The sequence below is a fragment of the Dactylosporangium sp. NPDC051484 genome (assembly GCF_040689395.1).
GTDB lineage: Bacteria > Actinomycetota > Actinomycetes > Mycobacteriales > Micromonosporaceae > Dactylosporangium.
Window position 1 is genome coordinate 1 of sequence record NZ_JBFAZX010000013.1, and the last position, 115,343, is coordinate 115,343.

The following is a 115,343-nucleotide window of genomic DNA, read 5'->3' on the forward strand; positions in this document are numbered from 1 at the left end:
CCGCCCGCCCGGGCGCGGCCCGGGCCTGAAAACCCATTTACAGTAAAAACCCGGCCCCGGCGCTCGGCGCCCAGCGCCCGGGCCCGTCGTGGTTGTTGCTCAGCCTGCGCCTACCGGTTCGCTCGCCGTCGCGCCGGCCAGTGCCGCCGGCGTCGGCGGCTCCACGACCCGGAGGCGGGTGGCTATGACCAGGCCAGCAGGACGATCGAGCAGGCCACGGCGTCGATGCCGGTGGTTTAGCCGTCGATCTTGTACAGGATGACGTCGCCCTGTTCGGTGCGGCTGATGCCGAGGCCGTCGATCGGGGCGTCGATCGCTCGCGCGTATGGGGTGTCGGCGGCCTGGTTGCGCAGGACCACCACCGTGCGGATGTTCAGGCCGCGCAGCTGGGTCACCGTGGGCTCGTCCGGGAACTGCTCCATGTTGCGCCGCAAAGTCTCCTGGTCGGCGGGGGTGAAGCCGCTGCCGCCGTTGGCTATCTTCGGCAGGCCGTCGGTGCTCCAGAGCATGACGTTCATGTCGAGTAGCTCGTTCGTCGGCAGCACCATCAGCGGCGCCTGGAGGGTGCTCATCGCGACCGGCGCCGGCGGCACCTGCGGGTTTGGCTTGTACTGGTGCATGCCCTCGGCCAGCACCAGCACCAGCGGGATCAGGGTCGCCATGCGCCATGCGCCGGCCCGGTTGCCGACCTCGGACTGCGTGCGGTCGGCGAACAGCTCGACGGCTCGCTCCGAGAGCGCGCCCACCGCGCCCGCCGCGAGCAACGCCAGGAACAGCGTCACCCAGACCATCAGCCGGCCCGACGTGCGGATGCCCTCGAAGCCAGGCAGGACGCGGTAGAGCGTCATGTATCCGATGTCGCCGTTCAACGGCCCGTTGCTGCCCATCGCGAGGATCACCGTGCCGATCACGCCGATGCCGAGCAGGATGCGGTGCTGCAGCCGCCACACGGACACGAACAGCCCGGCGAACGCCAGCCCGTATAGGAAGAACCCAGGCAGCAGCGTCATCTCCGGCGCCCACACGAGCGTCGACCGGGCGTTCGCATGCATCTCGCCCCACCACTGCGACTCCAGCGGTGAGATGAAGAAGCCCTTCAGCGGCGGCGAGAACAGCTCGATGATCTCCGCACTGCGCCTGGCCTCCGTGTGCTGCTTGAGGACCTGCAGATACGGATAGGCCATCAATCCGCTCACCCCGGTGAACACCAGCCCGCCGCCGAGGTTGGCGAAGAACAGCTTCCAGCCGAACGGCCGGTGCACGTCCCGCCGCCGCACGTGCTTGTAGCCCCATGTGATCGCGGAGGCCAGCACGATGGTCAGCAGCGCATACGCGAATGGGATGCCGATGGCGAACCCGAGGCTGATCTGCCACGCCGCGACCAGCCAGCCGCCGAGCACCCAGCCCCACCGCCGCTTGTCCGGCTCGTAGCCGCGGCGCAGCGAGAATCCGTGCCCGCGCGCCAGCATCGCCAGCGCCAGCGTGATGCCGCCGATCGACAGCACGTTCAGGTGACCGGCGTGCGCCAGCCGCCACGGCGCATACGCGAACGCGGCCCCGGCCACCGCCGCGCCCGTGCGCCCCACCCCGAGCTGCCGCGCCAGCACGTAAGCGCCGAAGAAGGCGAGGGCGAAGACCAGAACAAAGATGATGTTGTATCGCACGAGCGCCGCCACGGGCCCCGAGCCGATCATCCCGGCCGGCGCGTATCCGAGCAGCGTGTCCGAGAAGGCGTAGCTGTACTGATTCGGGTAGAACGCGTTCGCCTGCCACAACCGCAGCGGGTCGGTGGTCAGGATGTGCCCGGCCCAGGACATCTGCCAGGCTTGTAGCGTCGGATCCCAGATGTCCTGCGGGATCGTGGTCGCCGGGTGGCGCAGCGTCGGCCAGGTCATGCCGACGGCGAGCGCGATCGATCCGAGCGCCGCGAGCGTCCACTCGTGCGAGAAGAACCTCGTCAGCCCCGACCCGGTCCGCCTCGCGATCCGCCGGAACCGTCCCGGCACGAACTCCGGCTCCGGTGCGAACGCGGAGAACGGATCGGCCGGCCCGGCCTCGTCCCGCTCACCCTCTTCGCTCTTGCCGCGCTCCTTGAGGTCGGTGCCGACCGGCTTGCCACCCTCTTCACCCGAAGTGGCGTCTTCGCCCGCGCCGGGGTCTTCCCGTGTGGCCGAAGGGGTTTTGGCGGTTGAGGGAGCTTCCTGCGGTGCCGAATCCGGGGTGTCTTTCCGCGGAGGCTCCTCGGACACCGTCGGCTCCGACGAAACGTTGCTCACGCCAGCCGCTCCCGCAGGTAGGTGATGTCGGCGCCCTGGCCATCGGCGCCGCCCGGTGTCTCGACGAGCGCCGGCGCCCCGGCCGCGCGGATGACCGCCACGATCAGCTCGGGATCGATCTCGCCGGAGGTCATGTTGTCGTGCCGGTCGCGGCCGGAGTCGAAGCCGTCGCGCGAGTTGTTGGCGTGGATGAGGTCGATGCGGCCGGTGATCGCCTTGAGCCGGTCGACGATGCCGAGCAGGTCCTCGCCGCCGGCGTGCGCGTGGCAGGTGTCGAGGCAGAAGCCGACCTCGTAGTCGCCGATCGCGTCCCACAGCCGGGCGAGGTTGTCGAAGCGGCGGGCGCAGGCATTGTCACCGCCGGCCGTGTTTTCGATGAGCACCGGGACGGCGAATCCGCCCTGCTCCGCCGCATAAGCGAAAGTCTTGCGCCAGTTGTCGAAGCCGGCGTCGAGGCCGTCGGCCTTCTCGACGTGGCCACCGTGGACGATCAGGCCCTTGGCGCCGACCTCGGCCGCGCCCGCCGCATGACTGAACAGCAGCTTGCGGCTGGGGATGCGGATGCGGTTATTCGACGATGCGACGTTGATCCGATATGGGGCGTGGATATAGACGTCGATCTCGGAGGCGCGGATCGCCTCGGCATCGGCGCGGGCCTTGGGGGCGCTCCAGCCCTGCGGGTCGGTCAGGAAGAACTGAATGAGGTCGGCACCGCGGGAGGCGGCCTCAGCCAGCGGCTCAGCGGGGTCGACGTGAGCACCGATTCGCATGCCGCAGAGCCTACGACGTGGGTGTGACAGTTTGTGCGACCCGTCTGCGGCGGCGACCGAAGGATCCGCAATGCGGTGCTTGCGTCACCGTCTTGTCGGCGCCTCGTTACGCACGTAGCCGCCCATGATCGCGCAGTCGATCGCCGGGCGCGCGTACAGCTCGATGAAAGTTCCCCCAAAAGATCCCCCAACCCTGAATGGCTACTGGATGCCTACCTTGTCTGGACACCGAACGGCCGTCCGCCTGGCAGTTACCGCCGCGGCGCTCGCCGCCGTGGCCCTGACCGTGGGCGCCAGCCCGGTGAGCGCCGCCCCCGCCACGCCGACGGTCGAGTTCTCCGGCGGCAGCGTGCTCGGCCTGCTGATCTGCAAATCGGAGCCGAACACCGCCGACGTCTCGGTGCCCGCCGACTCGCGCGTCAACTTCGTCAACCGGCTCGGCCAGAACGCGCTTCTGAAGGTCGACGGCCAGACCGTGGCCACCGTGAAGCCCAACGAGCAGGTACCGGTTGCCTTCAAGAAGGGGCCGGCCGAGGTCTTGATGACCTTCGACTGCGGCATCGGCTTAGTGAAGCAGTTCAAATCGGTCTCGGTCGGGGTGACCGCCGTGCAGGCGACGCCCCCGGCCGGCGGGCAGGTCCCGACCAGTCCGGCCCGCAGCACGCCGGGAGCGACGCGGACCACTCCGCCGAGCGGTCCCACGGGCGCCGCGGCCAGCGCCTCGAACAACGCCCTCAACGGCCGCCCCGGCCCGTCCGACCGCGCCTCGAAGACGCCGCAGGGCCAAGCCGGTCAAGCCGGGCAGGACGTTGGCCCGGGTGTGACCGGCACTACAGACACATTCGGCACCGGGTCCATCGACCCGACGCTGCTGGACCCGAGCGCCGCGCCGGCGCTGGCGGTGGGTGCCGGCCCGAGTGGGTCAGTCGACGACCGGATCATGGTCGGGGAACCGGTGGCCGCCAGCGGCCCCGCGCGCGGCGGCCTGGTCGGCCTGCTCGCCCTCGTCGCGACGGTCTGCGTGGTCGGTGTCGGAATCGCCGCAATTCGGGCTATTATTGCGCAACGGGCATCACGCGCGAGCTTCGCTTAAGGTATAATTTCCATAAGCCCAGCCATAGGCTCCGCGGGGCGCTGTCATCCAATGCACCGGTGTGGTCGTTCCTCCCCAGGTCCCACCCAACGAAGCGGATGACGCGCCCCGCGGTTTTTCGCTCTTGACACCTCAGCGTGTAGTCTTGTTCGGTCCATCAGCCTCTGTGCCGGTGGACGACGCATGACCTCCTGCCGCGGATGGACCGCGGCCGCTTAGCCCGTAGGAGGTGAGAACGTCTTGCGTCATTACGAGATCATGGTGATCCTCGACGGCAGTCTCGAGGAGCGCACCGTCGCCCCGTCGCTCGACACGTATCTCAACGTGATCCGGACGTCGGGTGGCTCGGTGGAGAAGCTCGACGTGTGGGGCCGCCGGCGCCTCTCGTACGAGATCAACAAGAAGACCGAGGGTATCTACGCCGTCATCGACCTCCAGGCGTCGCCGGAGTCCGTGGCAGAGCTGGACCGTCAGCTGCGACTCAACGAGTCCGTGCTGCGCACCAAGGTCATCCGGCCCGAGGTCCGCTAAGCGGATCCGGGCGAGATCGATCTGCTTCGCCCGGCCACGCGTCGCGGGGCGTGACAGAAAAACTGTCGTACCCCTGTGACATGGTGGCCATACACCAGCGCGCGAGGAGTTGACTCACATGGCAGCGGGAGATACCACGATCACGGTCATCGGCAATCTGACCGACGACCCTGAACTGCGTTTCACTCCGTCTGGAGCGGCGGTCGCCAAGTTCCGGGTGGCATCCACACCTCGGTTCATGGACCGTCAGACCAACGAGTGGAAGGACGGCGAGCCGCTGTTCCTGGCCTGCACGGTGTGGCGGCAAGCGGCGGAGAACGTCGCCGAGTCGCTGACCCGCGGGGCCCGGGTGATCGTCTCCGGTCGGCTCAAGCAGCGGACCTACGAGACGCGCGAGGGTGAGAAGCGCACCGTCATCGAGCTGGAGGTCGACGAGATCGGCCCTTCGCTGCGTTACGCGACTGCCAAGGTACAGAAGATGTCGCGCAGCTCCGGCGGTGGCGGCGGCTTCGGCTCCGGCGGTGGCGGCGGTGGCGGTGGCGGTGGCGGCGGGTATGGCAACGATGACCCGTGGGCCAGCGCGACCCCGGCCGGCGGCGGCGGTGGCGGCGGCAGGTCGAGCTCATCCTTCGACGACGAGCCCCCGTTCTAATGGCATCAGGAGCAAGAGCAATGGCGAAGGCTGCGGCCCTGCGCAAACCGAAGAAGAAGGTGAACCCTCTCGACAAGGAGGGCATCGCCTACATCGACTACAAGGACACCGCGCTGCTGCGGAAGTTCATCTCCGATCGCGGCAAGATCCGCGCTCGGCGGGTGACCGGCGTGACCGCCCAGCAGCAGCGTCAGATCGCGCGTGCCGTCAAGAACGCGCGCGAGATGGCGCTGCTGCCCTACACCGCGACCACGCGCTAAGGGGCGGCCGACATGAAGATCATCCTCACCCAGGAGGTCACCGGCCTCGGGACCCCCGGCGACATCGTCGAGGTCAAGGACGGCTACGGGCGCAACTACCTGCTGCCGCAGGGGTTCGCGATTCCGTGGTCCAGGGGCGCGGAGAAGCAGGTCGTGACCATCAAGCGGGCCCGCTCGGCCCGTGAGATCCGCGACCTCGGCCACGCCAAAGAGGTCAAGACCCAGCTCGAGGGCCTCACGGTCAAGCTGTCCGTCCGGGCCGGCAGGGAAGGCCGCCTTTACGGCTCGGTCACCCCGGCCGAGGTCGCCGAGGCCGTGCAGAAGGCCGGCGGCCCGCAGCTGGACCGGCGCCGCCTTGAGCTGCCCGGCCACGTCAAGTCGGTCGGCGACTACAAGGTACAGATCAAGCTGCACCCGGAGGTCGCTGCGGTCTTCACGCTGAAGGTCACCGCCGCGAAGTAGCTCGTGCACGGTAAAGGGGCCCCGGTTCGCCGGGGCCCCTTTCGCACGTTTGGAAGGCCGGTGCCGGCCCGCAGGTCGCCAGGGGCGATCACACCGTCAGTCATACAGGGAGACGGCGGCGGAGATCATCTCGGACAGCTCACGGATCTGGGGTCCCTCGCCGGCGTTCCTGGCGATCGTGCGCAGGTCGGTGAGGCGGACGTCGCCCGCGTACCGGCTGCTGCGGAGCACCTCGGCCAGGTACGCCGCCACGTAGCAGACCCGGACCGGGGCCGCGGCCTCGTCGAAGGTCTGATCCAGGGCACTCACCGTCACCGGCTGGGCGAGCTCACTCGCCTCCCGGGTCTTCGGGTCCAGCCATCGCACCCGCACGTCCGCGAGATGGCCCTGGGCGCCCGGTCGCAGGTGCAGGGCGAACAGCGCCGTCACCGCGTGGCCGGGGCCCACCTCGCCGCCGTCGACGCGGTCGTCGCGGAACGCCGAGGCCGAGAGCGCGCGGTTGTCGTAGCCGATCAGGCGGTACGACAGGACGGTCTTGGCATCGAACTCGACCTGCGCCTTCGCGTCGAGCGCGCGTAGCGCCACCGTGGCCGGGAACTGCTGGACGAAGACGCGGTCGGCCTCGGTCTGCTCGCTGACGTATACGACGTAGCCGTCGCCCTTGTCGGCGAGCCGCTCCATGAAGCGGTCGCCGTAGTCGCTGCCGACGCCGACGCCGAGCAGCGTGATCTGCTTCGCGGCGGCCTCCTGGATCTCCCGCACGAGCGGGGCGGCGTCGGTGGTGCCGACGTTGGGCAGGCCGTCGGAGAGCAGGATGACCCGGTTCGTCGCCGAGGAGCGGAATGCCTTGCGTGCCGTGTCGTACCCCAGCCGGAGGCCCGCCTCCAGGTTCGTGCTCCCGGCGAACCGCAGCCGCCCGATCGCGTCGTGCAGCGCGTCGCGGTCGCGCACCGGCGTCATCGGGCGCACGAGCTCGGCCCGGTCGGAGTACGCCACCAGCGCCACCGAGTCCGTCGGGCGCAACTGGTCGACCAGCGTGTTCAGGCCGTGCCGCACGAGATCGAGTTTGCCCGGCTCGGCCATCGACCCCGACACGTCCACGACGAACGTCAGCGCCGCGTCCGGGCGCGAGGCATCGGACTCCCCGCGCGTTTGCAGCCCGACGCGGAGCAGCCGGGTGTCGTCGTCGGCGCCGCGATGCGTCTGCGGCATGCGAGTGCCGTCGGCCGTGATCGCGAAGCCGTTGCCGTCGGGCGCGCGGTACCGCTGATCGAACGAGTTCACGAACTCCTCCGGGCGGATCGTGTTCGCCGCCGGCCGGCGCCCGGACAGCAGGGTGCGCCGCGCGAAGCCGTACGAGGCCGTGTCGACGTCCACCGCAAACGTCGACACGGGCCGCTCAGCCGCCGAGGCCTCGCCGTCCGTCGCCCGTCCGGTGGGCTCGCCCGTCGGCGTCGCCGCGCCGTGGGCCAGCCCCTCCGGTGTGCCCGGCGGCCCGTACCCGGTGGCCGGCGCGGCCCTGTCCTCGCCGTCCGCGCCGCAGGCCGCCAGGACGGCGGCGGCGAGCGCCAGGACAGCGGCGACGCGCAGGTGCTGCAGAAATTTCCGGCCGGCCATCGATGCCTCCCTTGAGGGTGTGTGGCCAGTCAGACGGCCGCATCCCGTGGACGGCTCCGGGCGTGACCGGACGGTGACCCAACGGTGATCGAGACGTTTGGAAAGCCAAGATCAAAATTGCGTCGCCAGTACCGCGAACAGCACGGTCGCCACGCCCGCGCCCAGCACCGCGCTGGCGAACCCGATCGCGTACGGCCGCCAGCCCGTCGTCACCCGGCCCAGGAACATCGCGATCGTGATGCTCAGCGCCATGGACACCGCGATCTTCGGGACCGTGTTCATCAGGTTGGTCAGCGCCTCGGTCCGCGGCGCGGGGCATGGCAGGCCGAACGCGTTCGTGCAGCCCGGTCGTGGATCCGGTGACATCGTCAGCGACCACGCGGTGTACGCGGCGAGCGGTACCAGATACCAGCAGGCCGTCGAGATGAAGGAGCCGATGTACACCTGGCGCTGGTCCGGCTCGTCCTCGTACTCGTCATCGTCGTCCGGTGGCCGTGGGGGCGGCGACGGCCGGCGGGGCGGCGGACCCGGATAGTCCCGTCGCTGGTAGCCGGTCCCCCACTCCTCGTGGTCGAGGACCCGGCCCTGCCCCGGACGGCCAGGATCCGAGCGTGCCGGGAACGGCTCGATGCCGAAGTCGTCCCCGTCGGGCAGGCGCTGCTGAGGGATCCACCGCTCCTGTCGCAGGTCCCAGCGGCCGGTCTCCGGCGCCTGGCGATCCCCGCCGTCGCGTGAACTCTCCCACTCCGGGTACCCCACCGGCGGAGCGTCACCCGTTCGTGACCTTTCCGCCATCGGCCGTCCAGTTGAAAAGTCTGCGGGCCTCTTTTTTCCGTACACAGGCTGTGGATTGTATAAGCACAGGTCAGAGGGCATCTCGGCGCACGACTTCGGGGGTTATCCACAGCCGTGTGCACAGTCTTTCCCAAGGTACGGGCCCTTGGTCCACAGGTTGTCCAGAGCCTTGTCCACCGGCTGACTTCCGTCGAACGCCAGTCGCCCCATACCGTTGCGCGGGCGCGTCGCGCGCCGGTGAAGGTTTTGTCATACCCGCGCGGTCTACTGGGTGTGGCGTTGGAGGGCGAAGTGTCGATCACCGAAGACAGGCGAACGGATCCGTGGGACGACGCGTCCCCGCCCGAGTCACGCGGCGGCGGTGACCGCGCTGAACGACCCTCTGGCGGCGCCGAGACCTTCGAGCGCACCCCGCCCCAGGACATCGCCGCCGAGCAGAGCGTCCTCGGCGGCATGCTGCTGTCCAAGGACGCCGTCGCCGACGTCGTGGAGATCCTCAAGACCAACGACTTCTACAAGCCGGCCCACAGCGTCATCTTCGACGCGATCCTCGACCTGTATGGCCGCGGCGAACCCGCCGACGCCGTCACGGTCGCCGCCACGCTCGCCGACTCCGGCAACATCGCGAAGATCGGTGGCGCCCCGTATCTGCACACCCTGATGACGACGGTCCCGACCGCCGCCAACGCCAGCTACTACGCCCGCATCGTCGCCGAGCGCGCCGTTCTGCGCCGCGTCATCGAGGCCGGCACGCGGATCGTGCAGCTGGGATACGGCACCGGTGGCCAGGGCGGCCGCGACGTCGACGATGTGGTCGACCTGGCCCAGCAGGCTATCTACGACGTCACCGAGAAGCGCGTCAGCGAGGACTTCGCCGTCCTGGCCGAAATGCTCCAGCCCACCCTGGACGAGATCGAGGCGGTCGGCGCCCAGGGCGGCATGATGACCGGCGTCCCGACCGGCTTCAGCGACCTGGACCGCCTCCTCAACGGCCTGCACGCGGGCCAGCTGATCATCGTCGCCGGCCGCCCCGGCCTCGGGAAGTCCACGGCCGCCATGGACTTCAGCCGGGCGGCCTCGGTCAAGCACAACATGGCCTCGGCGATCTTCAGCCTGGAGATGTCGAAGGTCGAGATCGTCATGCGACTGCTGTCGGCGGAGGCGCGGGTGCCGCTGCACGTGCTGCGGTCCGGGCAGCTGTCCGACGACGACTGGACCAAGCTCGCGCGGCGCATGGGCGAGATCAGCGAGGCGCCGCTGTTCGTCGACGACACGCCCAACATGAACCTCATGGAGATCCGGGCCAAGGCGCGCCGGCTCAAGCAGCGGCACGACCTCAAGCTCATCGTGGTCGACTACCTGCAGCTGATGACGAGCCCGAAGCGCACCGAGAGCCGGCAGCAGGAGGTCGCCGACCTGTCCCGTGGCCTGAAGCTGCTGGCCAAGGAGGTCGAGTGCCCGGTCGTCGCGGTCAGCCAGCTCAACCGTGGTCCCGAACAGCGCACCGACAAGCGCCCCCAGCTGTCCGACCTGCGTGAGTCGGGATGTCTCACGGCCGGCACCCGGATCATGCGCGCCGACACCAACGCCGAAACGACGATCGGCGAGCTGCTGAGGTCGGGCGCACGGGACATTCCGGTCTGGGCCCTCAACGAGAAGCTTCAGTACGTGCCGCGAACGATGACGCACGCCTTCTCAAGTGGCCGCAAGGAGGTTTTCCGGATGCGGCTCGCGTCCGGAAAGGTCATCGAGGCGACGGCCAACCACCCGTTCCTTGCCTTCGCGGGGTGGACCCCGCTCGGCGAGTTGCGGGCGGGCGGACGCATCGCCGTCCCGCGTCATGTTCCGCCGCCGCTGCGGATCGAACCCTGGCCGGAGCCCGAGGTGGTGCTCCTGGCACACCTGCTCGGCGCCGGCTCGTTCGTCGAGGGGCAGCCGATCCGCTACGCGAGCGCGGACGAGGCCAACCTGGCCGCGGTCACCGAGGCGGCCCGTCACTTCGGCCTCACCGCGATCCGGGACGAGGATCGGGCGGCGAGCGCGCCGACGCTGCGCCTCACCGCACCCGCCGAGGTCGCACCCGGACGGCGCGATCCTCTCGCCGAGTGGCTAGACGGAATAGGGCTGTGCGGATCGCGTTCCCACGAGAGGTTTCTGCCGGAACGCCTGCACGCGCTGCCCAAGGAGCAGGTTCGGCTTTTCCTGCGGCACCTCTGGGCCACGGCCGGGTCGGTGACCGTCCGGCTCGATGGCGGAAGCGGCGGGCGAATCTCTTTGGCGTCCGCCAGCAAGACGATGCTCGACGGCATCGCGCGCCTGCTGCTCCGCTTCGGCATCACGTCCGGGATCCGCTCGGGCGCTCCGGGCCCGCACCGGCCCCTCCACACGCTGGACATCTCCGGCCGCGACGACCAGCTTCGCTTCGTCCGCGAGATCGGCGCGCACGGCGACCTGGGCCGCGCCTGCGGGCGGCTGCGCGCTCGGCTGGAGGCGGTGCAGGACGACAGCACCGTCGACACGATCCCCGCCGACGTGTGGAACTCCGTCCGGGCCGTGCTGGTGGAGCAGGGCGTTTCGCATCGGGAGTTCGCGCATGCCACCAGGGCTTCGAGCCGTTCGCGGCTCTGGAGGATCGCGGCGGTGCTGGACAGCGCGGAACTCGATCTGCACGCCACCAACGACGTCGTCTGGGACGAGATCCGATCCATCGAGAGCATCGGCGAGCAGGAGGTCTACGACGCGACCGTGGCTGGCGTGCACAACTTCGTGGCCAACGGGATAGCCACCCACAACTCGATCGAGCAGGACGCCGACGTGGTGATCCTGCTGCACCGCGACGACTACTACGACAAGGAGTCGCCGCGCGCTGGCGAGGCGGACTTCATCGTGGCCAAGCACCGTAACGGCCCGACCGACACGGTGACCGTGGCGGCGCAGCTGCATCTCTCCCGGTTCGTGGACATGGCGATCTAGGAGGCTCAGGCGAGCAGGCGGGTCACGTCGGAGTCGGCGAGCTGGCGGAAGTCGTCGTAATAGCGGCTCACCGCGCCGAAGTCGGACTCCTCCAGGAGGCAGATGACCTCGTCGGCCAGACGGGTCAGGCGGGTCACGGCGGCAGCGGCGCCCACCGGCGTGGCCAGCACCACGTGCGCGGCGGACAGGGTGCGGGCCACGGCCACGGCGGCGCTGGCGGTGGCACCCGTGGCCAGGCCGTCGTCGATGATGATGGCGGTGCGGCCGGTCAGATCCAGAGGCGTGCGGCCGAGCCGGAAGAGGCGCTCGCGGCGGCGCAGTTCCGTGGTCTCGTGGCGGACGACCAGGTCGATCTCGTCTTCAGCCAGGCGGGCGGCGATCTCCTCGTTGAGGACCTGGACGCCGCCGGGGCCAAGGGCGCCGAACGCCACCTCGGGGGCCCACGGGACGCCGAGCTTGCGGACGACCAGCACGTCGAGCGGGATGCGCAGGCGGCGGGCGACCTCGGCCGCTACCGGGACGCCGCCGCGGACCAGGCCCAGGGCCACGGCGTCAGAGCGGTCGGCGTATTCGGCCAGGCGATCGGCCAGCGCCGAGCCGGCCTCGACCCGGTTGCGAAAGCCCATACCTCCTGTGTACGCCCAGTGTGTGCCTGGCGTCACGGGGTCACCGACCGGCTCCCCACTCCTACTCCGAGTCGGTGAGGCGTGCGGGGCGCAGAGACCACCACAGGGCGAGGAAGGCGACCGGGTACAGCAGGTAGCCGAACCTGGTGCTCGGCGTGAGCATGATGGCGGTGGTGAGGCCGGCGGCGATGTACGCGGCCGCGGTGCCCGCGGTGGTCGGCGGTCGGCGCAGCAGGCGGACGGCGATGGCCGCGCCCGCGAGCAGGAGCAGGGCAAGCGCGATGGAGCGGCCGCCGCTGGTGCTCGCGGCGATGAGGTGGCCGGGCAGCGGGGACTGCGCGGGGCTGGTGACCAGGCCGTGGCCGGCGGGGAAGCGCAGCGCGTTCTCGATGTAGGCGTCGGCGTTGACGAGCAGCGCGGGCGCGAGGGCGAGCAGCGGGATGCCGAACGCGCCGGCGGCGAACCAGCCGGCCGTCCGGGAGATCATGAACCGGTCGAGGAGCCGGGGCGCGGGCGGCGAGTCCGGGCTGCGGGCGGCTAGGGCCAGCGCGAGCAGGACCAGAGCGACCGGGAGGGCGAAGAGCTTGAGCGCACCGGCGAGGCCGACGGCGATGCCGGCGGCGACGAAGCGGTCGCGGGCGGCGAGGGCCAGGGCGAGCAGGCAGAGCGTGAGCACGGGCAGGTCGTCGCCGCCGGTGGCGAGGGTCAGGGTGCACAAGGGCAGCACGGCCACCGCCTGGGCGAGGCGCAGGGAGCGCTGCGAAGGGGAGTCGGGGCGGAGCAGGCTCATGCAGTACACCAGGCAGAAAACGGTGACCACCGCGAACCAGACGCGGGCGTCCGTCCACCACGCCGCGCCGAAGGCGGCGCGGGGCAGGCCGAAGAGGGCCATACCGGGCTGGTACGGCGCGTAGCCGAGCAGTCGCTCGTCCGCGGGCAGGGCGGCGATCGCGGCGCGGCTCAGGTATGGCGTGGCGGTGTCGGCGAGGCGGGCGCCCATGTGCTCGACGACGAGGACCTCCTCCTGCGCGCGGTCGGTGCGGCCGGCGGCGCGCTGCGCGGCCTGGACGACGAGCGGTAGGAGCGCGGTCGCGGCGAAGGCGAACGGTACGACGCGGAGGCGGCCGATGACGAGGACGGCGAGGGCGGCGGCCGCGTAGCCGATCCACGCGATCGTGCCCCACGCGCGGTGCGGCAGCAGGGTGGAGGTGAGCGCGGTGATGCCGGCGAACGCGGCGCAGAGCGCGTAGCCGGTGGCGTCGAGGAGGCGGGGGCGCAGGTCGGTGGCTATGCGGACCATTCTGGCGCAGCGGATCCGGCGCGGGGGATCAGGTCGACCTCTCCCGGCCGGGGGGCTCTGCGCCCATGCTCATCCGGCGCGCGCGGCGGCTGCGCGACATGCGGATGACGGCTCCGGTGTCGTGCAGCGGGTCGGCGAGGCGGCCGTCGCCACGCCGGAGGGCGGCGAGGAGCCGATCGGCAGGCATCGCACGGGCGAAGAGGTGGCCCTGGCCGGCCGGGCAGCCGAGCTCCCAGAGTTGCTGGCGCTGATCCTCGCGCTCGACGCCCTCGGCGACGATGAGCAGGTCGAGGCTGCGGCCGAGGTCGATGGTGGAGCGGACGACGGCGCCGGGGGCGGACGCGTTCATCGCGGCGACGAAGCTGCGGTCGATCTTGAGCTCGTCGACGGGGACGCGGGCGAGGGTGGCCAGCGACGAGAAGCCGGTGCCGAAGTCGTCGAGGGCGAGGCGGATGCCCTGTTCGCGCAGGGCGGCCAGGACCTCGTCGACGACCTCGAGCTTGCTCATCGTGACGGACTCGGTGAGCTCGATGACGAGGGAGGACGAGGGCACGCCCCGGGCGGCGAGGCGGCGGGCGACCGCGTCGGGGAAGGAGGGGTCGAGCAGGCTGCGCGGGGAGACGTTGACCGCGACGGGGACGGGATGGCCGGCGTCGGCCCACTGGATGGCGGCGATGAGGGCCTGGTCGAGGACGGCATCGGCGAACGCGGCGAGCTGGCCGGAGCGCTCGATGGCGCCGAGGAACCGGTCGGGGGTGAGGTTCCCGTGGTCGGGGTGGTGCCAGCGGGTGAGCGCCTCGGCGGCGATGACCCGCCCGCCGGCGAGGTCGAGGATCGGCTGGAAATGCACGGTGAACTGCTGCTCGGTCACGGCTCGGGCGAGGTCGCCGCCGAGGGTGAGGCTGCCGATGTCGGCGGTGTCGCGGGCCCGGGCGTAGACGACGACCCGTTGCCCCTCCTGCTTGGCCTGGTAGAGCGCGATGTCGGCGCGACGCAGCAGCTCGCCGACGCTGCCACCGCTGCCGGTGGTCGCGCCGCAGCTGGCCTCGACGCTGATGCGCATGTCGTCGAGCTCGATCGGCGGGGCGAGCGCGTCGAGCATGGCGTGGGCGTGCAGCTCGGCGAGGGCGGGCGCGCTCAGGCCGGCGAGGACGACGGCGAACTCGTCGCCGCCGAAGCGGGCGACCAGGTCGCCGGGGCGGGCCGCCCTGGCCAGGCGCTCGGCGACGGCGATGAGGACCCGGTCGCCCTCGGCGTGCCCGAGGGTGTCGTTGACCTCCTTGAAGTGGTTGAGGTCGATGAGCAGCACGCCGACGACGCCGACACCGGGGCCGGCCGCGAGGATCTCGTTGCCGTACTGCTGCAGCCTCCGCCGGTTGGCCAGGCGTGTGAGCGGGTCCTGCGCCGCGGCGCGCGCGTGGCTGTCGGCGAGGCGCTGGGTCTCGGCGAAGGTGGCGGCGTTACGGATCGCGGTGCACAGGGCGGCGGCGAACGTGCGCAGCGTGTACTGCTCGCGCTCGGTGAACCGGACCGGGCCGCCGCCGCGGAAGCGCAGCCGCAGCTCGCCGAGGTCGGCGTCGCCGCGGTAGCTCTCCAGCGCGATGGGAATCAGGAAGCCCTCGCCGGTCGGCGCGTCGAGGGGCGGGCCGTCGAAGAGGATCCGCGTGCCGTCGCTGCGGACCAGGCGCGCTTCGTCGTTCGGCGGATGGATCTCGACCTCGGCCTCGTCGGTGGAGAAGAGATCGGCGGCGCGGCGGACGGCGGCGTAGAGAACCGCGGTCTGGTCGACGGAGTTGAACTCGTCGGTGGCCTCGGCAAGGCGTTGCCAGGCCTCGTTGCCCTGGCGGGTGCGCACCTGGTTGGCGGAGGCGAGATGGATCGAGTACACCAGCGGCGGGAGGACGAGCAGGAGCCATTCGCTGACGCGATACGCCGCGACGGTGGCCAGGGCGACCGTGAGGAGCCCGAGCCGGGTGACGACGCGGACATCCGCGTGCGCGAGGAGGCGCTGCCGGAACGGCGTGTGCGTGATCATCGCGAAGAGCGCCTGCGAAACGACCTCGTCGACCACTGTATATGCCACACATGCGGCGAAAAGGCCGGGGATGACGCCGGAAAGCGAAAAATCGGCATGCAGCAGGATCGGCTGGGTCCCGGCGGCACCCGCGGCGGCAGCCGCGGCGGCGGCGCCGATGGCCTCTTTGCCGACGTTGAAACCGATCTTGATCGGTTCATTGTTCCGGCGTGCGAGTTTGACGAGAAATGTGCCGCATGCGATACCGAGGATCATCTCGGGTGCGGGGAGGAAAACGGCGGCGACGGTGAGCACCGCGGTCGTCGGCGTGATCGTGTCCGACGCCGATCGGATGCGGACTTTCATCACCGCGAAGCCGTTGCCGATAACGACCACGGTCAGGGCCGCGAAGCCGATGAACTGGACCGGCCGTGTGGCGATGCTCCAGAGAGCCCACAGCGTGACGGCGGATCCACCGACGACGACGGGACCAACGAGACGCCAAAGGCGCTGGTCGGTCGCGTCGTCGGTTCGCGGTGTTTTCTGCATCGCCGTAGCTTCATCGTGGCTGATGTCACTACGGTGTTGTCAACCCGCCGAGCGGGTCACTCCCAGCTGTGGTCCTTGACCATCTTGGCCCCTCGAGGTCGCGTGTGGATATGACCCCCGTATCGCGTTGGACATCGAAAATCACCGAAGTCCTGATCGCTGAACGCAGCCTAGAGTGCAAAGTGCAAGATGCTCAAGGCGATTTGTCGGTCGAATCACAGTTTGCGAACTATGGCAGGCATTATCACGACTTGCTGGTGCAAATGTGACGCTCTGTTGAGAGAATTTGACGCCACTGGCCCTAGCCCTGCGTGATCACCCGGCTTCCGGGCGGGGGACTAAGCTCACCGCGTGCCGAAAGAGCTGACCCACGTGGACGAATCGGGCGCCGCCCGGATGGTCGACGTGGCCGCCAAGGACGTGACCGCACGGCGGGCCGTCGCGGCGGGATTCGTCCGAACCACGCGCGAAGTGGTCGACCTGTTGCGTGACGGCGCGCTGCCGAAGGGTGACGCGCTGGCGGTTGCCCGGGTCGCCGGGATCATGGGCGCGAAACGCACCCCGGACTTGATCCCGCTGTGCCACCCGATCGCCCTGCACGGCGTGACGGTCGAGTTGACGCTTCGCGACGACGTGATCGAGATCGAGGTCGTGACGCGCACCGCTGACCGCACCGGCGTGGAGATGGAGGCGCTCACCGCCGTGGCGACCGCCGGCCTCACGCTCATCGACATGATCAAGGCCGTCGACCCGGCGGCGTCGCTGGAATCGGTCCGCGTGCTGCGCAAAGAGGGCGGCAAGACCGGCCTGTGGGAGCGCTCGTGAAGGCCGTCGTCGTCGTGGCCTCCAACCGGGCCGCGGCCGGCGTGTATGCCGATACGAGCGGCCCGATCCTCGTGGCCGGCCTGCGCGAGCTCGGCTTCGCCGTCGACGACCCGGTCGTGGTGCCCGACGGCCCGCCTGTCGAGGCCGCGCTGCGCGAGGCGGTCGCCGGCGGCGTCGACGTCGTGCTGACCAGCGGCGGCACCGGGATCACGCCCACCGACGCGACCCCGCAGATGACCCGGCGGGTGCTCGACTATGAGGTACCAGGCATCGCCGAGGCGATCCGCGCGGCGGGCGCGGCCAAGGTCCCGGCCGCGATCCTGTCCCGCGGGCTGGCCGGCGTCGCCGGGCGCACGCTGATCGTCAACCTGCCTGGCTCGCGCGGCGGGGCGAAGGATGGCCTCGCGGTTCTCGGCCCCGTCCTGGCGCATGCCGTCGACCAGCTCCGTGGCGGCGATCACTGACGGACACGGGTCCACGCGCCCGATCACAAGGCCGGCACCGCCGCGCCCGGTGAGGCTCACTTGGTGATCAGCCGCGACTGAGGGTCTAGTCTTTCGTCGTGACGTTACCGATCGCGTGGGCGGCCGCCCGCGAGGCGGTGTTCGAGGCGGGCTCGGCGGTCGCGCCGGGCCCGATCCCGGTCCCGCTCGCCGAGTCCGACGGCCTCACACTCGCCGCGCCCCTGGTGACCCTGACCGACCTGCCGGCCTTCCCGACCTCCAGCGTCGACGGCTGGGCGGCGCGCGGCCCGGCCCCGTGGCGGATCGTCGGGCGGGTGCTCGCCGGCGACACCGCGGCGCCGCTGACCGAGGACGGCACCTGCGTCGAGATCGCGACGGGCGGCATGGTGCCCGTTGGTACCGCGGCGATCATCCGGGTCGAGGACTCCACCGTCGCCGACGGCGCCGTCACCGGCGAGCCCCGGCGACTGCCCGACTGGCGGGAGCAGGGCGAGGAGGCCGCCGCGGGCGAGGAACTGCTGCCCGCCGGCACGCCGGTCACGCCGGGCGTCATCGGGCTGGCCGCGTCGTGCGGGTATGACACCTTGACCTGCCACCCCGCCCCGCGCGCCGCGCTGCTGGTCTTCGGCGACGAGCTCCTCACCGCCGGCACCCCCGGCGCCGGGCGGGTCCGAGACGCGCTCGGCCCCTCGCTGCCGTCGTGGCTGCGCCGGGCGGGCACCGAGGTGGTGCACACGCGCGTGCCGGTCGCCGACACGCTCGAGGACCACGTCTCCGCGCTGCGCGCCGCGGTCGACGCGGGCGCCCAGCTGATCTGCACCACCGGCGGCACCATGCACGGGCCGGTCGACCATCTGCACCCGGCGCTGGCCGAACTGGGCGCGAGGTACGTCGTGAACACCGTCGCGGTGCGCCCCGGGTTTCCGATGCTCGTCGCGCAGCTGCCCGGCGGCCAGTTCGTCGCCGGCCTGCCCGGCAACCCGCAGTCCACGTTCGTCGCGCTCGTTTCCCTGGTGCTGCCGCTGCTGGCCGGGCTGACCGGCCGTCCGATGCCGGCGCTGGGCACGGTGATGCTGGGCGCCGACGTGCCCGGCCGTGGCGACTACACCCACCTCGCGCTCGTCACGCTCGCCGACGGCCGGGCGCATCCCGTCGCCCACGTCGGCTCGTCGATGCTGCGCGGCCTGGCCAACTCGGTGGGGTTCGCGGTGATCCCGCCGGGCGCCCAGGGGCACGAGGGCACGGTGGCCCAGCTCGTACCGCTGCCGGATGGGGAACGATCGTGATCAGGGCCGAGGTGACCACCGAGCCGCTCGACGTGTGCGCGCACGAGCTCGCCGTCGAGCGCCGCGCCGCCGGGGCCGTCGTGTCGTTCGCCGGCGTCGTGCGTGATCACGACGGCGGGCGCGGCGTGCTGGAGCTCGAGTATGAGGGGCACCCCAGCGCCGGCGACGTCCTCGCCGAGGTGGCCGCGGAGATCGCCGCCGACCCGGCGGTGCATGCGCTCGCGGTGTCGCATCGGGTCGGCCGCCTGGAGATCGGCGACGTGGCGCTCGTCGCCGCGGTGTCGACCGCGCACCGCGCGGAGGCGTTCGCGCTCTGTGCCCGGCTGGTCGACGAGGTCAAGGCCCGGCTGCCGGTGTGGAAGCGTCAGGTGTTCACCGACGGCGAAGAGGAGTGGGTGAACTGTCCGTGAGGCGCCGCTTCGCCCGCCGCAGGGTCCGCTTCGCCTGACCGGCCCGCCAGCGCAGGTCCGGGCGGCCCTCGTGGTCGAGCGCGGCCAGCAGCAGCCCGCCGGCCAGCCCGAGGTTCTTGAGGAACTGGATTCGCTGCGCGGCGCGCTGCTGCGGCTCCTCGATGCTCCAGAACGGGTGACCCGCCAGGGTGGTCGGCACGAGCGAGCCGGCCAGCAGCAGCGCCGCCGGCCGGGGCGCGCGCCCGGTGGCGAGCAGGATCCCGCCGATCATCTGGGCGGCACCGTTGACCCGCACCAGCGTCTCCGCGTCGGTCGGCAGGCTCGGGTGCAGTGCCTTGATCGCCGGTTCCAGCCGGTCGGTGACCGGCCGCGCGGGCTCGGCGAGCTTCTCCGGGGCGCGGAACGCGGCCCAGCCCTGGATCACGAAGATCGCAGCGAGCATCGAACGGGCTGCAGTACGCACGGGTCTCATGACCGCGACATACCCAGCCGAGAAATGTCGTACCCCCTCACTACGGTTAGCAGCATGGCCGAAACAACGACGGTCACCACGGTCTGGACCACCGACCAGGTGATGGCGCTGGCGCCCGACTCGTCCGCACAGCGGGCGGCGCGCGGGCTCGCCGGCGACCGCGCCTGGCTGGAGACCGGGCTGAGCACCGCGGACGACATCGATCCGACCCTGTGGGGCCTCTGCCAGGGCAGCGGCAGCACGCCCTATCAGACCGCGGTCGACCTGACCGAGCCCGCATTCAAGTGCACCTGCCCGAGCCGGAAGTTCCCCTGCAAGCACGCGCTGGGCCTGCTGCTGCGCTGGTCGTCGGGCGCGGTGCCCGAGGCCGTCGCGCCCTCGTGGGCGAGCGCGTGGCAGGCGTCGCGGGCCGCTCGCGCCGATCGCGCCGCCGCGGCCGCCGCTGAGCGGCCTTCATCCGGTGGCAGCACTGCGAGCAGGTCCGCCCCCAGCGAGAAGGCACAGGCCAGGCGGGCCGACCGGATCACCGCCGGGCTCGAGGAGCTGGACCGCTGGCTCGCCGACCAGGCCCGCTCCGGCCTGGCCGGCGCCGGCCGCGGCGGCGCCTCCTGGGACACGATGACCGCCCGGCTGGTCGACGCCCAGGCCGCGAGCGCCGCGGGGATTCTTCGCCGCACCGCCGCGGTTATGGGCTCGCCGGAGCGGCTCCTCGGCGAGCTCGCCCGGCTGCATCTGCTCGTCGGTGGCTACCGGCGCCTGGCCGAGCTGCCCGAGGACCTCGCGGCTAGCGTGCGCATGCGCGTCGGCGTGCCGATCGCCACCGAGACCGTTCTCGCCGGCCCCGCCGTTCGCGACCGCTGGCAGGTGCACGGCGTCCGCGACGAGATCGAGGACCAGCTCACCGTCCGCCGCGCCTGGCTGCGCGGGGCCGGCTCCGGCCGCCCGCTGATCGTGCTGTCGTTCGCCGTCGCCGGCCAGTCGCTGCCGATCGAACTGCTGCCGGGCACCGAGCTCGACGCCGATGTGTGCCTCTACCCGGGCGGCCGGCCCGAGCGCGCCCTCATCGCCAAGCGCCACGCCCCGCCCGAGCGCATGCACGCCGTCGCCGGCCGTGCGGGCATCGAGGCCAACCTGCGTGCCCACGCGGAGGCCCTGGCCGGCGACCCCTGGCTGGACTACTGGCCGATGGCCCTGGACGCCGTCTGCCCCGTCCGCGACGGCGCCGCCTGGCTTCTCGCCGACGCCGCGGGCAACGGGCTGCCGCTCGACCCGGCGGCGGGTGAGCCTTGGCGCCTCGTCGCCGTCACCGCGGGCCGCCCCGCCACCGTCACCGGCGAGTGGTCGGCGGCCGGCTTCCGCCCTCTGGGCGTGTGGTCCGACGACAGGCTGGTGCGGCTGTGACCGCCGCGTCGTCGTTCGAGCCTGCGGGGCAGTCAGATCCGTCCGGGCCTGTCGGGCATGCACCAGATATTTCGGATTTATCCGGTTTTCCCGACTGGGGGGACGTGCTCGCGACCGCGCTTGTCGGCACGCAGCGGCGCACGCTGCCGGCCGGGGTGGACGCGCCGGGCGAGGATCCGGCCGAGGCGCTGCTGGATGTGGCGGGGACGCTGACGCTGTATCGGCGGGCCGGGTTCCGGGCGCGCACCGGGCTGGCCGTGCCGGCGCCCGCGCCGGACGACTCGGATATCGCGCTCGTCTCGTGGTCCGCGGCGGCCCGGGCGGCCGACCTGCTGGCCGTGGACGCGGCCGGATACGGGACCAGCAACGCCGTGCCGGTCCGCGACGCCGACGGGCGGCTCGAGCTGCTCGCCGAGTGGCTCGGGGCGATCGGGCACCGGCGCGTCCCCGGCGAGTTGCTGCCCGCGCTGCTGGAGATCGGGCGGCGGCATCGCGCGCTGCGGGCGCTCGTCGCCGCGGCCGGTGGGCCGCGCGCCGCCTGGCTCGCCGCGCAGCGGCCCGACTGGGGCTATCTCGACGCCACCGCGGTCGAGGCGCCCGCCGACGACCCGCAGGGCTGGGAGCTGGGCTCGATCGGCCGGCGGGTCGGCATCCTGACGGCCGTGCGCCGCGGCGGGCCGGAGGGCGAGCAGCGCGGCCGCGACATGCTTGCCGAGGTCTGGGCGAGCGAGACGCCCGACGACCGGGCCGCACTGCTGGGCGCGCTGGCGACCGGGCTGTCCAGCGCCGACGAGCCGGTGCTGGAGAGGGCGCTCGACGATCGGCGCAAGGAGGTGCGCCTCGTCGCGCTCGACCTGCTCGCGCTGCTGCCGGACAGCGCCTACGCCCAGCGCATGATCGAGCGGAGCACGGCCTGCGTGCGGGTCGTCGGCGGACGCATCCAGGTGGTGCCGCCCACGGCGTGTGACAAGGGCATGCGCCGCGACGGCATCGTGCCGCGGCCGCCGGCCGGGGTGGGCGAGCGGGCCTGGTGGCTGGAGGAACTGCTCACGCGCACCCCGATGCGGGTGTGGGGCGAGCCGGAGGAGTTCCTGAGCCTGCCCGTGACGGACGAGTGGGCCGCGGTCCTGCGCCGTGGGCTGGCCCGGGCCGCCGCCGGGCAGCGCGAGCCGAGCTGGGCCACGGTGCTGACCGGGCGGCTGACCGAGGAGGTCGTCGCGGGCGGGCGGCCCGACGACCGGCTGCTGCTCGAAGCGCTTTACGACGCGCTGCCCCCCGAGGCGCTGGCCACGATCGCGGTGGAGGTCCTGCGCCGTGGGCTGTCCGGCGCCGCCGCGGTCGGGGTCGAGCACGTGCTCGAGTTGTGCCCGCGGCCCTGGCCGCCCGCACTGGTCGAGGCCGTCTTCGGCGCGCTCGACGACCTGGGCGGCCGCCGCTCCGCCGGCTGGCGACTGGCGGGGCTGTGCGAGCTCGCCGCCCTCCGGCTGCCCGCCGCCACCGCCCCGCGCGCCATGGCCCTGGCCGCGGGGCTGCCCTCCGACGACCCGATGTCCTCCATCGTCGGCCGCTTCGCCGACACCCTCCGGTTCCGCCACGACATGCTCGAGGAGCTCGCGTGACCACAGTCGATGTCACAGCCGCCCACGTCGACGGGGCGCCCGTCGCCGAGACGGTGCAGCGGCGGCACGCCGAGGACGAGTTCGCCGCGGAGCTCGTGGCGCTCGCGGCCGGCGACGACCGGACGCGGCCGCCGGGGTGGCGGCTCTCGCCCGCAGCGGTCGTGACGTATCTGCTCGGCGGCGAGGCGGCCGACGGGACGCTCATCTCCCCGAAATACGTCGGGCCACGCCGCCTGATGGAGGTCGCGGTCGCCACGCTCGCCACCGACCGGGCGCTGCTGCTGCTCGGTGTGCCCGGCACGGCCAAGACGTGGGTGTCGGAGCACCTGGCCGCGGCGATCAGCGGCGACTCGACCCTGCTGGTGCAGGGCACCGCGGGCACGCCGGAGGAGGCCATTCGCTATGGCTGGAATTACGCCCGCCTGCTCGCCGAAGGTCCCAGCCGGGGCGCGCTGGTGCCGAGCCCGGTCCTGCGGGCGATGGCCGACGGGCGCATCGCGCGGATCGAGGAGCTGACCCGCGTGCCGTCCGACGTGCAGGACACCCTCATCACGATCCTGTCCGAGAAGACCCTGCCGGTGCCGGAGCTGGGCCAGGAGGTCCAGGCCCGCAAGGGCTTCAACGTGATCGCCACCGCCAACGACCGGGACCGCGGCGTCAACGAGCTGTCCTCCGCGCTGCGCCGCCGGTTCAACACGGTGGTCCTGCCCGTGCCCGCCGGCGTCGAGGAGGAGGTCGACATCGTGGCCCGGCGGGTCGCGGCGCTGGGCAAGGCCCTGGAGCTGCCCGAGCTGCCGCCCGCGGCCGACGAGATCCGGCGCGTGGTCACGGTGTTCCGCGAGCTGCGCAACGGCGTCACCGAGGACGGCCGGACGAAGCTCAAGTCGCCCAGCGGCACGCTCTCGACCGCCGAGGCCATTTCGGTGGTCACCAACGGCATGGCGCTGGCCGCTCATTTCGGCGACGGCGTGCTGCGCGCCGGCGATGTCGCCGCCGGCATCCTCGGCGCCGTGGTCAAGGACCCGGTGTCGGACCAGGTCGTCTGGCAGGAGTATCTGGAGACGGTCATTCGCGAGCGTGAGGGCTGGCGCGACTTCTATCGAGCGGCCCGCCGTGGCGAGTGAGCCGCTTCTGCTGGGCGTGCGCCATCACGGCCCGGGCTCGGCGCGCGCGGTGCGCCGGGCCTTGGCCGCGTTCCAGCCGGAGGTCGTGCTGATCGAGGGGCCGCCCGAGGCCGACCCGCTGGTGCCGTATGCCGGGGACGAGGACATGCGCGCCCCGGTGGCCCTGCTGGCATATCCGGCCGACAATCCCGACCCGAAGCTGCGCGCGTCGTTCTGGCCGCTCGCCGAGTTCTCCCCGGAGTGGCAGGCGATCCGGTGGGCGGTGGCGCGGGAGGTGCCGGTGCGGTTCATCGATCTGCCGGCCGCCATCCGCCTGGCGTCCCCGCCGGCCCCGGCGGAGGCGGCGGCCTCCGACGACGACGCGGTGCGCATCGACCCGATCGGTGCGCTGGCCGAGGCGGCCGGATATGACGACCCCGAGCGCTGGTGGGAAGACGTGGTCGAGCACCGCTTCGAAATCACCGAACCACCAGCGCGAACCGGTGAATCCGACAGTTCCGATTTCGGCGAGATGGGCGGCGTCGGGATCTTCGCCGTCGAGCCGGACGTGGACGAGGCCGAGCTGCGGGCCGCGACGGCGCCGTTCGCCGCGATCGCGGAGGCCATGACCGTCGTGCGGGCACACGCACCACGGCCGCCCGAGGCGGAGCGCGTGGACGAGGAGCGGCGCGAGGCATACATGCGCATCGGGCTGCGAACGGCGATGAAGGAGTTCGAGCGGGTGGCCGTGGTCTGCGGCGCCTGGCACGTGCCCGCTCTGACCGCGCCGCTGCCCAGCGCCTCGGCCGACGCGGCGACCGTGCGGGGGCTGCCCAAGGTCAAGGTGGCCATGACGTGGGTGCCGTGGACGCATGCGCGGCTGGCGTCGTGGCAGGGGTATGGGGCCGGGGTGCGCTCGCCGGGCTGGTATCACCATCTGTTCACCTCGGTCGACAAGCACGTCATCGAGCGGTGGCTGGTGCGGGCCGCGGGCGTGCTGCGCAAGGACGGTGTCCCGGTCTCGAGCGCGCACGTCATCGAGGCGACCCGGCTGGCCGAGGCGCTGGCGACGATGCGCGGCCGGCCGCTCGCCGGGCTCGCCGAGGTCACCGACGCGGCGCACGCCGTGCTGTGCGACGGCGACGACCTGCGGCTGGCGCTGATCAACCGGCGGCTGGTCGTGGGTGACCGGCTCGGGCGGGTGCCGGATCAGACGCCGGGTGTGCCGATCGCCCGGGACGTGGCCGTCAGCCAGCGGCGGCTGCGGCTGCCACCTCGGGTCGAGCGCCGCGAGCTGAAGCTCGACCTGCGCCAGCCGTTCGACCTGGAGCGCAGCCGGCTGCTGCACCGGCTGCGGCTGCTCGGCGTCGGGTGGGGCAAGGTGCTGGCCGCGGCCAGGGGCAAGGGCACGTTCCGCGAGGAGTGGGAGATCGCCTGGCAGCCGGAGTTCGCGGTCGACCTGGTGGAGGCGGGGGCGTATGGCACGACGGTGCTCGAGGCCGCCACCGCCCGGGTCGCCGAGCAGGCCGCGGCCGCAGCGACGCTGGCGGACGTGACCGCGCTGGTGGAGCGGTGCCTGCTGGCCGACCTGCCGGACGCGCTGCCAGGCGTGCTCGACGCGCTGGACGAGCGGATGGCGCTGGACGCCGACGTGGCGCACCTGATGGACGCGCTGCCGGCGCTGGCGCGTACGCTGCGATACGGCGACGTGCGCGGGACCGATCTGTCCGCGCTGCGCGAGGTGACGTTCGGGATGATCACCCGCATCTGCGTCGGGCTGCCGGCGGCGGTCGGCGGGCTCGACGACACCGCCGCGTCGGTCATGCGGGACCGGATCGACGGGGTGCAGGCCGCGCTCGCGCTGGTCGACGACGCCGAGTCGCAGGCACGCTGGCAGACGGTCCTGGCCGGGCTGTCCACCCGGGACGACCTGCACGGCCTGCTGACGGGGCGGATGAACCGGCTGCTGCTGGACGCCGGCGCGGTGGACGCGGACGAGGTCGGCGCCCGGATGGCGTTGGTGCTGACGGTCGGCGTGCCGGTGGCCCGCACGGCCGCGTGGATCGAGGGGTTCCTGGCCGGCGACGGGCTGCTGCTGGTGCACGACGAACGCCTGCTGGCGCTCGTCGACGCGTGGCTGACCGGCATACCGGCCGAGGCGTTCGTCGAGGTGCTGCCGCTGCTGCGGCGCACGTTCAGCGGCTACCCGGCGCCGCAGCGCCGGATGATCGGCGAGCGGGCGGCGCACATCGGCACCGGGCGTCCGGGCACCCGCGAGGACGACGACGTGGACGCGGCCCGGGGAGCCCTGTTGCTGCCGGTCGTGGCGCGGCTGCTGGGGAGGGCACTGCATGTCTGACAAGGCGGGTCGGACCGGCGACCCCGAGGCCGACGAGCGGCTGCGGCGATGGCGGCTGGCGCTCGGTGGTGCGCCGGGTGCGGAGGGGACCGGATACGCGTTGGGCGGCACCGATGCGGCGGTCGATGCCGCGCTCGGCGCGCTCTACGACGGGGGCGAGGACGGCGAGGCGAGGCAGCGCGGGGCGGGGCTTGGCGCGTCGGCGCCGCGGGTCGCACGCTGGCTGGGCGACATCCGGCAGTATTTCCCGTCGACCGTCGTGCAGGTCATGCAGGCCGACGCGATCGAGCGGCTCAACCTCACCCGGCTGCTGCTCGAGCCCGAGATGCTCGACGCGGTGGAGCCCGACGTGCACCTGGTCGGCACGCTGCTGTCGCTCAACCGGGTCATGCCCGACAAGAGCAAGCGGGCCGCGCGCAAGGTCGTGGCCAAGGTCGTGGCCGAGCTGGAGCGGCGCATCGCGCAGCCGACCCGCACCGCGCTCAGCGGCGCACTCAACCGCGCCGCGCGGATCAACCGGCCGAGGCATCGGGACATCGACTGGGACCGCACGATCCGGGCGAACCTCAAGCACTACCAGGCCGAGCGGCGCACGATCGTGCCGGAGCGGCTGATCGGATACGGCCGGCGGGCGCAGGCGGTGCAGCGCGACATCGTGCTGTGCGTGGACCAGTCCGGGTCGATGGCCGCCTCGGTCGTCTACTCGGGGGTGTTCGCTGCGGTCCTGGCCTCGATGCGCTCGCTGAAGACGTCGCTGGTCGTGTTCGACACCGCCGTGGTCGACCTGACCGATCGGCTCAGCGACCCGGTCGACGTGCTGTTCGGCACCCAGCTGGGCGGAGGCACGGACATCAACCGGGCGATCGCGTATGGCCAGCAGCTCGTCACCCGGCCGCGGGACACCATCTTTGTGCTGATCAGCGATCTGTACGAGGGCGGCGTGCGCGAGGAGATGCTGCGCCGGGTCGCGGCGATGACCGCGGCCGGGGTGCAGGTGATCACCCTGCTCGCGCTGTCGGACGAGGGCGCGCCCGACTACGACCGGGAGAACGCCGCAGCGCTCGCCGCGCTTGGGGTGCCGGCCTTCGCGTGCACCCCGGACGTGTTCCCGGAGCTGATGGCGGCCGCGATCGAGCGTCGCGATCTGCGCGGCATCATGGAGCGCGCGGCGGCGAAACCTACTCCGCTGGCTGGGTCCGCAGGTAGCGGGCGAAGTGGGGGACCGTGAAGGCGACCGTGCCCCGCTCGCCGGAGTAGATGAGGCCCTTCTTGATCAGCGCGTCCCGGGCCGGGGACAGGCTGGCCGGCCGGCGGCCGAGCGTGCGGGCGATCTCCGAGGTCGCCACCGCCTCCGACACGTCGACGGCGGGGAGCAGGGCGGCCATCGTGCGCATGTACTCGCGCTCGGCCGGGGTCGCGCGATCGTAGCGTGAGCCGAAGAAGCCCACGGCCAGTTCCGCCTCCGCCTCGGGCGCGGCGACCCGCACGTCGGCGGCGGTGATCGGCGAGCGCGGCGCGTGGTCCCAGGTCGCCTTGCCATAGGCCTGAACGAAGTACGGGTAGCCGCCGGATGCCTCGTAGAGCGCGTCGAGGGCCTTCGGCTCGTATTCGACCTCCTCGCGCTCGGCCGGCGCCGTGAGCGCCAGGTCGGCGGCGATCCGGTCGAGGCGGTCGATGCGCTGGTAACGGAACAGCCGCTCCGAGTACGACTTCGAGGCGGACAGCAACGCGGGCACGTGCGGCAGGCCGGCGCCGACCACGATGAGCGGCGCGCCGGTCTGCGACAGCTCGTGGCAGGCCGCGCACAGCGCCGAGATGTCGTCGGCGGCCAGGTCCTGCAGCTCGTCGATGAACAGCGCCACACCGGTGCCAACGTCGGTGGCGACGCTCGCCGCGTCGGTGAACAGCTCCACGAGGTCGATCTCGATGTCGCCGGAGTCGGCCCGTCCGGTCGCGGCGGGCACGTCGATGCCCGGCTGCCAGCGGTCGCGCAGCTTCGACGGCGGCTTGCGCGGGTCCTCGCGTAGCGCGAACGCCTTGAGCACGCCGAGGAACTCGTCGATGCGGTCCGGCGCGCGATGGTGCGGCGCGAGCTCACGGACGGCCATGTGCAGGGCGGCGGAGACCGGCCGGCGCAGTGACTGGTCGGGCCGCGCCTCGATCTTGCCAGTGCCCCACAGGTGCGAGATCGCCTCGGAGCGCAGCGTGTTGAGCAGCACAGTCTTGCCAACACCCCGCAGCCCGGTGAGCATCAGCGACCGCTCGGGCCGGCCCCGGGCGATCCGCTCGAGCACCACGTCGAAGGCATGCAGCTCACGGTCGCGCCCGGCGAGCTCGGGCGGGCGCTGCCCGGCGCCGGGCGCATAGGGATTGCGAACCGGGTCCACGAATCGCACAGTATCGGGCTTTCTAGCGCGTGGGCTAGAACCGCGTAGAAGAACCTCTACGGCGTGTCGTCGTGGAACATCTAGGGCTGTCTAGCGCGCACGCAAGACAGCCTTATAAGGCGCCATCAAACAAATACCGAACAGACGTTCGATGGCGGGCTCGAACTAATGTACTACACCCGTGCGGAGTCCCGTCGCAAGGGGGACGAAAAACCGTCGGCCCGGGCGAATGCCCGGGCCCACCGATTTTCGATGGTTCAGCGCTGCTTCAGGCAGAGCACGAAGTCCTGTGAGCCGTCCGGGCTCTTGAAGAAGTAGTGGTACTTGTACTCCGGGGTGCCCGAGCACTTGCTCGTGTCGTTCGTGTCGGGGATCTTCTTGAGCACCTCGTAGGTGCCCTTCGCGCAGGTCGCCTTCTGCATGACCGCCTTGTCCTCGCTGCCCACGTTCTTGAGGCAGTCGCCGGCCTTCGCGTTCGCCGCGTCGCCGGGCTGGGCGCCGGGCTTGCTGGCGCCCTTCGAGGGGGCTGCGCTGCCACCCGCCGACGGGGCGCCGCCGCCGGCGGAACTCGACGAGTCCGGGTTCGTCGAGGCTCCGGCAACCGGGTTTTCCTTCTTGTCGCCCTTGAGCATGAAGTACGCACCCGCGCCGCCACCACCGAGCAGCAGCAGCACGACGATCGCGGCCAGCGCGACCGCGATGCCGGAGCGCTTCTTCTTCGGCGGCTCAGCAGCCGGTGGCGGCGGGCCCCACGACAGCTCGTCGTTGTAGCCCGGGGGCTCGTTACCGTAAGGCTGGTAACCGCCCGGCTGCTGGTAGGTGCGGTCGTCGCCGAAGCCGCCCGGGGCCCCATAGCCGCCCTGGCCTCCGTAACCGCCCTGGTTGCCGTAACCGCCCTGTCCGCCCTGGCCGTAACCGCCCTGGCCGTAGCCCTGTTCCGGCGGGCCCCACGACGGCTGGCCGGATACCGGCTGTCCATGGTCCGGCTGCCCATAGGGGCCCTGCTGACCGCCCTGCTGCCATGGGTCCTGAGGTTGGCCCCGGTACGGTCCGCCCGGCGGTCCGTAACCCGACATGATGTCCTCCTGGTCCTCGGCCGTGGTCGGCGTGGTGAGCCTATCGGCGCGAATGCAGCTACGGTAGCGTCACTCGCAACACCCTGACCTCACGGATTCGCGCCGAAAGCGGCTCAGATCAGGCGTAATTGTCGATCTTTGGGCTTCCGCGGGGCCGCCGCGCCGCGCCGCTCGAGCAGGCCCGGATCGATCGCGGAGAGGAACGGCGTCGGCGCCATCTCCCGCTCGGAGCCGTACCGGAACCGGACGCGGCTGTGCGAGACGAAGAGCCGGTCCTGCGCGCGGGTGAGGCCGACGAAGAACAGCCGGCGCTCCTCGGCGACGTCGTCCTCCGACTGGCGCGCGCCCGCGAACGCCCGCAGTGGCAGCAGCCCGTCCTCGCAGCCGACCAGGAACACGACCGGGAACTCCAGGCCCTTCGAGGCGTGCAGGGTGAGCAGGTGCACCCGGTCCGCCCGCGGGTCCCAGCCGTCGACCTCCGCGCCGGTGGCCAGCGCGCCGAGGAACTCGTCGAGGTCGCTGCCGGCGCGCAGTGCAAGCGGTGTCATCAGGTCGACGGCGTTCCACACGTCGGCCTCGGAGAGCCCGATGAGGTCGCTGTCGAGCTGGCCGCAGCGGCTGGCGACGACCTGGCCGGCCAGGCGCACCCGGGCCGCGATCGAGCCGCCGAGGCCGTCGGCGAAGCGCAGCTCCCGGGCGAGCGCGGCGACGCCGGGGCGGTCGAGCAGGCGGTCGTGGGAGCGCTTCTGCACCGGCACACCGGCCCGGGACAGCGCGTCGACGACCGGCGCGGCCTGGGCGTCGGTGCGGTAGAGCACGGCGATGTCCGAGAACGACATCGCCCCGACCGTGGCGCGGGAGTCGACACGCCCGTCGTGCGAGCGGTGCGACAGGCCGCCGACCAGCTCGTCCACGGTACGCACGACGAAGTCCGCCTCGTCGGCGACCGACGTGGCGGGGTACAGCCCGACCATCGGCGCCTCGAGGTCGAGCCGTGCCGGGTCCAGCCGACGCCCCGGCACCAGCGTCGTCGGGGCGATCGCCTGCACCGCGGCGGCCAGGATCGGCGCCGACGAGCGGTAGTTGCGAGTCAGCCGCACCACCCGCGCGTCGACCTCCGACGTGGAGAAGTCGCCGGCGAAGCGCAGGAAGAAGGAGACCTCGGCGCCGCGGAAGGAGTAGATCGCCTGGTCGGGGTCGCCGATCGCGCACAGGTTGCCGCCCGGCGGGCACAGCAGCCGCAGCAGCTCGTACTGCACCGGGTCGACGTCCTGGTACTCGTCCACGAAGATCCACTGCCAGCGCGCCCGGTAGCGGTCGACCAGCGCGGGCGTCTCGGTCAGCAGCTGGACCGTGAGCGTGAGTAGCTCGTCGAGCGATACCAGGTCGCGTGCCCGCAGCGCCTTGGCCAGCGAATCCCGCGTCGCCGGCTCCATCGCGACGAGCGCCTTGCGGGCCTCGCGCTCCGGCAGCGGCTCCAGCGCGGCCAGCAGATCCGCCTCCTCGGCGATGCGGAACTGCGCGGTCAGCCCGACGGCGGCCGCGTTCTCCCGCAGGATCGACAGGCCCAGCGCGTGGAACGTGGAGACCGTCACCGCCTCGGTCACCGGCCCGAGCAGCACCTCCAGCCGCTCGCGCAGTTCCTCGGCGGCGCGCCGGGTGAACGTGATCGCCAGGCACTCCTCCGGAAACACGCCGAGCTCGGCGCACAGGTATGCGATGCGGTGCGTGAGCGTCCGGGTCTTGCCGGTGCCCGGCCCGGCCACGATGAGCAGCGGGCCGCCGGGCGCGGAGGCCGCCACCCGCTGCAGCGCGTCGAGCCGATCGAGCAGGCCGGTGCCGACCTCCTCCATGCCGGCAAGCATTGGCTCGAGAGGCTCGTGCGGCGAGGGCGGGGGCGCGATCGGCGGTGGGGGCGGCGCGGGCTCCGCGGGTTGGGGCCGGCGCCGCTTCGCCTGCGGTTTCGGGGCCGCTTCCGCTTTGCGCTGCTTGGGCAATTCCGGCATCGGTACCTCGAACAGCACGTCCTCCTGCGTGCTCCCGCGCAGCTCGGCGGGTTCGAAGAGCCGGATCACGCCGTACTCCCCGTCGTAGCCGGGCGTGCGGTGCACCTGGCCGCGCCGCAGCCGGGCGATGCCCTCGCCGAGCAGTTCGCCGCCGGCCCGGGCGATGTCCTCGACCGGCACGTCACGCAGGATGGCGAGCTCGGGGCCCAGCTCGGCGACGAGCGCGGTGAGCTTCTCCTCGACCGTCTTCGACTTCGGCCCCACGCCGTTGATCTCGCCCAGGATCTCGTGCAGCTGGATCAGGTGCGTGACCCCGGGCGCACCCGCCGGCACGAAGCCCTCCGGCCGGTCGGCGAGCTCCTCGACCCGGTGCAGCACGCCGACGGTCAGCGGTTTGCCGCACTCGGGGCAGCGCCCCTGCGCCTCGCGGGTGCGCGCCGGCGGCCAGTTGACGTCGCACGCCCGGTGCCCGTCGGCGTGGTACTTGCCCTCCTCGGGGAAGAACTCCAGCGTGCCGACCAGACCGTCGCCCGTGCGGAGCATGTCGCGCACGCCCGTGTAGGAGAGTTCGCCCCGCAGCACCGTGGCCTCGCGAGCCAGCGCGGGAGCGGAGTGCGCGTCGGAGTTCGACACCAGGCGGTATCGGTCCAGTGACGACACCCGCCAGTTCATCTCCGGGTCGGAGGACAGGCCGGTCTCGACGGCGAAGATGTGTTCGGCCAGGTCGGCGTAGCAGTCGGCGATCGCGTCGAAGCCCGACTTCGAGCCGAGCGCGGAGAACCAGGGCGTCCAGATGTGGGCCGGGACCAGGAAGCCGTCCGGGCTCGCCTCAAGCGTGATCTCCAGCAGGTCGCGCGAGTCCAGCCCGAGGATCGGCCGGCCGTCGGAGCCCAGGTTGCCGATGCGCCCCAGCGCCGCGTTGAACCGGCCGACCGCCTCGAAGTCCGGCTGGTAGATCAGGTGGTGGACCTTGCGGGTGCGCTCGCCGCGCTTGTAGATCGTGGAGATCTCGACCGACAGCATGAACCGCACGGCCTGGTCGGCCACGCCCGTGACGCGGCCGAGCCGCGGCGGCAGCCGGCGCAGGATGTCGGCCTCGCGGTCGGGGTGCAGGCGGAACAGGCCCGGCTCGGCCGGCACCAGCGCCTCGCGCAGGTGGTCGTGCCAGGCCGGGTGCGTGAAGTCGCCGGTGCCCAACAGGGCGATGCCCTTGCGCCGCGCCCACCAGGTGAGCGTCTCGATGCTGAGGTCGCGACTACACGCCCGGGAGTACTTCGAGTGGATGTGGAGATCGGCCACAAACGAAGGATCTTCGCCGGACGTGTCGGAGGCGGCGGCGTTCGAAGGCACGCTGCATCCTGTCACAGCCGCCTGAGCCGCCGCCGGTTACGCGCCGTTCAGCTCAATGACCGAGATGTCCGGCGGTGCCCCGAAGCGCACCGGCGGCCCCCAGAACCCGGCGCCCCGCGTGACGTACACCTGCGTGCCGTCGACGTTGCCCAGCCCCGCGACGACCGGCTGCTGCAGCCCGACGAGCAGGTTGAACGGCACCATCTGCCCGCCATGGGTGTGCCCCGACAGCTGCAGGTCGACGCCGTGCCGGGCGGCCTCGTGCGCCTGGACCGGCTGATGGGCGAGCAGGACCACGGGACGGGCGGCGTCGCGCCCGTCGAGCGCCTTGCCGAAGTCGGGCCCGTCGCCGACGGCCGTCCCATTCAGGTCGTTGACCCCGGCGAGGTCGAGTCCCTGCACGTCGACGCGTTCGTTGCGCAGCACACGGACGCCCAGCGAGTTCACCTCGTCGACCCACTCCTGGTAGTCGGAGAAGTACTCGTGGTTGCCGGTCACGAAGAAGCTGCCGTGCCGGGCGCGCAGATCCTGCAGCGGCTCGGCCGCCGCCCCGAGCTGCGCGACGCTGCCGTCGACAAGATCGCCGACAATCGCCACCAGGTCCGCGTCAACGGAATTGATCATGCGCACGATCCGCTCGGTGTGCCCGCGCCCGAGCAGCGGCCCGAGGTGGATGTCGGACACCAGCGCGATCCGGAAGCCGTTCATGCTCGCGGGCAGCTTGGGGAGCTGGATCGGCACCCGCTTGAGGTCGGGCGCGGCCATCGCCTGGAAGACGCCGACGCCGACCGTGCTCGCGGAGAGCACTCCCGCGGTGGCGGCGAGCGACCGCCCCAGCAGCAGTCGCCGTCCGGCATCGAACCGCTCGTCGGCCGGCGCCGCGGGCTCGATCGTCGCGACGGCCGTCTTGCCGGACGCCTGGGCCGAGTTCCCGGCCGATCTCCCGACCGTCGAGTTGCCGGGCACGTCGGACTTGTCCGCCACCTCGTGACTGGCCAATCCGGCATTTCGGTTTTCTGTGGAATCTTCCGAACCGGCCGCGGTGGAGCGCGAGCGGCGCCGCCACAGGACCAGGGCCAGACGCGGGATCTCCAGGATCGCCAGCGTCACGAGCAGGTAGAACATCAGCGCGAGCCACAGGAAGCCGGGCCACGCGACCAGCGCCTGCCAGGAGTACGGCAGCACCCGCGAGAGCGCCTGCGTCGCCGGGATCGACAGGGCCAGCAGCACGACGAGCGCGGTGCCGACGCGGCGAGCGCGCCGGGTGCGGGTGGTGTCCTTGACGAGGCGCTTCCAGAGGTACCAGTGAATGGGGGCGACGATCGCGAGCGCCACCGCTAGCATGATGACGATCACCCGGTCAGCCGCCCGCGAAGGGGGGCAGCACGTCGACCGTCGCCGTGGCCGGCAGGGTGGCCTCGCGGTCGCGCCACGAGGTGCCCTCGACCAGGAACGAGCACGCGGTCAGCACGGAGGCGAGGCGCGGGCGGTCCGCGGTGATCACCGCGACCAACTCGGCCAGCGTCGCCGCCTCGACCTTCTCCTCGGGCAGGCCGGAGGCCGCACGGGCCCCCGCGAAATAGCGTACGAGCAGCACGTGGGTCATTCTCCGATCGAGAGCGCGGCGGCCGCGCGAGGTGGGCGTGCGGTGAGCACGGTGGTCAGCCTCCGATTGCCGACATCGGCCGGGCCGGCTGCAGGAACCTCGGGTCGTCGATGCCGTGCCCGGCCGGTTTGGCCCACATCGCCTTACGCCAGAGGTCGGCGAGTTCCTCGTCGCCCGCCCCGGCCCGCAGCGCGGCGCGCAGGTCGGTCTCGTCCTGGCTGAACAGGCACGAGCGCACGGCGCCGTCGGCGGTGAGCCGGGTGCGGTCGCACGCGCCGCAGAACGGGCTCGACACGCTCGCGATCACCCCGACCTTGGCGGGCCGCCCGCCGATGCCGGCGTGGCCGTCGACGACCCACGTCTCGGCCGGGGCGCCGCCGCGCGCGTCGGGGTCGGGCAGCAGGGTGAATGCTCCGCGCAGCTGCGCGAGGATCTCAGCGCCGGTGACCATCTCCTCGCGGCGCCACGTGTGCCCGGCGTCGAGCGGCATCTGCTCGATGAAGCGCAGCTCGTAGCCGCGCTCGAGGGCGAATCGCAGCAGCGGCACGGCCTCGTCGTCGTTGACGCCACGCAGGAGTACGGCATTCATCTTCACCGGCACGAGGCCGGCCTCGGCCGCGGCGCCCAGCCCGGCGACCACGTCACCGTGCCGGTCCCGGCGGGTGAGCGCCTCGAACCGGGCCGAGTCGGTGGTGTCCAGGGACACGTTCACCCGGTCCAGCCCGGCCTCGGCCAGCGCCGCGGCAAGCCGGCTCAGCCCGATGCCGTTGGTGGTCAGCATCATGCGCGGCCGCCCGGGCAGCGCGGCGACGGCGCGGACGATCTCGGTGAGCCCGCGGCGCAGCAGCGGCTCGCCGCCGGTGAACCGCACGTCGGTGACGCCGAGGCGGTGCACGGCGACGTCGATCAGGCGCACGACCTCGGCGTCGGTGAGCAGGGTCGGGCTGGGCAGCCAGTCCAGGCCCTCGGCGGGCATGCAATACGTGCAGCGCAGGTTGCATCGGTCGGTCAGGGAGACCCGCAGGTCGGTCGCCACGCGGCCGTGCCGGTCGGCCAGGCCGGCGCCGGGGGGCTCGAGCGGAACCTGGTGGGTCATGGTTCGAACGGTACCCGAACGTCCGCCCCGGTCAGAGCGCGCGCAGTAGCGATCGGACCGAGTCGCCGTACGCCGCGCCGAAGAGAGCGGTGTGGACCAGCATGAGGTAGAGCCGATGCAGCGGTACCCGCTCCTGCCAGCCGTCCGCGAGCGGCCATGACTCCTGGTAGGCGGCCAGCAACCGATCGTGGTGTGGCACGCCGCCCCACAGGCCGAGCAGCGCCAGGTCGGTCTCGCGGTGCCCGCCGTGCGCGGCCGGGTCGACCAGCCAGCCGTGGCCGCGGCGGTCCCACAGCACGTTGCCGGGCCACAGGTCGCCGTGGATGCGCGAGGGCGGCTCGTCCCCGCCGTACGACGATATTTCCGACATCACCCGCTCGACCCCGGCGATGTCATCACTGGTCAGCACCCCGGTCGAGGCCGCCAGGAACGGGCGCAGCCGGAACTGCGCGAACCACGGGCCCCACGGCAGCGCCGAGGGCTCGTTGGGCAGCCGGAGCGTGCCGATGTATCCGGGCCAGGGCGCCCCGAACGTCTCCGCGCCGCAGCGGTGCAGCCCGGCGAGCCCGCGCCCCAGCTCCTCGGCGCCCGCCGGGGTCGCCTCGCCGTGGTCGATCCACTCCAGGGCGAGCATGGACGGCAGCTCGGCGATGATCTCCGGTACCGGCGCCGCGTCAGCCGCCCGCAGCCAGCGCAGCCCGGCGGCCTCGGCGGCGAAGAACCCCTCCGGCGGGTCGGCGAGGGACTTGGCGAAGACCGAGCTGCCGTCGTCGAGCGTGAGCCGCTGGGCGGTGCAGATCGAGCCGCCCGGCACCGGCGTCTCGCGGATCCGCTGGTGCTGGATGAACACGGGCAGCTGGGCGGGGTGTTCCTTGAGGTACCGCAGGTCCATCAGCCGGCCTCTTCCAGATGGTTCCGTCCGAGGGTGCCGAAGCCCAGCCGGCGGACCGAGCGGACGAGCAGCGGTCTGCTAAGCGGCGGCAGCGAGGGCTTCACGCGCGTCATCGTACGAGCGAAGCACCTCCTGCACCGGCACGACGATGTGCGTGCCCGCGACGGCGGCGATCGACTCGCGCAGCCGGCGCTCCACCCGGACCCGCGCACGGCGCGCGGCGATGCCGACGAGGGGCCGCACCACGATCGCCAGCAGCAGGCCGAACAGCAGGCCGCCGCCGAGGAGTACGGTCGCCAGCGGTATCCCGGCGCCGACCTTCGGCCCGTCGACGTTGGGCAGGCCGAGCAGCGCGAACACCGCCCGCACCCCCAGCCAGAGCAGCCCGGCCAGCGCGGTCGCCGCGCCCAGCCACTGCAGCGCGCCGACCAGCCGCCACCAGACCGGCCTCCGGTTGAGCCCCAGGTCGGCGGAGGCGACGGCGACGTCGAGCGCGTCGGGCACGTCGTCGACCCGCGAGCGCGACGCGGCGGCGATCGCGGCCGGCCACGGCTCCGGCAGCCCCTCGGAGGCGGCCGTGGCGAGCTCGCGCGAGGCGAGCGAGACGGCGGCCTTCTGCGCCGCCGTCGACTCCGGCAGCGAGGTGGCGTCGGGCCGCTCGACCGGGCCCGTGTCGAGGTGCAGGCGGCGCAGCGGGTCGGGGCGCACCCGGCGCGCCCAGCGCAGCACCGGCCAGCCCAGCGTGCCGGCCGCGCGGTGCCGGTAGGTGCGCTCGGTCGCCGCCGCCACGATCGGGGCGCCCGCGGCGGTGCCGAGCGCGTCGGCGAGGCGGTCGACCGTGGCCCGCGGTACACCGGCGGATGGCCCCGATCCGCTGGCCACGAGTGGCTGCAGGGCGGCCACCGCGTCCGTGACGTCGCCGTTGAGGCGCAGCAGCGCGGCCTGCCGCGTCGCGACCGCGCGCTCCAGCGCGGTGCGCAGCGTGGCCAGGCCCGGCTGGCCCTTCGCCGACGTCGCGAACGCCGGCACGCCGGTCAGGCCATCGGCGTCGAGCAGCCGGCGCAGGTCGGCGACGATCCGCTCGGCATCGGCGCGGACCAGCCGGTCGGCCTGGTTGAGCACGACCACCGTCACGTCGTGGTGGCGCTGGAACTGTTCGAGGTATTGCCGGTGCACCACACGGTCGGCGTACTTCTGTGGGTCGAGCACCCACACCACCAGGTCGACCAGGCGCAGCAGCCGGTCGGCCTCGCGCCGGTGCCCCGACTCGATCGAGTCGAAGTCGGGCAGGTCGAGCAGCACCAGCCCGCGCAGCGCGGCCTCGTCGTCGCCGTCGAGCGCGCTCTCCCGGGCGAACCGGCGGTTGGGCGGCACGCCGAGCCAGTCCAGCAGCGGCGCGGCGCCCTCCTGGCCCCAGACGCAGGCGTGCGCGACGCCGGTGGTCGGCCGGCGCACGCCGACGCGGGAGAGCTGGAAGCCGGAGATCGCGTTGAACAGGCTGGACTTGCCGCTGCCGGTGGCGCCGGCCAGCGCGACCACGGTGTGGGCGCCGGACAGCGCGAGCCGCTCGCCGGCCCGGTCGATCACGGTGCGGGCGGTGACGAGCCGCTCCTCGGGCACGTGCCCGTCGGCCGCCACGACGAACCGGCGCATCGCCTCCACCCGCGTGACCAACTGGTCGGCGTCGACCGGTCGCGCCTGTCGCGGGACCACCTGCTTGATCCTCTCCACCAGGCTCATGCCGTCCCTCTCACCGGGCTCATGCGTCGAACTCGGGGCGTGCCTTGTGGATGGCCACGCTCAGGGTGCGCAGCCGGGCGGCCAGTTCCTCGTCGGTGCCCGCGCCGGTCAGCGCGCCGCGGAACCGGTCCGCCTCCTCCTCGAACAGGGCGCCGACCCGTTCGGCCAGGCTGAGCCGGGCGCGCTCGGCCAGCGACCGCACCGCCTGGTCGCCGAAGATCGCCTCAAGGACCTTCTGGGCCGCGATCGTGGTGCCGCCGGCGACCGCGATCTCCGCGCCCGTCGGGATGAACGCCGTGGTCGTGAAGACGGTGACCATGACCAGCAGGCCGGTCGCGTTGACCGCGTAGGCGCCGGCCTTGGCGACCACCCGCTTGTCGCCGGCCTCCGTGCGCACCAGCTCCAGCACCGAGCGCTGCCAATCGCGGATCAGCCGGTCGATGCGCTCGTCGAGGTCCTCGGACGGGTGCACCAGGTTGGGTGCGGCGTCCAGCAGCGACACCCCCGCCGGATGTGCCCGCCAGGCGGTCCCGGCCCGCTCCGCGGCGTCGGTCGCGGCGCCCTTGAGCAGCACCGCGAGCCCCGAGCCGAGCGCCTCCTGGAACTGCTCGCCCGGCGGGGGCCGTCCGGTGATGGCGGCGACCGCCCGGTCGCGCAGCCTGCCGACCCGGGCCTGCAGCGCGCGCATGATGTCACCGGTACCGACGAGCTCCTGCCAGCGGGCCAGCACCTCACCGCGCAACAGCGCGCCGTCGTGGATGCCCTTGTCCACCGACTCGGTCGCCGCGCGATACGCCACGTGGACCGCCTCGCCGAGCGCCGTCACCGCCGTGACCTGGTCCTCGGCGGCGGCCGCCAGAATGACCACGTCCACGGTGAGCGCGTCGATCGCCCCGCCGACGGTCTGCCGCACGACCGTGGCACGCGCCTCCGCGTCGCGGGCGAGCCGGTCGAGCCAGGCGCTCAGGTGCGCGATCTGCGCCTCGCCGAGCAGGCCCTGGCTGTCCAGCCGGGTTTCCGGGAGCACGAACAGGGGAACCCCGCCGAGCTCATGGTCGCGCAGCATCTGGCTGAGGTGCGGGCCGATCTCGTCAGCGGCGCCGGCGCCGGGCACCCGGTCGAGCACGAGCGCGACGGCGGTGCCCCGGTTGCGCGCGGTGCGCAGCAGGCCCCAGGGGACGGCATCGGCGTATCGGGCGGCGCTCGTGACGAAGAGCCAGAGGTCGGCGGCGGCGAGCAGCTGGCCGGCCAGCTGCCGGTTGGCGTCGACGACCGAGTCGATGTCGGGCGCGTCGAGCAGGGCCAGCCCGGGCGACAGCGCCGGGGCCGACACGACCTGCAGCGAACGCGCGTCGCCGCTCGGCCCACTCGTGCGGGTGAGCGAGGGCAGCAGGTTGGCCCGGGAGAACCAGGACATGTCGTTCGGGTGGCAGACCAGCACCGGGGCCCGGGTGGTCGGTCGCAGCACCCCGGCCGGGCTGACCGGCGTGCGGATCAGGCTGTTGACCAGGGTGGACTTGCCGGCGCCGGTGGAGCCGCCGACCACCACCAGCAGCGGTGCGTCGAGGCGCTCCAGCCGGGGCAGTAGGTAGTCGTCGAGTTGGTCGACCATCGCGGCGGCGACGGTCCCGGCGCGCTCGGCGCTGGGCAGCGGCAGGGCGAACCTCGTCGCCCGCACCGCGTCGCGCAGATCCGACAGAGCGGCGGCAAGCGGCTGGTCCGTCCGGCGCGGGCGTGGGGTTCGACCGGAAGACGGGCCATCCGGCAATGGATCAGCGGCCGTCAACCGGGCGGACACCGACTCGCCCTGTGTGGTCACGGATAAAGCGTGCACGATGCGGCTCGGCAACGCCATGCAATGGGCGCGAACATCGATGCGACGTGCGCGATCACACCCGGGAATCACCCGGGCCGGTTTGGGGTTGCGTCTAGCGGACTCAAGGTTCCACTTGACGATCGAGCATCTCGTGGCACTATTGAGTGACTGTCACTCAACTTCGCAGCCGGCGGCCAACGCCGACTGCCGCATGGAGGTCAAGCAGCTATGGCACGTGCGGTCGGCATCGACCTCGGAACCACCAACTCGGTGGTCAGTGTCCTGGAGGGCGGCGAGCCCAGCGTCATCGCCAACGCCGAAGGTGCGCGCACGACGCCGTCGATCGTCGCGTTCGCCCGCAACGGCGAGGTTCTCGTGGGTGAGGTCGCCAAGCGGCAGGCCGTCACCAACCCGGACCGGACCATCCGCTCCGTCAAGCGTGAGATGGGCACCAACTGGGCCACCGACATCGACGGTAAGAAGTACACCCCGCAGGAGATGTCCGCGCGGGTGCTCATGAAGCTCAAGCGCGACGCCGAAGCCTACCTCGGCGAGCAGATCACCGACGCGGTCATCACCGTGCCGGCATACTTCAACGACGCGCAGCGCACCGCCACGAAGGAGGCCGGCGAGATCGCCGGGTTCAACGTGCTGCGCATCGTCAACGAGCCCACCGCGGCCGCCCTGGCGTATGGGCTGGACAAGGGCTCCAAGGAGCAGACCGTCCTGGTCTTCGACCTCGGTGGCGGCACCTTCGACGTCTCCGTCCTGGAGCTCGCCGAGGGCGTCGTGGAGGTCAAGTCGACCTCCGGTGACAACCACCTCGGTGGCGACGACTGGGATGAGCGCGTCATCGACCACCTGGTCAAGACCTTCCGCGGCCAGCACGGCATCGACCTGTCCGCCGACAAGATGGCGATGCAGCGGCTGCGCGAGGCGGCCGAGAAGGCCAAGATCGAGCTGTCCGCGGCGACCACGACCTCGATCAACCTGCCGTACATCACCGCCGGCCCCGACGGCCCGCTGCACCTGGACACCCAGCTGTCGCGCTCGGAGTTCCAGCGGATGACGCAGGACCTGCTGGACCGCACCAAGGTGCCGTTCGAGCAGGCGATCAAGGACGCCGGCATCAGCATGTCCAACCTCGACCACGTCATCCTCGTCGGCGGCTCGACCCGTATGCCGGCCGTGACCGACCTGGTCAAGCAGCTCACCGGCAAGGAGCCCAACAAGGGCGTCAACCCGGACGAGGTCGTCGCCGTCGGCGCCGCCCTGCAGGCCGGCGTCCTCAAGGGCGAGGTCAAGGACGTCCTGCTGCTCGATGTCACCCCGCTGTCGCTGGGCATCGAGACCAAGGGCGGCATCATGCACAAGCTGGTCGAGCGCAACACCACCATCCCGACCAAGCGCTCCGAGGTCTACACGACCGCCGACGACAACCAGCCCTCCGTGCTCATCCAGGTCTTCCAGGGCGAGCGGGAGATGGCGGCGTACAACAAGCGGCTCGGCACCTTCGAGCTGACCGGCCTGCCCCCGGCGCCGCGCGGTGTGCCGCAGATCGAGGTCACCTTCGACATCGACGCCAACGGCATCGTGCACGTGTCCGCCAAGGACCTGGGCACCGGCAAGGAGCAGTCGATGACGATCACCGGCGGCTCGGCGCTGCCGAAGGACGACATCGCGCGGATGATGCGCGACGCGCAGGACCACGCCGACGAGGACAAGCGCCGCCGCGAGGAGGCGGAGACCCGCAACCTCGCCGAGGCCCTGCAGTGGCAGACCGAGAAGTTCCTGGCCGAGAGTGGCGACAAGATCCCCGCCGACGCCAAGGACCAGATGAACGAGGCGCTGGGCGACCTGCGCAGCGCGCTCGGCGGCAACGACACCGAGCGGATCAAGGCCGCGCACGAGAAGCTCGCCCAGGTCTCCCAGCAGGCCGGTAGCGCGCTCTACGAGCAGCAGCGGCAGCAGCAGGCCCCCGGCGACGCCGGCGGCGCCACGGGCGGCGCGAGCACTGGCGCGAAGGCCGGCAACGGCCCGGACGACGTGGTCGACGCCGAGATCATCGACGAGGACAACAAGAAGTGACGGATGCGCAGAAGCCGGAGGCACCCGAGGCGGAGGCCATCGCCATCGACGCGGTCGACGAGACCGTCGTGACGGCCGAGGCCGCTGCGGAGCCGGACCAGGAGAAGCCGGTCGAGGGCGAGATCGTGGACGAGGAGTTCACGGTCCACGCCCCCGATGCGGCCGCCGCGGCGGAGGCACCCAACCAGGCGGCGGCGCAGGGCACGACCGACGACGCTCACCAGCACGGGCTGGGCGCGGAGCTGGCGGCCCTGCGCACCGAGCTCGACGAGCGCACGCGGGACCTGCAGCGGGTCACCGCGGAGTATGCCAACTACCGCAAGCGGGTCGACCGCGACCGGGCGTTGGTGGTCGAGCAGGCCAGCGCCAACGTGCTGGGCGCGCTGCTGCCCGTCCTCGACGACCTTGACCGGGCACGCGAGCACGGTGACCTGGTCGGGCCGTTCGGATCGGTGGCGGAGCAGCTCATCGCCGCGCTGACCAAGTTCGGGCTGACCGTTTTCGGTGCCAAGGGCGACCCGTTCGACCCGACGCGCCACGAGGCGGTGGCCCACCTGACCTCGGCCGAGGTGTCCGAGCCGACCTGCATCGACGTGATGCGGCGCGGCTACCTCCTCGGCGAGCGGCTGCTGCGACCGGCTCTGGTCGCGGTCGCCGACCCGGAGTAGACGAACGCCTGGAGGAGGTGGCGCGATGAGTTCGAAGGACTGGTTGGAAAAGGATTTCTACGCGGTTCTGGGCGTCACCAAATCCGCTTCCACCGACGAGATCAAGAAGGCGTACCGCAAGCTCGCGCGTGAGCTGCACCCCGACCGCAACCCCAACAACGCGGCGGCCGAGGAGCGGTTCAAGGCGGTGTCGGAGGCGTATGACGTGCTCTCCGACCCGGCGCGGCGCAAGGAGTACGACGAGATGCGGTCGTTGTTCGGCGCGGGGCAGTTCCGCCGTAACGCCCGGGCCGGCGGCCCGGCGGGGGCGGGCGGTCCCGGGTTCGACTTCGGCGACCTGTTCGGCAACGCCGGGGCGGGCGCGGGCGGCCCGTCCCACGACACCGACCGCCGCTTCGGCGGCGCCGGCTTCTCGGACCTGTTCAGCTCGATCTTCTCGGGTGGTGGAGGCGCGCCGACGACCGGACGCCGAAGCCGCGGTCGCGACGTCGAGACCGAGGTCGTGCTCAACTTCGTCGACGCGGTGCAGGGTGTGACGCTGCCGATCACCCTGCGCACGCCTGGCACCTGCGAGACCTGCCACGGCAACGGCGCGGCACCGGGCTCTTCCCCGCGCAGCTGCCCCAAGTGCCGCGGCCTCGGCGTGGTGAGCAGCAACCAGGGCTCGTTCAGCTTCACCGAGCCGTGCCGCGAGTGCCAGGGCGTGGGCACCATCGTCGACGAGAAGTGCCCGGAGTGTCACGGCACCGGCGGGGTCACCAAGACCCGCACGATCAACGTGCGGATCCCCGCCGGCGTCTCCGACGGCCAGCGCATCCGGCTGGCCGGCCGGGGCGAGCCGGGCACCAGGGGCGGGTCGCCCGGCGACCTGTTCGTGCTCATCAAGGTCCGTCCCGACCCGGTCTTCGGCCGCAGCGGCGACGACCTGACGCTGACGGTGCCGGTGACGTTCGCGGAGGCGGCCCTCGGTGCCGACCTGCGCGTGCCGACGCTCGACGCTACCGTGCTGCTGCGCGTGCCCCCGGGCACGCCGAGCGGCCGGACGCTGCGAGTGCGCGGCAAGGGTGTCGCCCGGCGCGACGGCAACGTCGGTGACCTGCTGGTCACCATCGACGTCCACGTGCCGGCCGAGCTGTCCGAGGCGGCCCGGAAGGCCCTGTCCGACTATGCGGCCGCGGCGCCGCCGGCTCCACGGGAGCGGCTCGACGCGATCGCACAGGAGCGCAGCAGCTATGAGCGATGACGACGGCATGAACGCGCACGAGGTGTTTCTCAGCTTCGAGGCGGTCTCCGACGCCAAGGTGCTGATCATCTCCATCGCGGCCCGGCAGGCCGGGATGCACCCGCAGACCCTGCGGCAGTACGACCGCATGGGCCTGGTGCAGCCCGGCCGCACCTCCGGCGGCGGCCGCCGCTACAGCGAGCGCGACGTGGCGCTGCTGCGCGAGGTGCAGCGGCTGAGCCAGGAAGAGGGCGTCAACCTCGCCGGCATCAAGCGCATCATCGAGCTCGAGGGCCTGGTCGGCGACCTGCGGCAACGGGTGGCCGAGCTGGAGGCGGAGCTCATCCGGACCCGCACCCGCCTGGCCCAGATCGAGGCCGCGGGCTTCCCGCGCCGCGACCTGGTCCCGACGAGCCAGCAGCAGACGGCCCTGGTGGTGTGGCGCCCGTCGAAGAACGTTTGACCCAGGCGCCGTGGGGGCACGACGACGTCACTGCTGAGGGGCGCCGCATGCCGAAGCGGTGCCTCTCAGCTCAGTTTTCTTGGTTGTCTTACCAGGCCGCCCTCGCACCAGTCGCGGTAGTCGAAGAGCTCGGGGCGGGCCAGGAGCATTCTCGCGTTGTGGGCCCACGTCGTGAGCGGCTCGTCGCCGTTGCCTTCGGCCTGTTCCACGAACTTCCTCAGGCGGCGCTTCGGGTGGGCGCGGAAGTGCGTGCGAATGCCGTCGGCCGCGTAGATGTAGAGGCAGTGCAGCGCGAACCGGCGCGCGGGGCAGGCCGGGTCCATCGCCAGTTCGAACAGGGTGCCGACCAGCCGGTCGCCGGCGACCAGCAGGTCCCAGTCCGGGGGCATCGTCTGCAGCAGCGAGGCGTCCGGGTGGTAGGCCCACGCGCGCAGCTCGGCCGCGGTAGGGTCGACCGGGTTCTGGAAGCCCCGGAATCCCGCCTGTGTCACGCTCACTATTTGCTCCCGTGGCCAGCGGGTGATCGCCAGGGATGCCGCCACTTCGTCAGGCTCCCTGGTTCGCGACAACTTAGCCCGTCACCAGGTCGTATGGGAAGAGCCGATGGCGTTGTTCACCCTCGGTGAGCCACGGTGAATCCGCACTTTTCCACCCGAAGTGGGTGGCGAAACGCAGTATGTCAATGACTCACGATGAGGTCTACAGTGTCGTCGTGAGCACGGACCGTCCGGACATGCGCATCTCCGACGCCGAGCGGGAGCTTGTGGTCGCCCAGCTCAACGCCGCTGTCGCGGAGGGCCGGCTGACGCTCTCGGAGTTCGAGGATCGCGTGGACGGCGTGCTGCGGTCGCGCACGTTCGGGGAGATCGAGCCGTATGTCGGTGACCTGCCGCAGAAAGGGCCCATGGCGGTCCCGGAGCAGCTGGAGATCCGCAACCGCTCGTCCAGCCTCAAGCGCCAGGGCCGCTGGACGGTGTCGCGCCGCCTGCTGATCAGCACCCGGTCCGGCTCGATCAAGCTCGACTTCACCGAGGCCGTGTTCACCAGCCCGGTGGTCGAGGTCCAGCTCGAGGCGCGGTCCAGCTCGATCGAATTGGTCCTGCCGCGCGGGGCCACCGCCGACATCGGCAGCATCGCCCCACACTCGAGCTCGGTGAAGCAGAAGGTCCCGGCGGTGTATGACCAGCCGGAGCAGGGCGTCATCTTCAAGATCGGCGGAGAGGTGCGCAGCAGCAGCGTGCGCGTGCGCTACCAGCGCAGATTCTGGCGCTGGCGTTGGTAGGAGCGAAGGGCCGGGGCCTGCTCGTCACGCTGGCCGCGGTGCTGCTCGCGACGCTCAGCGCCGGCTCGTGCTCGCCGAACGGCACCGCCGAGCCGCAGCAGACCCCCAGCGACGACATCTCCTACGAGGACGTGCCGGCGACCCCCGGCGGCTCCGAGGACCCGCACAACCGGCAAAACGTGGTGCCGGTGCCGAAGGGAACCTCGCCGCGCGGCGTCGAGTTCGCCGACCCCAACACCGGATACGCCCTGTTCACCTCGTGCGTGGCCAGCCAGTCCTGCCAGGCCGGTCTGGTGCTCACGCTCGACGGCGGGTCGAGCTGGGTGCCGCGCAAGCTGCCGTTCGCCGCCGCGATCGACGTGGACATGCGCCTGGGCCGTGGCAACGTGCTGATCATCAAGGCGGCGCCCGACGGGTACTTCGTCTCCCGCGACACCGGCCGCACCTTCGAGCGCCGCCCGCTGACCCCGCCGCCCGTCGAGCTCAACCTCGCCGAGCCGCAGTACTCGGTCGGCTGCCAGGACACCGCTGCGAGCGGCTGCTCGCAGCCGTGGACCGTCGGCGACGACGGCAACCGCGCCCCGCTGCCCGCACGACCGTCCGGCGACCACCGGTACACCGGCCTCACCTCCACCGCGGACGGCACCCTGTGGCTGACCGCCCAGGCCCTGGCCGGCACGCCCTCCCCGGCAGCCGGCTCCACGGTCACCGTCTGGAGCAGCGCCGACCACGGTCATACCTGGCAGCCGCAGGGCACCGCGCACGCGACGGACGAGACCGCCGTGGTCCGCCCGGTGGTGGCCCCCGACGGCTCCGACGTCTGGCTGGTCGGGCCCCACTTCGCCGCCCGCCGCCAGCGGGGTACGACCGGCTCTGCCTCCGTCTGGACCGAGGCGACCGCGATGCGGGAGGTGGCCGAGGTGTTCAGCGCCGAAGTCCTGCCCGGCGGGGCGGTGCTGATCGCCAGCAATCAGGGCGTCTGGGTCCTCGACCAGCAACAGCGCACCCGCGATCCCGGCGCCCGCCTGGTCTTCCGGCTCCGAAGACTGGACGCCCAGACCATCCTGGGCTACCCGGCCCAGCAGTCGGGCGAAGTCTGGCTCTGCACCACGAAGAACAAGTCCTGCGACTGGTCCCACGTAGCGGTGAGCGCCCGATAGCTAGAAACCGGACTTGAGTGGAATAGACTCAACCTCGTTGGTGTCGTACCTCCTGAAGGACGCGCGCTGGAACGAGGAGTCGATGAACGCCGAACGCCTGACCACCAAGAGTCGCGAGGTCATCAAAGCCGCCGTGGACGCGGCGAGCCAGCGTGGGCACGCCACTGTTGAACCCTGGCACCTTCTGCTGGCGCTGCTGGACACGGGCGGCTCGACCGCCGCCGGCCTGCTGCGCGCGGTGGGTGCCAACCCGGCCGACGTGCGACGCGCCGCGCTGCACGCCGTGGAGCGGCTGCCCAGCGCCCGCGGCGCGAGCGTGGTGGAGCCCAACGTGGCCCGCGAGTTCGCCAACGCGATCGCGGCAGCCGAGCAGATCGCCCGGCCGCTGGGCGATGAGTACACCTCGACCGAGCACCTGCTGGCCGGCCTCGCCCAGGTCGGCGGGGCGGTCGCCACGCTACTCAAGGAGTCCGGCGCGACCGAGAAGACGCTCGTCGCGGCGTTCCCGCAGGTGCGCGGCGGCGACCGGAAGGTCACCTCCGCCGACCCCGAGCAGACCTTCCAGGCGCTCGAGAAGTACGGCGTTGACCTGACGCAGGCCGCGCGGGACGGCAAGATCGACCCGGTGATCGGGCGTGATGCCGAGATCCGCCGGGTGATCCAGGTGCTGTCCCGGCGTACCAAGAACAATCCGGTGCTCATCGGCGAGCCCGGCGTCGGCAAGACCGCGATCGTGGAGGGCCTGGCCCAGCGGATCGTGGCCGGCGACGTGCCCGAGTCCCTGCGCGACAAGCGGCTGGTCAGCCTGGACCTGGGCGCCATGGTCGCCGGCGCGCAGTATCGCGGCCAGTTCGAGGAGCGCCTCAAGTCCGTGCTGGAGGAGATCAAGGGCTCCAACGGGCAGGTCATCACGTTCCTCGACGAGCTGCACACGGTCGTCGGCGCCGGCAAGGGCGAGGGCTCGATGGACGCCGGCAACATGCTCAAGCCGATGCTGGCCCGCGGGGAGCTGCGGATGGTCGGCGCGACGACGCTGGACGAGTACCGCGAGCACATCGAGAAGGACCCGGCGCTGGAGCGGCGCTTTCAACCCGTGGTTGTGGGCGAGCCGTCGACCGCGGACACCATCGGCATCCTGCGCGGGCTGAAGGAGCGCTACGAGGTGCACCACGGCGTGCGGATCACCGACGCCGCCCTGGTCGCCGCGGCCACGCTGTCGGACCGGTACATCACCGACCGCTTCCTGCCCGACAAGGCCATCGACCTGGTCGACGAGGCCGCGTCCCGGCTGCGCATGGAGATCGACTCGCGGCCGACCGAGGTGGACGAGGTCGAGCGCAGCGTGCGCCGGCTCGAGATTGAGGAGATGGCGCTGGCCAAGGAGCCCGACGCCGCTTCCGCCGAGCGGCTGCAGCGGCTGCGCGCCGAGCTCGCCGACCGGCGCGAGCAGCTGACGGCGCTCACCGATCGCTGGCAGAACGAGAAGCAGCACATCCAGAAGATCTCCAACACCAAGGAGCAGCTGGAGCAGCTGCGCGGCGAGGCCGAGCGGGCAGAGCGCGACGGGGATCTGGCGAGGGCCTCCGAGCTGCGCTACGGCGTGATCCCCCAGCTGCAGCACGAGCTGACGCAGGCGGAGAGCGAGCTCACCGCCCTGCAGTCCTCGGGCGCGATGCTCAAGGAGGAGGTCTCCGCCGACGACATCGCCGCCGTCGTCGCCTCCTGGACGGGCATCCCGGCCGGGCGGCTCATGGAGGGCGAGACCGCGAAGCTGCTGCGCATGGAGGAGTCGCTGCGCAGCCGGGTCATCGGCCAGGAACGCGCGATCCAGGCCGTCTCCGACGCGGTGCGCCGCGCCCGGGCCGGCATCGCCGATCCGGACCGCCCGACCGGTAGCTTCCTGTTCCTCGGCCCGACCGGCGTCGGCAAGACCGAGCTGGCCAAAGCGCTGGCGGAGTTCCTGTTCGACGACGAGCGCGCGATGGTGCGCATCGACATGAGCGAGTACGGCGAGAAGCACACCGTCGCCCGGCTGGTCGGCGCGCCGCCCGGCTACATCGGCTATGAGGAGGGCGGCCAGCTCACGGAGGCGGTACGCCGCCGCCCGTACACGGTCGTGCTGCTGGACGAGGTCGAGAAGGCGCACCCGGACGTGTTCGACGTGCTGCTGGCGGTGCTCGACGACGGACGGCTCACCGACGGGCAGGGCCGCACGGTCGACTTCCGCAACGCGATCCTGATCCTTACGTCCAACCTCGGCTCCGAGGTGCTGGCGGACGATCCGACGCTCAGCGCCGAGCAGCGCCAGGACGCGGTGATCGCCGCCGTCCGGGGCCACTTCAAGCCGGAGTTCGTGAACCGGCTCGACGACATGGTGGTCTTCGACGCATTGTCCCAGGCGGATCTGCGTGCGATCGTAGAGATCCAGCTCAATGCGTTGAGCCGGAGGCTGGCCGATCGCCGGCTCACGCTCGAGGTCTCCGACCAGGCGCGTGACTGGCTGGCCAGTCTTGGGTATGACTCGGTGTACGGCGCGCGTCCGCTGCGCCGCCTGGTGCAGACGTCCATCGGCGACCAACTCGCCCGGGCGCTGCTGGCGGGCGAGATCAGGGACGGCGACCGCGTCGTGGTCGACCTGTCGGACGACAAGAAGGCGCTCATCGTGACCGCCGGATAGAAGTGTGGAAGGGTGCGGCAGATGCTCAGGAAGAAACGCGCGTTCGACGACGACCTGCGTCTGCTTGCCGACGCCGACACGCTGGCGTTCGGTGGGGTCGGCATCGCCGGCGCCCTCCTGCCGGCCACCAAGGCGTATTTCGCCATCGAGGAGGGCCTCCGCGAGCACGGGGACGAGCTTCGTCCCCGGCTGGAGGCCCTTCTCGACCGCGCCACCCCGGCCGGCCGGGTCTACGCCGCCGAGCTGCTGACCCACGCCGACGCGGCGGCCGGCCAGGCCGCCTGGCGCCGGCTCGAAGGCCAGCGCGGCGAGATCAAGACGTTCAGCGGCTGCATCATGAGCAGCACGACGGTGGCCCGCTACGCCGAGGAGCGCCTGCTGGGCTGACCCGAGGGGCCCGGCGCCGAATCCACCCTGGTGGCCGCGCCCCGGACCGGCTGCGCGACTAGCGCCGCATCGATACGGTGGTCCCAGGGATTCCCTGGGAGGAGAGCCAACCGGATGTCATTCGCCGTTCCGGCCTCGGCGCCGCGCGCCCGGCCGTCCACTGTCAGCCTCGCCTCGATGCTGCTGTTCGCGGCCGCGGCGATCGAAGTGATCAACGCGGTCCTCTCGCTGCTGTACGCCCAGAAGATCAACGAAGCCACGAAGCGGGTCTACGAGCAGGCCGGCGTGCCCTCGAACAACAGTGGCGCCATCGGCGCCACTGTTGGCGTCGTCTTCGCCTTCGTGATCGTCGTGGCCCTGGTCCTGCTCGGCTACTTCGTCAGCCGCGGCAGTCAGGTGGCCCGGATCCTCACCTGGGTCTTCGGCGGCCTCGCCTTCTGCTGCAGCCTGTTGGGGCTCGGTTCGGTCCTGTTCGCCCAGCCGTTGTGGGACCAGGCCCGTAAGGCCACGCCGAACCTGCCCGCCTGGGACGAATACCAGCGGATCATCTACGCCGAGGTTCCCGGCTGGTACCAGCCCGTCACGACGGTGCTGAGCATCCTGCTGATCCTGGCGATCCTGGTGCCGATCATCCTGCTCGCCCTGCCGGCCTCGCACCCGTACTTCCGCAAGCCGCAGCAGGAGTGGGAGCCTCCCGCGTCCGGCGGACCCGGCGGCTTCCCGGGTCAGCCCGGCCAGCCGGGTGATCCCGGTCAGCCGGGTGATCCCGGTCAGCCCGAGCCGCCCGGATACGGACCACCCACCGCCTGAGCGGCCCATCGAAAGGGCCGGACGACCTCGTCCGGCCCTTTCCGCTACATTGCCGCGGTGACCGAACGGCGTTCCGCACTCGTGACCGGAGCCACCGCGGGTATCGGGGCCGCCTTCGTCCGGGAGCTCGCCGCCGAGGGCTTCGGGCTGATCCTGGTGGCCCGCGACGAGGAGCGGCTGCGAGGCCTCGCCGCCGAGTTGCCCGTGCCCGTCGAGGTGCTGCCGGCCGATCTCGCGACGGCCGACGGGTGCGACACCGTCGCGGCCCGGCTCACCGATGCGGGCCGCCCAGTCGACCTGCTCGTGAACAACGCCGGCCGGTCGCTCAACCGCTCCTTCCTGCGCTCGACGGTCGAGCTGGAGGAGGAGTTGCTGCGGCTCAACGTCCACGCCGTCATGCGGCTGACGCTGGCCGCCCTGCCCGGGATGGTTGAGCGGGGGCGCGGCGAGATCGTCAACGTCTCGTCGGTGTCGGGGTTCGCGGCGCTGATGCCGGGCTCGACGTACCCGGCGAGCAAGGCCTGGGTCACCAACTTCAGCGAGTCGCAGGCGCAGCTGGTGCGCGGCAAGGGCGTTCGGGTCATGGCGCTGTGCCCGGGGTACACCCGAACCGAGTTCCACGGCCGGGCAGGCATCGACATGAGCCGGACGCCCTCCTGGATTTGGCTGGACGCCCGGACCGTCGTGCGAGCCGGCCTGCGGGACCTGCGCCGTGGCCGGGTGGTCAGCGTGCCCGGCTGGAAGTACAAGCTGGCGGTCTTCGGCATCCGCCACGCGCCGCGCGGCCTGGTCCACCGGGTGGCTCGGGACACCAGGGGACGCATCGGGCATGAGGAGCGTTAACGGCCGTGCCAGGGACAGATCCGTGCACTACGACAAGCATTGAATTTGCTGTGTATCGAGCATGATTGTGGTCACGTACATTCGGATGATGGCCGATAGGTACCATTCGCGTGGTCGTTCGGTTGGCTCAAGACTGGACTTTTGGGCGTTTTCGCAGGTAGGCGCCCTTGATCGATCATTGCAACGATCCAATGAGAACAAAATTCAGGTTTTCGCCGGCGCATCGGTAGATCGTCATCCCCTGTAACCGTCACCCCGTGCGTCACTCGTGGTGATCGTTGCGATCACCTTCGTATTCGCCCTCGTCCCCTTGACGGCTTTAAATTTGGCCGAGAGCGCGGGTCATCGATTCACTGCGGAGATTTAGCGCGTACGCTTCGGTCATGACCGACCGTGACGACCTGCTGAAACTCGTACACGACTTGGCCGTGGTGCGCGGACAGGTCACGTTGTCGTCCGGACAAGTCGCCGACTGGTACGTGGATCTCCGTCGCTTGACGCTGCACCACGCGGGTGCACCGTTGGTCGGCCGGGTATTGCTCGATCTTGTCGACGACTGGGAGTTCGACGCCGTGGGAGGGCTGACCCTCGGTGCCGATCCGGTGGCCACCGCGATGCTGCATGCGGCGGCCGCCCGCGGGGGACGGACGCTCGACGCGTTTGTCGTCCGTAAGAGTGACAAAGCTCATGGTCTGCAGCGCCGGATCGAAGGACCCGACGTTGCCGGCCGCCGCGTTCTCGCGGTCGAGGACACCTCCACCACAGGTGGGAGTGTCCTGACGGCCGTTGAGGCGTTGCGAGAGGCGGGCGCCGAGGTTGTCGGTGTGGCCGTTATCGTCGATAGGGGCGCGGAAAAGGCGGTTCGCGCCGCGGGGCTGAGCTATCGCTCAGCATTTTCGTTGGCTGACCTCGGCCGATAGGGCTGAAAAATTGTCGATTCGGACCTGCGCATATGCAGGCGGGTCGATGGTGTTGGTGGAAGGATGGAAAACGTGGGAACTGCGCTGGCTGAGATGACCCTGCCCCAGATCTCGCCGCTTGCCGGCGAGCCGATTGACCGCGCCGATGCCGAGCGTCTTGCCGGCGTCCTGAAGGCACTTGCCGACCCGGCCCGACTCCGGCTGCTGAGCCTGATCCAGTCGGCGCCGGACGGCGAGGCGTGTGTGTGTGACCTGACGGCCCCGCTCGGGCTTTCGCAGCCGACGGTGAGCCACCACCTGCGAATCCTGACCGAGGCCGGGCTGCTGGAGCGCGAGAAGCGGGGTGTGTGGGCGTTCTACCGCCTCGTGCCCTCCGCGATCGGCACCATCGCCGATCTTCTGACGCCGCCGCGTAAGCGCGCGACCAAGAAGTCTCCTCGCTAAAAAGGGTCGGGTAGGGCTTTGCGGCGCTACCCGACCGGGGACCTTCGCGACCAGCTCGCCCATGTCGGGCAGGCGGTCGTGCAGGCCGGACTCGTCGTGGGCTCGGGTGGCAATTTATCCGCCCGGGCACCAGGCGCGGACGAATGCTGGGTAACCGCGGCCGGGACATGGCTCGACCGGCTCGACCGTGGTTCATTCGTTCGGATCCGAATCAGCGACGGCGCGGCTCTTGACAGCAATGCCAAGGCCGCGCCGTCATCGGAGCTCGCGCTCCACCTCGCCACCTACCGCGCCCGGCCGGACGTCAACGCGGTCGTGCACCTGCACCCCCAGACCGTCCTGCTCCTCGACGCGATCGGTGAGCCGATCAGGCTGGCCACCACGGACCACGCCTTCTACCTGCGACGGGTGGCGACCACGCCGTTCGTGCCGCCGGGCCGCCCCGAGGTGGGCACCCTGGCCGCCGAGGCGTGCGCCGACGGCACCGACTGCGTCGTGCTGTCCCGGCACGGCTGCTCGGTCGTCGCCGACACCGTCGAGCTCGCCCACAAGCGAGCGTTCTACCTCGAAGAGGCCGCGCGGCTGACCTACCGCGCCCTAGCCGTCGGCCGTGCGCTGGAACCGCTGCCGACCGACTGGCTCACCACGCCCGGCGCCACCGCCTGAGACCGGTCGGCCTACCCTCGTCGTCCGGTTGAGCCGCAGGTCAAGGTGCGTGAGCGTAGGACGCCGCCGAGCGTCGGCACCGATGTGCACAAGGGCGCGCGTTCGTGGTGCAGGACCCGGACGGTCCGGCCGATCTGGTGTTTAGTCGCGGACGCGGTGGTCGCCCGGGCGGTCGGTGGGGCGGTCGGTCGGGCGGATCGTCGGCAGGACCTGGGTCGGGGCGTTCGCCGGGTCCTGCGCGGCGGCGGAGGCGTGCCCGCCGCGGCGCCGCTCCTGCCAGCCCCTGAAGACCTCGATGAAGATCGGCAGGGCGGAGATCAGGACGATCAGCAGCACGGCCGGCAGCAGGTACGTGTCGATCTTCTCCGGCGGGATCAGCTCCCGGATCTGCTTGGCCAGGGCCCAGCCGACGAAGATGATGCCGTCGGTCCACAGGATGCCGCCGATCACGTTCCACAGGAAGAACTGCCGGGCGGGCATGCCGACGACGCCGGCGACCGGGTTGAGGAACGTGCGCACGATCGGAATGAACCGGGCGAGCACCACGGCCTTCGCCGGGCCGAACTTCTCGAAGTAGTACTCGGCCTTCTCGACGTACTCCTTCTTGAGGATCTTCGAGTTGGGCCGGTCGAACATCCGGCGGCCGTAGCGGGCACCCAGGAAATGACCCAGCTGGGCACCCGCGATGGCGCAGATCGGCGCGCCGATGAGCAGCCGCGGCAGGCTCAGCTGCGCGCCGAGCAGGTCGGCGGCGGCCGGCGACGAGGCGACGCCGGCCAGGAACAGCAGCGAGTCACCCGGGAAGAAGAACCCGATGAGCAGGCCGGTCTCCACGAACATGATCAGCCAGACGCCGATCACGCCGAACGTGCTCAGCAACCCCTTCGCGTCGAGTGGGTTGAGGGAGAGCAGGTCGCGCGCGGCGCTGGTCATTTCTTCCACGGGTCACCAGGGTACGTGAGTCTCCTTACAGCCGTGGATCCACGGGCTCGCTTTCACAGGCGAGCACCGCGAAAACGAGCTGGTGCACCCGCCAGGCGGGTGCGCCGGCCGCCAGCAGGTCGAGCGCGGCCAGGCCAAGACCCTGTTCGCGCAGCGCCAGGCCGCGTTTGCGGCCGAGGTTGCGGTTGCGCAGCGTGGCGAGCCGCTCCGGCTCGGCGTAGTCCGGCCCGTAGATGATCCGGAGGTACTCCCGGCCGCGACACTTGATCGCCGGCTGCACCCGCGGCCCGGCGTCCTGCGCGGGCTTGACGACCATGCCCTCGCTGCCCGCCCCGGTCAGCTCCAGCCACCAGTGCGTGACCGCCGCGACCCCGTCCGGGTCGGCGGGGTCAACGACCAGTCGCCGGGTGGTCGTGAACAGCTCCGGTTCGGCCGCGACCAGCCGGTCCACCAGCGTCAGGTGCCACTCGTGCCCCTGCCGCGCGTGGTTCGCGCCCTCGGCGGCCAGCACGTGGAACGGCGCCACCCGGACGCCGGCCAGGCCGTCGGTCGGCCAGCAGTAACGTCGGTACACGTCCGCGAACGCCGCGATCGACGACTCCCGCGCCGCGAAGCGCCCGGCCAGGTCGCCGACGTCGATGCCGCGCCCGGCGGCCGCGACCAGCGCCGCGCGCGCCGCGGGCAGGGCGGCGCCGGCCGCGGCAGCCACGCTCGCGTACTGGTCGCGGATGAGCGGCTCGGCCTTCGCCGACCAGGGCAGCACCTCGGCGTCGAGGAGCAGCCAGTCGGTGCCGAGCTCGTCCCACAGCCCGGCGGCCGATCGCGGCGACGACCCGCTCGACCAGCGGGGCGGCGTCGGGGAAGAACGGCCGGCCGGTGCGGGTGTACACCGCGCCGGAGCCGTCGCGGCGCACGTTGAGCACCGCGCGCGACCCCATGTGCTTCTCCTGGCAGACGACCCGCGGCACGCCCGCCCGGGCATAGTCGGCCAGCGCCTCGACCGGGTGCTCGAGGTACCCCTCCTGGACCGAGGTCGACGCGGGCGCCATCGTCGGCGGGAGCCAGACCAGCCAGGCCGGGTCGACCGCGAACCGGCTCATGACCTCCAGCGCCGCCGCGGCGTTCTCGGCCGCGACCGTGACCCGCCCGGCCGGCGTCTCCAGGCTCCGGCGGCCGGTGACGTCGGCGAGGTCGAGCCCCTCGAAAGCCGAGCCTCCCGAGCCTCCTTGACCGCCCAGGCCGGCCGGCGCCGGGGCCAGCGGCCGGACCGGCGCGTAGTGCTCCCGCTCGGCCGGCACCGAGACCAGCTCGCGCGTGGGGTACCGCAGCGCGGTCAGCGAGCCGCCGAACACGCAGCCGGTGTCGACGCAGATGGTGTTGTTGACCCACTCCGGGCTAGGGGTGGGGGTGTGGCCGTAGACGACCATGGCCCGCCCGCGGTACTCGGTCGCCCACGGGTAACGCACCGGCAGGCCGTACTCGTCGGTCTCGCCGGTGGTGTCGCCGTAGAGCGCGAAGGAGCGGACCCGGCCAGAGGCGCGGCCGTGGTAGGCCTCCTTGAGCCCGGCGTGCGCGACGACGAGCCGGCCACCGTCCAGGACGTAGTGGCTGATGAGCCCGTCCAGAAATTTCGCGGCAGCTGCCGAAACATCCGGATCGCCGGCGAGCTGGGTCATGGTCTCGGCCAGGCCGTGCGTCAGCTGCACGTTGCCGCCGCGCAGCTTGCGCAGCAGCTTGGCCTCGTGGTTGCCGGACACGCACAGCGCACTGCCGGCCTCGACCATGCCCATCACCAGGCGCAGCACGCCCGGCGAGTCGGGCCCGCGGTCGACGAGGTCGCCGACGAAGACCGCCGTGCGCCCCTCCGGGTGCGCCGCGCCGGCGGCGCGGCCCAGCGAGTCGCGGGTGATCTCGTAGCCGAGCTTGTCGAGCAGCAGCTCCAGCTCGGCCCGGCAGCCGTGCACGTCGCCGATCACGTCGAAGGGGCCGGTGAGCTCCCGGCGGTTGTTGAACAGCGGCTCGTACTCGATCGTGGCCGCGCCGATCTCGGCCACGCCGCGCAGCACGTGCACCTGCCGGAAGCCCTCGCGGCTGAGGCCGCGTAGCGAGCGGCGCAGGTCGCGGTGCTGCCGGGCGACCACGGGCCGGCCGAAGTCGCGGTCCGGCCGGGCCTGTGTGCGCGCCCAGCACTCGTCCTCCGGCACGTCCAGCACGATCGCGACGGGCAGCACGTCATGCTCGCGGGCGAGGGCAACCAGCGCCTGCCGCGCGTGGCGCTGCACGTTGGTGGCGTCCACGACGGTGAGCCGGCCGGCCCGCAGCCGCTTGCCGCCGACGTAGTGCAGCGCGTCGAAGGCCTCGCCGGAGGCGGACTGGTCGTTCTCGTCGTCGGCGACCATCGCCCGGAAGGCGTCGGAGGACAGCACCTGCGTGGACGCGAAGTGCCGCCGGGCGAACGTCGACTTGCCCGATCCGGACACGCCGACGAGTGCCACGAGGCAGAGCTCGGGGATCTTCACTTGCTGAACACCGCCATCTGGGTAGGTGCGCCGGCGGCCGGATCCTCGGGGCCGATGCCGGAGCGGGTGACCGTGTAGCCGTAGCGGGCCGCGACCTCGTCGCACCAGGCGCCGAACTGCGCGCGGTCCCACTCGAAGCGGTGGTCGGCGTGGCGCAGGTGGCCGTGGGCCAGCCCCGGGTACAGCGCGTTGTACTCGACGTTCGGCGTGGTCACGATGACCGTGGCGGGGGCGGCGTGGCCGAACACGCTCGCCGCGAGTGCCGGTAGCCGCGGCGGGTCGACGTGCTCGATCACCTCCATGAGCACAGCGGCGTCGAAGCCCTTGAGCCGGTTGTCGCGGTAGGTCAGCGCGGTCTGCAGGAGCCGGATCCGGTCGCGCTGCCGGTCCGGGAGCCGGTCGAGGTGCAGGCGGCGGGCGGCCATCTCCAGGGCGACGGTGCTGACGTCCGCGCCGACGATCTCCGTGTACCGCCGGTCGCGCACGAGCTCGCCGAGCAGCGCCCCGGGGCCGCAGCCGAGGTCGAGCACGCGGGTCGCGCCGGACTCGGCCAGGGCCCGCAGCACGTCGGCCCGGCGCAGCTGGTGCAGCGACTCGGGGCGGGGCGCCGGCTCCTGCGGTAGCTCCGACAGTTCCGAGAGATCGTCGAGCCGGGCCAGCGCGGCCGAGGTCAGCGCCGCCTGGTGAGCCAGGTATCGCTTGGCGATGTGCGCCTTGCGCGGGTGCCCGGCGAGCCAGCCCGTGCCGGCTCGCAGCAGCTTCTCCACCTCGTCCGGGGAGACCCAGTAGTGCTTGGCGTCGTCGAGGACCGGCAGCAGCACGTACACCTGGTTCAGCGCGTCGGCGAGCCGCAGTGTGCCGGTGAGGCGCAGGTCGACGTACCGGCTGGGCCCCCACTCGGGGTGCTGGGCGTCCAGCGCGATCGGCGTGGCCTCGACCGCCCAGCCCAGCGGTGCGAACAGCTCCTCCGCGCTGCCCTTGCAGCGCAGCGCCGGGATACGCAGCTCGAGCGGGATCGGCGTGGCGGCGAGCTCGGGCCGGTCCCGGGAGTCCCCGCGCAGGGCCGAGCGCCACACCCGGCCCAGCGCCGCGGAGAGCAGGCTCGACGCCGCGTACGGCCGGTCGTTGACATGCTGGTGCAGCGTGAACGTCTCGCCCTGCTGCCGGGTGCGCAGCAGCGCCGGGTCGATCTCCAGCAGCAGCGCCGCGGTGCAGCGCTCCTCGCTGGCCTCCGGATAGAACACGTGGGCGCGGCCGGCGGAGACGCCGAAGGTCTGCAGCCGGTCGGGGTGCTTCACCAACAGGTAGCCCAGGTCGGTCGCCGGGCGGTGGGTGGTCGTGACGGTCAGCAGCACTCGATCATCATGGCGCTCGAAAAAGCAACGGCCGAGGCAATTACCGCGGGTTAGGCTCAACCTATGGCGGTGGTGGCGACCGCACATTGGCACCGGCTCGACGACGGGCGGGTCCAGTGCGACGTGTGCCCCCGCAACTGCCGGCTACATGAGGGGCAGCGCGGTTTCTGCTTCGTCCGCCAGCGCGAGGGCGACGAGATCGTGCTGACCACCTACGGCCGATCGTCGGGGTTCTGCGTCGACCCGATCGAGAAGAAGCCGCTCAACCACTTCCTGCCCGGCTCGCCGGTGCTGTCGTTCGGCACGGCCGGCTGCAACCTCGGCTGCCGCTTCTGCCAGAACTGGGACATCTCCAAGAGCCGGGAGATCGACACGCTCGGTGCCGCCGCCGGCCCGGAGCAGCTCGCCGCCGCGGCCGAGCGCCTGGGCTGCCGCTCCATCGCGTTCACCTACAACGACCCGGTGATCTTCATGGAGTACGCCATGGATGTCGCCGATGCCTGCCGCGAGCGCGGGGTCAAGTCGGTCGCGGTCTCGGCCGGCTACATGAATCCGGCGCCGCGCGAGGAGTTCTACCGGCACATCGACGCGGCGAACATCGATCTCAAGGCGTTCAGCGACCGCTTCTACTCCAAGATCACGTTCTCCCGGCTGGACAAGGTCCTGGACACGCTGGAGTACCTGCGCGGCACCGACGTCTGGTTCGAGATCACCACCCTGCTCATCCCCGGGCACAACGACGGCGACGACGAGCTGCGCCGGCAGTGCGACTGGCTGCTGACCCACCTCGGCCCGGACGTGCCGCTGCACTTCTCCGCGTTCCACCCCGACTTCAAGATGCTCGACGTGCCGCCGACCCCGCCGGAGACCCTGCGCCGCGCGCGGCGGATCGCGCTGGAGGCCGGGCTGCGCTACGTGTACACCGGCAACGTGTATGACCCCGACGGCCAGACCACGAGCTGCCCGGGCTGCGGCGCGGCGGCGGTCGTGCGCAACTGGTACGACCTGGTGTCCTACGCCGTCACCGACGACGGCCGCTGCGCGGCCTGCGGCTACGCGATCCCCGGGGTGTACGAGGGGCCCGCGGGCGGGTGGGGAAGGCGGCGCCTGCCGGTGAGCATCGGTTGAGGCCGCCGGCCGTGGCCGGCAGCTTCTACCCGGCCGACCCGACCGTGCTGCGCGCCACGGTGGAGACGCTGCTCGACACGGTACGGCGCGAGGCCGGCGATGAGGCCGACCGTGTGGCCGACAGGGCGATCGCATACGTCGTTCCGCACGCCGGCTACCGCTGGTCGGGCCCGACGGCGGCACACGTCTACGCCCAGCTGGCCGGCCGCGACATCGACCGCGTGGTGATCCTCGGGCCGGCCCATCGGGTGCCGCTGCGGGGGATCGCCGTGCCGGCCGAGGAGCGCTGGTCGACGCCGCTCGGCCCGGTCGACCTCGACGCCGAGGGCGTCCGGGACCTCGTGGCGGACGGCCTGGCGATCGCCGACGACGAGCCGCACGCGCTCGAGCACTCGCTTGAGGTACAGCTGCCGTTTCTTCAGGTCCTGGGGTTTTCCCGGGTGCTGCCGGTGTGCGTCGGGGCCACCGCGGCCGACGCCGTGGCCGCCCTGCTGTCGGTCGTCGCGGTGCCCGGCTCGCTTGTGCTGTGCAGCACCGACTTGTCCCACTACCTGACCCGGGAGCAGGCGCGGCGGACCGACGCGGCGACCGCCGACGCGATCGTACGGCTGGAGCCGGAGCGGATCGGCGAGCTGGACGCGTGCGGGCGGTACGCGCTGCGCGGCCTGCTGGCGTGGGCGCGCGACCTGCGCCCGGCGGTCCGCCTGCTGCACCTGGCGACCTCGGCGGACGAGGGCGGGCCCGCGGAGCGGGTGGTCGGATACGCCGCCGTCTCCCTGGCCGAAATCCCCCGGGTACCGCAACGTTCGGCCGGTCCCGATCCGTCATAGGGTCAAGACCAGCCGGGCTGACGGCCGGGTCGGCGGAGGGGTCGGTTGACGTTCGAGGAGTTCGTCGAGGCGCGGCTGCAAGCGCTGCTGCGCTATGCGGTCATGCTGACCGGCGACCCGCACACGGCGCAGGACCTCGTTCAGGAGACGATGATCCGCGCGCAGCTGCAGTGGCGCCGGATCGCCGCCGCGGACCTGCCCGAGCGATACGTCAAACGCATGCTCACCAACGTCTACATCGACCTGCACCGCGGCTCGTGGCTGCGCCGGGTCGTGCTGCGCGGCGTCGACCTCGACGAAACCGTGGCGCCGCGCACGGTCGGCGACCACGCGGACGACCTGGCCGAGCGCGACCAGATGTGGCTGTGGCTGGGCCGGCTGCCCCGCCAGCAGCGGGCGGCCCTGGTGCTGCGCTACTACGAGGGCCTCACCGACGGCGAGATCGCCGAGGTGCTCGGCCGTCCGGTCGGCACGGTCCGCTCGTGGATCTCCCGCGCCCTGAGCACGCTGCGCGCGCATGTCTCGCCGGCCATGGCCGGCGGTGATGCGCCGTGATGGACCAGCTGCTGCGCGACACGTTCGCCCGGCACGAGGAACTCGTCCCGGCTACCCCGCCCGGCCTGCGCGCGGCGATCCTGACCGGCGCTCGCCGCCGGCGTGCCCGCCGCCGCTGGGCCTGGACCGGCCTGCTGACCGGCGTCTTCGTCCTCGTCGCGCTGCTCGCGGTGCCGATCGCGACGCTGCCCCAGCAGGCGGCGCACCGGCAGGTTGCCGCGCCCACGGCCCCGATACACCTGCTGCTCGTCGGCATCGACCGCGCCGGCGAGGAGCCTGCGGTCCAGGTGCGTGCGAACCTGATGGTGCTGGTGCACATCGATCCGGCGGCGCGCACCGCGTATGCGGTCGTGATCCCGCGCGATCTGATGTTCGACGTTGCGGGCCTGGGCCGCCAGCGCGCCGACGGCGCCTACCTGGTCGGCGGCTACCGGCTCGCCGCGGAAGCGATGGCGCGGCTGACCGGCGTGCCCCTCGACGGCGGCGCGGTCGTCGACATCGCCGCGATGGAGTCGATCACCGGCGCCGCCGGAGGGGTCGACCTGTGCGTCGAGCGGCGTGTCCAGTCGCGCCGTCTCGCCTACGACGGGCGTGGCGGCGTGGCCGAGCCCGCCCCCGGCCGCGCGCCCGTGGTCTACGAGCCCGGCTGCCGCCACTACGACGCCCGGCAGGCCGTCGACTACCTGCGCGAGGCTGCGGGCGCCGGCGACGAGCGCGCGCTGCGCCAGTATCTGACCGCCCTGGCCGCCGCGGCGTCCGATCCCGCCCGGCTGCCCGCGCTGCTCGCCGCGGCGGGTGCCGGCGTTGAGCTGTACCTCGGCGCCGGTTCGCTCGCCGGCCTGGCCGGCACGCTGCGAGCCATCGACCCGAGCCGCGTGTCCGGCCTACGCCTGCCGTCGACCCCGTCGGACACCGGCCGGGCGCCCCTGCCCGGCGGCGACGGCCTCTACGACGCCCTGCGCGCCGGGCGGGTCGGCCCCTGGCTGGCCGCCCACCCGCAGTACGCGGCCTGACGGTCGGTGCCGGGTCAGTACTCGTCGTCGAGATCGACCTCGCGGTCCTGCTCGATGGCGTCGTACTCGTTGGCCTCCCACGGGCGCGAGTGCGGGGTCTGCGGGCGTTCCAGCGGGTTGGCCGGCAGGGCCTGCTCGGCGGCGTCCGCCGGCGAGGCCTCCGGGTCGCGCACGTCGGGGTCGAGGCGGTCGTCGACGGTCAGCAGTTCCTCGTCTGGCTGGGTCATCGCCAGGGCTCCCTGTCGCTCGTGGTCTCCCGTGGTCTTCGCACTGCGGGCTGCGTTCGGGCCGCTCTCAACCGTACGACTGTTCCGGCCGGTTCGCCTCCGGGCCGCGCGATTCTCCGCCCGGTCTCCCTCCCAGGCGGGCACGTCACCCGGCGTCGAGCGGTCCGTGCCGCTGCGGGATAATCCGGGTAGGACAGCGCGGTCCGCATGGAGCCGTGCCTGTCGGCTCCAAAAACCGCACGATCCACATAGTCAAGGAGCGCCGTCATGCCCATCGCCTCGTCCGATGTCTACGCCGAGATGCTCGACCGCGCCAAGGCCGGCGCGTTCGCCTACCCGGCGATCAACGTCTCGTCGTCGCAGACGCTCAACGCGGCGATCCGTGGTTTCGCCGAGGCCGGGAGCGACGGCATCATCCAGGTCTCGACCGGCGGCGCGGAATACCTGTCCGGCCCGACCGTCAAGGACATGATCACCGGCTCGGTCGCGCTGGCCGCGTATGCGCACGAGGTCGCGAAGAAGTACTCGATCAACATCGCGCTGCACACCGACCACTGCCCGAAGGACAAGCTCGACGGCTTCGTCCGCCCGCTGCTGGCCATCTCCAAGGAGCGCGTCGCCAAGGGCGAGGAGCCGCTGTTCCAGTCGCACATGTGGGATGGCTCCGCGGTCCCGCTGGCCGAAAACCTGGAGATCGCCGAGGGCCTGCTCGCGGAGGCCGCCGCGGCCAACGTGGTCCTGGAGATCGAGGTCGGCGTCGTGGGCGGCGAGGAGGACGGCGTCGTCGGCGCGATCGACGAGAAGCTGTACACCACCGTCGAGGACGGCCTGGCCATGGTCGAGAAGCTTGGTCTCGGCGAGAAGGGCCGCTACATGGCCGCCCTGACGTTCGGCAACGTCCACGGCGTCTACAAGCCGGGCAACGTCAAGCTCCGCCCGGAGATCCTCAAGCAGATCCAGGACGCGGTCGGCGCCAAGTACGGCAAGGACAAGCCGCTGTCGCTGGTCTTCCACGGCGGCTCGGGCTCGCTGCTGTCGGAGATCCGCGAGGCGCTCGACTACGGCGTGGTGAAGATGAACATCGACACCGACACGCAGTACGCCTTCACCCGCCCGGTCGCCGGCCACATGTTCGCCAACTACGACGGCGTGCTCAAGATCGACGGCGAGGTCGGCAACAAGAAGGCCTACGACCCGCGCGCGTGGGGCAAGCTGGCCGAGGCCGGCCTGGCCGCCCGTGTGGTCGAGGCCTGCGAGCACCTGCGCTCGACCGGCACCTCGCTCAGCAAGTAAGGCGTCGCTTTACGGAACGGCCCGGCTGGAATCAGCCGGGCCGTTCCGCATTACTCGCCCCTTGCTCAGGAGGTGAGGATTTCGGCGGCCTCCGCCACGTCGTCGGTGATGTGCAGCAGCGGGCGGAGGTCGCCGACCGGCGAGGCGGCGAGCAGCGGCTCGAGCAGCCCGCGGATCGGCAGGCGGTCGGTCCAGTGCCGCACGTCGAGGAAGACGAACGGGCCGCTCGCGCCGTCGGTGGCGTAGAACGACTTCGTCGCCGCCTGGAAGACCTCCTGGACCGTGCCGGCCATGCCCGGGGCGAACACGATGCCGCCGCGCGACAGCCGCAGGATCGTGTCCTCGCGGATCGCGTTGGAGAAGTACTTCGCGATCTTCGCCGCGAACAGGTTGGCCGGCTCGTGGCCGTAGAGCCACGTCGGGATCGCCAGGCCGCCGCGCCGGGCCCAGGTGACCGGGTCGCCGTGCGCCTGGCCGGCCGGGGCCGTCGGCGCGTATGCGGCGGAGTCCGGCGTGGGCGGGACGGGCGCGGCGAAGCTGTCGCGCACGGCCAGGGCCGCCCGCGTGTAGGGATCGTGATCGTGGAAGTCGGGCGCCTTCGCCAGCGTGTCGATCGCCTCACGCAACGTGTCGAGCGGGTGTTCGGCCAGGAACGCCCCGAGATTGGCGGCCTCCATCACGCCCGGCCCGCCGCCGGTGATGACCAGCCGGTCGGCGCGGGCCAGACGCCACGCGAGCTCGGCGGCGCTGCGGTACTCCGCCGCGCCGCGCAGCGCCGCGTGCCCGCCCATGATGCCGATCGCCGCCGCCGGGCCGCGTGTGGCGATCCACCCGGCGGTCACGTTGGCCAGGGCGTTGTCGATGCCGGAGTCGTGCATGCGCTGCGCGACCGCCTCGCGGATCTGCGGCGTCGCGCCGCCGGTGGCGCGGAAGTGCTGGTAGACGACGCTGTCGAACATGCCCTCGAAGCCGTCGGAGACGAAGCCGGCGGCGAGGTCCTCCGGGTTGTACAGCTGCGACGGGTGCGTCGGATACGGGACGCCGGTGAACTCGGGGACCACGACCGCGTGGCGCCGCAGCAGGTCCACGACGCGGTCGAGGTCGGCGAAGTGGCAGCCGATGAAGAGCGAGCCGGCGACGTCCACGGCGGACAGGTCGACAGCGGCGAGGTCCAGCCCTTGGACGATCTTGCCGGCCACGGTGTTCCGATCGAGGTGGAACCGCAGCTCCTCCGGCGACTCGATCTCGTCCGGAGAGTGGTCGTGCAGGGCGAGGACGTCAGTGGGTGGCGGGGTCGACACGGGTACATCCTCGCAAATGGACACCACCGGACGTGCGCACAAAGGGCGATGGCCCGATCCGGAGGATCGAGCCATCGCTAACCGGGTCCTGGGGAGGCTCCGGAGCTTTATTTGTAGTACGCGCCGTGGGTGTGCACACCCTCCGTGCGCTGGAACGCGGCCTCAGCCGTTCAGTTGAGCCGCCTCTGGTGTAATTGCGGCATGCCGAACCTGCTGCCCGAGCCCGCGCCCACCCTGCTCCCCGCCGATCCGCACGCCGCCGAGTCGCTGGCCAAGGCCGACACCGAAGAGGCCGTCAAGGCGATCGTCGCGGCGCTCCCGGCTTACAGCGCCGCCTGGGCGCGCCTGGCCGAACTGGCGCTGGCCGCCGGCGAGCCGGTGACCGCCTATGCGTACGCGCGGACCGGGTACCACCGCGGCCTCGACCAGCTGCGGCGCAACGGCTGGCGCGGCTTCGGCCCGATCCCGTGGGCGCACGAGCCCAACCAGGGCTTCCTGCGCGCGCTCCACGCGCTCGGCCAGGCCGCCGGGGCGATCGGCGAGGCCGAGGAGGCCGAGCGGTGCGCCACGTTCCTCAACGACAGCGACCCGGCCGCCACCGCCGCGCTCGCCGGCTGACCTTCGGTTACCGCCGCTCGGACGCGGCTTTCACAGGCCCTCGGACACGGCCGCCGCGACCTTGAGCCAGGCGTCGCGGCTGGCCGTGGACAGGCCCGGGTAGTGGATCGGCTCGCCGGAGTCGATGAACCGCTCGTAGGGCACGATCAGCACGATGCGGGTCCGGGCCGCGAAGTGCCGGGTGATCGCGGGCACGTCCACGTGGCGCCGGCTCGGCGGCATCGACACGACCGTCACCGCCTGGCGCACCAGCCGCTGCCGGCCGTGCTGCTCCAGGTGGTCGAGCATCCGCGAGGCGGTCTCAGCCGAGTCGTTGCGTGCCGACATCGTGACCACGAGCTGGTCGGTCGCGTCGATCGCGGCCTGCCAGTTCTCCGCGCGCACGTTGTTGCCGGTGTCCACCACGATCAGCTTGTAGAACCGGCTCACCACGTCGCGGATCTCGCCGAACGCGTCGGCGGTCAGCATCTCGCCGGCCGTCGCCGACTCGTCGGAGGCGAGCACGTCGAACATGCCCTCGCCCTGCGCCCGCACGTATTGCGACAGGTCACCGACGCGCCCCTGCGCGCCCCGGAAGTTTCCCATGTCGTGCAGCAGGTCCCGCACGGTGCGGGTGTGGAAGTCCTGCTGGGCGCGCATGCCGAGGGTGCCCTGGGTCTCGTTGTTGTCCCAGGCCAGCACGTATCCGCCGCGCTTCTGCCCGAACGTCATCGCCAGCAGCAGCACGGCCACGGTCTTGCCGGCGCCGCCTTTCGGGTTGACCACGGTCACCTGGCGCAGCCCGCCGAAGTTGCGGCGGACCATCTCGACTTCCTGCCGGTACTCCATCTCCCGCCGGCCCGGCGGCAGCGTGACGAGCCCCAGCGTGCCCTTGGACAGCGCCGCCCGCACGCCCCGCGAGGCGATCGGGTCGGCGGGCCGGGCCTGCCGGCGCCGGGCGAACTCCTCGGCGGTCGGGGTGCTTCCGTCGTGCCAGTGCTCCTGCGGCATCGGGGGTAGCGGCGGTACCGTGGGCGCCCCCATCGGCTGCGACGCCGGATACGGCGCTTGTCCGGTGGGGGGAAATGGCCCCTGCGCCGGAGGTCGTTGCCCCTGCGGCGGAAATCCTTGCGGCGGTGACCCCTGGGGTGGGAGCTGAACTGGATAGGGATGTGCTGGCGGGGCTTGTGGGGGGCCGGAGACCGGGCTGGGCAGCGGCGGCCCTGAGACGGGCTCCCGGGGCGCTGGGAACGCGGGCGGCGGCCCCTGGGACTGGGGCGGCATCGGCGGCGGCCCCTGGGGTGGGGGCTGAACCGGATAGGGATGCGTCGGCGGGGCGTGTGGCGGGCCGGAGACCGGGCCGGGCAGCGGCGCCCCCGAGACGGGCTCCCGGGGCGCCGGGAGCGCGGGTGACGGCCCCGCGAACGGCCGGTCGACCGGAATGCCGCCAGACACCGGAATGCCCCCGCCGCCGGAGACCGGGATCGCGCCCGAGCCGGACACCGGGATGCCACCGCCGCCCGGTGAGGACACCGGCTCACCGCCGGTCGGCACGTGCGGCACCGGACGGCCGTGCTGCAGGCCCGGTGGGGCGTCGGAGCGCCCGAGCTGTCCAGGTTCGCCGGGCCGGGCCGCTTGACTGATTCGACCGGTTTGGCCTGGTTGGCCCGGTTGGTCAGCCGGATCCGCTTGGGGGGAGCTCTCGGGGCCCGAGTCGTCGCGGACCGGCCACGCCAGCGGGTCCACGCTGCTGGGCGGCTGCGACCACGGCGAGCCGACATGCTCGGGGCCGGGCTGCGCCGACCGCCCACCCCGCCGCCCGTCGATGTTCTCGTCCGGCGGCCAGACCATGTCGTTCACGATCCCTTCCCTCCCCGCGGTGCTCTACCACCGTAAGCGACGGGTCCGCCATATGGCACGTCTGTAGGGGACAGGGGCGCGAAGGGCCCTATGGCACGTAGACGGCCCAGGCGCCGCGCTCCATCCACCACGATCGCTTGCGGTTGAGCGTGCCCTCCACGCCGTCGTCGACGAACGGCACGTCGGAACGGGGCGAGATGGCGACCGCCCGGCCATGGGCGCGGCGGACCTGGATCTCCACGCGCGGGCGGCGGAAGAGCCCGCGGGAGGCGACCGGCACGGCGACCGCCACGTCGAGCACGCCATCGTCCATGGCCGGCGAGGTGACCAGCGGCAGGCCTTCGACGGTCGCGTATCGGGCGGCGTTGGCGACGACCGACATCAGCACCGGCTCGGTCCCGTCGGCCAGCACGGCGTCGTCGACCTCGACGCGGGCCAGGTAGGTGCCCGCGGAGCCGCCGGCGTCCACGCCGCCCAGCAGGGCGCCGTCGAGCGTGATCGAGCCGCCGTCGTTGCGCAGCAGGTCGAGGCGGCGCACCCGGCCGCCGAGCACCGCGGCGGCGACGTCGGCGGGGACGCGCGGCAGGCCCAGCCGGGTGGCCAGGTCGGTCGCGTCGGGGCCGAGCGGCAGGACGCCGATCGGTGGCAGGTCGGGGAGGGTGCGGTCCTCGGGGAGGGACTCGGGGCGCTTGCTCGGCGCCGGGGCGTACATCCGCACGAGCCGGCGCACGACGGCCCGCAGCTGCCCGTCGGCGGCGGTGGCCACGATCAGCCGCGACTCGGGCAGCGCCCGCAGCGCCGCGTCGATCTCCGCGTCGTCGTGTGCGACGACCGTCCGGACCTCGGCGGTTGCCGTGCGCAGGGCGTCGCGGCAGGCAAGAATGGGTGTACGAGTGCCGCAAGCGCCGTTTTCGCAGGCGCACTGCGAGTCGTCGCCGAGCGCGAGCAGCACGATGTTGACCACCGTTGTCAGCCTGCCTTTCCGAAGGTTGTTAGCCTGGCATCCGGGCGAGCTCGGGTCGCCCGACCTTGGAGGGGCGAGCAGACATGCCAGCGATCGTGCTCCTCGGCGCCCAATGGGGCGACGAGGGCAAGGGCAAGGTTACCGACATGATTGGCGGCGGCGTGGACTACGTCGTGCGCTATTCGGGCGGCAATAACGCGGGTCACACGGTGGTGACACCCGATGGGCAGAAGTTCGCCCTGCACCTCATGCCGTCCGGCGCTCTGTGGCCCAACGCGGCCATTGTGATCGGCAACGGGGTCGTGGTCGACCCGAAGGTGTTGCTGGCCGAGATCGACGGGCTGGCCGAGCGTGGAGTCGACGTGTCCCGCCTGATGATATCGGGTGACGCACACCTCATCATGCCGCACCATCGGGCGCTGGATCGGGTGGTCGAGCGCTACCTCGGCTCGTCCCGCATCGGCACCACCGGCCGCGGCATCGGGCCCGCCTACGGCGACAAGGTCGCGCGCATGGGCATCCGGGTGCAGGACCTGCTCGACCCGGGCATCCTGCGCAAGAAGCTCGAGATCGTGCTGCGCGAGCGCAACCAGGTGCTGTTCAAGGTGTACAACCGCAAGGAGATCGACGTCGACGCGGTGGTCGAGGAATACCTGACCTACGCCGAGCGGCTCCGCCCGTACATCACCGACACCCGGCAGGTCCTGTGGCGGGGCCTGGAGGAGGGCCGCACGGTCCTGCTGGAGGGCGCCCAGGCGACCATGCTCGACATGGACCACGGCACCTATCCGTTCGTGACGTCGTCCAACCCGACCGCCGGCGGCGCCTGCGTCGGGGCGGGCATCCCGCCGACCGCGATCACCCAGGTCATCGGCGTGACCAAGGCGTATACGACCCGCGTCGGCTCCGGCCCGTTCCCGACCGAGCTCTTCGACGACAACGGCGTCCACCTGCGCAAGGTCGGCCGGGAGTATGGCACGACGACCGGTCGCGAGCGGCGCACCGGCTGGTATGACGCCGTGGTCGCGAAGTACGCCACCCGGCTCAACGGGATCACCGACCTGGTCGTGACCAAGCTCGACGTGCTCTCCGGCCTGGATAAGGTGCCGATCTGCGTCGGCTACGAGGTCGACGGCAAGCGCACCGACGACATGCCGATGACGCAGACCGAATTCCACCACGCCACGCCGGTGTATGAGGAGCTGCCGGGCTGGTGGGAGGACATCTCGCAGGCCCGCGCGTTCGAGGACCTGCCGGTCAACGCCCAGCGCTACATCGAGCGGATCGAGGAGCTCGCCGGCACCCGTGTGTCCATCATCGGGGTCGGGCCCGGCCGGGATGAAAACGTGGTCCGGCACGAGCTGCTCTAGTCCGTCCGACTAGTCTGCTGCAGTGCGCGTACTTCTCATCGGTACTGGCGGCCGCGAGCATGCCCTCGCCGCCGCCCTGACGGCCGACCCGGCCGTGACCGCCCTGATCTGCGCCCCCGGAAACCCGGGCATGGCCGCGCTGGGTGAGATCGCCGACGTCGACCCGCTCGACCCGGGCGCCGTCGCGGCGCTCGCCGTGGAGCTGGGCGCCGACATGGTGGTCGTCGGGCCCGAGGCGCCGCTGGTGGCCGGGGTCGCCGACGCGGTGCGCGCGAAGGGCATCCCCTGCTTCGGCCCATCGCAGCAGGCGGCGCAGCTGGAGGGCTCGAAGGCGTTCGCCAAGGACGTGATGCGCGCGGCGGGCGTGCCCACCGCGCGCTCGTTCCTGTGCACCACGCCGGAGGAGCTGGCCGCGGCGCTGGACGAGTTCGGGCCGCCGTATGTGGTCAAGGACGACGGGCTCGCGGCCGGCAAGGGCGTCGTGGTCACCGAAGACCGCGAGGCCGCGCTGGCCCACGGCGCGGCCTGCGGGCGGGTCGTGGTCGAGGAGTATCTCGCCGGCCCCGAGGTGTCGCTGTTCGTGGTGACCGACGGTGTGGCTGCGGTACCGCTGCAGCCGGCCCAGGACTTCAAGCGCATCTTCGACGGCGACCTCGGCCCCAACACGGGCGGGATGGGCGCCTACTCGCCGCTGCCGTGGGCGCCGCCGGACCTGGTCGAGCACGTCATGGCGACGGTGGTCCAGCCGACGCTCGCCGAGATGCGGGCCCGTGAGGCGCCGTTCAGCGGCACGCTCTACGTCGGCCTGGCGCTCACCGCCGACGGGCCCAAGGTCATCGAGTTCAACTGCCGCTTCGGCGACCCGGAGACGCAGGCGGTGCTGGCCCGGCTGGAGACCCCGCTGGCCGGCGTGCTGCACGCCGCCGCGGTCGGCAAGCTCGCCGAGGACCCGCCGCTGGCGTGGCGCTCCGGCGCCGCCGTCTGCGTGGTCATGGCCAGCGCCGGATACCCGGAATCGGCCCGCAAGGGCGACGTGATCACCGGCGCCGACGATGTGCCGGGCGTGCTGCACGCCGGCACCGCTCGCACCGCCGACGGGGCTCTGGTGACGGCGGGCGGCCGGGTGCTGACCTGCACCGCGCTGGGCGCTGACCTCGCCGAGGCCCGTGACGCCGCCTACGCGCTGGTGCGCGGCGTCGACTTCGACGGCGCCCAGTTCCGCACCGACATCGCGCTCGCCGCGGCGGAGGGAAGAATCCTCCTGCCGTAGGCATCCCCCGCCCGCCGGGTGGGATGACGCTGGCGCCGCACCGCAGTGTTCCGTTGTGCGGCGCCCGCGTTGGATAGAGCCGCGTCGCCGTTCAGCGGATGTGGGTGCCGGAGATCGCGCGGGACACCACCAGGCGCTGGATCTCGCTGGTGCCCTCGAAGATGGTGTAGATCTTGGCATCGCGGTACCAGCGCTCGACCGGGTGTTCGCGCAGGAAGCCCGCGCCGCCCAGGATCTGCACGGCCTTCTCGGTCACCGCCACGGCCACCTCGCCGGCCTTGAGCTTGCTCATCGAGCCCTCGCCGGCCTCGAACGGGCGGTTGTTGCGCCCCATCCACGCGGCGCGCCACACCAGCAGGCGGGCGGCGTCGATCTCCATGCGCATGTCGGCCAGCGCGAACGCGATGGCCTGGTTCTCGATGATCGGCCGGCCGAACTGCACCCGCCCCTTGGCGTACTCCAGCGCGTACTCATACGCGGCCCGGGCCACTCCGAGCGCCTGCGCGCCCACGACGGGGCGGGACAGCTCGAACGTGCGCATCGCCGCCTGGCCCTGCGCCCTGCGGCCCTCGCGGGCCCGGGCGAGCCGCTCGTCGAGGACGTCCTTGCCGCCGAGCAGGCACACGCCGGGCACCCGGACGTCGTCGAGAAACACGTCGGCGGTGTGCGAGGCGCGCAGGCCGAGCTTCTTAAGCTTCTTCGCGCCGTTGAGCCCGGCGGTGCCCGGCGGCACGACGAACGCGGCCTGGCCTCGCGAGCCGAGCTCCGGCTCGACGCTGGCGGTGACCACGTGGACGTTGGCGATGCCGCCGTTGGTGGCATACGCCTTCTGGCCGCTGATGACCCACTCGTCGGTGGCCTCGTCGTAGCGGGCGCGGGTGCGCATCGAGCCGACGTCGGAGCCGGCCTCGGGCTCGGTGGTGCAGAATGCGGCCACCTTGGGGTTGTCGGCGTCGCCGAAGCACTGCGGGACCCACTCGACCATCTGGTCGGGGGTGCCGCTGCCGTAGATGGCGGCGACGGCGAGGCTCGTGCCGAAGATGGCCATGCCGATGCCGGCGTCACCCCAGAACAGCTCCTCGTTGGCCAGGCACAGCGAGAGGCCGGACGGGTCCGCCCAGGCGTTGGCGAGGAACTCGAAGCCGTACAGACCGATCTTCGCGGCCTCCTGGATCACCGGCCACGGCGTCTCCTCGCGAGCGTCCCACTCCGCGGCGACCGGGCGCACGACTTCGGCCGCGAAGCCGTGCACCCAGTCGCGGAGGTCCCGCTGTTCCTCATTCAGGTCGAGCGAGAACTCGGGCATGGATCAGGCCTTGGGAATGTCGAAGAGGTTCGCGATGTTGGCCGCCAGGCCCAGGTCGCCCTTCGCCTTGAGCTTGCCGGTCATGAACATCATCATGGGGTTGCCGGCGCCGGAGACGACCTTGAGGAAGTCGACCGGGCCGACGGTGATCGAGAGCTTCGAGTCCTGGCCGGGGCTCGGCGACAGCGTGCAGGCGCCGTCGGCGATGACCAGCTCGTAGGCGTCGGTGCCGCCGTCCGGCGCGCCGGTGATGTTCCAGTGGATGATCGCGTTGGTCGAGCCGGCGCGGTCGGGCCGGAACAGCTCGGGGAACCGGGAGAAGATCGCGTCCAGGACGGTCTTGCGCTGGGGGCTGTTCATGATGTCGGCCAGCCGCGAGTCCGGCGCGCTCTTCACGATCTGCGCGAACTGCTTCGGGTCGATGTTGGTGAAGTCACCCAGGGCGTCAAGATCGGTCATGGTGGTGTCCTCCGTTGATATTAAGCTACTCATGCGTAACCTTACGCACGAGTAAGTAGGGTGACAAGATGCTGAAACGGCTTCCGCGTGTGGTCCGCGAGCAACAGATGCTCGACGCCGCGGTCAAGGTCTTCTCCAACCGGGGTTTCCACGCGGCGTCCATGGACGAGATCGCGGAGCTGGCCGGCATTTCCAAGCCGATGGTGTACGCCTACCTCGGCGCCAAGGACGAGCTGTTCCTGGCGTGCCTGCAGCGCGAGGCCACCCGCCTGATGGAGGCGGTGGCCGGCGGCGTGCGCCCGACCGCCCGCCCCGACGAGCAGCTGTGGAACGGGCTGCGGGCGTTCTTCGCCTTCGTCGGCGCGCACCGGGACGGCTGGCGGGTGCTCTATCGGCAGGCCCGCAGCGAGCCGCGCTTCGCCGGCGAGTTGGCCGGCATGCGCGCCCGGATCGTCGAGGTGGTCGCCGCGCTACTGGAGAGCGCCTGCGTGCAGGCCGACCTCGCGGGCCGGATCCGGACACCGGCCCGCCCGGACGACTTCCTAGCGATGGCCTACGCCTACGTGGGCGCGGCCGAGTCCCTCGCGGACTGGCTCGCCGACCACGAGGAGGAGGATCCGGAGCAGACGGCCACCCGGATGATGAACTTCGTCTGGGTCGGCGCCGACGCGCTGTTGCAGGGGCGCGTCTGGCGTGCGGACCGTTCTCAGGCCGGATAGCCCACCGGCGGCACCTGCGCCAGGCCGACCGCGAACGCGACGCCGAGCAGCACCAGCGCGCCGACGATCGTGACCGCCTGCACGGCGTTGCGCTGTTTCTGCGGCGCGTAGGCGAGGCCGGCCGTGACGACCGCGCCGGTGATCAGCCCGCCGAGGTGTGCCTGCCAGGAGATGTAGCCGCTGAAACTGAACGTGATCACCAGGTTGAGCACGAGCACGGGCACGATGCTGGCGATGCTCAGGCGCATCCGGCGCAGCACCACGATCATCGCGGCGAACATTCCGAAGACCGCGCCGGAGGCGCCGGCGCTGGGCACGTTGGGCGAACCCAGCATGAACGCCAGCACGCTGCCGCCGAGGCCGGAGATCAGGTAGACGGCGAGGAAGCGCAGCCGGCCCAGCGCCGCCTCGAGCGGCCGGCCGAGCACCCACAGCGCCCACATGTTCATCACCAGGTGCAGCACGCCGAAGTGCAGGAACATCGCCGTGAACAGGCGATACCAGTCGCCGTCGGCGACGCTCGGGCCGGGCACTCGGATGTCGGTGCCCTGCGCGGTGAAATACGGCACCAGCGCGCCCCACTCGTGCAGGGGCGTCAGGCCGCCGAGCAGGCCGCCCAGGCCTCCGCCGCCCATGCCCCGCGCGGCGTTGTGGCCCGCGCTGATCAGGGCGATGACGAAGACCAGCACGTTGACGACGATCAGCGCGATCGTCACCGTGCCCTCGGCACCGGAGCGGCCGCCGCCGAACGCGGTCCGAGCCTGGCGCTGCGTCCTGGAGCCCTGGCGGACGCAGTCCGGGCACTGGAAACCGACCGAGGCCTCGTTCATGCAGTCGGGGCAGATCGGCCGGTCGCAGCGGGTGCACCGGACATACGTCTCGCGATTGGGGTGCCGGTAGCAGACAGGGACCACGTTCGCCGGCGGCTGATTCATGCTGACAAGGTTAGCCAGGTATGACCGTGACTCCCCCTGGGCTGGCTACGCGGTGCGCTCGATGTCGACACGCTGGATGACGATGTCGTCCACCGGGCGGTCCATGCGGCCCGTCCGCGTGGTCGAGATCTGATCGACGACCTTGCGGGAGTCCTCGTCGGCGACCTCGCCGAAGATCGTGTGCTTGCCGTTGAGGTGCGGCGTCGGGCCGACCGTGATGAAGAACTGCGACCCGTTGGTGCCCTGCCCGAAGCGGATGCCGGCGTTGGCCATGGCCAGCAGGTAGGGCCGGTTGAAGGACAGCTCCGGGTGGATCTCGTCGTTGAAGTTGTAGCCCGGGCCGCCCGTGCCGGTGCCGGTCGGGTCGCCACCCTGGATCATGAAGTTGGCGATGACGCGGTGGAAGATGACGCCGTCGTAATACGGCCCCTTGCCCGCCTCGCCCGTCCGCGGGTCCGTGTATTCCTTGCTGCCCTCGGCGAGTTCCACGAAGTTGCGCACGGTCTTGGGCGCGTGGTTGGGGAACAACTCAAGCCGGATGGGACCGACGTTGGTGTGCAGCGTCGCGAACAGTTGCTCGGCCACCAGTTCTCCCTTTCCTTGGTGACATTCCGTCATCACCGTATCCGACGTCCATTCTGGCGGATCCGGGTGTACGGGCGACCGGTTCGTTGCAGGATGACCCGGAGCGGACCTGCTCCTGAGGTTCTCCCTGGTCGGATCGGGGTAATCGGGGAAGGACGGGTTTGCCGCGCCTCAGGAGGTGGAGCAAGTGTTTCGACGTCGTCAGGTGCAGACGCACAGCCGGCTCGCACGGGACGAGCTCGGGGAAAGCCTCGATCACCTGCGAATGGCCGCGGCGCACGCCGCCGATGGCGCTTCGGGCGCCTTGGCGCCGCGCGTCGACGCCGCTCGCAGGGCCATGAAGCCGCATCTGGAGAGCGGCATGAGCCGTGCCAAGGGTGGCGTGGACACGGTCATGATCATCGCGCGGGACCGCTCGCGGCTGACCGGCCGCAAGGCGGTCAAGACGGGGCGCAAGGGAAAGGTCGGGATGACGAGAAACGGGCAGAAGTCGTCGCGGCGCTGGCCGACGATGATCGGTGGGCTGCTGATGGCGGGCGCCGCCGTCGGCGTGGCGAGCGCGTTGCTGCGCCGTCGCCGCGACCAGCAGGGCTGGGACGAGTACGGCGCGACCCGCACGACGAGTGACAGCGGCTCGATGCTCGAGTCCGCGAAGTCCACGATGGACGCCGGCATGGACAAGGCCCGGACGATGGGGGAGGCGGCCAAGGATCGCGCCTCCGACCTGATCGGCCACAAGAGCACCAACACGGGCCCGAGCGGCAGCGGGGAGCACGAGAAGTCCCCGATGTCGCAGGCCGCGTCGAAGAACAGCCGCTCTTAGGGCGCGATCGCGTAGGTGGGCCGTCCCCGGCCACGGGGGACGGCCCACCTACATTCACCGTCTACAACCAGCCGCTGCGGCGGAATCCCCAGAACAAAGCCGCCGAGCCGCCGACCATCAGCGTCATCACGCCGGGATAGCCGAAGACCCATTCCGTCTCGGGCATGTATTTGAAGTTCATCCCATAGATGCCGGCGATCGAGGTGACCAGGGCGGCGATGGCGGCCCACGCGGCGATCTTGCGCATGTCGTTGTTCTGGTCGACGCTCACCTGCGCCAGCCGCGCCGCGAGCACCGAGTTGATCACGTCGTCGAGGTAGAGCACCTGCTCGACCGCTCGGGCGAGGTTGTCGCCGACGTCGCGGAAGTACCGGCGGATCTCGTCGGGCACGTCGGCCAGTTGCCCGGTCACCAGCCCGGCCATCGGCCGCTGCAGCGGCAGCACCGCCCGCTTGAACTCCATCAGCTCGCGCTTGAGCTGGTAGATGCGCTGGATGCGCCCGGCGTCGCGCCGTCCGCCCCGCTGCGGGTTGAACACCTGGTCCTCGACCGCGGCGACATCCTCCTCGATTCCCGTCGCGACCTCGAGAAGCATGTCGACCACGCTGTCGGCGACGGCGTAGGCGACGGCCCAGGGCCCGCGGGCCAGCACCTCCTGCCGGCGCTCCAGCCCGGAGCGGACCGGGGCGAGCCGGCTCGCGTCGCCGTGCCGGACGGTGATGACGAAGTGCTCGCCGATGAACATCAGCACGTCGCCGGTCTCGACCACCTCGCTGGTGTCGGTCAGCTCGTCGTGCTCGACGTATCGGGCGGTGCGCATGGTCAGGAAGGTCATCTCGCCGTACCGCTCGACCTTCGGCCGCTGCCGCGACTGCACCGCGTCCTCGACGGCCAGCTCGTGCAGCTGGAACGTCTCCGCGATCGCGGCCATCTCGGCCGCCTGGGGCTCCTTCAGACCGATCCACACGAAGCCGCGGCGCCGCCGGGCGGCCTGCAGCGCCTCCGCGTAGTTACGGTTGCCCGGCTGGCGCACGCCGTCGATGTACAGCGCGCAGTCCACGATCGCGCTCTGCTCCGGCGGCTGCGCGGCGGACTTGGCCGCCAGTGGCGTGGAGTTGTTGAGCATCCGCGACATGGCCCGCACCGGCCGGGACAGCGCGCGCTGCAGCGGACGGGTGCCGGAGTGTTGATCGTCGGCCATCTCGACCTCCCTGGGGGAAGCGAGGTCGGTCCGCCCGGTGCCAACTTCCGCCCGAAAGTTGGCACCGGGCGGACCGACCGCAGGTGGGGGGTGGGGGGCGCGGTCGGCCCACCCGGTGCCGTTGGGGGGCGGGGGTGATGCCTGCAGCGCGATTCGCAAAGCGCGCCGGGCTGGATTTTGATCCATCCGGCACCGCCTGGGGAACCACCCCCACCATCACGGTTTGGTGTCAGCTTGCTTGGACTGCTGCTGACTTGCTGTGAACGGGGAGCACGAATGGCCCCAGCCACCCCGGCCGGCCTCAGCCGGCCCTGCGCACCGCCTCGATCGCCGCCGCGAGACGCTGGACGCCCTCGTCGACCTGATCCGTGAGGACCGCCGAGAACGCGAGCCGGACCGAATTCCGCCCGCCCTCCAGCAGGAAGTCGCTGCCCTTGACCACGGCCACGCCGAAGTCCCGGGCCGCCACCTTCTCCAGCTCCGTCGTGTCGACGTCCTCGGGCAGCTCCACCCAGAGGAAGTAGCCGCCGTCGGGCTCGACGAACGTCGCGTCCGGGATGTGCTTGCGCAGCCCCTCGGCCAGCAGCCGGGCCCGCTCGCCCAGCGTCGCCGACACCGTCGCGATCGAGCGCTCGATGTCGCCGTTCACGCAGAACTGGTGCGTGATCGCCTCGGCCACCATGCTCGGCGAGATGTAGAGGTTGGTGGCCCGCTTCGCGATCGCGGCGATCGTCTCCTGCGGGCCGACCAGGTAGCCGACCCGCAGGCCGGGCGCGATGGTCTTGGTGAACGAGCTCGCGTGCACCACGACGCCGGCGGTGTCCTGGGACAGCATCGTGGGCAGCTTCTCGCCCCGCCAGCGGATGTCCGCGTAGGGGTCGTCCTCGAAGATCGTGAACCCGTACTGCTCGGCCAGCCCGACCAGCGCGCGGCGCTTCTCGGCCGACAGGGTCACGCCGGCGGGGTTCTGGAAGTTGGGGATGATGTGCGCGAGCCGCGGGCGGACGCCGCTCTCCAGCAGAGTGCGCAGTTCCTCGACGTCCAGGCCGTCCTCCCGCACCGTCACCTGGTGCACGGTGGCGCCCAGGTTGCGCAGGTTGAGCAGGGTGCGGTCGTAGGTCGGCTTCTCCACGACCACGACGTCGCCGGGCTTGACCAGGTGCTCGAAGAGCAGCGCGTCGGCCTGCAGCGAGCCGTTGGTCACGATGACGTGGTCGGGCTCCACGCCGTGCTTCGCCGCGATCCACGAGCGCAGCGGGAGGTAGCCGACGGACGTGCCGTAGGCGGTGATGCCGGCCGGGTCGGCCTCGAAGGCGCGCACCGCGGCCGCCTTGAGCCCGTCGATGTCGATGATGTCGAGACTCGGCGCGCCACGGGCGAAAGAAATCAGCTGCATGGTGGCAGCCTACGCAGCCGCGTGGCCGCCGTTCAGCCGAGTTCCCCGCCCTCCACTGGGGGGAACGGGGGCCCTGACCGGCGTTTTTCCGGTGCGCCGACCTCGCCGGGGCTGATTCCGCGCCCCGGACCGGGGATCACGCCAGGATTGCCGTCTGAACCCAGACACGAATGATGTCGCGCACAGAGATCACCCCGAGCACGTCGTCACCGTCGAGGACTACCAGGTGGCGGAAGCCGCCGCGGACCATGGCGGCCGCGGCCTGCTCGATCGTCCACGAGGGGCTCGCGTAGACGACCTCCCACGTGATGTGGTCGGCGGTCCGCTCGACGTCCGGGTCGAGATCGGCGCCGATCGCGTTGAGGATGTCCCGCTCGGTGATGATGCCCACGCCGGCACCGTCGGGGTCCATGACGATCGCCGAGCCGACCTTCCGCCCCGACATGAGCGCGGCGGCCTGACGGAGGGTGTGGTCAGGGCCGAGCTGGACGACGGCCGTGGACATGGCTTCGTGAACCTGCATGGCGCATCAACTCCTCGCAAGGCACGGTACGGATATCGTCCCGCCTCGGCGACGAACTCTCAAGACCCACTCGCCCAGCCGTGCGCCCGCGATACAGTTGCACGACGTGCGGTTTCTCAACGACCAGACGCCCGGGCACGATCTCACCTACGACGACGTCTTCATGGTGCCGAGCCGCTCCGCGGTCGAGTCGCGGATGCAGGTGGATCTCACCACGCACGACGGAAGCGGCACCACGATCCCGATCGTCGTGTCGAACATGACCGCCGTCGCCGGCCGGCGCATGGCCGAGACCGTCGCCCGCCGCGGCGCCATCGCGATTATCCCCCAGGACATTCCGATCGACGTCGTCGCCGAGGCGGTCTCCTGGGTGAAACGGCGGCACCTGGTGTACGACACCCCGATCACCCTCGGCCCGGCCGAGACCGTCTCCCTCGCCCTGGACCTGCTGCCCAAGCGGGCGCACGGCGCGGTGATCGTGGTCGACGACGGCCGCCCGATCGGCGTGGTCACCGAGAGCGACTGCGTCGACGTCGACCGCTTCACCCAGCTGGGCAGCGTCATGTCGCGCAACCTGCTCACCCTGCCCGACGATGCGATGCCCGAGGAGGCGTTCAACCGGCTGGCCGCCGGCCACCACAAGCTGGCGCCGGTGATCGACCAGGACGGCCAGCTCGTCGGCATTCTGACCCGTAACGCCGCGCTGCGTGCCACGCTCTACTCCCCGGCCGTCGACGCGGAGGGCCGGCTGCGCATCGGTGCCGCGATCGGCATCACCGGCGACGCGGCCGGCCGCGCGGACAAGCTCATCGCCGCCGGCGTCGACGTGCTCGTGGTCGACACCGCGCACGGCCACCAGGAGCGCATGATCGGCACGCTGCGCGCGGTGCGGGCGCTGGACCCGGCCGTGCCGGTGGTGGCCGGCAACGTGGTCACCCGGGAGGGGACCGCCGACCTGCTGGCCGCGGGGGCCGACATCGTCAAGGTCGGCGTCGGACCGGGCGCCATGTGCACCACCCGGATGATGACGGGGGTCGGCCGCCCGCAGTTCTCCGCCGTGCTCGAATGCGCCGCCGAGGCGCGCCACTACGGCGGGCACGTGTGGGCCGACGGCGGGGTCCGCCACCCGCGCGACGTGGCCCTCGCCCTCGCCGCCGGCGCCTCCAACGTGATGATCGGCTCCTGGCTGGCCGGCACCCACGAGTCGCCCGGCGACCCGCGCCGTGACCCCGACGGCCGGCTCTACAAGGAGAACTTCGGCATGGCGTCGGCCCGGGCGGTGAGCCGCCGCACGGCCGACGACACGGCCTACGAGCGCGCCCGCAAGGCGCTGTTCGAGGAGGGGATCTCCTCCTCCCGGATGTACCTCGACCCACGCAGCCCTGGCGTGGAGGACATCCTCGACGAGATCGTGGCCGGCGTGCGCAGCGCCTGCACCTACGCGGGCGCCGCCGACATGGCCGAGTTCGCCGAGCGGGCGACGGTCGGCGTGCAGAGCGCCGCGGGTTACGCGGAGGGTAAACCTCTCGACGTGAGCTGGTGATTACGGCAAAAGTCGGATGGTCCGGTCACGTGCGGGTCCCGTAATGTGCGTCTCGTGAACCTCGATCGCGACCATTCCGGCTCGTGAACCTACGCCCGTTGTCGCGCCGCATGCAGGGGTTGGGCGGCGCTTCTCGCTTCGTCGGCGCGGGCCTGCTGGACCAGGTGGTCATCGCCGCCGCCAACTCGGCGAACACCCTCCTGGGTGCCACCTTGCCGAAGGAGCAGTTCGGCGCGCTGGCGCTCGCCCTCGCCGTGGGCTACTTCGCCATGTACCTGAACCGCGCGGTCGTCGGCGACGTGCTGCTGGCGCTGGCCTCGCGGTATGACGGGGAGCCCCGTGTGCGGCTGGCCCGCAACGGCGTGGCCACCGCGCTGTGCTCCGGCCTGCTCGCCACCGCGATCTTCGTGGTGCTCTGGGCCGTCTGGCCCAACACAGGCGAGATCGACCTGAGCCAGATCATCTGGCTCGCGCCGTTCATGGTGCCGATCATGGTGCACGACACGGCCCGCTGCGACTATCTCGCCGATCGGCGCCCGGACAAGGCCCTCGGCATCGACCTGGTCTGGGCCGGCGTTCAGGCGACCCTGGTCGCCATCATGATCGTCACGCACACCTTCAGCGCTGGCGGCCTGCTGGCGGTCTGGGGCCTCGGCGCCACCGCCGGCGCCACCGTCTACCTGGTGCGCGAGCGCCGCCTGCCGTGGCAGGGCAGCCCGCTGGCCTGGCTATCGGAGACCCGACACTTGTCCGGCTGGTTCACCGCCACCGCGATCGTGGCCCAGGTGCAGGTGCTCGCGATCAGCTTCATCGTCGCCGGCCGGCTCTCCAAGGTCGACCTGGCCAACCTGCGCTTCGTGCAGACCGTGCAGCTCTCGCCGATCCAGAACCTGATCACCGCGATCCAGAGCCTGCTCGTTCCGCGCGCCTCCCGCAACGCCGCGGCCGCCGCCAAGCCGGGCCCGGAAGGCATCGAGGCCATGCTGGCGCTGCGCCGCCAGACCCGCCAGCTGGCCACCGCCTTCGCCATCCTCGGCGCGCTGATGGTGCTGATCGTCTGGCCGCTGGTCTCGTTCGTGCTCGTGCACACGCACAAGTTCGCGGAGGCCGCCCCGCTGGCCCTGCCGATCGCGTTGCAGGGCGCGGTGTACCTGCTCCAGGTGCCCTTCACCGCGGCGATGCGAGGGATGCACCGGGCACGGATGCTGTTCCTGCAGTACGTCGTGTTCGCCACGGTCTCGCTCAGCGGCCTGACCCTCGGCGCCGACTGGGGCGGGCTGCACGGCGCCGCGTGGGGCCTGCTGACCGGCTCGACCGCCGGCCTGATCTGCATGGTGATCCTGTACGCCTACGCCCTGAGGTGGGTCGGCCCGCAGCCGGGCACGCCCGCACCGGAGCGTGTGGAGGTCCCGCAGAAGCCTAGCGAGGCCCCGGTCTGATCGGCGCTGAGCGGCGCGAGTGCCGCTCAGCGCCGTATCGGCCTGCGATCAGCCCGCCGACGGCCCCGCGCCGCGGTCGAGGACCGCTCGGTAGATGCCGATCAGCCGCTCGGTGAGCACGTCCGGGGCGAACTGCGACTCGTAGCGCGCCCGCGCCACCGGCGCCAGCGCCGCCGCGCCCTCGTGTGCCTTGCGCAGCCCGTCGGCCAGCGAGGCGGCGTCGGCTTCGACGACCCAGCCGGCCTCGCCGGTCAGGTACGGCATCCCGCCCCGGTCGGTGACCAGCACCGGGCGGCCGCCGGACAGCGCCTCGAGAATGATCGTGGGGAGCACGTCGTGCCAGGTGGAGGCGGCGATCACGCAGGCGGCGCGGGCCACCTCGGCGCGCACGGTGGCGTTGTCGACCGGTCCGAGGTAGGTGACGTCCCCGCGTTCGGCCGCGGCCCGCTCGGCATGTGGGCGCAGCGGCCCGTCGCCGATGATCCGCAGCGGGCCGAGCGCCCCGTCGTCGTGCCGCGACCAGGCGTCCAGCACCAGTTCGAGCCCCTTTTCCGGGGTGAGCCGCGCGGCGTAGAGGAAGCCGTTGCCGGGCCCGGTCGCCGCGCCTGTGTCCGGGATGCCGTTGGGCTTCACGGTGATGCGCTCGGCGGGGATGCCGAAGTCGGCGAGGTGGGCGGCGATGCGGTCGGTCAGCGCGACGAAGTGGTCGACCTGCTTCCAAGTGCTGCGGTGGTACGTCAGGGTGGCCGCCATGACCGCCGACTGCGCCTTGGAACCGCGATAGCACGCGTGCGTGACGGCCGGCGTCGGGAACGTCCGGCCCCGGCACTGCGTGCAGATGTGCCCGTCGCGGAAGTACAGGCCCGGCGCGCAGACCTGCCGGTAGTTGTGCACGGTGTGCACGACCGGGACGCCGTGGGCGTGTGCGGTCTTCACGATCGAGGGGGAGATCAGCGGATACGGATTGTGTAGGTGTACCAAATCCGGCTTTTCCGCTTTTATCACCGCGGACAGCGCGCGCTGCGACGCGCCGTTGCGCAGCGGGGAGAGCGGCAGCAGCACCTTCTGCGCCGTGGAGAACGTGCCGATCTCGTCCGAGCTGCGCAGGAAGGGCACCACGGTGACGCCTGCCGCGCCGAGCTGCGCGATCTCGGCATCGACGATCACGTTTTCGCCGGACGGCTGCCCGGACGCGTAACGATTGTGCGCGACGACGACCTTCATGATGCAGGAAGCCTACGGACCGTGTCTTGCGGCAGACTGGACGGGTGCCCGAGCTTCCCGAGGTCGAGGCGCTCGCCGCGTTCCTGCGAGAGCGCGCCGCCGGCCACACCGTCGACCGCATCGAGGTCTCCGCGATCAGCGCGCTGAAGACCTTCGACCCACCGATCACCGCCGCGGCTGGCCGCCCGATCACCGGCGCCTCCCGGCACGGCAAGTTCCTCGATATTCACATCGGCTCCGATGCCGGCCCCGACCTGCACCTCGTCGTCCACCTGGCCCGTGCCGGCTGGCTGCACTACCGCGACTCCTTCAACGCCAAGACGCCGCTCAAGCCCGGCTCCGGCCCGATCGCGCTGCGCGTGCGCCTCGACGACGAGTCCGGCTTCGACCTGACCGAGGCGGGCACGAAGAAGAGCCTGGCGGCGTATTTCGTGACCGACCCGCGCCTGGTCCCGGGCGTGTCCCGGCTCGGGCCGGACGCGCTGGCGGTGAGCGCCGAGGATTTCGCCGCGGCCATGCGCTCCCGGCGCGGCCAGATCAAGGGCGTCCTCACCGATCAGACCGTTCTCGCCGGGGTCGGCAACGCCTACTCCGACGAGATACTCCACGCGGCGAAGATGTCACCCTTCGCGTTGACCAACAAGATCACCGACGAGGCGATGGCGCGGCTGCACGCGGCCATGCGCACCGCGCTGACCGGCGCCGTGGCGCGCTCCGTGGGGCAGAAGGCCGCCACGCTGAAGTCCGAGAAGCGCTCCGGGCTCGCCGTGCACGCGCGCACCGGCCTGCCCTGCCCGGTGTGCGGCGACACGGTGCGCGAGGTGTCGTTCGCGGACACGTCGCTGCAGTACTGCCCCACGTGCCAGACCGGCGGCAAGCCGTTGGCGGACCGCCGGCTCTCGAAGCTCGTACGTTGAGCCGCGTACGCCCTGCGTTCGTCGCGGCCTTCGCCGCATTCTTCCTCCTCGGAACCGCGTGGGCCCTCGCTCTGCCCGTGAACGGGACGTACGACGAGAAACAGCACCTCGTCCGCGCCTTCGCGGTCTGGACCGGGCAGTGGCTGCCGCACGAGCGCGCCATGGACGCGGGTGGGATCGAGACGAACGCGTTCATCGGCCCGCGCAGCCTGCTGCCCGACAACGCCGACTGCACCTGGATCGACAACCCGGCGTACCACCCCGCGTCCTGTCTGGTCACCAACGGCGACCGGACCAGCACGCTGGTGCCCAGCGCCGCGGCGCGGTACAGCCCGGTCTACTACGCGCTGGTCGGGCTGCCGCTGCGGATCAGCCCCGACGGCGCCGGCCTGATCTGGGCGCGGCTGCTGTCGGCCGTGCTGTCCGCGCTACTGCTCGCGTGGGCCGTGGCGCTGGCCTTGAGGGGCACCTCATCGGGCGGGAATCGGCTGCTCGCGTTGGCCGTGCTCCTCGTCGCGACGCCGATGCTGGCCGACCTGGCCGGGTCGATCAACCCCAACGGGCTGGAGATCAGCGCGGCCGTGCTGCTGTTCGTCGCCGTGCTGCGCCGGAGCTGGGGGGCGGCCGGGGTGGCCTCGGTGCTGCTGTTCACCGTTCGTGATCTCGGCCCGTTCTTCGTGCTCGCGGTGCTCGCGCTGTCGCTCTTCGTGACTCGGACGCTCCCGCGCGAGCTGCTGCGCCGCGCGTTTCTGGTCCCGGCCGCGCTCGGCGCCGGGTTCGCCGTGTTCTGGGCCGCCATCGCGTCCCGCGGCAGCGACCTGGGCCAGGGCCGCCCGGTGCCGCCGACGACCTCCGGCGCGATCCTGAGCGACATCGTGCATTCGCGGGCCGAGTTCTGGGCCCGCCAGATCGTCGGCCAGTTCAACTACGGCGAGATGATGCTCCCGATCGCCGTGATCGGGCTGTGGTATCTCCTCGTCGCCGCCCTCGTGGTGCCCGCCGTGTGGCTCGGCGATTGGCGGCTGCGGCTCGGGATCGCCGCCGCGTTCGCCGGCAGCGTGGCGCTGCTGGTGGCCCTGGAGCTGTACTTCGCGCCGAAGGTCGGGCACTTCGCGCACGGCCGGTACGTCATGCCGCTCGGCGTGGGCGTGGTGCTTCTCGCGCCGTTGGCGGACCGTTATGCACAGTGGTTGTCGAATCGCGGGTGGCTGGATCGACTGGTGCTGGTTTGTGCGGCACTTACGGTACCGATGCATATCTATGCCCTGGTCAGGGTCATGACCCGGTTCGAGCGGGGCGTCACCGCGGGCCTCAACCCGTTCGGCGGCGGCTGGACGCCCCCGGCGGGCAGCGTGACGCCGCTGCTGTGTGCTTTGGTGGGGGCTGTGCTACTCGGGGTGATTGTCACGCGCAGTTCTGTCCGCCCTACGCCAGTGCACTCGACAGCGAATACGTTGAGCAACTAGTGTCGTCCGGTCGTCATCGGTAGCTCCGGCCGCCGTGGGACACTTTGCACGTGCTTTCCGGTGTCCGTGAATCAGCAGATCGCATGGACTTGAGACGCAACCGGCCGAGCAGAGCAGTGTCGCGATCCGGGCATCGCGGCGCGAGAAAGTGCCGCGATCCGCGAATCGCGGTGCGAGAGGACGCACTGAGGTGACCGCTAGTCTCCAACGTCCGGCCACTTCGCCGAGCCGGAGATCGACCTTGGGTGAACTCGACAGCTTCGAGATTCTGCCCGACCATGCGGTGACTCCCCTGGGGGCCACCGGAGTGCCGCGCTCGACCTGGCAGCGCACCAAGCGCGCCGCCCGCTGGCACCGTCCCTATGCGGCGATCCTGGTCCTGCTCGACACGGGCGCGGTGGCGCTGGCGTCGCTGACCGCCGCCACCAAGCTACCGCTGGCCGACTCCGGCTTCCAGCACAACCCGCGGCTGTTCGCTCTCGTGGCCTTCTTGATGCTGCCCGCGGTGTGGCTGCTCGCGCTGTGGGGTCACGGCGCCTACGACCGCCGCTACCTCGGCACCGGCACCGACGAGTTCAAGCGGGTGGTCCGCGCCTCCTGGACGGTTGTGGCCATCGTCGCGTTCGCGGCGTTCGCCTTCAAGGTCGACGCGTCGCGGTTCTCGGTCGGCGCCGCGCTTGTCTGCGGGCTCGGCTACGTGCTGATCCTGCGGTATATCGCCAGGCGCGCGCTCGCGTTCGCACGCACGAAGTTCCACCTGGCGACTCACCGGATGCTGCTCGTCGGCACCTTGCAGGAGGCCCTCGAGGTCCACGCGACGATCGGTCGCGACCCCGCCGCGGGCCTGGTGCCGGTCGGCATCCACCTCACCGAGGGCTACGCGCCGCGGGCGAGCACCGTCACGCCGGTGCCCGTGCACGCCGGCCGCGACATCCTCTCGCTGGTGCGCGAGCTCAACGCCGACACGATTGCCGTCTGCGGCTCGGCCAGCGCCGAGCCGGTCGAGCTGCGCCGGCTCGCCTGGCAGCTCGAGGGCACCGGCATCGACCTCGCCGTGGCGCCCCAGCTGACCGACATCGCGGGCCCGCGTGTGCACATCCGCCCGATCGAGGGCATCCCGCTGCTCTACGTCGAGGAGCCGAAGCTCTCCGGCGTCGGCTGGCTGTTCAAGAACGTGATCGACCGGGTGCTAGCCCTGCTCGGCCTACTTCTCGTCCTGCCCTTCTTCCCCCTCGTGGCACTGGCAATCAAACTTTCCGACCCGGGCCCAATCTTCTTCCGCCAGCCGCGCATCGGCCGCGAGGGCAGGACGTTCCGCGTGTGGAAGCTGCGGACGATGTATGTGGACGCGGAGGAGCGGCTGGCCACGCTGCACGATCAGAACGAGAGCGACGGCCTGCTCTTCAAGATGAAGAACGACCCGCGCATCTTCAGGGTCGGCAAGTGGCTGCGCGCGACGTCGATCGACGAGCTGCCGCAGCTGATCAACGTCCTCGTCGGCGAGATGTCCCTGGTCGGCCCCCGCCCCCTCCCCGCCGAGGACGGTGACTTCCTGGGCGACGTCCGCCGCCGCCTGCTGGTCCGCCCCGGCATCACGGGCTTGTGGCAGGTCTCCGGCCGAAGCGACCTGAGCTGGGACGACGCGGTGCGCCTGGATCTGTACTACGTGGACAACTGGTCCCTGGTCTTGGACCTGCACACCCTGTGGCGCACGATCGGCGTGGTCGTGTTCCGCAAGGGCGCCTATTAGGCGGTCCGGCTCGTGTAGCCGCGTCGGCGATCGGTGCACGGTTCGGACACCGGTGACGGTCTATCCAAACCCGCGGTGCGGGGTCACCTGACAGCTGCGCCGCCGAGTCGCGGACCCTCGACCGCCCGGCTTTGTCGTGAGATGTCCTGATCTCGCCCGGCCCCGCGCGCACAACGGCGGCCGAGGTCTCCACAATCCCTCCACATCGCCGACCGAGTGCCTGCACGACGCGCGAATACGCTGCAATGCATGAACGCAGCAGGGGAGCGTCGCCGCGTGCTCGTCGTGGACGACGAGCGCATGATCGCGGAGTCGATCGCGGTACGGCTTCGCGCCGAGGGCTTCTCCGTGGACACCGCCCACGACGGGCCGTCCGCGGTCGCGGCGGCCAAGCTGATCCGGCCCGACCTCGTGGTGCTCGACGTGATGCTGCCCGGCTTCGACGGCCTCGAGGTGTGCCGGCGCATCCAGGCCGAGCGCCCCGTCGCGGTGCTGATGCTGACCGCGCGCGACGACGAGACCGACATGCTCGTCGGACTCGCCGTCGGCGCCGACGACTACCTGACCAAACCGTTCTCCATGCGCGAGCTCGCCGCCCGCGTGCACGTCCTGCTGCGGCGGATCGAGCGCCTCGCACAGGTACAGCCGGATCCCAACCAGACCCCGATCGTCCTCGGCGACCTCGAGATCAACCGGGCGCAGCGGCGGGTCACCCGCGCCGGCGTCGAGGCGCACCTGACGCCGACCGAGTTCGACCTGCTCGTCAACCTGGCCGCCCGTCCGCGCACGGTCCTGCCCCGCGAGCGGCTGCTCGCCGAGGTGTGGGGCTGGGCGGACGCGTCGGGCACCCGCACTGTCGACAGCCACATCAAGGCACTGCGCCGGAAGCTGGGTGCCGACCTCATCCGCACTGTCCACGGCGTCGGCTACGCACTGGAGTCCGCGTGAGGGCGCCTGGTCTGGGTCGATCAGCGTGAAGCCTTATCAAGCCCGACTGGGCGGAGGTGGCAGCATGAACCGCTGCCTGAAGAAGATTGCCGATCTGCTGCCGCGCCCGCTCGACCCGCTGCGGTCGATCAAGCTCAAGCTGGCCGTATTGCTACTTTCCTCGGCCAGCGCCGGCCTCGGCGTGTTCTGGATCGGCATCGGCTGGATCCCGCGCAACACGACGTACATCGCGCTCACCGCCGGCCTGATCACCTCGCAGGTGCTGGCCCACGGGGTGACCCGCCCCCTGCGGGAGATGACCGCCGCCGCCCGGGCGATGTCCCGCGGCGACTACTCCGCGCGGGTCCGCGCCACCTCGAAGGACGAGGTCGGCCAGCTGGCCGTCGCGTTCAACCAGATGGTCGGCGAACTCGCCACCGCCGACCAGCAGCGCCGCGAGCTCATCGCCAACGTCTCCCACGAGCTGCGCACCCCGATCTCCGCGCTGCAGGCGGTGCTCGAGAACATCGTCGACGGCGTCGCGGACCCCGACCCGGCCACGCTGCGCACCGCGCTGGCGCAGACCGAGCGGCTGGGCCGGCTGGTGACGGAGTTGCTCGACATCTCTCGGTTGGACGCCGGAGTTGTACCCCTGGACCGCGAGCTCTTCCACTTCGAGGACCTCCTCCACGAGGTCGTCGCCGAGGCCGAGGTCAAGGCGGTGGCGGCCGGACACAAGGTCGAGTACCTCTCGTCCTCCTTCCCCGAGAACGCGCTGGTCAGAGCCGATCGAGCGCGCCTGCACCACGTCCTGACCAACCTCGTCGACAACGCCACCCGGCACAGCCCCGACGGCGGCACGGTGACGATCCTCGGCCGCCGCGAGGCCGGCCGCGTCATGATCGAGGTCGCCGACGAGGGTCCCGGCATCCCGCACGCCGAGCGCGAGCGCGTCTTCGAGCGCTTCACCCGCGGCGCCCGCGCCTCCGGCGGCGGCACCGGGCTCGGCCTGGCCATCGCCCAGTGGCTCACACAGTTGCACGACGGCACGATCGCCGTCGTCGAGCAGCCCGACAACCTGCCCGGCTGCCGGATTCGCGTGACGTTGCCGGCCTGACGCAGTAGCCCCTTTCCGCGACCCGGGACGCCCCCGGCCGCGCGGATCCGCATGCCCTCGTTCAGGAGCCGCATCATGTCCGAAACCCCCGGCAACTCCGGCAGCGACCGGCCGAGCCACGAACGGTCCACGCCCGAGCCGACCGGCCCGCCGCCGGAGCCCGACGTGTCCGCGACGGCCGGCGCCGGCGTCGACCCGATCCACCCCGGCCCTTCCGCGCCGCCCGGCGCCGACGTCCGTCCGACGCGCCCCAGCGCTTCGGCCGATCCGGGGCCCTCGGCGACGCCCAGCGCCAGCGTCGACCCGACGCGCTCCAGCGCTTCGGCCGATTCTGGGTCTTCGGCGCCGCCCGGCGCAGGTGTCCACCCGACTAACCCCGGCGTTTCAGCCAACAACCCCGGGCCTTCGGCACCGTTCAGGCCGCCGCATGTGCCGTCCGGGCCTCCGCGGACGCCCGTGCTTGCGGCCCAGCCGGTCCCCGGCCTGCCCAACCCCGCGGTGATCAGCCCGATCCGGCTGGGCCCGCCCGCCCCGACGCTGTGGCAGCGGGCCTGGCCCCGGCGCGACCCGGCGGCCGGCCGCGGCGCCCTGTACGGCTCCCTGGCCACGGCCCTGATCGCCGCCGTCAGCATCCCGCTCGACCGCCCCGGCCTGGGCTGGCCGATCGCGGGGCTCGGCCTGCTCGTCCCCCTCGCCCTGCTGCTGAGCCGCTCCGGGCCTCCGATCAGCGGCAAGCGGCGGACGCTCGGTGCGCGGGCGGAGTCGCTGCTGTGGTGCGCAGCGGCGCTCGCGCTGCTGTCGGTGGGCTTCTTCCGCGCCGCCGGCTGGTTGTTCGCGCTCAGCCTGCTCTCGGCGTTCGGCTGTGTCGCCCTGGCCGTTGGGCAGCACCGGCGGGTGCCGGCCGTGCTCGTGGCGCCGTTCACCCTCGTTTTCGCCGCTTTCCGGGCGATGCCGTGGGCGCGCCACGGCCTGGTAAGCGACCGCCTGGTAAGCGACGGTCGGGTAAGGGACGGCCGTGCCGCCGAGGCCGAGGGCGGGGCGGCCCCGGCCAGCGCGACCGTCCTCAACCCCAGCGCCGCCAACCCCGGCGCCGGGACCACCCGTGACTCCGGAACCGCGACCCGGAGCGATGCCGAGACGGGGGCGCAGGGGACGAGCAACACGCTGCGGCTGCTCGCCTCGATCGGCATCGGCATGGCGCTGCTCCTCGTCTTCGGCGCGCTGTTCGCCAGCGCCGACGCGGCCTTCGGCCGGGTCGTGTCCGAGATCGTGCCCGAACTCGACGCGGGCGCCATGGTCCGCTGGCTGTTCGTCGGCGTTGTCGCCGGCGTGCTGGCGCTGGGCGCGGCGTTCCTGGTGGTCAACCCGTCGTCGATCGGCGACGCGGCGCCGCGCTCGGGCCGGCCGGTGCGGCGCATCGAGTGGCTGGTCCCGGTTGGCGCGCTGCTGGTGCTGTTCGTACTCTTCGTGGCCGTGCAGCTCGCGGTGCTGTTCGGCGACCGTGACTACGTCATGCGCACCGTCGGGCTGACCTTCGCGGAATACGCCCGCAGGGGCTTCTGGCAGCTACTCGTGATCACTCTGCTCACTCTGTGCGTCATGGGCGTGACCGTGCGCAAGGCGCCGCGCGACACCGCCGCCGATCGGGTGCTGCTGCGGCTGGTCCTCGGGCTGCTCGCCGTCTGCTCAATCGTGGTCGTCGCCTCGGCGCTGTGGCGGATGAACGTGTACGAGCAGGCGTACGGCTTCACCCGCCTGCGCGTCTTCGTCAGCGCGGTTGAGCTCTGGCTCGGCGGCCTGTTCATCCTGGTCATGCTGGCCGGTGCGACCGGGCTCCGGCGCCCGGCGACGTGGCTGGCCCGCGCGGCCGTCGGCCTCTGGGTGGTCACGCTGCTCGGCCTGGCCGCGCTCAATCCCGACCGGCTCATCGCCGCGCACAACGTGGACCGGGCGGGCGCCGTCCAGCACGCGAGCAACTCCGACATCTGGTATCTGCGCACGCTGTCCGCCGACGCGGCCCCGGAGCTCGACCGGCTGCCGGCCGGCGCGCGGGAGTGCGCCTTGTCCGACATCGCCGACGATCTCGCCCGCGACGAGGACGACTGGCGTGGATGGAACCTCGGCAGGGCCGTCGCGCGTCAGATCATTACACAGCCGGTGATCGTGCAGGACTATCTCTGTTACCGGCGGTACTGAGGAAAAGAGCGGGGGCCGACGTTCGGACGGGGGACGTCGGCCCTTGCTTTTGTTTCGCGGACGTTGCAAGACTGCCGTCTATGGAGCCGCCAACTCCGCGCGTGCGCGTGGTGCTCGGTGACGTCTCCCGCGCCCGGATCCAGCCCGCGCGAGCCCGCGTGGAGCTGGAGGAGCAGAGCCCGGTCGGCGCGGCGCTGGCCCGCGGCCTCGTGCGGGCGCAACTGTCCGTGGCAGTCCGGCTCGCTGCCGTGGTCGCCGTCGGGCTCGGCGGCCTGCCGCTGCTGTTCGCGGCCGCGCCGGCCGTGGCGCACGCCCGGCTGTTCGGCGTCTCGCTGCCCTGGCTGCTGCTCGGCGCGCTGGCGTACCCATTTCTCTACGTGATCGGCGTCGTCTACGTGCACCTGGCCGAGCGCAACGAGCAGGAGTTCCTGGCCCTGGTCGAGGACCGCGGCCAGCACCCGCCCACGTGAGCTCCTATTCGGTGACGGCCGTCGTGCTGGTCACGCTGGTCACGCTTGCCATCGGCCTCTACGGGCTGCGCTTCGCCCGCACCACTTCGGGCTTCCTGGTCGCCTCGCGGATGGTCAGCCTGACCTGGAACGCGGCGGCGATCGGCGGCGAGTACCTGTCCGCGGCGAGCTTTCTCGGCGTCGCCGGTCTGGTGCTCAAGCACGGCGTCGACGTGCTGTGGTATCCGGTCGGGTTCGCCGCCGGCTACCTTGCGCTGCTGCTCTTCGTGGCCGCGCCGTTACGCCGCTCGGGTGCCTTCACCCTGCCGGACTTCTGCGAGGTCCGGCTGCGTTCCAAGCGGCTCCGCAAGCTCGCCACCGCATTCGTGATGTAGCCCGTCACGTACCGTCAGCTGGGTGGCAGGGGTGGACAGCGTGACTTACGTTCAGGGTGTGACGGATCGCGAGCCGAGTTCGGCCCTCGCGTTACGGGGGCTCACCAAGCGTTTCGACGACAAGGTCGCGGTCGCGGGCGTCGACCTCGAGGTACCGACGGGATCGTTCTTCGGCCTGCTGGGCCCGAACGGCGCCGGCAAGACCACGTCCCTGTCCATGGCCGTCGGGCTGCTGCGCCCGGATGCCGGCCATGCGTATGTGCTCGGCCACGACGTGTGGTCCGACCCGGTCGAGGCCAAGCGGCGCCTCGGCGCGCTGCCCGACTCGGCGCGCATGTTCGACCGGCTCTCCGGCAGCGAGCTGCTGGCGTACACCGGCCTGCTGCGCGGCCTGCCGCAGGACGTGGTCGACGCCCGGGCGGCCGAGCTGCTCGACGTGCTGGGCCTCGCCGACGCCGGGCGCACCCTGGTCGTCGACTACTCCGCCGGCATGAAGAAGAAGATCGGCCTGGCCTGCGCGATGCTGCACGCGCCGCGGCTGCTGGTGCTCGACGAGCCGTTTGAGGCCGTCGACCCGGTGTCCGGCGCGCTGATCCGCGACATCCTGACCCGCTATGTGCGCAACGGCGGCACGGTGATCTTCTCCAGCCACGTGATGGCCGTGGTCGAGCGGCTGTGCACGCACATCGCGATCCTGGCCGACGGGCAGATCAAGGTCGTCGGCAGCACGGACGAGGTCCGCGGCGGCCGCGAGCTCGAGGACGTCTTCGTCGACGTGGTCGGCGGCCGCGTGGCGACAGGCGCTGAGCTGTCGTGGCTGTGACGCCCCCACCCGCGCAGGGCCCGGAGGCGCAGGTCCCCGGGGTGCCTGGCCCGGAGGCGCAGGTCCCGGGGGTGTCGGGCGCGGAGGCGCAGGTCCCGGGATTGCCGGGCCCGGAGGCGCGGATTCTGCAAGAGTGGCCGGCGCCTGCGGAGGCACCGCGGCCCGAGCGGCAGGCGTCGCCGGCTGTGGAGGGTCGGGGACGGCCGCGGGTCGCCTACTTCGTGCGGCTCAAGCTGCGCATCCTGCGCAACACGCTGCGGCCGGGCCGGCGGCAGCCCGGCGGCAGGTCGCGCTGGTTCGGCCGGCACTCACGGCTCGTCGTTCTGCTCCTCGGCGCGCTGTTCGGGCTGTGGGTCGCGTTTATAGGCTTCGCCGCCTTCGCCGGCAGCAGCGTGGCCGGCCCCCACCTGCGTCCGACGGTCGCCGCGTTCGCCGGCGCCGCCGTGGTGCTCGCCTGGATCTTCGTCCCCCTGCTGTTCGGCGTCGACGAGACCCTCGACCCGGCCCGCTTCGCGTTGTTGCCCGTGCCGCGCCGCACGCTGGTGCTGGGCATGCTCGCCGCCGCGTTCGTCGGCGTGCCGCCGATCGTCACACTGCTCGCCACGCTCGGCTCGGTCGTCGGCGCCGTGGACGAAGGTCCGGCCCCGGCGATCATCGCGGTGCTCGGCGCGCTCGTCGGGCTTTGCGTCTGCGTCGCCGCGAGCCGTGCGGTGACCAGCGCGTTCGCCCGAATGCTGCGCTCGCGCCGGGTCCGCGACCTCGCCGCGCTGCTCCTCGCGCTCATGGGCATCTCGTGCAACCCCATCTTCCAACTCGTCTTCGCGCTCGTCGGCCGCGGCGAGTCGCCGCAGGCCACCGCGATCGCCCGGGTGCTGTCCTGGACGCCGCTCGCCGCGCCGTACGTCGCCTACGTCGATGCCATCGACGGCCGCTGGGCGCTCGTCGCCGCCCGCTTGCTCATCGGCGTGGCCGGCGTCGCGCTGCTGCTGTGGTGGTGGCTGCGGACGATCGAGTCGGCGATGGTCGGCAGCGCGGCGGGCCCCGGTGCCCGACGGTCCGCCTCCGCCGAGAGCCCGGTGCGTGCCCTCATCCCGCGCGCCCTGCGCTTCTTGCCGCCGACCCGCTTCTCCGGTCTCATCGCCCGGGAGGTGCGGTACTGGCTGCGCGATCCGCGCCGGCGGGCCAGCCTCGTCTCCCTGCTGGCCACCTCCGTGGTGATCCCGTTCGCGTTCACGCTCGGGCTCGCAAACCCCGGCCAGAACCGGCCGGCCGGCCACGGCGCCATCGTGTTCTCCCTGATGGTCGCGGGCGCGTTCGTCGGCCTGGTGCTGGTCAACCAGTTCGGCAACGATGGCACGGCCTACGCGTTGCACATCCTCGCCAGCGTGCCCGGCCAGGTGGAGCTCGCCGCCCGCGCGCTGGCGGTCGGCATCCTGACGTTCCCGCTGCTCAGCGTCGTCACGGTCGTGGTGGCGATCGTCGGCGGGCACACCGCCCAGCTGCCGGCCGCCCTCGGGGTGGGACTGTGCGCCTTCGGCATCTCGGTCGGCGCGTCCGGCATCACGTCGGTCCTCGCCGCGTACCCGATGCCCGACACCAACAACCCGTTCGCCATGAACACCGGTCGCGGCGGCGCGAAGAGCTTGCTGTCGTTCGTGAGCATGTTCGCGGCCTGGGCGCTGACCGCGCCGCTGACGATCGCGTTCCTGCTCCTGCCAGGCGCCGTGTCGTGGGTGTTGCTGCCGATCGGCCTGGCGTGGGGCTTCGCCCTCGCCTGGCTGGGCACCCGACTGGCCGGCAATCTGCTGCAGCGCCGAGCGCCGGAGGTCCTGGCGGCCGTCACTCCGAAGCGGGCCTGACCGGACGGCGTGCTGGGGCGCGCCGCCCTCGCAGCCGCCAGCGGCGACAATGAGGCGGTGAGCATCCACGCCTCCGACCCGTTCGCCATGCCCGACGATCTGAAGTCGCCCGTCCGGCGGTTGCGAGGGCGGCTGCCGGCCGCCGTCACGCTGTGGACGGCGGCCGGAGAACGGCAGGGCGACAAGGGCCTGACCGTCTCGTCCATGCTGGTCGTCGACGGCGATCCGGGCCGCGTGCTCGGGCTGGTCGACGAGGAGAGCGACCTGTGGGAGGCCGCCGAGTCGGCCGGCCGGTTCGCGGTCAGCCTGCTCGAGGAGGAGGACCGCCAACTCGCGGACAAGTTCGCCGGGCTGATGCCGGCGCCCGGCGGGCTGTTCGCCACGGGCGAGTGGGAGCGCACCGAGTGGGGCCCAGTGCCGCGCGGGCACAGCTGGGCCGGCTGCCGCCTGGTGGGCGCTACCGAGAAGGGCTGGTCGCTGCTGGTGGAGGCGGTCATCGAGCGGGTCGAACTTGCCGCCGACCACGCCGCGCCGCTGATTCACGAGCGCGGCCGGTACCGCCGCAGCTGACACCCGAGGGCCTGCGGACCCCGTCCACGCCGCTCACCTGTCGCAGCCGGCCGGAGCCAGCGGTCATGATAGGGCCGTGCTTCTTACCCAGCTCGCGCTTCTGCTACCGGTGACGCTATTGCTGGGTTTGGCGGTGGGTTCGTTCCTCAACGTCGTGATTCACCGCGTGCCCCGGGGCGAGTCGCTGGTGACACCCCCGTCGCGCTGCCCCAATTGTGGCAACGGGGTCCGGCATCGGCACAACATCCCGGTGCTCGGGTGGCTCGTCCTTCGTGGCCGGTGCGCCGACTGTGGTGTGCGGATCGGCGTACGGTACCCGCTTGTCGAGCTGACAACGGCCTTGCTCTTCGTCGCGGTCGCCTTGCGCATGCACCAGCTGCACCTGCTCAGCGCATTGCCCGCGTACCTCTACGTCGCCGCGGCGGGCATAGCGCTGGCCGTGATCGACCTCGACTGGCGCCGGCTGCCGAACGTGATCGTCCTGCCGTCGTACCCGGTAGTGGCGATCCTGCTGACGCTTTCGGCGGCCTGGGAGGACGACTGGTGGGCATTGGCGCGCTCCGCGATCGGCGCGGCGGCGTTGCTCGCCTTCTTCTTCACGCTGGCGTTCGCCTACCCGGCCGGTATGGGGTTCGGGGACGTCAAGCTGGCCGGAATCCTCGGCGGTGTACTCGGCTATCTGTCCTGGTCCGCATTGGCAATCGGCGCGTTCGCCGGCTTCCTGCTGGGTGCCGTCGTCGGAGTCGGCATCATCGTCGCCCGAAAGGGCGACCGCAAGACGGCCATCCCATTCGGCCCGTTCATGATCGCCGGGTTCCTGGTGGCCCTCTTCGCGGCCGCGCCAATCGCGCAGTTCTACGTGGACGTCATGATGTTCTGAACGTCCGGCTACCGCGGCACGCTCCAGTTGTAGACCGTGATCTCCCGTTTGCCCGATGGATCCGCAAGCCCCACCATTGCCTGCAGGTTGGGATCACCGTCGGTACTACACTTGGCGGCGCCTGAGCAGATGTACACCTTGAGGTTGACGACGGCGCGCATCCCGAAGCCGGGCGAATCATCCGGCACCTCGATCAAGGCGCTCGAAAGGTTAAAGCTGCCGGTGGCCGAAATGGCGAGGCTGCGAGCGATGACGCCGTACCGGAAGACCTGCGCCGTCGCGTTGTTGAGCGAAATATCTACGGCCGCTTTCGGCACGTACGTCGTGCCCTGGATGTAGAGCTTGCTGCTCGGTGAGTTCTCCGTCTTGATCAGCGCGCAACCCGACGACGTGGCAGTGATGCAACCGCTCTGAGCAGGCACACTGTCGACCGCTGTCTTCAACCCGTACACCGCGATGGGCGGGCTGGTTTTGGAGTAGGTGCCGCAGATCTCGACCTGCGCCGCCTTGACCCGGATTCGGCTGTCGCCGCCGAACACGAACTGCACGCCAGCGTTGGTCCAGCCGTCGGACGGCGGCGGATTGGGAGGAATTGGGCTCTTGCATGAACCTGGAATCGTCGGCGGCGTTCCGCCGACTGGTTTCGTGGTTGGGGTCCCGCCGATCAGATACCCCGAATCAATCAACCATTCGCCACCGAAGTTGAAGTAGTAGGTGCCCGGATTGAACACGTAGATGCTGTTCTTGCAGGAAGACCCATCCGTCATCTTGTTCAACTTCGCCAGGTCGGTGTAGAGCCCCGGCCAGAAGTCTATGACCTTGTTGTTGCCGCTGCAGACCGGGAACGACGGAGGCGTCGGGGTCGTCGTCGGTGCCGGGTAGTTCGGGTCGTTGCCACGTGGGTCCGCGGCTGTTCCGATGTTGCACTTCCTGGCCGGGTCGCTGGTGATCGAGCCGGTGCAGTTGCCGCGCGCGGTCACACTTGTGTTGGTACTCAGGACGCCCTGGCTGATGGTGATATTCGAATTGGAGAAAATGCCACCATGGACCTTTATGGTCCCCCCGCCGCTGACCTTGATGTTGAGGCCATCGCCGGTGGTTCCCAGCGTTAGGATCGCGCTGCCCGGCTTGTTCGCCGCGCTGATCACCACCGGGGAAGCGGAACTCTTGCTCTCGTCCTTCGTGCATTTGACGGCGGCGGAGTACGCCGAACCGGACGGCGGCTGGTAAAAGTTCGGCACGTCTAGCGTGTCCAAAGTGGGGCCGAAGCACTTTCCGACGGTTCCGTCGAACGTCCCCTGCTGCAATTTGTTGATCGCGATCTGAGCCGCGCCGTCGACGGCGGCGGCCTCCGCTGCCTGATCGCGTAGGCGCAGCGTGGTGCGAATGCTCGTGTCCGCGAAGGACAGCACCGCCGCGATGACGACGGCGACCACCGTGATGAAAACGAGCGCGAGAACCAGGGCCGCCCCGCTGTCATCGGTGTGCTTGATCCTTGACCTCATGTTTGTCTCCGCTGGCCGGTGAGGGTGACGATGAGCGGCTGCTGCCCGCCGCTGGCCTTGATGGTGACGGTCAGGGTCACACTCTGCGGCACCTTGGGCGCCGCGGAACAGACGGCCGAGCAGTCAGGGGGGGTGGCATCCACGACGTTGCGGGCGAGCACGATGTTGACGGGAGCCAACGATCCCACGCAACGGATGCGATGCAGTTGACGCTCTGTACCCACGGTTTTGACCACATAGGACACTCGAACGGTCTCGGACGTTCCGCGGTTGTTCCAAGCGAAACCGACAACCGCCTTCGGGGTGTCGTCTGCACCGCATTTATCAGCGGGGCTGTTGTAGGCAAGGCTGTTGTAGTCAACATTAGGAAAAATGGATTGTTTGAGCGGGAACCCGTCCTTTTCCCAGTCCCGCACCCCGACGCTCTGCACGTCCTGGGCGAAGTAAGCCGCCATGATCTGTGCGTCGTGTGACTCGCTCAGGCGTCTGGTGGTGTCGTCGGTGTTGCGGATGAAACTGAGCAGAGCGTTGCCGAGCGGAATGATGATGATGCCCAGGATGGCGATCGCAACCAGCACCTCGACAAGGGTCAGACCGCGTTCGTCGCGTCTCACGCGCATGGCGACTCCGAACGTCACGGCTTGCGGATGATGATGTCGAGGGTCTCGGTGACCGAGTTGTCCCTGGTGCTGACCTTCAGCGATACCTTCTGTACCCCGCTGTCGCTTGCGCACGCGGCCGCGAAGGTCGAGCCGTTCCAATACCTGACGTCCGTAATCGTCGGGATGTAAGCCTGATCGTGATCAAAACTGACGTCGTAGGTCCGCGCGCACGGGGTGTATTTGCCGGAGGCCGCTACGGAATGCTCGATAGTCTCGGCATAGGCACGCAGGTAGGCGCCGGCTTGGGCCTGCTTCCGGTGGATGTCGGACATCCGGATGCTGGTCGCGACGCCGCCGACGAGGGCCACCACCGCGACTCCCACGATGATCACCGTGACCAGCAGCTCGATCAGCGTTTCCCCCCGATCGTTCGGGTCCGTTTTCATCTACACGTCCACCTGGTTGAAGATGCCGTACATCGCCGACACCAGTGCGACAGCCACGAATCCGACCACCAGTCCCATGACGACGATGACGGCCGGCTCGAAGAGCGCGGTCACCTTCTTGAGCTTGTAGTCGAGCTCGCCCTCGTAGTAGCGGGCGGTGACCTCCAGCTGAGTGTCGAGTGTGCCGGTCTCCTCACCGACGCGGATCATCCGAGCGGCGGTCGGAGGGAAGAGCCCGGTGCTGGACAGCGGCTGGGCGAGGCCTTGACCTTCGAGCATCGCTTCGCCCACGTGAGCGAGCGAACGTACGAATACCAGGTTGCGCAACGACTCCGTGGCCACCCGCAGCGCCTCCGGCAGAGCGACGCCGGCTCCGGCCATGGATGAGAGGATGCGGCAGAAGCGCTCGACGAGCGCGAACTGGACCGCTGCGCCAATCACGGGTATGCGCAGCACGAGGCGGTCTCTGGCATACCGGCCGCCTTCCGTGCGCAGCGCGAGGAAGATGCTCGCCGCTACGACGGCAACGCCCGCCAGCACGGCCCACCACCACTGCGTAAAGAAGTCGGTCACCCCGAGAAGGATGCGCGTGGGCAGCGGTAGCTCGGCGTTCAGGCCGGCGAAGAAGACCTTGAACCGGGGCAGGACGAACGCGGCCAACACCACCACGGTGACCAACGACATGAGCGCGATCATCGATGGGTAGATCGAGGCTGCCTTGATTTTGCGTCTGGCCTCGAGGTCCCGCTCCAGGTATTTCGCGAGCTGATCCAGGACCGTGTCCAGCTGACCGGTGAGCTCGGCCGAGCGCAGGATGCCGCGATAGAAGTCGGGGAAGATCTTCGGGTGCCGGTCGAAGCAGTCCGACAGCCTCTCTCCGGTGCGCAACCCTTCCTCGACCTCGGTCATCATGCGCCGCACGCTGGAGTTCGTCGCCTCCTCGCCGATCGCGCGAACCGCGTCGATGATCGGCAGTCCGGCGCGGACGAACGCCCCGAGCTGGCGGGACAGGTGCATGACCTCTTCCCGCTTGACCCGGGGCGGGGAGAGCTCGAGCTGCCAGAAGCTCTTCTTCTCGCTGACCTTGCTGTCACGCGACTGTGGCTCGGGCAACGCCCGCTCGGCGACCCACAGGTTCTGTGTCTGCTCCATGTCAGCGGCGCGCAGTCCGTCGGGATGGACGGCGGTGTAGGCCTGCTCCAGACCAGTGGCGCGCTGTCCGTCCGGACGGGCAGCGCGGTAGCCGTACTCGCTCACCTCAGGCCCCCACGACATAGATTGAACGCAGAACTTCGGCCAGGGTGGTCACGCCGGCTTCGACGAGGCGGGCGGCCTCCTCCTGGAGAGTGCGCATCCCCTCGGCCCGCGCCACCTTGCGAATCTCCTCGTGCGATGCGCGGTCGAGGATCATTTCGCGAATCCTCCCCGTCACCGTCAGCATCTCGTAGACGCCGGTTCGCTCGAGGTAACCGGTGTGTGTGCAGAAGTTGCAGCCGCGCCCACGCACGAAACCACCGCTCGGCGGCACTCCCTGGATCGCGTGTAGCAGGCCCATTTCCTCGGCGGAGGGGTTGTACAGCTCACGGCAGTGGTTGCAGATGCGCCGTACGAGACGTTGCGACAGCACGGCGGTGACCGACGACGCGACCAGGAAGCCCTCGATACCCATGTCGAGCAGCCGAAGCAGAGCCGATGGAGCATCGGTGGCGTGCAGGGACGAGAGCACGAAGTGTCCGGTGAGCGCCGACTGGACGGCGATGCGGGCGGTTTCGACATCGCGGATCTCACCGACCAGAATCACGTCCGGGTCCTGCCGCAGGATCGACCGGAGGCCGCCCGCGAAACTGATGCCGGCCTGCTCGTTGATCTGAATCTGGTTGATTGACGGAATGCGGTATTCGACCGGATCCTCGATCGTCGTGACGTTCCGCTCGGGGGTGTTGATCTCGCTCAGCGATCCGTACAACGTGGTCGTCTTGCCGCTGCCCGTCGGGCCGGCGCAGATCACCATTCCGTACGGCGAACGCAGCAACGCCGAGTACCGAGTGGCCATGTCGTTCGGCATGCCCAGCTGCTCCAGGCGGAAAAGCGGGCGGCTCTTGTCCAACAGTCGCATGACCACCTTCTCGCCGTCGATGACGGCGGTGGTGGACACCCGGATGTCGACGCCTCGGCCCTCGATGTCCATGCTGATCTGCCCGTCCTGAGGGCGGCGACGCTCGACGATGTTCATCCCGCCGAGGATCTTGATCCGGCTCGCCACGACGGGCCCCATGGCCGCGGGGAGGTTGAGGACATCGTGCAACGCACCGTCGATGCGGTAGCGCACCCGGACCCGTTCCGGCTGCGGTTCGATGTGGATGTCGGACGCGCGGTCCCGCAGGGCCTGCGTGATGATGAGCTGGACGATCTGCACCACGGGCGCGTCGTCGTTGGCCACGGCAGGGTCGAGCCTGGCCACTTCTTTGCGCAACGACTGTTGCGTCTCGAAGACCCTGACCTGGGAGCTGACCGCGGCAAGCGCACGGTAGCTGTTGGCGAGCAAGCGGCTGATTTCGGAGCGCGACGCGACCTTGACGATCAGCGGCCGGCCGATGATCTCATGCAGTGCCTGCGCAGTGGCGGGAAAAGCCACCGCGATGATCACGGCCTCCCCGCGCAGCGCCAGCGGGATGGCGACGAGTTCGCGGGCGGTCGCCTCGTCCAGCAGCTCGATTGCCGGGGGCTCCGGCATGATCTCGCGGAGGTCGATGGCGTCCATTGAGTACTGCGCGCCGACCGCCCACGCGAGGTCGCGCTCGCTGAGCGCGCCGAGCTCGACCAAGCGTTCGCCCAGGAACTTCGCCGGACCGTGCTGCAGCTCCACCAAGGCCGAAACAACCTGCTGGGGGTTGACCAAGTTCGCCTCGACGAGGATCTCGCCGAGGCGACGGCCACCCCGTTGCACGGTCAGGTCGTCGGGACGGCCCGGTTCGATGCGCTGTGCGCGTGTCGTCGGTGTCGCCTCGACGGACTCAGCCGACTGTCCCCAATTCCTCAGTCTCATGCCGTCACGCTCGCCCGCGGTCGAGGATGGGTCTCGATGTCCTTGGGATACAGGCTGCGGGCTAGGGCGTCGTCGATGGTGATCGCACCGGCCTGAACGAGCGACGAGAGCGATTGCTCGAAGGTGACCATGCCGTCCCTGTGGCCGGTCACCAGCGAGTTACGCAGCTGGTGGGTCTTGCCCTCCTTGATGAGGTTTCGGACCGCGCTCGTCGCGACGAGCACCTCGTGGGCGCCGACCAGACCTCCGCCGACCCGGGGGATCAACCTTTGGTACACGATTCCGGTGAGCGCTGCCGCGAGCTGCGTGCGGACCTGGGCCTGCTGCTCGGCTGGGAAAACGTCGATGATGCGGGCGAGGGCCTGGGCTGTGTCGTTGGTGTGCAACGACGCGAGGACCAGGTGGCCGGTCTCGGCGATGGTCAGGGCGAACTGGATCGACTCCAGGTCACGCATTTCGCCCACGAGCAGGACGTCCGGGTCACCGCGCAGCGCGGAGCGCAACGCGTCCGGAAACGACGCGGTGTCCGAGCCCACCTCGCGCTGGTTCACCATGGCGCGTTTGTGCTCGTGGAGGTACTCGATCGGATCCTCGATGGTCAGGATGTGGCAGGCCCGGTCGCTGTTGATCTGGTTGATCATCGCGGCAAGGGTGGTCGACTTGCCCGACCCCGTCGGCCCGGTGACCAGGACCAGGCCCTGATGCTGGCGGACGAAATGCCACAGAACAGGGGGAAGGCCCAGCTCGGCCATCGTCGGAACGCGTTGCGAGATCATCCGCAGCGCCACAGCGGTCTGTCCGCGCTGGCTGAAGGCGCTGCCCCGGATCCGGGCAAGGTCACGCCAACTGAAGGAGAAGTCGTACTCGCGGGACGCGTGCCAGGCCAATGTCTGCTCGGCGGTGAGCATCGCAGCGAGGAGGGCGTCGGTGTCGCGTCTGCTGAGCACCTCGTGCCCTGTCACCGAGCTCAGCTCACCGTGCACGCGGATCTGCGGGGGCATGCCTACGGTGAGCAGCAGGTCGGTGCCGCGCTCCCGCCACAACGTATCGAGCAGCGCATCGAGATGATCGCGGCGATCGTGCATACCAACCTCCAAAGGTGCCGCACAGATGTCGGAACGCAGATAGGGAGGGCCGCCGTCGGTGGCCCTCCCTCTATCCGGTCGTCAGCTGCAGGCCCCGCTCGCGGTCACCTGCCCGTCAGCGCCCAGCGTGATCGTGTATTCACTGTTGGCGGGGGCCGGCTTTTCTTTGAGGTACCGCTTAGCGGGATCGCTGGGACTGGTGAGCGCCTCCCAGTCGCCGGCGGCCGGATACCCGGTGCCCTGGGCCCTGTAGGCCTCCACCGCGACCTCGACGGTCTTCTTGTCGGCCTTGCACGCGGCCTTTTCGCCGCGGTCGTTGAAGGCGCCCACGGCGAAGACCACGATGCCGGCGAGGATGCCGAGGATGACGATGACAATGAGGAGTTCGACGAGCGTGAAGCCGCTCTCGTTCTCACGGGCCGCGCGGAGGCGCTGAAGCACTGATTCTCCTTCAAGGAAAGGCACCTGGGCGGGACCGCCTACTGATTGACTCCAGGCGTCGACGGAGCCCGGCCCGGGTAGGGCATAACTTTGCCGATATCGAACCGGCTCATTTTTGGCCGGCGACTCGACCGAATACGGCGACGCCTGAGGACGAGCTGTCCGTCACTACCGGCACTGGACCAGTCGTGGCTGTGGAGTCTCAACAGATGCTGTCTACGTCCTCACCAGCGACTTCCAAGCGCTCTAGCTCTGGCAATGTTTGCGTTGCGACGTTACAACACGGAAGGTCGTTCGGGATCGAACGAACAGCCAGTCGGGTCGTCTAGTCGGCTGCCGAGGCCCTTCGAGTGGACCGGGCACGCCGCCCGCACGACCGAACACGATCGTGTCGGCAAATGGACAATCGCGTTCAAATCTCCACGCCACCACGGCGCGGCCGGATCGAGGCGGCTCCGCCGTTGAGTCAGGACACCCACGGACGCTTTTCGACCCTTTTTTCGCATTATTGACCAATTAAGGCGATCTCATTCAGTAATGTGTTGATTGCGGTAACTCGGATGCGTTGCCCGAGTCGCGGGCAGTGCCGGTAGGCGGCGTGAACCACGTCACCGGGCGCACGGGCGGCACCGTTCGGCGCACGCGGCGTACCGATGCCGGGAGAGATCTTTCTTGATGCCTGCCGGGTTCTTAGCGTGCGCGGTCACCCGCACCCCCAAACCGCAGGTGGTGATCACCCATGAGCACCGAGACACCGGTATCCGCGGACGCCGGCGAGAACCGCTACGTCGCCGTCGCCCGCACGCCGGAATTCGACGCGTTGCGCCGCACACTGCGCCGCTTCGTGTTTCCGGTATCCGCCGCGTTCCTCGTCTGGTACGCGCTGTACGTCCTGCTGTCCGCATACGCCCGCGCACTTCATGAGCACCAAGGTCGTCGGCCACGTCAATATCGCGCTGATCTTCGGGCTGCTGCAGTTCGTGTCGACGTTCCTCATCGTGTGGCTGTACGCGCGATACGCGGACCGGCGCATCGACCCGCTCGCCGACGACCTCCGCGCCAAGATCGAGGGAGCCGGCGATGAGTGAGCCCGTGTACCTCGCCGCCACCTCGGTCGCCACCCAGCGCACCCTGACGCTCGCGCTGTTCGTGATCCTGGTCGGCGTCACGCTCGCGATCACCATCTGGGCCAGCCGGCAGACCCGCAACGCCGCGGACTTCTACGCCGGCGGCCGCTCGTTCACCGGCTTCCAGAACGGCATGGCGATCGGCGGCGACTACATGTCGGCGGCGAGCTTCCTGGGCATCGCCGGCATCATCGCGCTCAACGGCTACGACGGGTTCCTTTACAGCATCGGCTTCCTCGTCGCCTGGCTCGTCGCCCTGCTGCTGGTCGCCGAGCTGATGCGAAACTCCGGCCGGTACACGATGGCCGACGTGCTGGCGTTCCGCATGCGGCAGGCGCCCGTGCGCACCGCCGGCAGCATCTCGACCATCATCGTCTCGATCTTCTACCTGCTGGCCCAGATGGTCGGGGCCGGCGCGCTGGTCGCCCTGCTGCTGGGCATCAAGGCCGGCGACACGTTCCTCGGCATGAGCGCCGAGACGGCGAAGATCGTGACGATCGCGCTGATCGGCGTGCTGATGATCGTCTACGTGACGGTCGGCGGCGAGCTGGAGGCCCGGTCGATGACCGGGGCCGGCGCGCACTGATCCGAAACCGTTGAACGTGCCGGGTCCGGGGGCCGCCGCCGACCCCCTGGGCCCGGGGCGGGGACACGCTAGGCTGTGCGTCATGGTCGTTGCGCAGCGTTACGGCGAGGGACATCGGATCCTTCTGACCGGTGGTGCCGGATTCGTCGGTTCCCACCTCGCCGACGCCCTCATCGCCCGGGGGGCGCGCGTCGTCGTCGTCGACAACTTTCTCACCGGTAGTAAGGACAACGTCGCACACCTGCACGATCATCCGCGATTCACCCTCGTCGAGGCCGACGTCACCGAGCCGCTGCCAGCGGTGGAGGCGCTCGCCGGGCGGTTCGACGCGATCATGCACTTCGCGTCGCCGGCCAGCCCGACGGACTTCGCGCACCTGCCGGTGGAGATCCTGCGGGTCGGCTCGCTCGCCACGCTGCAGCTGCTGGAGCGGGCCGTCGCCGACGGGGCGCGGTTCATCATGGCCTCCACCTCGGAGGCGTATGGTGACCCGCTGGTCCATCCGCAGCCGGAGTCCTACTGGGGCAACGTCAACCCGGTCGGTGTCCGCAGCGTCTACGACGAGGCGAAGCGCTTCTCGGAGGCGGCCGTCATGGGCTACCACCGCGGCCGCGGCGCCGACGTGGGCATCGTGCGGATCTTCAACACGTATGGCGAGCGCATGCGCCCCGACGACGGTCGCGCGATTCCGACCTTCATCTCGCAGGCGCTGCGGGGTGAGCCGATCACCGTGCACGGCACGGGCACCCAGACGCGCTCGATCTGCTACGTCTCCGACCTGGTCCGCGGGATCCTCCTGCTGCTCGACTCGACCGAGACCGGGCCGATCAACTGCGGCACCGAGCACGAGATGACCATGCTCGAGCTCGCCGAGTCGATCGTGCGGCTTTCCGACAGCACCTCCCGTGTGGCGCTGGTGGCGCGGACCGCGGACGACCCTGAGCGTCGCCGTCCCGACCTGAGTAAGGCGCGTGAGCTGCTCGGATACGAGCCGGTCGTCGGCCCGGAGGATGGCCTGGCCCGCACGGTCGGGTATTTCCGCGGCCGCTGACTCTCCCGAGTTCGTGCCGCGCCTGCCGCGGTTGCGCGGTGCGGGGGCATCGGCTTCGTATGGTGGTCTCATGCCCACCACGCCCGCTTCACGCGGCCCGTCCTCGGGTCGGGCCGCAGTGCCCGGCGCGCCCGCATCGACGTCGGGCGCCCGCGTCTCCGCGGCCAACGCCCCGGCCGGTTCCGCCGTGCCCGGCGAGTACGGCCGGCCGGCCGGTGCTCCGCCGAACCGGCCCGGGCGCACGCCCGGCAACGGCGGTGAGTACTCAGGCAGGAAGAAGATTCGCCCGCGCTGGGGCCGCATCGCCCTGGTCGCCGGCTGTGGGGTCCTCCTTCTCGCGCTCCTCGCCGGCCTCGGCGGCGTCATCTACTACAAGTACGTCGACTCCGGCCTCACCCGTGACGACCCGTTCTCGCAGATCACCGGTGGCCGGCCGCCCAAGATGGTGGACGGCACGCTCAACATCCTGCTGCTCGGCAGCGACTCCCGCGACCCCGACAACAAGGGCAAGGCGGGTGAGTGGCGCACCGACACGATGATCATGTTGCACATCCCGGCCGACCACAAGCACGCGTATCTGATCTCGTTGCCGCGCGACCTCTACGTGCACATCCCCAAGAGCAAGACGACGCAGTACGGCAACACCAACGCCAAGCTCAACGCGTCGTTCTCGTGGGGCGGCACGCCGCTGACCGTGCAGACGATCGAGGAGTACACCAAGGTCCGCATGGACCACGTCCTGCTCATCGACTTCGGCGGGTTCAAGCAGGTGATCGACGCGCTCGGCGGCATCGACATGAACATCGAGAAGGACATCACCTCGATCCACCCGCCGAAGCGGCAGTTCAAGAAGGGCATGAACCACCTCAACGGCGACGAGGCGCTGGACTACGCGCGGCAGCGCTACCAGTTCCCAGACAGCGACTTCGCCCGCATGCGGCACCAGCAGGAGATGATGAAGGCCATCCTGGACAAGGCCGTCAGCTCGGGCACGGTGTCCAACCCGGCGAAGCTCAACGGGTTTCTCAAGGCGGTCACCAAGGCGATCACCGTGGACAAGGACTTCTCGCTCGCCGACATGGCGCTGCAGTTCCGCAACCTGCGCAGCGACGACCTCACCTTCCTGGTGAGCCCGAACGACGGCAGCAAGATGGTCGGCGGCGAGGACGTCGTGGTGCCGAACAACGAGAAGGCCGCCGCGCTGTACGACGCTGTGCGCAATGACAAGATGGCCGATTGGGCGGCGCCGGCCGGCGGCCCGAAGCCGTCCACGGCGCCGTCGGCGAAGGCTAGTACCAAGACGAAGTGAGAAAACGGGCAAGCCCGGGCATGTCGGCCCCCAGGCGGGGTTGCATGCCCGAGCTGTCGCATAGATCTCATTGCCGAAACCGGCCGTCAACGAGTAAAAATCGCGTGTTTGACGGCTCTCCGGAGGATCGCGCGCCGAGCTTGCGGCGGGCAGACTTGTCGCCGCGAACGTAGACTCGGATGAATTCTCGCCTGACGCGCGGGTGGGCGGTTCGGGGGCAGTGATGCAGCAGGAGTTCGACGGTAACGCCGAAGGCTCCACCGTAGGCCACAACGGTCCGGAAGGTCCCAAAATCTCTGGATCTGGCGTGGCGCAGGCCGGCAAGCCGGGCGGGTCGAAGAAGGTCAGGCTCCCCGGGCACGATCCCATCTGGGCGCGGCTGCTCATCGTTGTCGGCGTCGCGATCGTGCTGATCTCCGGCACCGCGGTCACCGGCGTCAGGGTCCTCAGCCAGCGCTATACGGCGAGCGTCAACCAGCGCTCGCTGCTCGGCGAGAACTCGCGCGCGGGCGACCCCGACGAGACGCGGCACAGCGACGTCGAAGGGCCGCTCAACTTCCTGCTCATCGGCTCCGACCTGCGCGCGCTCGACCCAGAGGACGGTCAGCGCTCCGACTCGATCATCATCCTGCACATCCCGGCCACGATGGACCGCGCCTATCTGCTGTCCATCCCGCGCGACCTGCGGGTGCGGATCCCCGAGTTCCCGCCGACGAGCTTCCGGGGCGTGTCGCACGAGAAGATCAACGGCGCGTTCCAGTACGGTGGGGGCGGCGAGGGCGGCGTCCAGCTGCTCTCGGAGACGCTGCACAACCTGCTCGGCATCCGGTTCGACGGCGCCGCGATCGTCAACTTCGACGGCTTCAAGGCCGCGGTCGACCTGCTCGGCGGCGTCGACATGTGCATCGACCAGAAGGTCACCTCGATCCACGTCGGCTGGGACGACAAGGGCAACTACCTCTCGCCCGCCGACGGCGGCCACCCGGCCGTCTACGAGCCCGGCTGCCACCACCTCGAGCCGTTTCAGGCGCTCGACCTCGTCCGGCAGCGCAAGAGCCTCCCCAACGGCGACTACGACCGGCAGAAGAACCAGCAGCGGTTCATCCGGGCGATGCTCACCAAGGCCAAGGAGAAGGGGCTCACCACCAACCCGGTGGCGGCGGACCGGTTCATCCGGGCGATCGGCCAAGCGCTCACCGTCGACACCAACGGCGTGTCGCTGGCCGACCTGATGTTCGCGCTGCGCAACGTGCGCCCCGACAATCTGATCGGTCTGCAGCTGCCCTCCGAGCCGCAGGACATCAGCGGCATCTCCTACGTGATCGCGTCGCCCGAGGCTGAGGCGCTCTACACGGCGCTGCGGGGAGACCTGCTGGACTCGTGGGCGGTCGAGAACCCCACGTGGGTCAACCACATGTAGCCAGGCGGCCGCAGGTAGCCTGATCCGGTGTTCAGAGGACCTTCCATCCCGACCACCACGGTCGGGGACGTAGCCAACGACGCCTTCATCCTTGACGTGCGCGAGGACGACGAGTGGGTCGCCGGCCATGCGCCGGACGCCCTGCATGTGCCGATGATGCAGATCCCGGCGCGGGTCGAGGACATCCCCGAAGATCGCGACGTCGTCGTGGTCTGCCGGGTCGGCGGCCGCTCCGCGCAGGTCGTCGCGTTCCTGCGGCAGAACGGGCGGGATCGCGCGATCAACCTTGACGGCGGGATGCAGAGCTGGGCGGCTTCCGGCCGGCCGATGGTGAGCGAGGACGGCGGTGCTCCCCGGGTCGTCTGAGCAGCCGTCCGAACACCGGCGGCCGCTGGTCTTCGCGCACCGGGGCTCGTCGCGCCGGCACGCCGAGCACACCCTCGACGCATACCTCCTCGCCATCGAGGAGGGCGCCGACGGGCTCGAATGCGACGTCCGGCTCACCCGCGACGGCCACCTGGTGTGCCTGCACGACTCGCGCATCGACCGCACCAGCGACGGGCGCGGCCGGGTCAGCACGCAGACGCTGGCGGAGCTGGACCGCTTCGACTTCGCCTCCTGGCGGTCCGACCTGCCCGACTCGCCCGACGACCTCATCGTGGACCGCAACCAGGTCGACGACCACTGGCGCGGCAAGGTCCTGACGCTCGACCGGCTGCTCGGCGTGGCGACCGACGCCGGCCGCCCGATGCGCCTGCTCATCGAGACCAAGCACCCGGTCCGCTACGGCGGCGCGGTGGAGATGGAACTGCTCAGGCTCCTGCGCCGGTACGGCCTCGACCTGCCACACCCGGACCGCCCCCTGCAGGTGAGCGTGATGTCGTTCTCGTCGACGGCGGTCCGGCGGGTGCGTCAGCAGGCGCCCGGACTGCCGACGGTCATGCTCATCGACGTGTGGTCGGTGCCCAGCCGCATCGGCTGGCTTCCGCCCGGCAGCACGATCGGAGGGCCCGGCGTGCAGTTGCTGCGCGCGTCCCCGGAACTGGTGGAGCGCCTGCATCGACGGGGATATCCGGTGTACGTCTGGACGGTCAACGAGCCGGACGAGGTCGACCTGGCGGTCAAGCTGCGGGTCGACGGCATCATCTCGGACCGCCCGGCGTATGTGATCGAGCGCCTCCGCGACATGGGCCTGCGCGATGAACATGCGTGAATCCCTGGTCACGGACACTGTGTGCGACTGAATCAAGCCTCGACAACTTTTCGTGGACAACCTTTCAAAGCGCCGCCCGGCGGGGGAGACTCGCACCATGGTCGATGCTGGTCCGCTGATCTTCGGCGGTCTCGCCGAGGTGGCCGAGGAGCTCAATTCCGGCGGCGGCGGCCTCACCAGCCTGCAGCGCTCGGTCGAGGTGGCCGCCGTGGCCACCGGGGCGACGGGCGCGGCATTCATCGAGTACGCGCAGGACAGCGGCCGGGTCGTGGCGGTCGCCGGCGACCTGGACTGGTCGCTCGGCCGGCCCATCGACCTCATCCACCCCGCCGTGCGGGGGCTGATGCGGTTCGGCTCAAGGGTCCGCGAGTTCCCGAGCAGTCTCATCGGCACCTCGGGCGGGCAGCAGCTCGACAGCCGCGGCCTGCACCGCATCATGGCCGCCGAGGTGACCGCCAACGGCATCGGCGTCGGCGTGCTCGTGGTCAGCTACACCGACGCCGAGGGCGCCGCCGACGAGCAGCAGCGCGCCGCGCTGAGCTTCCTGGCGTCGTTCGTGGCGCTGCAGTACGGGCTGGGCCGGGGCCTGCCCGTCTACAGCGACGGCAAGGCAGTGGGGCTGGCCGCCGAGCCGTTCGCGCTGCTGGATGCCGAGCGCCGGGTGCGCTCCTGGAACCCGCCGGCCGCGCTGCTGACCGCTCGTCCGGCGGAGGCCGCGATCGGCGAGCCGTGGCCCTTCCCGCTGCCCACCGGCGACGAGACGGTTGAGCACCGGATTGCCTCCGGCACCTGGATCGAGATCCGCGCCGCTGCCATGCCGGCCTCCAGCGACCTCGCCGTCTCCTTCCGCGCCCGCCCGCAGCAGCCGCCGGACGGCCGCGACCTGTTCATCGCGCTCACCGGCCACGAGCTGCGCACGCCGATCACGGTGATCCGGGGCTACGCCGACACGCTCGTCGATCACTGGGAGTCTCTGACCGAGGACGGGCGCCGCGCGGCGATCAACGTGGTCGGGCAGCGCGCTCGGGAGCTGAGCCGCCTGGTCGATCGGCTGCTCAACGCGGTCGGCGACGACGGCCCGACGGTGGAGTCCACCACCCTGCTGCCGTTCGACCTGGTCGAGTCGCTCAACACCGCGGTCGACGAGCTCAACACCGAGCAGCGCCGGTCGCTGAGCGTGTCGCTGCCGCCCACGCTGCCGAAGACGTGGGGCGACCGGGCGAGCCTGGCGACGGTGCTGGCGGAATTAGTGACCAACGCGGGTAAATACTCCCCGAAGTGGGTACAGGTCGACCTGACGGCCGGGGCCGACCCGCAGACCGTCTGGTTCCGGGTCTCGGATCGGGGTGTCGGGATTCGGCCAGAGCACGTCGAGCGGGCGTTCGACCGGTTCTGGCAGCTCGAGACCAGCGATCAGCGCACCGGCGGGGGAGTCGGCCTGGGTCTGTATCTGGTGCGCAGGATCGTTGAGCGTCAACATGGATGGGTATCATTGCGACCACGTCGAGGGGGAGGCACCGTCGCCGAGGTGCGACTGCCCCGAGCTGACGCCGAGGGCCCCGGGGAGGCTTGAGAGCGTGTCCACAACCGTCGCGGAACCGCGCGCCTGGTGCGTCGTGGTGCCCCACCACCCACGGGGCGCACATGTCGCCCGGCACCGGCTCGCGGACGAGCTCGACGCCCTGATCTCGGCCGACCGCCTCGACGACGCGATCGCGATCGCCGCGGAGCTGGTCGGCAACGCCGTGCGCCACGCCGCCCCCCTGCCGGGCGGCGTGATCCGCGTGGCCTGGCGCCTGCTACCCGACGACACGCTGGAGATCCGCGTGACGGACGGCGGCTCCTCGGCAGGCCCGCAGCTGCGGGTGGCCGGCCCCGACGCGTTGGACGGCCGCGGCCTGACGATCGTGGCGGCGCTGTCCACGGGCTGGGGCGTCGAGCGCGATGGCCTGGGCCAGTGCGTCTGGGCGACTCTCTGATCCAGTGAGGTTCATCGGATATATCCGCAATGATGGGACCGGGGTGGGTGAGTGACGCGCCCGGCGTCGGCGGTCCGCGCACGTGGCAGAACGTGAACGCCTAGGCTGGATCGCCGTGAGCAAGCGTGCGAAGACCCCCCGTGGCCGCGCCACCAGCGGCGAGAAGCGCGAGAAGATCCAGGACGTGTACGTGGGCCGGCCGTTCGAGGGCCTGGCCAGCGAGCCGGAATGGATCGCCCTGCGGGAACTGGTGCCGGCCGCCTCGGCACCCCTGAAGCTGGCGCCCGCGTTCGCCGAGAAGTACGGCGACCGGCCGGTGACTCTCGCGACCGTCCTGCCGATGGCCTGGCCCGCCATGACCAAGCCCGACGGCCGCGTCATGATCGGCCTGCAGCGGCACGTGCAGTCCGGCGACGTGTCCCGCGACCTCGCCGTGGCCCTCCAGTGCGCGCTGGAGACCCCGCCCGGCCAGACCGTCGACATCCCCGCCCTGCCCGGCCTCGGCGACCGTCTCCAGGATGTCATCGAGAACACCCCGCTCGACATCACGGTGCACACCGGGTTCGAGTTCTGGCTCGACGACAACGCCACCGACGACCCCAACGTGCGCGCGTCGCTGGAGCGGGCCAACGCCAGCATCTTCCCGACCGTGAAGCTGGCCGCCGTACCGGCAACGTACTGGTGCCGGGTGACCGACCGCTCCCACGTGCGCCTGGTGCTCGGCGACGACGAGGACCGCGCGCTCGACGCGCTGTCGCGCCTGTCGGCCGGCGGCGGGCTGCTGCTCGGCGACAACACCAAGTTCGCCGGGATGTTCCGCGCCCACGGGCTGCTGGCGCCGGTCTGGGACCTGCCGCTGGAGGTCGAGGCCGAGCACTGGGAGGCGCCGGTGGCCGAGTTCGCCGAGCGGTACCAGGAGGCACTGGCCGTCACCGAGCCCCTCACCGCATCGGAGCGCCGCAGCAAGCAGGGCCTGATCGGGCGGCTACAGCCACTGCGGTAGCAACCCTGGGAGCGCCGGCTCGGGGCAGACATGCACCACGGTCCGCCCCGGCCCGGCCCCCTGTTGCACGGCGTCGGAGGCCGTTCGGTTGGCACTATGTGAAATTCATGCGGCGTCGTGAATGTGGCATTCATCCACTTCATTCCATGTCATTCCGGCCTCCTGTCATTCCTAGTGTGCGCCCGCTCACGTACGGTGTTGGGACACACGCAACCGAAGCGGCGACATCGGAGGTGTGCGAGATGGCCGACGTCTTGTACCGCGGTCAAGATTCGCAGTCCGAAGGGTACGAGCAGCGCGTCATCGTCGACGCCGGCCGGACGACCCCCATCGACTGGGTTCGTGCTCGAAGGGCGGAGCGCGAAACGCGCCGGGAGGAAGCGGCACACAGCCGGCTGTACCGTCGCATAGGCACCCTCATCGGCAACCTCGGCGACGGGTGGCACGTGCTGGACCTGCGCGAGCTCGGTGGTGTGGAACGCACCGGCTTTCTCGCGGTGGGGCCCGGCGGTGTCTTCGCCGTGACGGTCAAGGGTCACGGCCGCAGCCGCGTGTCCTTCGCGGGTGACGTCGTCCAGATCGACGGCAAGCGCCCGCGCTATGTCGAGGAGGCCCGCCGCGAGGCCCGAGCCGCCTCGGAGGCGCTGTCGCGCAGCGCCGGCGTCTCGATCCCGGTGATGCCGGTCCTCGCGTTCGCCGGAAGCGGAAAGATCAGTTTTTACGGCCTGCCCAAGGGCTGCCTGGTCACCGCGTACCCCGAGCTGCCCCGGGTGCTCAACGCCCGCGGCCACCGGCTCGCCGCGGAGACGGTCGACAAGGTGTTTGAGCTGGCCACGCACCCTGGGACCTGGTATCCGCCGGAGTACGACGACCTCGCCGAGGAGTACCGCTGGTACCGCGACGGGGAGCGGGTGGGCACTGACAAGCGGGGTAACGCGGAGTAGCCTCTTCGGGGTGGCCGGAAGCGATGCGATGAAGAGTCACGATCGGGCCGAAACGCCGGGTGTTCGCATTCGCACGACCGGTGCCTGAGGAGGCGCTGTGCCGCAGCACGTCGAGTTCTCCATCTCCGACCCCCACCAGCTCCGCGCGCAGGCTCGCTCGATCGATCCGGCCGAGTCGACCCTGGACCGCTGGGGCGCGACGGTCGACGGTGCCGCCGAGCCATGCCTGGTGGTCGACGCTGATGCCGTCGTCGTGGCGATGTCGGCGTCGTTCGAGGAGATGCTCGGCCTCGCCGAGTCGCCGGTCAGCCGGCCGCTGCTCGACGGCGACGGGGTGCTGCAGGTGCTCGACTTCGGTGACGGCAAACCGCTGGAGAAGACCGAGGTCGCGCGGATGCCCCCGCTGCTGGCCCTGTCCTCCGGCCGGCTCGCCCGTGGCCTGGTCCGGATCCGCTGTGCCACCGGACCGTGCACCTTCGACGCCATCGCGACGCCGCTGATTGACGGGAGCAAGGTCATGGGCTCGTTGACGTTCTTCTCCGCCATCCAGTAGGCCAGCGCGGCGAAGGGCGATGATCTAAAGTCCGTCAATACGGAGTTAATGTCGTCACGCACACCGCCACGGTGTGCGTTCGGGTCGTACGCTCGTTGTCATGCTTGACCTCTCGCTCCTGCCGGGCGACTACGCGATCTGCCGGCTGCCGGCCGGATCGCCGATGCCCGCCGGGTTCGCCGAGGCCGCTGGGTCGCGCACGGAGGTCTTCTCGGTGACCTGGACGCCGGAGGAGGTGTCGATCCTCTGCCCGGCCGAGTTCGTCCCCGAGGGCGCCGCCGTCGAGACCCCGTGGCGCTGTCTGCGGGTCGCCGGTCCGGTCCAGCTCGCACTGACGGGCATCCTCGCGTCCATCGTCTCGCCACTGGCCGACGCGCGGGTGAACATCTTCGCGTTCTCGACATACGACACCGACTATTTACTGGTTCCGGCGGTGCGGCTCCACGAGGCCCTGACGGCGCTGAGTGCGGCCGGCCACCGGGTCACCACCTGACTTCCGGCCGCCGTCCGGCGCTCATACGATGGGCTGATGCGAACCGCGGCCACCGCGCTTGCGATCGTCAGTCTTGGATGCCTGTTGAGTGCCTGCCGGCACCCGACCGAGGCCGCGCCGCCCCGCCCGGCCCCGAGCGTCATCAGCCAGGATCCGCTCGTGCCGCCCGGGACGTTCGCGTCGCCGGAGCCCACAAGCCCGCCCGCGTCGCCGAGCCGTGGCGGCTCGCCGAGTCCCAGCGGCTTCTCCACGGCGTACGTCGCCTACTGCAACGGCCGGCCCAGCGGCGAGCAGGTCCTCGCCGTGGTCCGGCGCAACCGCGGCAACCTGCCGGCCGGTAACGCCGTGACCGTGCAGA

102 protein-coding genes and 4 pseudogenes (1 of these 106 running past the window's edge) are annotated in these 115,343 nt (G+C 71.1%); 66 read left to right on the forward strand and 40 right to left on the reverse strand.

All coding sequences use genetic code 11. From position 1 onward, the window contains the following. Positions 1–236: 236 nt before the first annotated feature. Both AB0367_RS21765 and AB0367_RS21770 read right to left on the reverse strand, forming a co-directional pair. Positions 237–2,276 carry a hypothetical protein gene (locus tag AB0367_RS21765; protein WP_366228189.1) on the reverse strand — a complete coding sequence of 680 codons (2,040 nt, stop codon included), beginning with the start codon at positions 2,274–2,276 and terminating at the stop codon, positions 237–239. After that, positions 2,273–3,046 (reverse strand): deoxyribonuclease IV, encoded by a 774-nt coding sequence (locus AB0367_RS21770; RefSeq protein WP_366228190.1) that lies wholly within the window; start codon positions 3,044–3,046, stop codon positions 2,273–2,275. The genes AB0367_RS21765 and AB0367_RS21770 overlap by 4 nt, the downstream gene beginning before the upstream one ends. Positions 3,047–3,170: 124 nt before the next feature. Here AB0367_RS21770 and AB0367_RS21775 point away from each other — a divergent pair, with 124 nt between their 5' ends. From AB0367_RS21775 to rplI, 5 genes are all read left to right on the forward strand, one after another. Beyond that, complete coding sequence (locus AB0367_RS21775) at positions 3,171–4,139, forward strand: hypothetical protein (protein WP_366228191.1); 969 nt, start codon at positions 3,171–3,173, stop codon at positions 4,137–4,139. Between the two features lie 240 nt (positions 4,140–4,379). After that, on the forward strand, positions 4,380–4,670 hold the full coding sequence (gene rpsF, locus AB0367_RS21780) for a 30S ribosomal protein S6 (protein ID WP_033359943.1): 291 nt from the start codon (positions 4,380–4,382) through the stop codon (positions 4,668–4,670). Positions 4,671–4,788: 118 nt separating this feature from the next. Next, positions 4,789–5,322 (forward strand): single-stranded DNA-binding protein, encoded by a 534-nt coding sequence (locus AB0367_RS21785; protein ID WP_366228192.1) that lies wholly within the window; start codon positions 4,789–4,791, stop codon positions 5,320–5,322. Positions 5,323–5,342: 20 nt separating this feature from the next. After that, positions 5,343–5,582, forward strand: a complete 240-nt coding sequence (gene rpsR / locus AB0367_RS21790) for a 30S ribosomal protein S18 (RefSeq protein ID WP_223100246.1) — start codon at positions 5,343–5,345, stop codon at positions 5,580–5,582. Positions 5,583–5,594: 12 nt separating this feature from the next. Continuing rightward, positions 5,595–6,044: a 50S ribosomal protein L9 gene (rplI, locus tag AB0367_RS21795; RefSeq protein WP_366228193.1), complete on the forward strand. Its 450-nt coding sequence runs from the start codon at positions 5,595–5,597 to the stop codon at positions 6,042–6,044. Positions 6,045–6,140: 96 nt separating this feature from the next. Here the strand turns inward: rplI and AB0367_RS21800 are convergent, their stop codons facing one another. Beyond that, complete coding sequence (locus AB0367_RS21800; RefSeq protein ID WP_366228195.1) at positions 6,141–7,661, reverse strand: von Willebrand factor type A domain-containing protein; 1,521 nt, start codon at positions 7,659–7,661, stop codon at positions 6,141–6,143. Positions 7,662–7,772: 111 nt separating this feature from the next. Beyond that, positions 7,773–8,420 (reverse strand): hypothetical protein, encoded by a 648-nt coding sequence (locus AB0367_RS21805; RefSeq protein ID WP_366228196.1) that lies wholly within the window; start codon positions 8,418–8,420, stop codon positions 7,773–7,775. Positions 8,421–8,747: 327 nt separating this feature from the next. Between AB0367_RS21805 and AB0367_RS21810 the strand changes: the two genes are divergently transcribed. Next, positions 8,748–11,429 (forward strand): replicative DNA helicase, encoded by a 2,682-nt coding sequence (locus tag AB0367_RS21810; protein WP_366228197.1) that lies wholly within the window; start codon positions 8,748–8,750, stop codon positions 11,427–11,429. A gap of 5 nt (positions 11,430–11,434) precedes the next feature. Here the strand turns inward: AB0367_RS21810 and AB0367_RS21815 are convergent, their stop codons facing one another. The 3 genes from AB0367_RS21815 to AB0367_RS21825 all read right to left on the reverse strand — a co-directional run bounded on the left by AB0367_RS21815 (position 11,435) and on the right by AB0367_RS21825 (position 15,918). Beyond that, positions 11,435–12,055 (reverse strand): phosphoribosyltransferase family protein, encoded by a 621-nt coding sequence (locus AB0367_RS21815; RefSeq protein ID WP_366228199.1) that lies wholly within the window; start codon positions 12,053–12,055, stop codon positions 11,435–11,437. 61 nt (positions 12,056–12,116) lie between these two features. Then, the gene (locus AB0367_RS21820; protein WP_366228200.1) at positions 12,117–13,355 is read right to left on the reverse strand and encodes a glycosyltransferase 87 family protein; all 1,239 of its coding nucleotides are present in this window, start codon (positions 13,353–13,355) and stop codon (positions 12,117–12,119) included. Between the two features lie 28 nt (positions 13,356–13,383). Continuing rightward, positions 13,384–15,918 (reverse strand): EAL domain-containing protein, encoded by a 2,535-nt coding sequence (locus AB0367_RS21825; protein WP_366228201.1) that lies wholly within the window; start codon positions 15,916–15,918, stop codon positions 13,384–13,386. Positions 15,919–16,269: 351 nt separating this feature from the next. On the opposite strand from AB0367_RS21825, the gene moaC reads away from it, so the two are divergent. The 4 genes from moaC to AB0367_RS21845 all read left to right on the forward strand — a co-directional run bounded on the left by moaC (position 16,270) and on the right by AB0367_RS21845 (position 18,903). Continuing rightward, the gene (moaC, locus tag AB0367_RS21830; RefSeq protein WP_366228202.1) at positions 16,270–16,743 is read left to right on the forward strand and encodes a cyclic pyranopterin monophosphate synthase MoaC; all 474 of its coding nucleotides are present in this window, start codon (positions 16,270–16,272) and stop codon (positions 16,741–16,743) included. Next, entirely contained in the window at positions 16,728–17,207 is a 480-nt protein-coding gene (locus tag AB0367_RS21835; RefSeq protein WP_366228203.1) for a molybdenum cofactor synthesis domain-containing protein, read from the forward strand. Before moaC ends, AB0367_RS21835 begins: the two co-directional genes overlap by 16 nt. A gap of 137 nt (positions 17,208–17,344) precedes the next feature. Beyond that, positions 17,345–18,493 carry a molybdopterin molybdotransferase MoeA gene (locus AB0367_RS21840; protein ID WP_366228367.1) on the forward strand — a complete coding sequence of 383 codons (1,149 nt, stop codon included), beginning with the start codon at positions 17,345–17,347 and terminating at the stop codon, positions 18,491–18,493. Next, a complete protein-coding gene (locus AB0367_RS21845) occupies positions 18,490–18,903 on the forward strand; it encodes a molybdenum cofactor biosynthesis protein MoaE (protein WP_366228204.1) in 414 nt (137 codons plus the stop codon). Before AB0367_RS21840 ends, AB0367_RS21845 begins: the two co-directional genes overlap by 4 nt. Here the strand turns inward: AB0367_RS21845 and AB0367_RS21850 are convergent. Beyond that, on the reverse strand, positions 18,866–19,345 hold the full coding sequence (locus AB0367_RS21850; RefSeq protein WP_366228205.1) for a DoxX family protein: 480 nt from the start codon (positions 19,343–19,345) through the stop codon (positions 18,866–18,868). The genes AB0367_RS21845 and AB0367_RS21850 overlap by 38 nt on opposite strands. 84 nt (positions 19,346–19,429) lie before the next feature. On the opposite strand from AB0367_RS21850, the gene AB0367_RS21855 reads away from it, so the two are divergent. The 5 genes from AB0367_RS21855 to AB0367_RS21875 all read left to right on the forward strand — a co-directional run bounded on the left by AB0367_RS21855 (position 19,430) and on the right by AB0367_RS21875 (position 27,085). Then, complete coding sequence (locus tag AB0367_RS21855; RefSeq protein ID WP_366228206.1) at positions 19,430–20,776, forward strand: SWIM zinc finger family protein; 1,347 nt, start codon at positions 19,430–19,432, stop codon at positions 20,774–20,776. 104 nt (positions 20,777–20,880) lie between these two features. Next, entirely contained in the window at positions 20,881–22,395 is a 1,515-nt protein-coding gene (locus tag AB0367_RS21860; protein ID WP_366228207.1) for a DUF5691 domain-containing protein, read from the forward strand. After that, positions 22,392–23,519, forward strand: a complete 1,128-nt coding sequence (locus AB0367_RS21865; RefSeq protein ID WP_366228208.1) for an AAA family ATPase — start codon at positions 22,392–22,394, stop codon at positions 23,517–23,519. The genes AB0367_RS21860 and AB0367_RS21865 overlap by 4 nt, the downstream gene beginning before the upstream one ends. Beyond that, positions 23,509–25,857, forward strand: coding sequence for a DUF5682 family protein (locus AB0367_RS21870; RefSeq protein WP_366228209.1), 2,349 nt, complete (start codon positions 23,509–23,511; stop codon positions 25,855–25,857). Before AB0367_RS21865 ends, AB0367_RS21870 begins: the two co-directional genes overlap by 11 nt. After that, positions 25,850–27,085 (forward strand): VWA domain-containing protein, encoded by a 1,236-nt coding sequence (locus tag AB0367_RS21875; RefSeq protein WP_366228210.1) that lies wholly within the window; start codon positions 25,850–25,852, stop codon positions 27,083–27,085. Before AB0367_RS21870 ends, AB0367_RS21875 begins: the two co-directional genes overlap by 8 nt. Here the strand turns inward: AB0367_RS21875 and AB0367_RS21880 are convergent. From AB0367_RS21880 to AB0367_RS21920, 9 genes are all read right to left on the reverse strand, one after another. Beyond that, complete coding sequence (locus AB0367_RS21880; RefSeq protein WP_350546059.1) at positions 27,036–28,244, reverse strand: ATP-binding protein; 1,209 nt, start codon at positions 28,242–28,244, stop codon at positions 27,036–27,038. The genes AB0367_RS21875 and AB0367_RS21880 overlap by 50 nt on opposite strands. 257 nt (positions 28,245–28,501) lie before the next feature. Beyond that, positions 28,502–29,320: a hypothetical protein gene (locus AB0367_RS21885; protein WP_366228211.1), complete on the reverse strand. Its 819-nt coding sequence runs from the start codon at positions 29,318–29,320 to the stop codon at positions 28,502–28,504. Between the two features lie 113 nt (positions 29,321–29,433). Next, the gene (locus AB0367_RS21890; RefSeq protein ID WP_366228212.1) at positions 29,434–32,676 is read right to left on the reverse strand and encodes a UvrD-helicase domain-containing protein; all 3,243 of its coding nucleotides are present in this window, start codon (positions 32,674–32,676) and stop codon (positions 29,434–29,436) included. 36 nt (positions 32,677–32,712) lie between these two features. Beyond that, complete coding sequence (locus tag AB0367_RS21895; RefSeq protein WP_366228369.1) at positions 32,713–34,020, reverse strand: metallophosphoesterase; 1,308 nt, start codon at positions 34,018–34,020, stop codon at positions 32,713–32,715. Positions 34,021–34,036: 16 nt separating this feature from the next. Beyond that, a complete protein-coding gene (locus tag AB0367_RS21900; RefSeq protein WP_366228213.1) occupies positions 34,037–34,282 on the reverse strand; it encodes a MoaD/ThiS family protein in 246 nt (81 codons plus the stop codon). 55 nt (positions 34,283–34,337) lie between these two features. Further along, entirely contained in the window at positions 34,338–35,378 is a 1,041-nt protein-coding gene (moaA, locus tag AB0367_RS21905) for a GTP 3',8-cyclase MoaA (protein WP_366228214.1), read from the reverse strand. 31 nt (positions 35,379–35,409) lie between these two features. Beyond that, the gene (locus AB0367_RS21910; RefSeq protein ID WP_366228215.1) at positions 35,410–36,270 is read right to left on the reverse strand and encodes a fructosamine kinase family protein; all 861 of its coding nucleotides are present in this window, start codon (positions 36,268–36,270) and stop codon (positions 35,410–35,412) included. Between the two features lie 78 nt (positions 36,271–36,348). Beyond that, positions 36,349–38,010 (reverse strand): GTPase, encoded by a 1,662-nt coding sequence (locus AB0367_RS21915; RefSeq protein ID WP_366228216.1) that lies wholly within the window; start codon positions 38,008–38,010, stop codon positions 36,349–36,351. A 19-nt stretch (positions 38,011–38,029) separates the two neighbouring features. Next, positions 38,030–39,778 carry a dynamin family protein gene (locus AB0367_RS21920; RefSeq protein WP_366228371.1) on the reverse strand — a complete coding sequence of 583 codons (1,749 nt, stop codon included), beginning with the start codon at positions 39,776–39,778 and terminating at the stop codon, positions 38,030–38,032. Between the two features lie 276 nt (positions 39,779–40,054). On the opposite strand from AB0367_RS21920, the gene dnaK reads away from it, so the two are divergent. Genes dnaK through AB0367_RS21940 form a run of 4 tightly spaced genes read left to right on the forward strand, consistent with a single transcriptional unit; the run spans position 40,055 to position 44,267 of the window. Then, positions 40,055–41,914, forward strand: coding sequence for a molecular chaperone DnaK (gene dnaK, locus AB0367_RS21925; protein WP_366228217.1), 1,860 nt, complete (start codon positions 40,055–40,057; stop codon positions 41,912–41,914). Beyond that, positions 41,911–42,582 carry a nucleotide exchange factor GrpE gene (gene grpE / locus AB0367_RS21930; RefSeq protein WP_366228218.1) on the forward strand — a complete coding sequence of 224 codons (672 nt, stop codon included), beginning with the start codon at positions 41,911–41,913 and terminating at the stop codon, positions 42,580–42,582. Before dnaK ends, grpE begins: the two co-directional genes overlap by 4 nt. Positions 42,583–42,607: 25 nt before the next feature. Then, on the forward strand, positions 42,608–43,825 hold the full coding sequence (dnaJ, locus tag AB0367_RS21935; protein ID WP_366228219.1) for a molecular chaperone DnaJ: 1,218 nt from the start codon (positions 42,608–42,610) through the stop codon (positions 43,823–43,825). Continuing rightward, on the forward strand, positions 43,815–44,267 hold the full coding sequence (locus tag AB0367_RS21940) for a helix-turn-helix transcriptional regulator (protein ID WP_366228220.1): 453 nt from the start codon (positions 43,815–43,817) through the stop codon (positions 44,265–44,267). Before dnaJ ends, AB0367_RS21940 begins: the two co-directional genes overlap by 11 nt. A 65-nt stretch (positions 44,268–44,332) precedes the next feature. Here AB0367_RS21940 and AB0367_RS21945 read toward each other — a convergent pair whose 3' ends face one another. Further along, the gene (locus AB0367_RS21945; protein WP_366228221.1) at positions 44,333–44,764 is read right to left on the reverse strand and encodes a hypothetical protein; all 432 of its coding nucleotides are present in this window, start codon (positions 44,762–44,764) and stop codon (positions 44,333–44,335) included. A 215-nt stretch (positions 44,765–44,979) separates the two neighbouring features. Between AB0367_RS21945 and AB0367_RS21950 the strand changes: the two genes are divergently transcribed. From AB0367_RS21950 to AB0367_RS21990, 9 genes are all read left to right on the forward strand, one after another. Next, positions 44,980–45,549: a DUF1707 domain-containing protein gene (locus AB0367_RS21950; RefSeq protein WP_366228222.1), complete on the forward strand. Its 570-nt coding sequence runs from the start codon at positions 44,980–44,982 to the stop codon at positions 45,547–45,549. Then, positions 45,543–46,709, forward strand: coding sequence for a hypothetical protein (locus tag AB0367_RS21955; RefSeq protein WP_366228223.1), 1,167 nt, complete (start codon positions 45,543–45,545; stop codon positions 46,707–46,709). The genes AB0367_RS21950 and AB0367_RS21955 overlap by 7 nt, the downstream gene beginning before the upstream one ends. 82 nt (positions 46,710–46,791) lie before the next feature. Further along, complete coding sequence (gene clpB / locus AB0367_RS21960; protein ID WP_366228373.1) at positions 46,792–49,386, forward strand: ATP-dependent chaperone ClpB; 2,595 nt, start codon at positions 46,792–46,794, stop codon at positions 49,384–49,386. Positions 49,387–49,407: 21 nt separating this feature from the next. Next, positions 49,408–49,773 carry a hypothetical protein gene (locus AB0367_RS21965; protein ID WP_366228224.1) on the forward strand — a complete coding sequence of 122 codons (366 nt, stop codon included), beginning with the start codon at positions 49,408–49,410 and terminating at the stop codon, positions 49,771–49,773. A 114-nt stretch (positions 49,774–49,887) separates the two neighbouring features. After that, positions 49,888–50,583, forward strand: coding sequence for a hypothetical protein (locus tag AB0367_RS21970; RefSeq protein ID WP_366228225.1), 696 nt, complete (start codon positions 49,888–49,890; stop codon positions 50,581–50,583). 48 nt (positions 50,584–50,631) lie between these two features. Further along, positions 50,632–51,426 (forward strand): SDR family NAD(P)-dependent oxidoreductase, encoded by a 795-nt coding sequence (locus AB0367_RS21975; RefSeq protein WP_366228375.1) that lies wholly within the window; start codon positions 50,632–50,634, stop codon positions 51,424–51,426. A 383-nt stretch (positions 51,427–51,809) separates the two neighbouring features. After that, positions 51,810–52,346, forward strand: a complete 537-nt coding sequence (pyrE, locus tag AB0367_RS21980) for an orotate phosphoribosyltransferase (RefSeq protein WP_350546022.1) — start codon at positions 51,810–51,812, stop codon at positions 52,344–52,346. 63 nt (positions 52,347–52,409) lie between these two features. Then, complete coding sequence (locus AB0367_RS21985; protein ID WP_366228226.1) at positions 52,410–52,790, forward strand: metalloregulator ArsR/SmtB family transcription factor; 381 nt, start codon at positions 52,410–52,412, stop codon at positions 52,788–52,790. A gap of 18 nt (positions 52,791–52,808) precedes the next feature. Continuing rightward, a complete protein-coding gene (locus AB0367_RS21990) occupies positions 52,809–53,456 on the forward strand; it encodes a class II aldolase/adducin family protein (protein WP_366228227.1) in 648 nt (215 codons plus the stop codon). Positions 53,457–53,597: 141 nt separating this feature from the next. On the opposite strand, the gene AB0367_RS21995 is transcribed toward AB0367_RS21990, so the two are convergent. From AB0367_RS21995 to AB0367_RS22005, 3 genes and pseudogenes are all read right to left on the reverse strand, one after another. Continuing rightward, the gene (locus tag AB0367_RS21995; protein WP_366228376.1) at positions 53,598–54,389 is read right to left on the reverse strand and encodes a DedA family protein; all 792 of its coding nucleotides are present in this window, start codon (positions 54,387–54,389) and stop codon (positions 53,598–53,600) included. A gap of 34 nt (positions 54,390–54,423) precedes the next feature. After that, positions 54,424–56,917: pseudogene (locus AB0367_RS22000) on the reverse strand (polynucleotide kinase-phosphatase). Further along, complete coding sequence (locus AB0367_RS22005; RefSeq protein ID WP_366228228.1) at positions 56,914–58,272, reverse strand: 3' terminal RNA ribose 2'-O-methyltransferase Hen1; 1,359 nt, start codon at positions 58,270–58,272, stop codon at positions 56,914–56,916. The pseudogene AB0367_RS22000 and the gene AB0367_RS22005 overlap by 4 nt, the downstream one beginning before the upstream one ends. Before the next feature lie 63 nt (positions 58,273–58,335). Here AB0367_RS22005 and amrS point away from each other — a divergent pair, with 63 nt between their 5' ends. Genes amrS through AB0367_RS22025 form a run of 4 tightly spaced genes read left to right on the forward strand, consistent with a single transcriptional unit; the run spans position 58,336 to position 61,798 of the window. Next, positions 58,336–59,400 (forward strand): AmmeMemoRadiSam system radical SAM enzyme, encoded by a 1,065-nt coding sequence (gene amrS / locus AB0367_RS22010; RefSeq protein WP_366228229.1) that lies wholly within the window; start codon positions 58,336–58,338, stop codon positions 59,398–59,400. Next, positions 59,397–60,230, forward strand: coding sequence for an AmmeMemoRadiSam system protein B (gene amrB / locus AB0367_RS22015; RefSeq protein WP_366228230.1), 834 nt, complete (start codon positions 59,397–59,399; stop codon positions 60,228–60,230). Before amrS ends, amrB begins: the two co-directional genes overlap by 4 nt. 45 nt (positions 60,231–60,275) lie before the next feature. Beyond that, positions 60,276–60,785 (forward strand): SigE family RNA polymerase sigma factor, encoded by a 510-nt coding sequence (locus AB0367_RS22020; protein ID WP_366228231.1) that lies wholly within the window; start codon positions 60,276–60,278, stop codon positions 60,783–60,785. Beyond that, the gene (locus AB0367_RS22025) at positions 60,785–61,798 is read left to right on the forward strand and encodes an LCP family protein (protein ID WP_366228377.1); all 1,014 of its coding nucleotides are present in this window, start codon (positions 60,785–60,787) and stop codon (positions 61,796–61,798) included. The genes AB0367_RS22020 and AB0367_RS22025 overlap by 1 nt, the downstream gene beginning before the upstream one ends. Before the next feature lie 14 nt (positions 61,799–61,812). Here the strand turns inward: AB0367_RS22025 and AB0367_RS22030 are convergent, their stop codons facing one another. Then, the gene (locus AB0367_RS22030) at positions 61,813–62,025 is read right to left on the reverse strand and encodes a hypothetical protein (protein WP_366228232.1); all 213 of its coding nucleotides are present in this window, start codon (positions 62,023–62,025) and stop codon (positions 61,813–61,815) included. A 267-nt stretch (positions 62,026–62,292) separates the two neighbouring features. Here AB0367_RS22030 and fbaA point away from each other — a divergent pair, with 267 nt between their 5' ends. Further along, a complete protein-coding gene (gene fbaA / locus AB0367_RS22035; protein ID WP_366228233.1) occupies positions 62,293–63,318 on the forward strand; it encodes a class II fructose-bisphosphate aldolase in 1,026 nt (341 codons plus the stop codon). Between the two features lie 65 nt (positions 63,319–63,383). Here fbaA and AB0367_RS22040 read toward each other — a convergent pair whose 3' ends face one another. Then, positions 63,384–64,619, reverse strand: a complete 1,236-nt coding sequence (locus tag AB0367_RS22040) for a hypothetical protein (RefSeq protein ID WP_366228234.1) — start codon at positions 64,617–64,619, stop codon at positions 63,384–63,386. Positions 64,620–64,820: 201 nt separating this feature from the next. On the opposite strand from AB0367_RS22040, the gene AB0367_RS22045 reads away from it, so the two are divergent. Further along, positions 64,821–65,237, forward strand: a complete 417-nt coding sequence (locus tag AB0367_RS22045) for a DUF3151 domain-containing protein (RefSeq protein ID WP_366228235.1) — start codon at positions 64,821–64,823, stop codon at positions 65,235–65,237. 30 nt (positions 65,238–65,267) lie between these two features. Here AB0367_RS22045 and AB0367_RS22050 read toward each other — a convergent pair whose 3' ends face one another. Both AB0367_RS22050 and AB0367_RS22055 read right to left on the reverse strand, forming a co-directional pair. Next, positions 65,268–67,043: a chromosome partitioning protein gene (locus AB0367_RS22050; protein WP_366228378.1), complete on the reverse strand. Its 1,776-nt coding sequence runs from the start codon at positions 67,041–67,043 to the stop codon at positions 65,268–65,270. A 121-nt stretch (positions 67,044–67,164) separates the two neighbouring features. After that, positions 67,165–68,031, reverse strand: coding sequence for a diacylglycerol kinase family protein (locus AB0367_RS22055; RefSeq protein ID WP_366228379.1), 867 nt, complete (start codon positions 68,029–68,031; stop codon positions 67,165–67,167). Positions 68,032–68,123: 92 nt separating this feature from the next. Between AB0367_RS22055 and AB0367_RS22060 the strand changes: the two genes are divergently transcribed. Together AB0367_RS22060 and purD are read left to right on the forward strand one after the other, a co-directional pair. Continuing rightward, positions 68,124–69,410: an adenylosuccinate synthase gene (locus AB0367_RS22060; RefSeq protein WP_366228236.1), complete on the forward strand. Its 1,287-nt coding sequence runs from the start codon at positions 68,124–68,126 to the stop codon at positions 69,408–69,410. A 22-nt stretch (positions 69,411–69,432) separates the two neighbouring features. Continuing rightward, positions 69,433–70,680, forward strand: coding sequence for a phosphoribosylamine--glycine ligase (purD, locus tag AB0367_RS22065; RefSeq protein ID WP_366228237.1), 1,248 nt, complete (start codon positions 69,433–69,435; stop codon positions 70,678–70,680). 91 nt (positions 70,681–70,771) lie between these two features. Here the strand turns inward: purD and AB0367_RS22070 are convergent, their stop codons facing one another. Together AB0367_RS22070 and AB0367_RS22075 are read right to left on the reverse strand one after the other, a co-directional pair. Next, a complete protein-coding gene (locus AB0367_RS22070) occupies positions 70,772–71,986 on the reverse strand; it encodes an acyl-CoA dehydrogenase family protein (RefSeq protein WP_366228238.1) in 1,215 nt (404 codons plus the stop codon). A 3-nt stretch (positions 71,987–71,989) separates the two neighbouring features. Beyond that, the gene (locus AB0367_RS22075; RefSeq protein ID WP_366228239.1) at positions 71,990–72,445 is read right to left on the reverse strand and encodes an SCP2 sterol-binding domain-containing protein; all 456 of its coding nucleotides are present in this window, start codon (positions 72,443–72,445) and stop codon (positions 71,990–71,992) included. Positions 72,446–72,513: 68 nt separating this feature from the next. Here AB0367_RS22075 and AB0367_RS22080 point away from each other — a divergent pair, with 68 nt between their 5' ends. Beyond that, positions 72,514–73,164 (forward strand): TetR/AcrR family transcriptional regulator, encoded by a 651-nt coding sequence (locus AB0367_RS22080; RefSeq protein WP_366228240.1) that lies wholly within the window; start codon positions 72,514–72,516, stop codon positions 73,162–73,164. Here the strand turns inward: AB0367_RS22080 and AB0367_RS22085 are convergent. Both AB0367_RS22085 and AB0367_RS22090 read right to left on the reverse strand, forming a co-directional pair. Continuing rightward, positions 73,152–74,099 (reverse strand): rhomboid family intramembrane serine protease, encoded by a 948-nt coding sequence (locus AB0367_RS22085; protein ID WP_366228241.1) that lies wholly within the window; start codon positions 74,097–74,099, stop codon positions 73,152–73,154. The genes AB0367_RS22080 and AB0367_RS22085 overlap by 13 nt on opposite strands. Positions 74,100–74,144: 45 nt before the next feature. Continuing rightward, on the reverse strand, positions 74,145–74,684 hold the full coding sequence (locus AB0367_RS22090; protein ID WP_366228242.1) for a peptidylprolyl isomerase: 540 nt from the start codon (positions 74,682–74,684) through the stop codon (positions 74,145–74,147). Between the two features lie 187 nt (positions 74,685–74,871). Here AB0367_RS22090 and AB0367_RS22095 point away from each other — a divergent pair, with 187 nt between their 5' ends. After that, the gene (locus tag AB0367_RS22095; RefSeq protein WP_366228243.1) at positions 74,872–75,507 is read left to right on the forward strand and encodes a hypothetical protein; all 636 of its coding nucleotides are present in this window, start codon (positions 74,872–74,874) and stop codon (positions 75,505–75,507) included. Positions 75,508–75,568: 61 nt separating this feature from the next. On the opposite strand, the gene AB0367_RS22100 is transcribed toward AB0367_RS22095, so the two are convergent. The 3 genes from AB0367_RS22100 to AB0367_RS22110 all read right to left on the reverse strand — a co-directional run bounded on the left by AB0367_RS22100 (position 75,569) and on the right by AB0367_RS22110 (position 78,627). After that, positions 75,569–76,633, reverse strand: coding sequence for a magnesium and cobalt transport protein CorA (locus AB0367_RS22100; RefSeq protein ID WP_366228380.1), 1,065 nt, complete (start codon positions 76,631–76,633; stop codon positions 75,569–75,571). A gap of 376 nt (positions 76,634–77,009) precedes the next feature. Next, positions 77,010–78,104, reverse strand: a complete 1,095-nt coding sequence (locus AB0367_RS22105) for a PLP-dependent aminotransferase family protein (protein ID WP_366228244.1) — start codon at positions 78,102–78,104, stop codon at positions 77,010–77,012. Positions 78,105–78,240: 136 nt separating this feature from the next. Continuing rightward, positions 78,241–78,627: a CBS domain-containing protein gene (locus tag AB0367_RS22110; protein ID WP_366228245.1), complete on the reverse strand. Its 387-nt coding sequence runs from the start codon at positions 78,625–78,627 to the stop codon at positions 78,241–78,243. A 106-nt stretch (positions 78,628–78,733) separates the two neighbouring features. On the opposite strand from AB0367_RS22110, the gene AB0367_RS22115 reads away from it, so the two are divergent. Both AB0367_RS22115 and AB0367_RS22120 read left to right on the forward strand, forming a co-directional pair. After that, the gene (locus tag AB0367_RS22115) at positions 78,734–80,170 is read left to right on the forward strand and encodes a GuaB1 family IMP dehydrogenase-related protein (RefSeq protein ID WP_366228246.1); all 1,437 of its coding nucleotides are present in this window, start codon (positions 78,734–78,736) and stop codon (positions 80,168–80,170) included. Between the two features lie 83 nt (positions 80,171–80,253). Further along, positions 80,254–81,609 (forward strand): hypothetical protein, encoded by a 1,356-nt coding sequence (locus tag AB0367_RS22120; protein WP_366228247.1) that lies wholly within the window; start codon positions 80,254–80,256, stop codon positions 81,607–81,609. 48 nt (positions 81,610–81,657) lie between these two features. Here AB0367_RS22120 and AB0367_RS22125 read toward each other — a convergent pair whose 3' ends face one another. Further along, entirely contained in the window at positions 81,658–82,833 is a 1,176-nt protein-coding gene (locus AB0367_RS22125; RefSeq protein ID WP_366228248.1) for a glycosyltransferase family 4 protein, read from the reverse strand. Between the two features lie 44 nt (positions 82,834–82,877). Between AB0367_RS22125 and AB0367_RS22130 the strand changes: the two genes are divergently transcribed. The 12 genes and pseudogenes from AB0367_RS22130 (at position 82,878) to AB0367_RS22185 (ending at position 96,182) form a co-directional block, all read left to right on the forward strand. Further along, positions 82,878–83,750: a DNA-formamidopyrimidine glycosylase family protein gene (locus AB0367_RS22130; RefSeq protein ID WP_366228250.1), complete on the forward strand. Its 873-nt coding sequence runs from the start codon at positions 82,878–82,880 to the stop codon at positions 83,748–83,750. After that, positions 83,747–85,216, forward strand: a complete 1,470-nt coding sequence (locus AB0367_RS22135) for a DUF2142 domain-containing protein (protein ID WP_366228251.1) — start codon at positions 83,747–83,749, stop codon at positions 85,214–85,216. Before AB0367_RS22130 ends, AB0367_RS22135 begins: the two co-directional genes overlap by 4 nt. A 241-nt stretch (positions 85,217–85,457) precedes the next feature. After that, positions 85,458–86,966, forward strand: coding sequence for a sugar transferase (locus AB0367_RS22140; protein WP_366228252.1), 1,509 nt, complete (start codon positions 85,458–85,460; stop codon positions 86,964–86,966). Between the two features lie 249 nt (positions 86,967–87,215). Continuing rightward, positions 87,216–87,914: a response regulator transcription factor gene (locus AB0367_RS22145; protein WP_366228253.1), complete on the forward strand. Its 699-nt coding sequence runs from the start codon at positions 87,216–87,218 to the stop codon at positions 87,912–87,914. 64 nt (positions 87,915–87,978) lie between these two features. Next, positions 87,979–89,010: an ATP-binding protein gene (locus AB0367_RS22150; protein WP_366228254.1), complete on the forward strand. Its 1,032-nt coding sequence runs from the start codon at positions 87,979–87,981 to the stop codon at positions 89,008–89,010. Between the two features lie 75 nt (positions 89,011–89,085). Next, entirely contained in the window at positions 89,086–91,206 is a 2,121-nt protein-coding gene (locus AB0367_RS22155) for a DUF4153 domain-containing protein (protein ID WP_366228255.1), read from the forward strand. A gap of 80 nt (positions 91,207–91,286) precedes the next feature. Next, a complete protein-coding gene (locus AB0367_RS22160) occupies positions 91,287–91,676 on the forward strand; it encodes a hypothetical protein (RefSeq protein WP_366228256.1) in 390 nt (129 codons plus the stop codon). Further along, positions 91,673–92,047, forward strand: a pseudogene (locus AB0367_RS22165) (cation acetate symporter); the annotation flags it as partial. The gene AB0367_RS22160 and the pseudogene AB0367_RS22165, both read left to right, overlap by 4 nt. A gap of 61 nt (positions 92,048–92,108) precedes the next feature. Beyond that, positions 92,109–92,873: an ABC transporter ATP-binding protein gene (locus AB0367_RS22170; protein ID WP_366228257.1), complete on the forward strand. Its 765-nt coding sequence runs from the start codon at positions 92,109–92,111 to the stop codon at positions 92,871–92,873. Further along, positions 92,870–94,732: an ABC transporter permease gene (locus AB0367_RS22175; RefSeq protein ID WP_366228258.1), complete on the forward strand. Its 1,863-nt coding sequence runs from the start codon at positions 92,870–92,872 to the stop codon at positions 94,730–94,732. Before AB0367_RS22170 ends, AB0367_RS22175 begins: the two co-directional genes overlap by 4 nt. 87 nt (positions 94,733–94,819) lie before the next feature. Beyond that, the gene (locus tag AB0367_RS22180; protein ID WP_366228381.1) at positions 94,820–95,302 is read left to right on the forward strand and encodes a flavin reductase family protein; all 483 of its coding nucleotides are present in this window, start codon (positions 94,820–94,822) and stop codon (positions 95,300–95,302) included. A gap of 76 nt (positions 95,303–95,378) precedes the next feature. Further along, complete coding sequence (locus AB0367_RS22185) at positions 95,379–96,182, forward strand: prepilin peptidase (protein WP_366228259.1); 804 nt, start codon at positions 95,379–95,381, stop codon at positions 96,180–96,182. Positions 96,183–96,190: 8 nt separating this feature from the next. Here AB0367_RS22185 and AB0367_RS22190 read toward each other — a convergent pair whose 3' ends face one another. The 7 genes from AB0367_RS22190 to AB0367_RS22220 all read right to left on the reverse strand — a co-directional run bounded on the left by AB0367_RS22190 (position 96,191) and on the right by AB0367_RS22220 (position 103,307). Next, positions 96,191–97,687, reverse strand: a complete 1,497-nt coding sequence (locus AB0367_RS22190; RefSeq protein WP_366228260.1) for a hypothetical protein — start codon at positions 97,685–97,687, stop codon at positions 96,191–96,193. Next, positions 97,684–98,307: a prepilin-type N-terminal cleavage/methylation domain-containing protein gene (locus tag AB0367_RS22195; protein WP_366228261.1), complete on the reverse strand. Its 624-nt coding sequence runs from the start codon at positions 98,305–98,307 to the stop codon at positions 97,684–97,686. Before AB0367_RS22195 ends, AB0367_RS22190 begins: the two co-directional genes overlap by 4 nt. A 14-nt stretch (positions 98,308–98,321) precedes the next feature. Beyond that, positions 98,322–98,735 (reverse strand): prepilin-type N-terminal cleavage/methylation domain-containing protein, encoded by a 414-nt coding sequence (locus AB0367_RS22200; protein ID WP_366228262.1) that lies wholly within the window; start codon positions 98,733–98,735, stop codon positions 98,322–98,324. Then, the gene (locus AB0367_RS22205) at positions 98,736–100,010 is read right to left on the reverse strand and encodes a type II secretion system F family protein (protein ID WP_366228263.1); all 1,275 of its coding nucleotides are present in this window, start codon (positions 100,008–100,010) and stop codon (positions 98,736–98,738) included. After that, positions 99,994–101,634: a GspE/PulE family protein gene (locus tag AB0367_RS22210; RefSeq protein ID WP_366228264.1), complete on the reverse strand. Its 1,641-nt coding sequence runs from the start codon at positions 101,632–101,634 to the stop codon at positions 99,994–99,996. The genes AB0367_RS22205 and AB0367_RS22210 overlap by 17 nt, the downstream gene beginning before the upstream one ends. Before the next feature lie 143 nt (positions 101,635–101,777). After that, positions 101,778–102,866: a PilT/PilU family type 4a pilus ATPase gene (locus AB0367_RS22215; protein ID WP_366228265.1), complete on the reverse strand. Its 1,089-nt coding sequence runs from the start codon at positions 102,864–102,866 to the stop codon at positions 101,778–101,780. Between the two features lie 81 nt (positions 102,867–102,947). Further along, entirely contained in the window at positions 102,948–103,307 is a 360-nt protein-coding gene (locus AB0367_RS22220) for a prepilin-type N-terminal cleavage/methylation domain-containing protein (RefSeq protein WP_366228266.1), read from the reverse strand. A 739-nt stretch (positions 103,308–104,046) separates the two neighbouring features. Here AB0367_RS22220 and AB0367_RS22225 point away from each other — a divergent pair. The 14 genes and pseudogenes from AB0367_RS22225 to AB0367_RS22290 all read left to right on the forward strand — a co-directional run. Then, positions 104,047–104,395: pseudogene (locus tag AB0367_RS22225) on the forward strand (DUF485 domain-containing protein). Further along, positions 104,388–104,978 (forward strand): annotated as a pseudogene (locus AB0367_RS22230) (cation acetate symporter); the annotation flags it as partial. The pseudogenes AB0367_RS22225 and AB0367_RS22230, both read left to right, overlap by 8 nt. Positions 104,979–105,102: 124 nt before the next feature. Further along, positions 105,103–106,071 carry a UDP-glucuronic acid decarboxylase family protein gene (locus AB0367_RS22235; RefSeq protein WP_366228267.1) on the forward strand — a complete coding sequence of 323 codons (969 nt, stop codon included), beginning with the start codon at positions 105,103–105,105 and terminating at the stop codon, positions 106,069–106,071. A gap of 70 nt (positions 106,072–106,141) precedes the next feature. Next, positions 106,142–107,380 carry an LCP family protein gene (locus tag AB0367_RS22240; protein WP_366228268.1) on the forward strand — a complete coding sequence of 413 codons (1,239 nt, stop codon included), beginning with the start codon at positions 106,142–106,144 and terminating at the stop codon, positions 107,378–107,380. 307 nt (positions 107,381–107,687) lie between these two features. Beyond that, positions 107,688–108,800: an LCP family protein gene (locus tag AB0367_RS22245; RefSeq protein ID WP_366228269.1), complete on the forward strand. Its 1,113-nt coding sequence runs from the start codon at positions 107,688–107,690 to the stop codon at positions 108,798–108,800. A gap of 27 nt (positions 108,801–108,827) precedes the next feature. After that, on the forward strand, positions 108,828–109,166 hold the full coding sequence (locus tag AB0367_RS22250; protein ID WP_366228270.1) for a rhodanese-like domain-containing protein: 339 nt from the start codon (positions 108,828–108,830) through the stop codon (positions 109,164–109,166). Beyond that, entirely contained in the window at positions 109,147–110,013 is an 867-nt protein-coding gene (locus tag AB0367_RS22255; protein ID WP_366228271.1) for a glycerophosphodiester phosphodiesterase family protein, read from the forward strand. The genes AB0367_RS22250 and AB0367_RS22255 overlap by 20 nt, the downstream gene beginning before the upstream one ends. A gap of 97 nt (positions 110,014–110,110) precedes the next feature. Then, positions 110,111–111,586, forward strand: coding sequence for a HAMP domain-containing sensor histidine kinase (locus tag AB0367_RS22260; protein WP_366228273.1), 1,476 nt, complete (start codon positions 110,111–110,113; stop codon positions 111,584–111,586). 4 nt (positions 111,587–111,590) lie between these two features. Continuing rightward, positions 111,591–111,992 carry an ATP-binding protein gene (locus AB0367_RS22265; RefSeq protein WP_366228274.1) on the forward strand — a complete coding sequence of 134 codons (402 nt, stop codon included), beginning with the start codon at positions 111,591–111,593 and terminating at the stop codon, positions 111,990–111,992. A 115-nt stretch (positions 111,993–112,107) separates the two neighbouring features. Beyond that, positions 112,108–112,995 (forward strand): DUF5926 family protein, encoded by an 888-nt coding sequence (locus tag AB0367_RS22270; RefSeq protein ID WP_366228275.1) that lies wholly within the window; start codon positions 112,108–112,110, stop codon positions 112,993–112,995. A 242-nt stretch (positions 112,996–113,237) separates the two neighbouring features. Next, the gene (locus tag AB0367_RS22275) at positions 113,238–113,939 is read left to right on the forward strand and encodes a hypothetical protein (RefSeq protein WP_366228276.1); all 702 of its coding nucleotides are present in this window, start codon (positions 113,238–113,240) and stop codon (positions 113,937–113,939) included. Between the two features lie 97 nt (positions 113,940–114,036). Next, a complete protein-coding gene (locus tag AB0367_RS22280) occupies positions 114,037–114,492 on the forward strand; it encodes a hypothetical protein (RefSeq protein ID WP_366228277.1) in 456 nt (151 codons plus the stop codon). A gap of 100 nt (positions 114,493–114,592) precedes the next feature. Further along, the gene (locus AB0367_RS22285; RefSeq protein ID WP_366228278.1) at positions 114,593–114,985 is read left to right on the forward strand and encodes an ACT domain-containing protein; all 393 of its coding nucleotides are present in this window, start codon (positions 114,593–114,595) and stop codon (positions 114,983–114,985) included. Between the two features lie 36 nt (positions 114,986–115,021). After that, positions 115,022–115,343: the 5' portion of a hypothetical protein gene (locus tag AB0367_RS22290; RefSeq protein ID WP_366228279.1), read on the forward strand. 185 nt of this gene lie beyond the right edge of the window; 322 of the gene's 507 nt are visible here — the first part of the coding sequence; the start codon lies at positions 115,022–115,024; its stop codon lies beyond the right edge, outside the window.

Excerpts from the sequence above, each read along its gene's own strand:
- AB0367_RS22275 (WP_366228276.1), top strand. The coding sequence starts at position 113,238 with ATGGCCGACGTCTTGTACCGCGGTCAAGATTCGCAGTCCGAAGGGTAC.
- AB0367_RS21985 (WP_366228226.1), top strand. The coding sequence starts at position 52,410 with ATGGAAAACGTGGGAACTGCGCTGGCTGAGATGACCCTGCCCCAGATC.
- rplI (WP_366228193.1), top strand. The coding sequence starts at position 5,595 with ATGAAGATCATCCTCACCCAGGAGGTCACCGGCCTCGGGACCCCCGGC.
- AB0367_RS22125 (WP_366228248.1), bottom strand. The coding sequence starts at position 82,833 with ATGAAGGTCGTCGTCGCGCACAATCGTTACGCGTCCGGGCAGCCGTCC.
- AB0367_RS22110 (WP_366228245.1), bottom strand. The coding sequence starts at position 78,627 with ATGCAGGTTCACGAAGCCATGTCCACGGCCGTCGTCCAGCTCGGCCCT.
- AB0367_RS22260 (WP_366228273.1), top strand. The coding sequence starts at position 110,111 with ATGGTCGATGCTGGTCCGCTGATCTTCGGCGGTCTCGCCGAGGTGGCC.
- AB0367_RS22080 (WP_366228240.1), top strand. The coding sequence starts at position 72,514 with ATGCTGAAACGGCTTCCGCGTGTGGTCCGCGAGCAACAGATGCTCGAC.
- AB0367_RS22235 (WP_366228267.1), top strand. The coding sequence starts at position 105,103 with ATGGTCGTTGCGCAGCGTTACGGCGAGGGACATCGGATCCTTCTGACC.
- AB0367_RS21800 (WP_366228195.1), bottom strand. The coding sequence starts at position 7,661 with ATGGCCGGCCGGAAATTTCTGCAGCACCTGCGCGTCGCCGCTGTCCTG.
- AB0367_RS21775 (WP_366228191.1), top strand. The coding sequence starts at position 3,171 with ATGATCGCGCAGTCGATCGCCGGGCGCGCGTACAGCTCGATGAAAGTT.
- AB0367_RS21820 (WP_366228200.1), bottom strand. The coding sequence starts at position 13,355 with ATGGTCCGCATAGCCACCGACCTGCGCCCCCGCCTCCTCGACGCCACC.
- AB0367_RS22085 (WP_366228241.1), bottom strand. The coding sequence starts at position 74,099 with ATGAATCAGCCGCCGGCGAACGTGGTCCCTGTCTGCTACCGGCACCCC.
- AB0367_RS22030 (WP_366228232.1), bottom strand. The coding sequence starts at position 62,025 with ATGACCCAGCCAGACGAGGAACTGCTGACCGTCGACGACCGCCTCGAC.
- AB0367_RS21900 (WP_366228213.1), bottom strand. The coding sequence starts at position 34,282 with ATGACCCACGTGCTGCTCGTACGCTATTTCGCGGGGGCCCGTGCGGCC.
- AB0367_RS21770 (WP_366228190.1), bottom strand. The coding sequence starts at position 3,046 with ATGCGAATCGGTGCTCACGTCGACCCCGCTGAGCCGCTGGCTGAGGCC.
- AB0367_RS22150 (WP_366228254.1), top strand. The coding sequence starts at position 87,979 with ATGAACCGCTGCCTGAAGAAGATTGCCGATCTGCTGCCGCGCCCGCTC.
- AB0367_RS22200 (WP_366228262.1), bottom strand. The coding sequence starts at position 98,735 with ATGAAAACGGACCCGAACGATCGGGGGGAAACGCTGATCGAGCTGCTG.
- dnaK (WP_366228217.1), top strand. The coding sequence starts at position 40,055 with ATGGCACGTGCGGTCGGCATCGACCTCGGAACCACCAACTCGGTGGTC.
- AB0367_RS22190 (WP_366228260.1), bottom strand. The coding sequence starts at position 97,687 with ATGAGGTCAAGGATCAAGCACACCGATGACAGCGGGGCGGCCCTGGTT.
- AB0367_RS21850 (WP_366228205.1), bottom strand. The coding sequence starts at position 19,345 with ATGCTCGCTGCGATCTTCGTGATCCAGGGCTGGGCCGCGTTCCGCGCC.
- AB0367_RS21815 (WP_366228199.1), bottom strand. The coding sequence starts at position 12,055 with ATGGGCTTTCGCAACCGGGTCGAGGCCGGCTCGGCGCTGGCCGATCGC.
- AB0367_RS22160 (WP_366228256.1), top strand. The coding sequence starts at position 91,287 with ATGGAGCCGCCAACTCCGCGCGTGCGCGTGGTGCTCGGTGACGTCTCC.
- AB0367_RS22195 (WP_366228261.1), bottom strand. The coding sequence starts at position 98,307 with ATGCGCGTGAGACGCGACGAACGCGGTCTGACCCTTGTCGAGGTGCTG.
- AB0367_RS22100 (WP_366228380.1), bottom strand. The coding sequence starts at position 76,633 with ATGCTCAACAACTCCACGCCACTGGCGGCCAAGTCCGCCGCGCAGCCG.
- AB0367_RS22285 (WP_366228278.1), top strand. The coding sequence starts at position 114,593 with ATGCTTGACCTCTCGCTCCTGCCGGGCGACTACGCGATCTGCCGGCTG.
- AB0367_RS22180 (WP_366228381.1), top strand. The coding sequence starts at position 94,820 with ATGCCCGACGATCTGAAGTCGCCCGTCCGGCGGTTGCGAGGGCGGCTG.
- pyrE (WP_350546022.1), top strand. The coding sequence starts at position 51,810 with ATGACCGACCGTGACGACCTGCTGAAACTCGTACACGACTTGGCCGTG.
- AB0367_RS21785 (WP_366228192.1), top strand. The coding sequence starts at position 4,789 with ATGGCAGCGGGAGATACCACGATCACGGTCATCGGCAATCTGACCGAC.
- AB0367_RS22045 (WP_366228235.1), top strand. The coding sequence starts at position 64,821 with ATGCCGAACCTGCTGCCCGAGCCCGCGCCCACCCTGCTCCCCGCCGAT.
- AB0367_RS22025 (WP_366228377.1), top strand. The coding sequence starts at position 60,785 with ATGGACCAGCTGCTGCGCGACACGTTCGCCCGGCACGAGGAACTCGTC.
- AB0367_RS21965 (WP_366228224.1), top strand. The coding sequence starts at position 49,408 with ATGCTCAGGAAGAAACGCGCGTTCGACGACGACCTGCGTCTGCTTGCC.
- moaA (WP_366228214.1), bottom strand. The coding sequence starts at position 35,378 with ATGACCCACCAGGTTCCGCTCGAGCCCCCCGGCGCCGGCCTGGCCGAC.
- AB0367_RS21940 (WP_366228220.1), top strand. The coding sequence starts at position 43,815 with ATGAGCGATGACGACGGCATGAACGCGCACGAGGTGTTTCTCAGCTTC.
- AB0367_RS22075 (WP_366228239.1), bottom strand. The coding sequence starts at position 72,445 with ATGACCGATCTTGACGCCCTGGGTGACTTCACCAACATCGACCCGAAG.
- AB0367_RS22105 (WP_366228244.1), bottom strand. The coding sequence starts at position 78,104 with ATGCAGCTGATTTCTTTCGCCCGTGGCGCGCCGAGTCTCGACATCATC.
- AB0367_RS21910 (WP_366228215.1), bottom strand. The coding sequence starts at position 36,270 with ATGGACCTGCGGTACCTCAAGGAACACCCCGCCCAGCTGCCCGTGTTC.
- rpsR (WP_223100246.1), top strand. The coding sequence starts at position 5,343 with ATGGCGAAGGCTGCGGCCCTGCGCAAACCGAAGAAGAAGGTGAACCCT.
- AB0367_RS21855 (WP_366228206.1), top strand. The coding sequence starts at position 19,430 with ATGGCCGAAACAACGACGGTCACCACGGTCTGGACCACCGACCAGGTG.
- fbaA (WP_366228233.1), top strand. The coding sequence starts at position 62,293 with ATGCCCATCGCCTCGTCCGATGTCTACGCCGAGATGCTCGACCGCGCC.
- AB0367_RS22070 (WP_366228238.1), bottom strand. The coding sequence starts at position 71,986 with ATGCCCGAGTTCTCGCTCGACCTGAATGAGGAACAGCGGGACCTCCGC.
- AB0367_RS22205 (WP_366228263.1), bottom strand. The coding sequence starts at position 100,010 with ATGTCGTGGGGGCCTGAGGTGAGCGAGTACGGCTACCGCGCTGCCCGT.
- AB0367_RS22155 (WP_366228255.1), top strand. The coding sequence starts at position 89,086 with ATGTCCGAAACCCCCGGCAACTCCGGCAGCGACCGGCCGAGCCACGAA.
- AB0367_RS21915 (WP_366228216.1), bottom strand. The coding sequence starts at position 38,010 with ATGAGCCTGGTGGAGAGGATCAAGCAGGTGGTCCCGCGACAGGCGCGA.
- AB0367_RS22145 (WP_366228253.1), top strand. The coding sequence starts at position 87,216 with ATGAACGCAGCAGGGGAGCGTCGCCGCGTGCTCGTCGTGGACGACGAG.
- AB0367_RS21970 (WP_366228225.1), top strand. The coding sequence starts at position 49,888 with ATGTCATTCGCCGTTCCGGCCTCGGCGCCGCGCGCCCGGCCGTCCACT.
- AB0367_RS21885 (WP_366228211.1), bottom strand. The coding sequence starts at position 29,320 with ATGTCGGGTTACGGACCGCCGGGCGGACCGTACCGGGGCCAACCTCAG.
- AB0367_RS21825 (WP_366228201.1), bottom strand. The coding sequence starts at position 15,918 with ATGCAGAAAACACCGCGAACCGACGACGCGACCGACCAGCGCCTTTGG.
- AB0367_RS21995 (WP_366228376.1), bottom strand. The coding sequence starts at position 54,389 with ATGACCAGCGCCGCGCGCGACCTGCTCTCCCTCAACCCACTCGACGCG.
- AB0367_RS22215 (WP_366228265.1), bottom strand. The coding sequence starts at position 102,866 with ATGCACGATCGCCGCGATCATCTCGATGCGCTGCTCGATACGTTGTGG.
- AB0367_RS22240 (WP_366228268.1), top strand. The coding sequence starts at position 106,142 with ATGCCCACCACGCCCGCTTCACGCGGCCCGTCCTCGGGTCGGGCCGCA.
- AB0367_RS21895 (WP_366228369.1), bottom strand. The coding sequence starts at position 34,020 with ATGCTAGCGGTGGCGCTCGCGATCGTCGCCCCCATTCACTGGTACCTC.
- AB0367_RS21875 (WP_366228210.1), top strand. The coding sequence starts at position 25,850 with ATGTCTGACAAGGCGGGTCGGACCGGCGACCCCGAGGCCGACGAGCGG.
- amrS (WP_366228229.1), top strand. The coding sequence starts at position 58,336 with ATGGCGGTGGTGGCGACCGCACATTGGCACCGGCTCGACGACGGGCGG.
- AB0367_RS22060 (WP_366228236.1), top strand. The coding sequence starts at position 68,124 with ATGCCAGCGATCGTGCTCCTCGGCGCCCAATGGGGCGACGAGGGCAAG.
- clpB (WP_366228373.1), top strand. The coding sequence starts at position 46,792 with ATGAACGCCGAACGCCTGACCACCAAGAGTCGCGAGGTCATCAAAGCC.
- dnaJ (WP_366228219.1), top strand. The coding sequence starts at position 42,608 with ATGAGTTCGAAGGACTGGTTGGAAAAGGATTTCTACGCGGTTCTGGGC.